The 115343-nt window shown below is 62.3% G+C and carries 89 protein-coding genes, 3 pseudogenes and 1 riboswitch (1 of these 93 running past the window's edge); of the genes and pseudogenes, 31 read left to right on the top strand and 61 right to left on the bottom strand.

The features are described 5' to 3' along the window. Nucleotides 1–2762, bottom strand: the 5' portion of a protein-coding gene (locus B348_RS0104510; RefSeq protein WP_026136556.1) for a TonB-dependent receptor domain-containing protein. It extends 319 nt beyond the left edge of the window; 2762 of the gene's 3081 nt are visible here — the first part of the coding sequence; it begins with the start codon at nt 2760–2762; its stop codon lies off the left edge, out of view. A 211-nt stretch (nt 2763–2973) separates the two neighbouring features. Here B348_RS0104510 and B348_RS0104505 point away from each other — a divergent pair, with 211 nt between their 5' ends. Together B348_RS0104505 and B348_RS0104500 are read left to right on the top strand one after the other, a co-directional pair. Beyond that, a complete protein-coding gene (locus B348_RS0104505; RefSeq protein ID WP_017734966.1) occupies nt 2974–3987 on the top strand; it encodes an extracellular solute-binding protein in 1014 nt (337 codons plus the stop codon). Next, nucleotides 3987–5552: an iron ABC transporter permease gene (locus tag B348_RS0104500; RefSeq protein ID WP_017734965.1), complete on the top strand. Its 1566-nt coding sequence runs from the start codon at nt 3987–3989 to the stop codon at nt 5550–5552. The genes B348_RS0104505 and B348_RS0104500 overlap by 1 nt, the downstream gene beginning before the upstream one ends. Nucleotides 5553–5557: 5 nt before the next feature. On the opposite strand, the pseudogene B348_RS1000000132145 reads toward B348_RS0104500, so the two are convergent. The 13 genes and pseudogenes from B348_RS1000000132145 to B348_RS0104440 all read right to left on the bottom strand — a co-directional run. Beyond that, nucleotides 5558–6016, bottom strand: a pseudogene (locus tag B348_RS1000000132145) (methyl-accepting chemotaxis protein); the annotation flags it as partial. A 411-nt stretch (nt 6017–6427) separates the two neighbouring features. Next, nucleotides 6428–6481 (bottom strand): annotated as a pseudogene (locus B348_RS1000000132140) (hypothetical protein); the annotation flags it as partial. Between the two features lie 1114 nt (nt 6482–7595). After that, nucleotides 7596–8885 carry an adenylosuccinate synthase gene (locus tag B348_RS0104490; RefSeq protein ID WP_017734963.1) on the bottom strand — a complete coding sequence of 430 codons (1290 nt, stop codon included), beginning with the start codon at nt 8883–8885 and terminating at the stop codon, nt 7596–7598. Nucleotides 8886–8939: 54 nt separating this feature from the next. Then, nucleotides 8940–10127, bottom strand: coding sequence for an ATP phosphoribosyltransferase regulatory subunit (locus tag B348_RS0104485; protein ID WP_017734962.1), 1188 nt, complete (start codon nt 10125–10127; stop codon nt 8940–8942). A gap of 293 nt (nt 10128–10420) precedes the next feature. Next, nucleotides 10421–11287, bottom strand: coding sequence for a protease modulator HflC (gene hflC / locus B348_RS0104480; RefSeq protein WP_017734961.1), 867 nt, complete (start codon nt 11285–11287; stop codon nt 10421–10423). Then, nucleotides 11287–12462: an FtsH protease activity modulator HflK gene (gene hflK, locus B348_RS0104475; RefSeq protein ID WP_017734960.1), complete on the bottom strand. Its 1176-nt coding sequence runs from the start codon at nt 12460–12462 to the stop codon at nt 11287–11289. The genes hflC and hflK overlap by 1 nt, the downstream gene beginning before the upstream one ends. A 96-nt stretch (nt 12463–12558) precedes the next feature. After that, nucleotides 12559–13860 carry a ribosome rescue GTPase HflX gene (gene hflX, locus B348_RS0104470; protein ID WP_017734959.1) on the bottom strand — a complete coding sequence of 434 codons (1302 nt, stop codon included), beginning with the start codon at nt 13858–13860 and terminating at the stop codon, nt 12559–12561. Between the two features lie 12 nt (nt 13861–13872). Beyond that, nucleotides 13873–14133, bottom strand: a complete 261-nt coding sequence (gene hfq / locus B348_RS0104465) for an RNA chaperone Hfq (protein WP_016976904.1) — start codon at nt 14131–14133, stop codon at nt 13873–13875. 94 nt (nt 14134–14227) lie between these two features. Next, the gene (gene miaA, locus B348_RS0104460) at nt 14228–15199 is read right to left on the bottom strand and encodes a tRNA (adenosine(37)-N6)-dimethylallyltransferase MiaA (RefSeq protein WP_017734958.1); all 972 of its coding nucleotides are present in this window, start codon (nt 15197–15199) and stop codon (nt 14228–14230) included. After that, nucleotides 15199–17115, bottom strand: coding sequence for a DNA mismatch repair endonuclease MutL (gene mutL / locus B348_RS0104455; RefSeq protein ID WP_032864692.1), 1917 nt, complete (start codon nt 17113–17115; stop codon nt 15199–15201). Before mutL ends, miaA begins: the two co-directional genes overlap by 1 nt. Beyond that, complete coding sequence (locus B348_RS0104450; protein ID WP_026136555.1) at nt 17115–18536, bottom strand: N-acetylmuramoyl-L-alanine amidase; 1422 nt, start codon at nt 18534–18536, stop codon at nt 17115–17117. Before B348_RS0104450 ends, mutL begins: the two co-directional genes overlap by 1 nt. Before the next feature lie 15 nt (nt 18537–18551). After that, on the bottom strand, nt 18552–19022 hold the full coding sequence (gene tsaE, locus B348_RS0104445) for a tRNA (adenosine(37)-N6)-threonylcarbamoyltransferase complex ATPase subunit type 1 TsaE (protein ID WP_026136554.1): 471 nt from the start codon (nt 19020–19022) through the stop codon (nt 18552–18554). Then, nucleotides 19010–19870, bottom strand: coding sequence for an NAD(P)H-hydrate dehydratase (locus B348_RS0104440; RefSeq protein WP_017734954.1), 861 nt, complete (start codon nt 19868–19870; stop codon nt 19010–19012). Before B348_RS0104440 ends, tsaE begins: the two co-directional genes overlap by 13 nt. 63 nt (nt 19871–19933) lie before the next feature. On the opposite strand from B348_RS0104440, the gene queG reads away from it, so the two are divergent. After that, on the top strand, nt 19934–21001 hold the full coding sequence (queG, locus tag B348_RS0104435; RefSeq protein WP_017734953.1) for a tRNA epoxyqueuosine(34) reductase QueG: 1068 nt from the start codon (nt 19934–19936) through the stop codon (nt 20999–21001). Here queG and B348_RS0104430 read toward each other — a convergent pair. Further along, complete coding sequence (locus B348_RS0104430; protein ID WP_017734952.1) at nt 20998–21612, bottom strand: trimeric intracellular cation channel family protein; 615 nt, start codon at nt 21610–21612, stop codon at nt 20998–21000. The two genes, queG and B348_RS0104430, sit on opposite strands and share 4 nt — an antisense overlap. Nucleotides 21613–21796: 184 nt before the next feature. Continuing rightward, the gene (orn, locus tag B348_RS0104425) at nt 21797–22339 is read right to left on the bottom strand and encodes an oligoribonuclease (protein ID WP_003171343.1); all 543 of its coding nucleotides are present in this window, start codon (nt 22337–22339) and stop codon (nt 21797–21799) included. A gap of 109 nt (nt 22340–22448) precedes the next feature. On the opposite strand from orn, the gene rsgA reads away from it, so the two are divergent. Then, nucleotides 22449–23480 (top strand): small ribosomal subunit biogenesis GTPase RsgA, encoded by a 1032-nt coding sequence (gene rsgA / locus B348_RS0104420; RefSeq protein ID WP_017734951.1) that lies wholly within the window; start codon nt 22449–22451, stop codon nt 23478–23480. A gap of 71 nt (nt 23481–23551) precedes the next feature. Here the strand turns inward: rsgA and B348_RS1000000131485 are convergent, their stop codons facing one another. Then, complete coding sequence (locus B348_RS1000000131485) at nt 23552–23764, bottom strand: hypothetical protein (protein ID WP_157356470.1); 213 nt, start codon at nt 23762–23764, stop codon at nt 23552–23554. A gap of 2 nt (nt 23765–23766) precedes the next feature. On the opposite strand from B348_RS1000000131485, the gene B348_RS0104415 reads away from it, so the two are divergent. Then, nucleotides 23767–24162, top strand: coding sequence for a type II toxin-antitoxin system PemK/MazF family toxin (locus B348_RS0104415; RefSeq protein WP_017734950.1), 396 nt, complete (start codon nt 23767–23769; stop codon nt 24160–24162). Between the two features lie 60 nt (nt 24163–24222). Here the strand turns inward: B348_RS0104415 and motB are convergent, their stop codons facing one another. Both motB and motA read right to left on the bottom strand, forming a co-directional pair. After that, complete coding sequence (gene motB, locus B348_RS0104410) at nt 24223–25239, bottom strand: flagellar motor protein MotB (RefSeq protein WP_017734949.1); 1017 nt, start codon at nt 25237–25239, stop codon at nt 24223–24225. 3 nt (nt 25240–25242) lie between these two features. After that, nucleotides 25243–26094 carry a flagellar motor stator protein MotA gene (gene motA / locus B348_RS0104405; RefSeq protein WP_010213623.1) on the bottom strand — a complete coding sequence of 284 codons (852 nt, stop codon included), beginning with the start codon at nt 26092–26094 and terminating at the stop codon, nt 25243–25245. Between the two features lie 167 nt (nt 26095–26261). Between motA and B348_RS0104400 the strand changes: the two genes are divergently transcribed. Genes B348_RS0104400 through asd form a run of 3 tightly spaced genes read left to right on the top strand, consistent with a single transcriptional unit; the run spans nt 26262 to nt 29547 of the window. Next, nucleotides 26262–27797, top strand: coding sequence for an HDOD domain-containing protein (locus B348_RS0104400; protein ID WP_017734948.1), 1536 nt, complete (start codon nt 26262–26264; stop codon nt 27795–27797). Nucleotides 27798–27854: 57 nt separating this feature from the next. After that, entirely contained in the window at nt 27855–28670 is an 816-nt protein-coding gene (locus B348_RS0104395; protein WP_017734947.1) for a rhodanese-like domain-containing protein, read from the top strand. A gap of 16 nt (nt 28671–28686) precedes the next feature. Beyond that, the gene (gene asd, locus B348_RS0104390) at nt 28687–29547 is read left to right on the top strand and encodes an archaetidylserine decarboxylase (protein WP_017734946.1); all 861 of its coding nucleotides are present in this window, start codon (nt 28687–28689) and stop codon (nt 29545–29547) included. A gap of 127 nt (nt 29548–29674) precedes the next feature. On the opposite strand, the gene serB is transcribed toward asd, so the two are convergent. Then, entirely contained in the window at nt 29675–30889 is a 1215-nt protein-coding gene (gene serB, locus B348_RS0104385; protein ID WP_017734945.1) for a phosphoserine phosphatase SerB, read from the bottom strand. Nucleotides 30890–31022: 133 nt separating this feature from the next. Here serB and B348_RS0104380 point away from each other — a divergent pair, with 133 nt between their 5' ends. Beyond that, nucleotides 31023–32531, top strand: coding sequence for an AhpA/YtjB family protein (locus B348_RS0104380; RefSeq protein ID WP_017734944.1), 1509 nt, complete (start codon nt 31023–31025; stop codon nt 32529–32531). Between the two features lie 201 nt (nt 32532–32732). Here B348_RS0104380 and B348_RS0104375 read toward each other — a convergent pair whose 3' ends face one another. The 8 genes from B348_RS0104375 to B348_RS0104340 form a co-directional block, all read right to left on the bottom strand. Beyond that, nucleotides 32733–33443 (bottom strand): membrane integrity-associated transporter subunit PqiC, encoded by a 711-nt coding sequence (locus B348_RS0104375; protein ID WP_026136553.1) that lies wholly within the window; start codon nt 33441–33443, stop codon nt 32733–32735. A gap of 175 nt (nt 33444–33618) precedes the next feature. Next, nucleotides 33619–35883, bottom strand: coding sequence for a DNA topoisomerase IV subunit A (gene parC, locus B348_RS0104370; RefSeq protein ID WP_017734942.1), 2265 nt, complete (start codon nt 35881–35883; stop codon nt 33619–33621). 70 nt (nt 35884–35953) lie between these two features. Then, complete coding sequence (locus B348_RS0104365; RefSeq protein WP_017734941.1) at nt 35954–36949, bottom strand: esterase-like activity of phytase family protein; 996 nt, start codon at nt 36947–36949, stop codon at nt 35954–35956. Next, nucleotides 36949–38853 carry a DNA topoisomerase IV subunit B gene (gene parE / locus B348_RS0104360; RefSeq protein WP_017734940.1) on the bottom strand — a complete coding sequence of 635 codons (1905 nt, stop codon included), beginning with the start codon at nt 38851–38853 and terminating at the stop codon, nt 36949–36951. Before parE ends, B348_RS0104365 begins: the two co-directional genes overlap by 1 nt. Nucleotides 38854–38898: 45 nt before the next feature. Next, a complete protein-coding gene (locus B348_RS0104355) occupies nt 38899–39507 on the bottom strand; it encodes a YqiA/YcfP family alpha/beta fold hydrolase (protein ID WP_017734939.1) in 609 nt (202 codons plus the stop codon). Between the two features lie 189 nt (nt 39508–39696). Next, nucleotides 39697–40512: a 3',5'-cyclic-AMP phosphodiesterase gene (gene cpdA / locus B348_RS0104350; RefSeq protein ID WP_017734938.1), complete on the bottom strand. Its 816-nt coding sequence runs from the start codon at nt 40510–40512 to the stop codon at nt 39697–39699. 98 nt (nt 40513–40610) lie between these two features. Then, nucleotides 40611–41060 (bottom strand): DUF1249 domain-containing protein, encoded by a 450-nt coding sequence (locus B348_RS0104345; protein WP_017734937.1) that lies wholly within the window; start codon nt 41058–41060, stop codon nt 40611–40613. Then, nucleotides 41051–41668 carry an NUDIX domain-containing protein gene (locus tag B348_RS0104340; protein WP_017734936.1) on the bottom strand — a complete coding sequence of 206 codons (618 nt, stop codon included), beginning with the start codon at nt 41666–41668 and terminating at the stop codon, nt 41051–41053. Before B348_RS0104340 ends, B348_RS0104345 begins: the two co-directional genes overlap by 10 nt. Nucleotides 41669–41859: 191 nt before the next feature. Between B348_RS0104340 and B348_RS0104335 the strand changes: the two genes are divergently transcribed. Continuing rightward, nucleotides 41860–42597 carry an RsiV family protein gene (locus B348_RS0104335; protein ID WP_017734935.1) on the top strand — a complete coding sequence of 246 codons (738 nt, stop codon included), beginning with the start codon at nt 41860–41862 and terminating at the stop codon, nt 42595–42597. Here B348_RS0104335 and cytX read toward each other — a convergent pair. Next, nucleotides 42566–43855 (bottom strand): putative hydroxymethylpyrimidine transporter CytX, encoded by a 1290-nt coding sequence (gene cytX, locus B348_RS0104330; protein WP_026136552.1) that lies wholly within the window; start codon nt 43853–43855, stop codon nt 42566–42568. The genes B348_RS0104335 and cytX overlap by 32 nt on opposite strands. Nucleotides 43856–43999: 144 nt before the next feature. After that, nucleotides 44000–45889 carry a phosphomethylpyrimidine synthase ThiC gene (gene thiC, locus B348_RS0104325; RefSeq protein WP_017734933.1) on the bottom strand — a complete coding sequence of 630 codons (1890 nt, stop codon included), beginning with the start codon at nt 45887–45889 and terminating at the stop codon, nt 44000–44002. A 152-nt stretch (nt 45890–46041) separates the two neighbouring features. Next, nucleotides 46042–46147, bottom strand: a riboswitch (TPP riboswitch). A 196-nt stretch (nt 46148–46343) separates the two neighbouring features. Here thiC and B348_RS0104320 point away from each other — a divergent pair. Beyond that, nucleotides 46344–47783, top strand: coding sequence for a TolC family outer membrane protein (locus tag B348_RS0104320; RefSeq protein ID WP_026136551.1), 1440 nt, complete (start codon nt 46344–46346; stop codon nt 47781–47783). Between the two features lie 118 nt (nt 47784–47901). On the opposite strand, the gene waaA is transcribed toward B348_RS0104320, so the two are convergent. Further along, nucleotides 47902–49179 carry a lipid IV(A) 3-deoxy-D-manno-octulosonic acid transferase gene (gene waaA, locus B348_RS0104315; RefSeq protein ID WP_026136550.1) on the bottom strand — a complete coding sequence of 426 codons (1278 nt, stop codon included), beginning with the start codon at nt 49177–49179 and terminating at the stop codon, nt 47902–47904. A gap of 23 nt (nt 49180–49202) precedes the next feature. Beyond that, entirely contained in the window at nt 49203–50093 is an 891-nt protein-coding gene (locus B348_RS0104310; RefSeq protein ID WP_017734930.1) for a LysR family transcriptional regulator, read from the bottom strand. Nucleotides 50094–50196: 103 nt separating this feature from the next. Here B348_RS0104310 and B348_RS0104305 point away from each other — a divergent pair, with 103 nt between their 5' ends. The 4 genes from B348_RS0104305 to B348_RS0104290 are packed head-to-tail and all read left to right on the top strand — an operon-like array spanning nt 50197 to nt 53573. Next, nucleotides 50197–50532: a multidrug efflux SMR transporter gene (locus tag B348_RS0104305; protein ID WP_017734929.1), complete on the top strand. Its 336-nt coding sequence runs from the start codon at nt 50197–50199 to the stop codon at nt 50530–50532. A gap of 55 nt (nt 50533–50587) precedes the next feature. Next, complete coding sequence (locus tag B348_RS0104300; protein WP_017734928.1) at nt 50588–51763, top strand: FAD-binding oxidoreductase; 1176 nt, start codon at nt 50588–50590, stop codon at nt 51761–51763. Beyond that, nucleotides 51760–52572: an aldo/keto reductase gene (locus B348_RS0104295; protein ID WP_017734927.1), complete on the top strand. Its 813-nt coding sequence runs from the start codon at nt 51760–51762 to the stop codon at nt 52570–52572. The genes B348_RS0104300 and B348_RS0104295 overlap by 4 nt, the downstream gene beginning before the upstream one ends. Nucleotides 52573–52613: 41 nt before the next feature. Then, on the top strand, nt 52614–53573 hold the full coding sequence (locus B348_RS0104290; protein WP_017734926.1) for a hypothetical protein: 960 nt from the start codon (nt 52614–52616) through the stop codon (nt 53571–53573). A gap of 140 nt (nt 53574–53713) precedes the next feature. Here the strand turns inward: B348_RS0104290 and B348_RS0104285 are convergent, their stop codons facing one another. From B348_RS0104285 to B348_RS0104255, 6 genes are all read right to left on the bottom strand, one after another. After that, nucleotides 53714–54640: an NAD-dependent epimerase/dehydratase family protein gene (locus B348_RS0104285; RefSeq protein ID WP_017734925.1), complete on the bottom strand. Its 927-nt coding sequence runs from the start codon at nt 54638–54640 to the stop codon at nt 53714–53716. Further along, on the bottom strand, nt 54633–56057 hold the full coding sequence (gene hldE / locus B348_RS0104280) for a bifunctional D-glycero-beta-D-manno-heptose-7-phosphate kinase/D-glycero-beta-D-manno-heptose 1-phosphate adenylyltransferase HldE (RefSeq protein ID WP_026136549.1): 1425 nt from the start codon (nt 56055–56057) through the stop codon (nt 54633–54635). Before hldE ends, B348_RS0104285 begins: the two co-directional genes overlap by 8 nt. Nucleotides 56058–56160: 103 nt before the next feature. Then, a complete protein-coding gene (gene cysC / locus B348_RS0104270; protein ID WP_017734922.1) occupies nt 56161–56769 on the bottom strand; it encodes an adenylyl-sulfate kinase in 609 nt (202 codons plus the stop codon). After that, a complete protein-coding gene (locus tag B348_RS0104265; RefSeq protein WP_017734921.1) occupies nt 56762–57466 on the bottom strand; it encodes a sulfotransferase family 2 domain-containing protein in 705 nt (234 codons plus the stop codon). Before B348_RS0104265 ends, cysC begins: the two co-directional genes overlap by 8 nt. Nucleotides 57467–57618: 152 nt before the next feature. Beyond that, complete coding sequence (gene msbA / locus B348_RS0104260) at nt 57619–59427, bottom strand: lipid A export permease/ATP-binding protein MsbA (protein ID WP_017734920.1); 1809 nt, start codon at nt 59425–59427, stop codon at nt 57619–57621. An 8-nt stretch (nt 59428–59435) separates the two neighbouring features. Continuing rightward, the gene (locus tag B348_RS0104255) at nt 59436–60614 is read right to left on the bottom strand and encodes an O-antigen ligase (RefSeq protein WP_026136548.1); all 1179 of its coding nucleotides are present in this window, start codon (nt 60612–60614) and stop codon (nt 59436–59438) included. A gap of 147 nt (nt 60615–60761) precedes the next feature. Between B348_RS0104255 and B348_RS0104250 the strand changes: the two genes are divergently transcribed. Then, nucleotides 60762–61328 (top strand): hypothetical protein, encoded by a 567-nt coding sequence (locus B348_RS0104250; RefSeq protein ID WP_017734918.1) that lies wholly within the window; start codon nt 60762–60764, stop codon nt 61326–61328. Here the strand turns inward: B348_RS0104250 and B348_RS0104245 are convergent. Genes B348_RS0104245 through B348_RS0104215 form a run of 7 tightly spaced genes read right to left on the bottom strand, consistent with a single transcriptional unit; the run spans nt 61317 to nt 69368 of the window. Next, entirely contained in the window at nt 61317–62402 is a 1086-nt protein-coding gene (locus B348_RS0104245) for a glycosyltransferase (RefSeq protein ID WP_017734917.1), read from the bottom strand. The two genes, B348_RS0104250 and B348_RS0104245, sit on opposite strands and share 12 nt — an antisense overlap. Nucleotides 62403–62449: 47 nt before the next feature. Next, a complete protein-coding gene (locus tag B348_RS0104240) occupies nt 62450–63211 on the bottom strand; it encodes a glycosyltransferase family 2 protein (RefSeq protein WP_026136547.1) in 762 nt (253 codons plus the stop codon). 45 nt (nt 63212–63256) lie between these two features. Further along, nucleotides 63257–64213: a glycosyltransferase gene (locus B348_RS0104235; RefSeq protein ID WP_017734915.1), complete on the bottom strand. Its 957-nt coding sequence runs from the start codon at nt 64211–64213 to the stop codon at nt 63257–63259. A gap of 17 nt (nt 64214–64230) precedes the next feature. Beyond that, nucleotides 64231–65604: a PIG-L deacetylase family protein gene (locus tag B348_RS0104230; protein WP_017734914.1), complete on the bottom strand. Its 1374-nt coding sequence runs from the start codon at nt 65602–65604 to the stop codon at nt 64231–64233. Then, nucleotides 65601–66497 (bottom strand): antimicrobial resistance protein Mig-14, encoded by an 897-nt coding sequence (locus B348_RS0104225; RefSeq protein WP_017734913.1) that lies wholly within the window; start codon nt 66495–66497, stop codon nt 65601–65603. Before B348_RS0104225 ends, B348_RS0104230 begins: the two co-directional genes overlap by 4 nt. Further along, nucleotides 66497–67627, bottom strand: coding sequence for a glycosyltransferase (locus tag B348_RS0104220; protein ID WP_026136546.1), 1131 nt, complete (start codon nt 67625–67627; stop codon nt 66497–66499). Before B348_RS0104220 ends, B348_RS0104225 begins: the two co-directional genes overlap by 1 nt. Then, a complete protein-coding gene (locus B348_RS0104215; protein ID WP_026136545.1) occupies nt 67611–69368 on the bottom strand; it encodes a carbamoyltransferase in 1758 nt (585 codons plus the stop codon). Before B348_RS0104215 ends, B348_RS0104220 begins: the two co-directional genes overlap by 17 nt. A 294-nt stretch (nt 69369–69662) precedes the next feature. Here B348_RS0104215 and B348_RS0104210 point away from each other — a divergent pair, with 294 nt between their 5' ends. Next, nucleotides 69663–71717 carry a TonB-dependent receptor gene (locus B348_RS0104210; protein WP_085986517.1) on the top strand — a complete coding sequence of 685 codons (2055 nt, stop codon included), beginning with the start codon at nt 69663–69665 and terminating at the stop codon, nt 71715–71717. Nucleotides 71718–72268: 551 nt separating this feature from the next. Here B348_RS0104210 and B348_RS0104205 read toward each other — a convergent pair. From B348_RS0104205 to glnE, 8 genes are all read right to left on the bottom strand, one after another. Continuing rightward, complete coding sequence (locus B348_RS0104205) at nt 72269–73708, bottom strand: lipopolysaccharide kinase InaA family protein (protein WP_017734909.1); 1440 nt, start codon at nt 73706–73708, stop codon at nt 72269–72271. Next, nucleotides 73708–74460 (bottom strand): lipopolysaccharide kinase InaA family protein, encoded by a 753-nt coding sequence (locus B348_RS0104200; RefSeq protein ID WP_017734908.1) that lies wholly within the window; start codon nt 74458–74460, stop codon nt 73708–73710. Before B348_RS0104200 ends, B348_RS0104205 begins: the two co-directional genes overlap by 1 nt. After that, nucleotides 74457–75191 carry a lipopolysaccharide kinase InaA family protein gene (locus B348_RS0104195; protein WP_017734907.1) on the bottom strand — a complete coding sequence of 245 codons (735 nt, stop codon included), beginning with the start codon at nt 75189–75191 and terminating at the stop codon, nt 74457–74459. The genes B348_RS0104200 and B348_RS0104195 overlap by 4 nt, the downstream gene beginning before the upstream one ends. Next, nucleotides 75191–75997, bottom strand: a complete 807-nt coding sequence (gene rfaP, locus B348_RS0104190; RefSeq protein ID WP_017734906.1) for a lipopolysaccharide core heptose(I) kinase RfaP — start codon at nt 75995–75997, stop codon at nt 75191–75193. The genes B348_RS0104195 and rfaP overlap by 1 nt, the downstream gene beginning before the upstream one ends. Then, entirely contained in the window at nt 75994–77118 is a 1125-nt protein-coding gene (locus B348_RS0104185; protein ID WP_017734905.1) for a glycosyltransferase family 4 protein, read from the bottom strand. The genes rfaP and B348_RS0104185 overlap by 4 nt, the downstream gene beginning before the upstream one ends. Then, on the bottom strand, nt 77118–78179 hold the full coding sequence (gene waaC / locus B348_RS0104180) for a lipopolysaccharide heptosyltransferase I (RefSeq protein ID WP_017734904.1): 1062 nt from the start codon (nt 78177–78179) through the stop codon (nt 77118–77120). The genes B348_RS0104185 and waaC overlap by 1 nt, the downstream gene beginning before the upstream one ends. A 1-nt stretch (nt 78180) precedes the next feature. After that, the gene (waaF, locus tag B348_RS0104175; RefSeq protein WP_017734903.1) at nt 78181–79215 is read right to left on the bottom strand and encodes a lipopolysaccharide heptosyltransferase II; all 1035 of its coding nucleotides are present in this window, start codon (nt 79213–79215) and stop codon (nt 78181–78183) included. 233 nt (nt 79216–79448) lie between these two features. Then, nucleotides 79449–82388 (bottom strand): bifunctional [glutamate--ammonia ligase]-adenylyl-L-tyrosine phosphorylase/[glutamate--ammonia-ligase] adenylyltransferase, encoded by a 2940-nt coding sequence (glnE, locus tag B348_RS0104170; protein ID WP_017734902.1) that lies wholly within the window; start codon nt 82386–82388, stop codon nt 79449–79451. A 383-nt stretch (nt 82389–82771) separates the two neighbouring features. Between glnE and aceE the strand changes: the two genes are divergently transcribed. From aceE to msrA, 4 genes are all read left to right on the top strand, one after another. Next, nucleotides 82772–85417 carry a pyruvate dehydrogenase (acetyl-transferring), homodimeric type gene (aceE, locus tag B348_RS0104165; RefSeq protein WP_017734901.1) on the top strand — a complete coding sequence of 882 codons (2646 nt, stop codon included), beginning with the start codon at nt 82772–82774 and terminating at the stop codon, nt 85415–85417. Between the two features lie 11 nt (nt 85418–85428). Beyond that, complete coding sequence (gene aceF, locus B348_RS0104160; protein ID WP_017734900.1) at nt 85429–87072, top strand: dihydrolipoyllysine-residue acetyltransferase; 1644 nt, start codon at nt 85429–85431, stop codon at nt 87070–87072. A 385-nt stretch (nt 87073–87457) separates the two neighbouring features. Next, a complete protein-coding gene (locus B348_RS0104155; RefSeq protein ID WP_026136544.1) occupies nt 87458–90151 on the top strand; it encodes a bifunctional diguanylate cyclase/phosphodiesterase in 2694 nt (897 codons plus the stop codon). A 73-nt stretch (nt 90152–90224) separates the two neighbouring features. Continuing rightward, on the top strand, nt 90225–90872 hold the full coding sequence (gene msrA, locus B348_RS0104150) for a peptide-methionine (S)-S-oxide reductase MsrA (RefSeq protein WP_017734898.1): 648 nt from the start codon (nt 90225–90227) through the stop codon (nt 90870–90872). A 95-nt stretch (nt 90873–90967) separates the two neighbouring features. Here msrA and B348_RS0104145 read toward each other — a convergent pair whose 3' ends face one another. Further along, complete coding sequence (locus B348_RS0104145; protein WP_017734897.1) at nt 90968–91804, bottom strand: 23S rRNA (adenine(2030)-N(6))-methyltransferase RlmJ; 837 nt, start codon at nt 91802–91804, stop codon at nt 90968–90970. Nucleotides 91805–91978: 174 nt separating this feature from the next. On the opposite strand from B348_RS0104145, the gene B348_RS0104140 reads away from it, so the two are divergent. After that, nucleotides 91979–93256, top strand: a complete 1278-nt coding sequence (locus B348_RS0104140; protein ID WP_017734896.1) for an O-acetylhomoserine aminocarboxypropyltransferase/cysteine synthase family protein — start codon at nt 91979–91981, stop codon at nt 93254–93256. Here the strand turns inward: B348_RS0104140 and B348_RS0104135 are convergent. Continuing rightward, entirely contained in the window at nt 93242–93925 is a 684-nt protein-coding gene (locus B348_RS0104135) for a DUF4123 domain-containing protein (RefSeq protein ID WP_017734895.1), read from the bottom strand. The genes B348_RS0104140 and B348_RS0104135 overlap by 15 nt on opposite strands. Before the next feature lie 5 nt (nt 93926–93930). Then, nucleotides 93931–95934, bottom strand: a complete 2004-nt coding sequence (locus B348_RS0104130) for a type VI secretion system tip protein VgrG (RefSeq protein WP_017734894.1) — start codon at nt 95932–95934, stop codon at nt 93931–93933. 174 nt (nt 95935–96108) lie between these two features. Between B348_RS0104130 and B348_RS0104125 the strand changes: the two genes are divergently transcribed. Beyond that, nucleotides 96109–96597, top strand: coding sequence for a DUF2165 family protein (locus tag B348_RS0104125; RefSeq protein ID WP_026136543.1), 489 nt, complete (start codon nt 96109–96111; stop codon nt 96595–96597). 80 nt (nt 96598–96677) lie between these two features. On the opposite strand, the gene putP is transcribed toward B348_RS0104125, so the two are convergent. Beyond that, nucleotides 96678–98162, bottom strand: coding sequence for a sodium/proline symporter PutP (putP, locus tag B348_RS0104120; protein ID WP_017734892.1), 1485 nt, complete (start codon nt 98160–98162; stop codon nt 96678–96680). A gap of 460 nt (nt 98163–98622) precedes the next feature. On the opposite strand from putP, the gene putA reads away from it, so the two are divergent. Together putA and B348_RS0104110 are read left to right on the top strand one after the other, a co-directional pair. Next, the gene (gene putA / locus B348_RS0104115; protein WP_017734891.1) at nt 98623–102576 is read left to right on the top strand and encodes a trifunctional transcriptional regulator/proline dehydrogenase/L-glutamate gamma-semialdehyde dehydrogenase; all 3954 of its coding nucleotides are present in this window, start codon (nt 98623–98625) and stop codon (nt 102574–102576) included. A gap of 228 nt (nt 102577–102804) precedes the next feature. Then, nucleotides 102805–104607: an acyl-CoA dehydrogenase gene (locus B348_RS0104110; RefSeq protein ID WP_017734890.1), complete on the top strand. Its 1803-nt coding sequence runs from the start codon at nt 102805–102807 to the stop codon at nt 104605–104607. Here the strand turns inward: B348_RS0104110 and B348_RS0104105 are convergent. Next, nucleotides 104604–104897 carry a cell division protein ZapA gene (locus B348_RS0104105; RefSeq protein ID WP_017734889.1) on the bottom strand — a complete coding sequence of 98 codons (294 nt, stop codon included), beginning with the start codon at nt 104895–104897 and terminating at the stop codon, nt 104604–104606. The genes B348_RS0104110 and B348_RS0104105 overlap by 4 nt on opposite strands. Next, entirely contained in the window at nt 104894–105124 is a 231-nt protein-coding gene (locus B348_RS0104100; RefSeq protein ID WP_017734888.1) for a hypothetical protein, read from the bottom strand. Before B348_RS0104100 ends, B348_RS0104105 begins: the two co-directional genes overlap by 4 nt. 266 nt (nt 105125–105390) lie before the next feature. Here B348_RS0104100 and B348_RS1000000132135 point away from each other — a divergent pair. The 5 genes and pseudogenes from B348_RS1000000132135 to selO form a co-directional block, all read left to right on the top strand. Next, a pseudogene (locus B348_RS1000000132135) lies at nt 105391–106113 on the top strand (MCP four helix bundle domain-containing protein); the annotation flags it as partial. 30 nt (nt 106114–106143) lie between these two features. Next, nucleotides 106144–107016 carry a methyl-accepting chemotaxis protein gene (locus B348_RS1000000132130; RefSeq protein WP_370695310.1) on the top strand — a complete coding sequence of 291 codons (873 nt, stop codon included), beginning with the start codon at nt 106144–106146 and terminating at the stop codon, nt 107014–107016. A 242-nt stretch (nt 107017–107258) separates the two neighbouring features. After that, nucleotides 107259–109001 (top strand): potassium/proton antiporter, encoded by a 1743-nt coding sequence (locus B348_RS0104090; protein ID WP_017734886.1) that lies wholly within the window; start codon nt 107259–107261, stop codon nt 108999–109001. Nucleotides 109002–109050: 49 nt separating this feature from the next. Further along, nucleotides 109051–112389 carry a mechanosensitive channel MscK gene (gene mscK, locus B348_RS0104085; protein WP_017734885.1) on the top strand — a complete coding sequence of 1113 codons (3339 nt, stop codon included), beginning with the start codon at nt 109051–109053 and terminating at the stop codon, nt 112387–112389. A 48-nt stretch (nt 112390–112437) separates the two neighbouring features. After that, on the top strand, nt 112438–113901 hold the full coding sequence (gene selO, locus B348_RS0104080; RefSeq protein ID WP_017734884.1) for a protein adenylyltransferase SelO: 1464 nt from the start codon (nt 112438–112440) through the stop codon (nt 113899–113901). A 30-nt stretch (nt 113902–113931) separates the two neighbouring features. Here selO and B348_RS0104075 read toward each other — a convergent pair whose 3' ends face one another. Together B348_RS0104075 and B348_RS0104070 are read right to left on the bottom strand one after the other, a co-directional pair. After that, the gene (locus B348_RS0104075; RefSeq protein ID WP_017734883.1) at nt 113932–114333 is read right to left on the bottom strand and encodes a type II toxin-antitoxin system HigA family antitoxin; all 402 of its coding nucleotides are present in this window, start codon (nt 114331–114333) and stop codon (nt 113932–113934) included. Nucleotides 114334–114337: 4 nt separating this feature from the next. Further along, entirely contained in the window at nt 114338–114625 is a 288-nt protein-coding gene (locus B348_RS0104070) for a type II toxin-antitoxin system HigB family toxin (protein WP_026136541.1), read from the bottom strand. A 235-nt stretch (nt 114626–114860) separates the two neighbouring features. Here B348_RS0104070 and trxC point away from each other — a divergent pair, with 235 nt between their 5' ends. After that, nucleotides 114861–115295 (top strand): thioredoxin TrxC, encoded by a 435-nt coding sequence (gene trxC / locus B348_RS0104060; RefSeq protein ID WP_017734880.1) that lies wholly within the window; start codon nt 114861–114863, stop codon nt 115293–115295. Nucleotides 115296–115343 lie beyond the last annotated feature (48 nt).

Here is a 115343-nt window from a genome sequence, read left to right as displayed (position 1 = left end):
TTCAATGAATACGTCGGCTGCAAGCTGCTGCGAGAGAATGTCGTGGGAAAGCCGGCTGTCACACAGGAAGAGATCGCCGAATTGTAATAAGGATCCAGCGTCGCAGCGTAATCCTTGTCGCACAATTTCTGCTTCAGCCGATAGCTCGCAGAAAAATTATTGAAGTATTTGCCACTGTCGAAACGGGTTTGCAACTCAATACCCGAATACATTTTCTTGTCGTACTGCACAACGTTGAAGTAGTAGTCGCGATCAACAAAATCACGAATCGTATTATCGTAATAGTTTATCTTGAAATCCGCATGACGCAGGCTTTTGAAATAACCGGTCAAGTCATGCACGTAGCCGACCTCCCAATTATACGAATGCTCAGGGCGCATACTGTTGTTCGACACATTGGCCCCCGCGTATCCCGATGCCGCTTGCGTATCCTCGTAAATGGACGGAAACCGAATGAACTCTGTGTAGCGTGCATAGACCCGTGCATGCTCGGTTAAAAAAATCGTCGCCCCTGCCATGGGAGCCCAAGCGCTATCCTTGCGTTTTTTTGGTAGCGCCCATTTATTGGTCGGATCAGCAGCATATAAACCAGCACCCGAGTTTGCACGATTCACAATGTATTTAGCATAGTCCCCCGAAGCGCCTTGAGGATTATTTACCGTCTCCTGCAAATTTATAGCACCATTCAAAAAAGGATTCTGTGAACGATCCAGCGTAAATCCGTTAAACGGAACCTCTACCGTTTCGGTCGTATAACGCACTCCATTTACAGTGTCCTTCGCAAGCATAAAGGGCAGTTCCTCTTCAGGAACTATTTCATCAACAACAAGCTGGTGGGCCGCATCTACATACTGCTGATTCTCCGCATCCGTCATGACCCGCTGATATTCAAACGACTTTCGATCATAACCAGGGTTGACCTGCCAACCCGCATCCTGATTTTCCCGATGCCGCTTAAGCCCCGTATCAAACGAGTTGTAATCGCTGTACCGAGCCCCCGCCGTCAACAACAACCACGACGTCGGCGTCCAGTCCGCACTGAATGCAAAGTTATATTGCTGGCGCTCGCCACTGCGCGGTCCCATGTAGCGATTGCCCCACGTAAATTGAGTCGTCGCCCGTCCTTCCGAAGCATCTTTCTGTTCTAACTTTTCCTCACTGAAGTCACTGGACAGTGTCAACGCAACCTCATCACTCAACTGCAACTTGTTGCTGACGTTCACTCCCCAGCGATCATGCTGGGAAACTTGCAGCGCCTTGGCATAAATCGAATAACGGTCATTGGTGTTCGGCAGTTTCTCCGGTGCCGCCCCACAATTGCCTGCGTTCACACCCGCCTGGCACTGCACATAGTTATTCCAGGCCACGTCCTGATCCTGAAAAGAGCGCGCAGCTATCGCATATACGTCATCACCGTTCTGATGGCGCCGCGTATTGCTGCGGGTCATCCACAGCCCGGTCTTGAGGTCGATCAGCGGGTTTTCCGGGTTCCAGTTGTAGGTCAGGTTATAGGTGTCTTGCTTGAGCTCGCTGTAGGGCATTTGCAGGCCGATGTTGTTCTCACCGGCCTTGGCGAGCCCCACGTAGTAACTGACCAGGTACGGCGAGCTTTCACCGTACTCCGACTCGTTATGCATATAGGACAGCTTCAGGTTTTGCTCATCGGACAGGTAGAACGTGCCCTTGAGCAGAGTGGTGCGCATCTCGCTGGAGGTGTTGGCGACTTCGTGCCCAGGCAAGAACAGGTTCGCTACATAAGACTGTACGTTGGTGTCTCCCGGAAGCCCCGCTGCCTTGGCATCGGCCTTGGCATCATCCAGCCAACTGCTGGTCTGGTAGCGCTTGGCGCCCCCCTTGCCACTGAAATAGTTGCCCTTCTTGCGATAGCTGTAGGCGCCGAACAGGTCGAAGTTCTCTTGGCGCGTACCGGTGGCGAGGCGAAACGAGTTGTCATTGAAGTCGAAGTTGCCGGAGTGTTTGCCGGTGTTGGGACTGAACTCAGTCCCGCCTCCACCTTGGGTAAACATCAGGTTGCCGTCATACCCGGCATAGGCACCCGGAATATCCCGATAGTCGCGCCCGAAGGTCTTCATCCCGGTTTCATCCGGCTTCACCGAATTGGTCCCGGTCTCAGTCTTGAGCTCCAGCGCAAAGGTTTCGCCCGGCCGCAGGATGTCATCCAGGTCGAGGGTCTTGATCTCCACCGAACCACCCACACCGCTCTTGATATCCGGGTTCAGCGATGGCCCCTTCTCCACCGAAATACTGCCGATCATGTTCGGGTCGATGTAATTGCGGTTGGCCACGCCCGCCGAGCCCATCCACACCGCCGTGGCCTGCTCGGTGCCATCAACGGTAACCGGAATGCGCCCTTCGCCCTGGATGCCACGGATGTTCGGGTCCAGCGCGCCGCTGTTGCGCGAGTCGCCGCTGTACACACCGTTGAGTCCCTGGAACACATCCGCCACGCTGGTGCCCTTGTAGCGCTCCAGCTCGGTCTTGCCGACGTAGACGTTGGAGATGTCCTTGGCGAAGACATTGTTCTGCCCGCGCTCATCCTTGGTCTCGAACTCGCCGTTGACTTCGATGGCCTGCAGTTCGTGCTCGGCTTTCTCTTCGACGCCGCCGGGCAGCTCGATGGGATTGGAACCCATCTTGATCGGCGTATCAGCGCAGACATAAGGCGCGGAAAACGCCATCAGAATCGAGCAAGCCAAAGGCTTCAAACGGCTTAAGGACGGGGGTGGGCCAAAGGCGGACATAGCGGGAACCTGTAGTGGTCATGCACTGCGATAGGCCCTCTCGGGCGACGCAGTGATACTACTCACAGATACGAATGAATCTCACTTGGCTTTGTATGCATAACGAAGTAATTCCTATGCAGTCGGCGGTTTTCCCGCGGAACGGCCCTTGAGAAACAATATCGTTTATCATTGTTTCCAGATATGTAGCCGTAAGCGAGGATGTACCCGCATGACGATTCGCAACAAACCCCTGCTGCGCGGCCTGGCCGCTTCTCTGCTGAGCCTGGTGCTTGGCGCCTCCACCGCAATGGCCGCCGACCCGGTCACCCTCACGCTCTACAACGGTCAGCACAAGGAAGTCGGCGATGAACTCGCCAAGGCCTTCGAAGCCAAGACCGGCATTCACGTCAACGTGCGCAAAGGCAGCAGCAACCAGCTGGCCAGCCAGGTCGTCGAAGAAGGCGCGCGCTCCCCGGCCGACGTGATCTACACCGAAGAATCACCGCCGCTGAACAAACTCGGTGAGCAGGGCATCCTGGCCAAGATCGACGCCAGCACCCTCGACGTCTTGCCCAAGGACTACGTCGGCGCCAATGGCGACTGGATGGGCGTGACCGCGCGCACCCGCGTCGTGGCCTTCAACCCGAAACTGATCGCCGAAAAAGACCTGCCCAAGTCGGTGCTGGATTTCGCCGGCCCCGAGTGGCAAGGCAAAGTCGGCTTCGTGCCCACCAGCGGCGCATTCCAGGAACAGGCCGTGGCGATCATCAAGCTGCACGGGCGCGACGCCGCCGAAGAATGGCTGACCGGCCTGCGCGCCTTCGGCAAGGTGTACAGCAACAATATGGTCGCCCTCAAAGCCGTGGAGAACGGCGAAGTGGCCACCGTGCTGGTGAACAACTACTACTGGTTTGCCCTGAAAAAGGAAAAGACCAATCTGGATTCGCAACTGCACTACTTTACCGATGGTGATGTCGGCGGCCTGATCACCGTGTCCTCGGCGGCGGCGCTCAAATCCAGCAAGCACCCCAAGGAAGCCCAGCAACTGCTGGCGTTCATGGCCAGTGAAGAAGGCCAGCGCGTGATCACCAACACCTCGGCCGAATACCCGCTGCGCAAGGGCATGGAATCCAGCCGTGGCCTCAAGCCCTTTAGCGAGCTGCAACCGCCGAAGGTCACCCCCGCCGACCTGGGCAACGCCGAAGAAGCCCTGGACCTGGAACGTGACGTTGGCTTGAACTGATGAACCCGTCGCTCTCCGCCCCCGCCCTGCGCGGGGGGTTCAGCCCACGGCGCAAACGGCCGTCGATCTGGCTGCTGTTGCCCGTGTTGTTCCTGGTGGGCCTGAGCCTGCTGCCACTGGCGTATGTCGGGCTCAAGGCCTGGCAGGCGGGCTGGGCCGAGGCCGTGCATCTGTTGTGGCGCCCGTATGTGTTTGGCCTGCTGCGCAACACCCTGGCGCTGATGGTGGGCGTGACGCTGACGTGCGGCGTGGTCGGGCTGTCGCTGGCGTGGTTGCTGGAACGCAGCAACCTGCCGGGGCGACGCATCTGGGGCGTGATCCTGTGCCTGCCGTTTGCGGTGCCGGCGTTTGTCAGCAGCTTTACCTGGGTGTCGCTGAGCGCCAGCTTCGAAGGGCTCGGCGGCGCGATCCTGGTGATGAGCCTGTCGAAGTACCCGCTGGTGTTCCTGCCGGTGGCGGCGACGCTGCGCAATCTTGATCCGTCTTTGGAAGAGTCCGCGCGCACTCTAGGGCTGAATCGCTGGGGCGTGTTCTGGCGCGTCACCCTGCCCTTGCTGTGGCCATCGCTGCTGGCCGGGGCGCTGTTGATTGCGTTGCATATGCTGGTGGAATTCGGCGCGTTGTCGATCATCGGCTTGCAGACCTTCACCACCGCGATCTACCAGCAATTCGAACTGGAATTCAGCAACGCCAATGCGGCGATGCTCTCGGCGGTATTGCTGGTGATGTGCCTGACGCTGCTGTGGCTGGAGCTGCGCGTACGCGGCAAGGGCCGCCACGTGCGTATCGGCCAGGGCGCGGCGCGGCATGCCGAACAGGTGCGCCTGGGCAAGTGGGCGCCGCTGGGGCAAGTCTATTGCCTGACGCTGGCGATCATCGGCAGTGGCATTCCGCTGGGGATGCTCGGCTATTGGCTGGCGGTCGGTTCGTCGGCAGCGTTTCCGGTGGCGGCGATCAGTGAGGCGCTGCTGTCCTCCCTGGCGCTGTCCCTCGGCGGCGCCGCGCTGTGCCTGGTGCTGGCGGTGCCGGTCGGGCTGCTGGTGGTGCGTTACAAAGGCCAACTGGCGATCTGGGCCGAGCGCTTGCCGTACCTGCTGCACGCCCTGCCCGGCTTGGTGATTGCGCTGACGCTGGTGTATTTCGCGCTGCATTACGTGCCGGCGCTGTATCAGACGTCGGCGCTATTGCTGATTGCGTATGCGCTGCTGTTTTTGCCCTTGGCCCAGGCGCCGATCCGTACGGCGTTGAACAAGGCGGCACCGCAATTGGAAGAGGCTGCGCGCACCTTGGGCGCGTCGTCGTTCAGCGCGTTTTGCCGGGTGACCTTGCCGATTATCTTTCCGGCGTTGGGGGCGGCGTTTGCGTTGGTGTTTCTGGATGCGATGAAGGAATTGACGGCGACCTTGCTGCTGAGCCCGACGGGGTTGAATACCCTGGCGACGGCGGTGTGGGCGCATACCTCGAATGTGGAGTTTGCGGCGGCGGCGCCGTATGCGGCGTTGTTGATTTTGGTTTCTGGGTTGCCGGTTTATTTGCTGACGACGCGGATGTATCTGAGCCGCTGAGACCGCTATCGCAGGCAAGCCAGCACCTTGCCACTGGCGGTCGTCTCCACCACCGCCTGCGCCGCACGCTCGGCCTGGGCATGGATCACCTCGACCCGCCCACGCACCGCCTGCGCGCCCTGCGCCTGGTGCTCAGCAGCACGCGTCGCCAACCCAATCGCCGCATGCACTTGCTCCACCGAAGCCTGCACCGTCTGTTGCAAACGCACACTGTCACGCAGCACCAGCAAACCTTTATTGGCCTGGCGCCCGGCCTTGCCGATGGTTTCCACCGCTTCCCGCGCACCTTGCTGCAACGCGACGATATGCGCCTGGATATCACCGGTGGAGCTCTGGGTCTTGCTGGCCAGCGCACGCACTTCGTCCGCCACCACCGCAAACCCACGCCCGGTCTCGCCGGCACGCGCAGCTTCAATCGCAGCGTTGAGCGCCAGCAAGTTGGTTTGCTCGGCGATGCCGTGGATCACCGTCAACACCACTTCAATCTGTTCGCTCTGCTGCGCCAGGCGCTCGATGACCTTCGAGCCGGCCTGCACCTGCCCCGCCAGCGCTTCGATCAGCTCGCCCACTTCGGTGGAGGTGCGCGAGTTTTCATCGGTGGCCTGGCGAATATCCACCACTTGCTGCAATGCAGCCTGCATCGCATGGCTTTCGGCCTGGGCTTCGTCGGCCATTTGCGACAACGCGCGCAGGCTCTCGGCAACTTCGTCGCGCTGCAAGCCGGCGGCCGCGTCGGCGCCGGCGTTGCGCAGGGTCATGGCGCCGATTTCCACGCCGGTGCGCTGGGCCACATCGCCCGCTTCACGCACGATGGGCTGCAACTTATCCACAAAGCGATTGACCGCCGAGGCCATGTCGCCGATTTCGTCCTTGCTGCTGATTTGCACACGCTTGGTGAGGTCGCCCTCGCCCGCCGCGAGGTCGTCCATGGCGGCAATCAACAGCTTCAGGCGATTGACCACACGCCGGCCGAGCACGATGGCGATCAGCAGCAATACACCCAAGCCAACCAGGGCCAGGCCCATGCCGATGCGCCAGCGCAGAGTGCCGGCGGCTTCCTGTACGGCGCTGGTGGTGTTGGCGGTCATCTGGGTGGCGGTGGCTTGCGCCGATTGCAGGCGCGCGCCCATGGCCGTCGCGCTGTCGGCGGCGGCGCCCTTGAGGCTGTCGCCGACCAGTTGGTCGCCGCTGGCGATCAGGGCGGCGAAACGCTTGTCCAGCGCTTGCAGGTCAGCCTCTACCGAAGCGGTCGAGACGCCCATGAGCACCTTGCCGATTTCCACGCCGTTGGGGCTGATCGACGCCTCGACGTAGTACACCGACGGGTCGTTCTTGGCGGCATTCAAGACTTTGTCCAAGGCGCGGTCGCCCTGGCCTTTTTCCAACAGGGCCTTGTTGATCGGGTTTTCCCGGTTCAGGTAGCGGGTCAGGTGCTCACCCGTCGCGTCGTCGTAGACCACAAACAACACGTTGGGATTGCGCTGGGCACGCCGGGCGAATTCCGACAATGTCGGCACATCGCTGTCCCACATGGCGCGCGGCGCCACCGAAGCCAGCAGTTGGGCCATGTCATTGGCGGAGTCTTTCAGGTCTTTTTCCAGGGTCGCACGCAGTTGCTTCTGCTCTTCCTGCAGGCGCGTCGACAATCCTGCCGTCAGACGCTGGCGCGTGCTCGTCGACAAGCTGTCCAGGCTGGACGTGACTTCCTTGCCCGCCTGCGCCAATTCGCCAGACAGTTTCTGGCTGTCGATGCCCAGGCGATTGCTCAAATCGGCTTCCAGCGCGGTCACGGTGCTCCGCGTCAGAGCGACGGCCACCAGCACTTGCACCAAAAGGGCGATACCTAGGGTAACGAACACCGGCCGCAACAGACGGCTTTGTAACAATGAGAGAACGGCAGACATCGGGAATCCCTCCACCACGGGTGCCATTAAATTGATAGCACCGCGAAAGAGACAACCGAAGCAAAGGTCGTGCCGCCCGGACGGCAGAAACGACAAAGGGCTCCCGAAGGAGCCCTTTGCTTTTTACATCAACAGCTTATTACGCGAACGGGTGACGCAGAACGATGGTCTCGTTGCGGTCCGGGCCCGTCGAAATAATGTCGATCGGTGCGCCGATCAGCGCTTCAACACGCTTGATGTAGGCACGGGCGTTAGCCGGCAGTTCTTCCAGGGTCTTGGCGCCCACGGTCGATTCGGTCCAGCCCGGCACTTCTTCGTACACAGGCTGCAGGCCTACGTAGCTGTCGGCGTCGGTCGGGGCAACATCATTACCGTTGGCGTCTTTGTAGCCGACGCAGATATTGATGGTTTCCAGGCCGTCGAGTACGTCCAGCTTGGTCAGGCAGATGCCCGAGATGCTGTTCACATCGATAGCGCGACGCAGGATAACGGCGTCGAACCAGCCGCAACGACGGGCACGGCCGGTGGTTGCGCCGAACTCGTGGCCTTGCTTGGCCAGGTGCGCGCCAACGTCGTCGAACAGCTCAGTCGGGAACGGACCCGAACCTACACGGGTGGTGTAGGCCTTGGTGATGCCGAGGATGTAGTCCAGGAACATCGGGCCAACGCCGGAACCGGTGGCAACGCCGCCAGCGGTGGTGTTGGAGCTGGTCACGTACGGGTAGGTGCCGTGGTCGATGTCCAGCAGGGAGCCTTGGGCGCCTTCGAACATGATGTCTTTGCCGGCGCGACGCAGGTCGTGCAGCTCAGCAGTCACGTCCAGCATCAGCGGCTTGAGCAGCTCGGCGTATTCCTTGCACTCGGCCAGGGTCTTGTCGAACTCGATGGCTGGCTCTTTGTAGTAACCGACCAGCATGAAGTTGTGGTAATCCACCAGCTCACGCAGCTTGTCTTCAAAGCGCGGCATGTTGAGCAGGTCGCCCACACGCAGGCCACGACGTGCAACCTTGTCTTCGTACGCCGGGCCGATGCCGCGACCGGTAGTCCCGATCTTCAGCTCGCCACGGGCCTTTTCACGGGCCTGGTCCAGCGCAACGTGGAAGGACAGGATCAGCGGGCAGGACGGGCTGATACGCAGGCGCTCGCGCACCGGTACGCCTTTCTCTTCCAGCTTGATGATCTCGCGCAGCAGGGCGTCAGGTGCAACCACCACGCCGTTGCCGATCAGGCACTGCACGCCTTCGCGCAGCACGCCCGACGGGATCAGGTGCAAGACGGTTTTTTCGCCATCGATGACCAGGGTGTGGCCAGCGTTATGGCCACCTTGGTAGCGCACTACGGCGGCAGCATGTTCGGTCAGCAGATCAACGATCTTGCCTTTGCCCTCATCACCCCATTGGGTGCCCAGGACTACGACATTCTTACCCATAACACTTGTCCTCATTCGCGCAAACTTGGTGCCGGCGATGGCCGGCAGGAAAACTCAAGAAGCCAGTGGCGATACTTGCCAAAGCCCGTTCTGCTGAATCAATTGCCGGTCGCAGTCCGCTTCACGGGCGGCGGCCAATGGCTGCCCAGGCAAGGCCTGGACGACACGCTGACCCTCACTGCGCAACTGGCAAACCTGCTGCCAGAGTGCTGCGTCCGTACTGTCGGGCATCCAGATGCCACCAGACGGTAGCTCGACCTCAGCACGCCCCAGGGTCACCAGGGTTTTCAAATCGGTAGAGAAGCCAGTCGCCGGACGGGCGCGACCGAAGTCGGCGCCGATGTCGTCATAACGACCGCCTTGGGCGATGGCTTGGCCAACGCCCGGTACAAACACCGCGAACACCACACCGGTGTGGTAGTGGTAGCCGCGCAACTCACCCAGGTCAAAGTACAGCGGCAGCTCCGGGAAGCGCGCCGACAACCGCTCGGCAATCGCCAGCAGGTCGTCCAGCGCAGCCAGTACCGGCGCCGGCGCCTTGGCCAGACGCTCGCGCGCCGATGCCAGCACTTCACGACCGCCGCACAGGTTGACCAGTGCACGCAGCATCTCGGCCAAGTCCGCCGGCACGCCTTCGGTCAAGGCGATCACTTCATCGATGGCCTTGCGTTGCAGGGCATCGAACAGCTGTTGTTCCACTTCACCGGATAAGCCGGCCGCACGCGCCAGGCCACGGTAGATACCGACGTGGCCCAGATCCATGTGGACATCCGGCACGTCAGCCAGTTGCAGCATGGCCAGCATCAAGCTGATCACTTCAACGTCGCTGCTCGGGCTGGCATCGCCGTACAACTCGGCGCCCAACTGGATCGGGCTACGGGAAGACGACAATGCACGCGGCTGCGCATGCAGCACGCTGCCGGCGTAGCACAGGCGGCTCGGGCCTTCGCGACGCAGGGTGTGCGCATCGATGCGCGCCACTTGCGGCGTGATGTCGGCACGGAAACCCATTTGCCGGCCCGATTGCGGGTCGATGACCTTGAAGGTGCGCAGATCCAGGTCCTGGCCCGCGCCGGTCAGCAGGGATTCCAGGTACTCGATATGGGGGGTCACGACAAACTCGTAACCCCAGCTCTGGAACAGATCCAACACCTGGCGACGCGCTACTTCAATGCGCGCAGCTTCTGGTGGCAGTACTTCTTCGATGCCATCTGGCAGCAGCCAGCGGTCTACCGTTGCCATTACGCCAATCCCCTTTGATCCGGGCGGCCAGCCCTCGGCCGAGCCTTGAGTGAAGCAGAAAATACCCGCCCCCTGCATAAACCACGCGCAAGAGCGACGTGACGAACGGCCTGTAATCGGCCTCGTCGGGCACTTTCCTCGAAAAACCTGTCACGCCTGCCGAATCAAACATGCAGACGCAAAAAAGCCGGGAATTTCCCGGCTGCCGCATCATACACCCGTTTTCTGAAAGGATCACCCCGCCAGGCGTTTTAGCCGCCCGACGGAGTGCGTCCTACCCAGTGACGAGCTGATTACTTGGATTTTTCCAGGTAGCGGAAGAAATCGCTACTTGGGTCCAGCACCATGACGTCGGTTTTGTTCGCGAAGCTTTCACGGTAGGCGCGCAGGCTACGGTAGAACGCGTAGAACTCCTGGTCCTGGCCGTAGGCCTTGGCGTAGATCGCGGCGGCCTGGGCATCACCGTCACCACGGGCCACTTCGGACTCGCGATAGGCTTCTGCCAGCAGTACACGGCGCTGACGGTCAGCATCCGCACGGATACCCTCGGCCAGCTCGTTACCCTTGGCGCGGTGCTCACGAGCCTCACGCTCACGCTCGGTGCTCATACGCTCAAAGACGCTGCGGTTCACTTCCTTCGGCAGATCAATGGCCTTGACCCGAACATCGACTACTTCGATGCCCAGCTCTTTTTCCGCCATTGCATTCAACGAACGTGTGATGTCAGCCATCAGCGCGTCACGTTCACCGGACACCACCTCGTGCAGGGTGCGCTTACCAAACTGGTCACGCAGGCCCGACTCAAGACGACGCGACAAACGATCGTCGGCGAGTTGCTTGATACCGGAGGTCGCCGTGTAGAAACGCTCGGCATCCTTGACGCGCCACTTGGCGTAGGCGTCAACCATCACGGCTTTCTTTTCCAGGGTCAGGAAGCGCTGCGTCGGTGCATCCAGGGTCATCAGGCGCGCATCGAACTTGCGCACCTGGTTGACGAAGGGGACTTTCACATGCAGGCCCGGCTGGACATCCGCCTGGACCACGCGACCGAATTGCAGCATCACCGCGCGCTCGGTCTGAGACACGATGTAGAAGCAGTTCCAGGCCGCGATGACCACGACGACGCCCACAATCAGGGCGGTCAGCGATTTATTGCTCATCAACGACTCTCCCTGCTACGTGTTTGCTGTTGCAGCAAGTCAGCGGCCGCACGGGCGCTCGCTTCGTTGGCAGCGGCTGTCGAACCGGTGGCCGGTGCGCTGGTGCTGCTACGACCACCTTCGATCATCTTGTCCAGCGGCAGGTACAGCAGGTTGTTCTGCCCACCCTTGTTGCCGGTCACGAGAACCTTGCTGGTGTTGCTGAAGACTTCCTGCATGGTGTCCAGGTACAGACGCTCACGGGTAACTTCCGGTGCCTTGCGGTACTCGGCGACCAGTTTGGTAAAGCGATCTGCTTCACCCTTGGCGCGGGAGACCACTTCGTCACGGTAACCGTTGGCATCCTCAAGGATACGCTGGGCCTGACCACGGGCTTCCGGCACGACGCCGTTGGCGTAGGTTTCAGCCTGGTTGCGCGAACGCTGCTCGTCTTCACGGGCGCGGATCACGTCATCGAAGGCTTCCTGCACTTCACGCGGTGCCGCTGCGCTCTGTACGTTCACTTGGGTCACGGTGATACCGGTGCGATAGGTATCGAGGAAACGCTGCAGGCGTTCCTTGATTTCGCTGGCCATCAGTTCACGACCTTCGGTCAGCACCTGGTCCATGGCGGTGGAACCCACCACATGGCGCAGGGCGCTTTCGGTCGCGTGCTGCAGGCTGACTTCAGGCTGATCGACGTTCAGCACGAAGTCTTGCAGGTTGCTGATCTTGTACTGCACGGTCAGCGGCACTTCGACGATGTTCTCGTCTTCGGTCAGCATCTGGCCCTGCTTGGTATAGGCACGCTCACGCGTGACGTTTTCCATGTACTTCTTGTCGATCGGCGGGAAGTAGATGTTCAGGCCCGGGCCGACAGTCTCGTAGTACTTGCCGAAGCGCAGCACCACGGCTTGTTCCTGCTCGTCCACGACATAGACGGCGCTGTACAGCCAGACGGACGCCAGCACGACAAGACCCAGGCCCAGCAGGCCATAGCCGCCGCCCTTGCTTGTGCGACCGCCATCGTCACCACCACGTTTTTTTCCACCACCGAACAACCCATTCAGGCTTTCCTGCAGCTTTCGGAAGGCTTCGTCGAGATCTGGTGGCCCCTTGCGGTCGCCATTATTGCGGCGTTTACCACCCCAAGGATCCTGATTATTCGAGTTGCCACCCGGCTCATTCCAAGCCATAGCGCTCTCCATCTGATAAAGCAAAGACGCACCCACGGCGCGCCGACCAATGCTACAGAATGCCTGCTACTGCGGCACAACCGCTTTCGGAGGCTTTTATTGCAAAGTGTGTTGTTCGATGAACTCTGTCGGTACAACGCCTTCACGACTGACCAGCCGATTAAGCTCCGTGCGCGGCAATCGAACGGCCAGCAAGCTGACACCTTCTTCGTCGTATTCTTCTTTCTGTACTGCGCCCAGCTCGAAGAACTGTGCACGCAGTCGAGCAAAACGCTGGGGCAAGCGCAAGGTGCCGACGAACAAATCACTGCCAAGCAACTCGGCAATGGCTTGTTCAAGCAGCTCCAGACCACTGCCATCACGCGCCGACAGCCAGACCCGCTGGGGCTTGCCGTTCTCATCGCGCTGGATTTGTGGCTCAACGCCTTCAAGCAAATCGAGTTTGTTATAGACCTCGAGGATCGGCAAGTCCTGGGCACCAATCTCGCCCAGCACCAGCATCACCTGCTCGATCTGCAACATGCGATCCGGTTCGGCCGCATCGATCACGTGCAACAGCAGGTCGGAATTGCTCGACTCTTCGAGCGTAGACCGAAATGCCTCGACCAGCTTGTGGGGCAAGTGACGAATGAAACCCACGGTGTCGGCCAGGACAATCGGCCCCAGGTCGTCCAGATCCAGGCGACGCAGGGTCGGGTCGAGCGTGGCGAACAACTGGTCGGCCGCATAGACGTCGGATTTGGTCACGTTGTTGAACAGCGTGGACTTGCCGGCGTTGGTATACCCCACCAGGGACACGGTAGGGATATCCGCGCGGGAACGACCACGGCGCGATTGCTCGCGCTGGCTGCGCACTTTCTCGAGGCGGCCCTTGATCTGGCGCAGGCGCACCCGCAGCAGGCGGCGGTCGGTTTCCAGCTGGGTTTCACCCGGGCCACGCATGCCGATACCGCCACCTTGACGCTCAAGGTGAGTCCAGCCGCGAACCAGCCGGGTGCTCATGTGGTCAAGCTGGGCCAGTTCAACCTGGAGCTTGCCTTCATGGGTACGGGCGCGTTGGGCGAAAATATCGAGAATCAGACCGGTACGGTCGATCACGCGACACTCGAACACACGTTCGAGGTTACGTTCCTGACTGGGCGTGAGGACGTGATTGAAGATCACCAGATCGGCTTCTTCGGCGTGGACCAGGTCGCGCAATTCCTCGACCTTGCCGCTGCCAATCAGGAATTTGGCGGTTGGCCGATGACGCGGTACGTTAAAAAACGCAACGGTCTCGGCGCCGGCCGAATTCGCCAACTCCTGAAACTCCTGCGGATCTTCGCGCGCCTCAGGGTCCTGTCCATCCAAGTGAACGAGGATTACCCGCTCACCACCACCGTGGCGCTCAAAGAACAAAGGAGACTCCTATCAGGCGTTACCTGGCTCAGCGTCAGCTGCTTCATCACCCGCTGCGCTTGGCAGACGGATTGGACGCACTGGAACGACTGTCGAGATAGCGTGCTTGTAGACCATCTGGCTGACGGTGTTTTTCAGCAGGATCACGAACTGGTCGAACGACTCGATCGTGCCTTGCAGCTTGATACCGTTGACCAGGTAGATGGAAACCCCCACTTTCTCTTTACGTAAAGTATTCAAGTAAGGGTCTTGTAGCGAATGCCCTTTTGACATGTGCCGCACTCCTTTAAGGATCAATAATAAAAAATCGGAAAATAGATAGCTCAAGGCCGTCACACCCCCAAGGATAGACGGCAATTGCAAGGACTCAGCTCAATATGGAGACCGTTCCCAAGTATTTCAAGGCGCGTGACAGATTGTCGCTGTCCAGGCTGTCCAGCCAGTGCAAATCGCTCCAGCTGCGCAGCCAGGTGAACTGGCGCTTCGCCAATTGGCGCGTGGCTATGATGCCGCGTTCCTGCATTTCGGCTGACGTCAGCTTGCCATCCAGATGATCCCAGACTTGGCGATAGCCTACAGCACGTATCGAAGGCAACCCTAGATGCAGGTCACCTCTGGAACGCAGTGCTACGACCTCGTCCACGAACCCCTGTTCCAACATAATTGTGAATCTTTGTGCAATACGGTCATGCAGCACCTGGCGATTCGCCGGGGCAATGGCCAGATTCGCCACAGTATAGGGCAATTGTGACCGTCCAGATGCGCCTGCGTCGGCACTTTGCGCAGTTTGTTTCAGCCGATGTTCAGTCATGGTCTGGCCGCTCACACGCCAGACTTCCAACGCACGGCTGAGACGCTGCGGGTCATTGGGGTGAATGCGCGCGGCGGATACCGGGTCAATGGCTGCCAATTGGTCGTGCAAGGCTTGCCAGCCAAGGCGCGCAGCCTCTTCCTCAAGCTCGGCGCGCACCTGGGGGTCGGCCGCCGGCATATCCGCCAGGCCTTCCTGCAAAGCCTTGTAATAGAGCATCGTACCGCCCACCAGCAGCGGAATATTGCCGCGTGCGGTGATCTCGGCCATGGCGGCCAGGGCGTCGGTGCGAAAATCTGCCGCCGAATAGCTCTCGGCCGGGTCGATGATGTCGATCAGCTTGTGCGGATACTGGGCCAACAGCTCCTTGGACGGCTTGGCCGTGCCAATGTCCATGTCCCGGTAAACCAGGGCAGAGTCGACGCTGATCAACTCGCACGGCAACACTTTGCTCAGCTCGATGGCCAAGTCGGTCTTGCCTGCGGCCGTGGGGCCCATCAGGAAGATCGCGGGGGGCAAGGCACTCATCAGCGACCGCGCAAGAACAGTTTGTCCAGATCGTCCAGGCCCATTTGGGTCCAGGTCGGTCGGCCATGGTTGCATTGCCCGCTGCGCTCGGTGTTTTCCATGTCGCGCAGCAACCCGTTCATTTCCGGCAGGGCCAAGCGGCGGTTGGCGCGGATGGCGCCGTGGCAGGCCATGGTGCCGAGCAGCTCGTTGATATGCGCCTGCACGCGGTCGCTGGTGCCGTATTCCATCAGGTCGGCGAGCACGTCGGCGACCAGGCGGTTGGCCTCGGCCTGCTTGAGCAGCGCCGGGATCTGGCGGATGGCCAGGGTTTCCGGGCCCAGGCGTTGCAGCTCAAAGCCGAGCTTCTGGAACACAGCGGCATGCTCTTCGGCGCAATCGGCTTCGCGCTGGCTGACCGCCAGGGATTCCGGCACCAGCAGCGGCTGGCCGCTGAGGCCTTCGCTGGCCATGGCGATCTTGAGGCGCTCGTACATGATCCGCTCGTGGGCGGCGTGCATGTCCACCAGCACCAGGCCGTGGGCGTTTTCCGCAAGGATATAGATGCCCTTGAGCTGCGCCAGCGCGTAACCCAACGGCGGAATATCACCGCCACCTTCCGGCAAGGCCACCGCAGCACCCGGCTCGGCGCCCGGCAACGGCGCGAAAAACTCGCGATACGCCGCCTGCGCTTCAGCCACCGGCACGGCCGATTGCGGACGCGGCGTGTATTGATATTGATAGCCCGCACCCGCGCCAGAACCCGGCGCCGCGAACGATGGCTGCGGCGGCGTCGATTGCAGCAGGTTGCCGGCCAGGCTCATTTCGCCCTGAGGGCCAAACTCACCCGCCTCCGGCCCACTCGGGCGCACCACGGCGGTGACGATCGGCGCAGCCAGATGATCATCCGGGCGCACATCGCCCAAGGTGCGGTGCAAGGTGCCATAGAGGAAGTCGTGCACCATGCGGCCATCGCGGAAGCGTACTTCGTGCTTGGTCGGGTGCACGTTCACGTCCACCACCGAAGGGTCGACCTCGAAGAACAGCACAAACGTCGGATGCCGCCCGTTGAACAGCACGTCGCGATACGCCTGGCGCACCGCGTGGGCCACCAGCTTGTCGCGCACTGCACGACCATTCACGAAGAAATACTGCAAGTCCGCCTGGCTGCGGGAGAACGTCGGCAAGCCAACCCAACCCCACAGGCGCAAACCGTTGCGTTCGATTTCAATCGGCAGCGCCTGCTCCAGGAAGCCCGCGCCACAAATCGCCGACACCCGGCGCGCACGCGCAGCTTCGTCGTGGGCTTCGTGCAGGCTGAGGATGGTCTTGCCGTTGTGGCGCAAATGAAACGCCACATCGAAACGCGCCAGGGCCAGGCGCTTGATCACTTCTTGCAGGTGATCGAATTCGGTTTTTTCGGCCTTGAGGAATTTGCGCCGCGCCGGGGTGTTGAAGAACAGGTCGCGCACTTCCACCGAAGTGCCCACCGGATGCGCCGCCGGCTGCACACGAGGCGCCATGTCGCGGCCCTCGGTTTCCACCTGCCAGGCCTGTTCGGCACTGCGGGTGCGCGAGGTCAAGGTCAGGCGCGCCACGGAGCTGATGGACGCCAGCGCTTCACCACGGAAACCCAGGCTCATCACCCGTTCGAGGTCTTCGAGGTCGCGGATCTTGCTGGTGGCGTGACGGGCCAGGGCCAGCGGCAGGTCATCGGAAGAGATGCCGCTGCCGTCGTCACGCACCCGCAGCAGCTTGACGCCGCCCTGCTCCACGTCCACGTCGATGCGCTTGGCGCCGGAGTCGATGCTGTTTTCCAGCAACTCCTTGATCACCGATGCAGGACGTTCAACCACCTCACCGGCGGCAATCTGGTTGGCCAGGCGCGGGCTGAGCAGCTCGATGCGCGAGCCGTTGTTCAAGACTGATTCACTCATTACTGTGCTGCCAATTCGGTGCCGGGGATGGTCAACACCTGGCCGACTTTCAACTCATCGGTCTTCAGGCTGTTGGCGCTGCGCAACGTCGCGGCCGACACCTGGAAGCGCACGGCCAGCATGGCCAGGGTGTCGCCCGGCTGCACGCGATGGTCACGCGGGCCCTGGGCGATCTTGCCGGAGTCGCGCAGCCAGGCGATGTACGTGCCCGGCGGCGGGTTCTGCTGGAAGAACTGGCGGATACCCGCGCTGATCGAACGCGCCAAGGCCTGCTGATGACTGGCGCTGGCCAGCTTCGAGGCTTCGTTGGCGTTGGAGATAAAGCCGGTTTCCACCAGGATCGACGGGATGTCCGGCGACTTCAACACCATGAACCCGGCCTGCTCCACGCGCTGTTTGTGCAGCGAGGTGACCCGACCGATGTTGCTCAGGACTTTCTGGCCGACGTTCAGGCTGGAAGTCAGCGAGGCGGTCATCGACAGGTCGAGCAGCACGCCGGCGAGCATTTTGTCCTTGTCATCGAGGGACACGTTGCCGGCCCCGCCGATCAGGTCGGAACGGTTTTCGCTGTCGGCCAGCCAACGGGCGGTCTCCGACGTGGCGCCACGGTCCGACAGGGCAAACACCGAAGCGCCAAACGCGGCGGTGGACGGTGCGGCGTCGGCGTGGATGGAGACGAACAGGTCGGCGCCCTTCTTGCGGGCGATCTCGGTACGCCCGCGCAGCGGGATGAAGTAGTCGCCGGTGCGGGTCAGCTCGGCGCGGTAGCCCTTCATGCCGTTGACCTGGCGCTGCAGTTCGCGGGCGATGGCCAGCACCACGTCTTTTTCATGCTGGCCGCGCGAGCCCGAGGCGCCCGGGTCTTCGCCGCCATGGCCGGCGTCGATCACCACGATAATGTCGCGCTTGCCCGCCGGGGCCGGTGGCAGCGGCGGCAACTTGACCTGCGGCTGTGTCGGGTTGACCGGCACCGCAGGCACCGTCGCGACACTTGGCGGTGGCGCTGGCGGCGGGTTGGCGTCGGCCGCGTTGTCGAACAGATCGACCACCAGGCGGTTGCCGTACTGGGCGTTCGGCGCCAGCACAAAGCTTTTCGGGGTGACGGTCTTTTTCAGGTCGATGACCACCCGCAGATCGGTCGGCGTACGCTGGGCCGAACGCATGGCGGTGATCGGGGTGTTGGCGGTGGAGACTTTCAGCGGCGCGGCCAGGGTCGCACCGTTGATGTCGATCACCAGGCGATCGGGCGCCGTCAGGGTAAAGACGCTGTGCTGGACCGGGCCAGACAGGTCGAACACCAGTCGCGTGTTATCCGGCGCTCGCCACAGGCGCACACTTTTTACCTGTGAAGCAGCCAGAGCATTGACAGTCATTGCCGCAAGCAACACCCCTACGACAGCAACCAACGCGCGAAAGCGCATACCTAACCCCACCAATTATTTGAATTCCAATGCCAAAGCGGCGCACCACGACTGGCCGCGCGCGCTCTGGGACAACAACTTCAGCTGACGTCCTGTGTCATGCGGCGTAATGGTAATGGTCAGGTCCGGCTTTGGCAAAAAGCCTGTGCCTTTATCTGGCCACTCGATCAGGCACAACGCATCCTCATCGAAATAGTCGCGGATGCCCATGTACTCCAGCTCTTCGGGGTCCACCAGGCGGTAGAGGTCGAAGTGAAAGGCGCGGATCGCACCAATCTCGTAGGGCTCTACAAGGGTGAACGTCGGGCTTTTTACCGCGCCCGTATGGCCCAACCCGCGAATAATCCCCCGGGACAAGGTGGTCTTGCCCGCCCCCAGGTCGCCTTCGAGAAAGATCAGCCCCGCGCCGGCCGTCACCTGGGCGATACGCTGACCGAACGCAACCATCGCGTCTTCATCGGCGAGGAAAAGAACTACTTCAGACACGGTGACTGCTCCTCCAGCAATTGACGAATGGCGGGTATCAGGTCGCTGGCCGCCAGCCCGCGACCAAAGCTGCCCTGGCGATCGCCCGCCGTGGCGTGCAACCACACGGCCAGGCAGCTTGCCTCATAGGCAGGCATGCCCTGGGCCAGCAACGCCCCGACCAGACCGGCCAGCACATCACCCAGCCCGGCCGTGGCCATCGCCGGATGGCCTTGGTCACAGCGCGCAATACGCCCGTCCGGGCAGGCAATCAAACTGCCAGCCCCCTTGAGAATAGCCACTGCATTGAATTTCTGGCTCAACGCGCGCGCTACCTTAAGTCGGTCGGCCTGAACCTCGGCTGTCGAAAGGCCCAACAAGCGCGCGGCTTCGCCCGGATGCGGGGTAATCACCGAGTTCGCCGGGAGGCTGACGCCGCCCGAGGCCAACTGGTTCAGGGCGTCGGCGTCCCAGACTTGTGGCTGGCGCGCGTTGGCAGCGACCGACAACAGGCTTTTGCCCCAAGCCGCATTGCCCAGGCCAGGACCAATGACGATGACCGAGATGTTTTCCAGCAAGCCCATCAGTTGGTTGGCCGAACTCACGCCCACGGTCATGACTTCCGGCAAGCGCGCCAGCGCGGCCGGCACGTGCTCAGGGCGTGTCGCTAGGGAGACCAGGCCGGCGCCGCTGCGCAAGGCGCTTTCGGCGCTCAGCAGCGCTGCGCCGCCCAGGCCACGGTCACCGCCGATCACCAGCAGGTGGCCGAACCGGCCTTTATGGGCATCCGGGGAACGCGCAGCCAGTTGCGGCAAATCGCCGGGCAACAGGGACTGAACGTCGGTAATTGGGTGTTTTGTCTGCGGCATGCGTCTTCAAGCTCCGATGTCTGGCAGAATTATACGCATCTAACCTGTGGTTTCCCGTGTCTCATGCCTGCTATTACCTCCGATCTGCCCGCCCTCGCCCAATCGATCAAAGACTGGGGCCGCGAACTGGGCTTTCAACAAGTCGGCATCAGCGGCCTGGACCTGGCCGAGCATGAGCAGCACCTGCAACGCTGGCTCGATGCCGGCTACCACGGCGAGATGGACTACATGGGCGCCCACGGCAGCAAGCGCTCCCACCCGGACGAACTGGTGCCCGGCACGTTGCGCGTGGTCTCACTGCGCATGGACTACTTGCCCGGCGACACGCAAATGGCGCAATTGCTGGCCAAACCGGAAAAAGCCTACATCTCCCGCTACGCCCTCGGCCGCGACTACCACAAGCTGATCCGCAAGCGCGTGCAGCAACTGGCCGATCGCATCCAGGCGCAAATCGGCCCGTTCGGCTTTCGCGCCTTTGTCGACAGCGCGCCGGTGCTGGAAAAAGCCATCGCCGAACAAGCCGGCCTGGGCTGGATCGGCAAGAACACCTTGGTACTCAACCGCAAGGCCGGCAGTTATTTCTTCCTCAGCGAGTTGTTTGTCGATTTGCCCTTGCCGGTGGACGCGCCCCACAGCACCGAACATTGCGGGCGCTGCACCGCGTGCCTGGACATCTGCCCCACCAACGCCTTCGTCGGCCCGTATGTGCTGGACGCGCGGCGCTGCATTTCCTACCTGACCATCGAACTCAAGAGCGCGATCCCGGAAGATCTGCGCCCACTGATCGGCAACCGCGTGTTCGGCTGTGATGACTGTCAGATCGTCTGCCCGTGGAATCGTTTCGCCCGCGCCACAGGCGAAAGCGACTTCAAGCCACGCCACAACCTGGATAACGCCGAACTGGCCGAGCTGTTTATGTGGGACGAGGATAAATTCCTCAGCAGCACCGAAGGTTCGCCCCTACGCCGCGCCGGTTATGAGCGCTGGTTGCGCAACCTGGCGGTGGGCCTGGGCAATGCGCCGTCAAGCATTCCGGTGCTGGAAGCCTTGAAGGCGCGGCGGGAGTATCCGTCGGAGCTGGTGCGCGAACACGTGGAATGGGCGCTGAACCAGCACGCCACGCGCGCTTAGTGCACGTCGTCGTTATAGACGAACTTGGGCATTTCCCAGTGAAAGCGGATCGCCAACAGGCGTAAGAGAAAACCGCTGAACAGGGTCAGCAGAATCGATTGTTCGCTGGGCAGCTCAAGGTAGAGGCACAGCAGGTAGAACCAGGCGGCGAGGAACGACACGCTGGCGTACAGCTCGCGGCGAAAGATCAGCGGGATGTCGTTGCAGAAGATATCCCGCAGGATGCCGCCGAACACGCCGGTGATCACGCCGCTGACCGAGGCCACCAGCATGCCGTGGCCCATTTCCAGGGCGGTCATGCAGCCGATCAGGGTGAACGCCACCAGGCCCACGGCGTCCAGCGCCAAAAACAGCGAGCGCAGACGGCGCATCAGCGGCGCTATGAAGATCGTCAGCAGCGCCGCGACCGAGGTCAACACCAGGTATTCCGGGTGTTTGACCCAGGTCAGCGGGTAGTGCCCCAGCAGCACGTCACGCACCGAACCGCCACCCAGCGCCGTCACGCAGGCGATCAGCACCACGCCAAACCAGTCCATGCCGCGCCGCCCGGCGGACAGGGCGCCAGTCATGGCTTCGGCGGTGATGGCGATGAGGTAGAGCATGAGCAGCATGGTGGCGATCCTTGCAAAGAAGCGCGCAGTCTAATCATTTGGTGATGGCACCAAAAGGGGGCGCCTGGCGAAAGACCGCGTCGCCCCTATCGCAGGCAAGCCAGCTCCCACATTTTGATTTGCGAATGCCGTCAACTGTGGGAGCTGGCTTGCCTGCGATAGCGCCGGTTCAGGCGCCGACAAATCAAGCCTTGATGAAATGCTTGCGGTAATGCTGCAACTCGGCGATCGACTCGCGAATATCATCCAGCGCCAGGTGCGTGCTGCCTTTATGGAAGCTGTCTTTGACTTCCGGCGCCCAACGCGCGGCCAGCTCTTTCAAGGTGGACACATCCAGGTTGCGGTAGTGGAAGTAGCTTTCCAGCCCCTTCATATGGGTATAAAGGAAGCGACGATCCTGGCAGATGCTGTTGCCGCAGATCGGCGACTTGCCCTTCGGCACCCATTTTTCCAGGAAAGCGATGGTCTCGGCTTCGGCTTCGGCCATGCTGATACGGCTGTCGCGCACGCGCTGGGTCAGGCCGGAGTTGCCGTGGGTGCGGGTGTTCCACTCGTCCATGGTGGCGAGCACGGCGTCGCTGTGGTGAATGGCGATCACCGGACCTTCGGCCAAGGTGTTGAGGTTGCTGTCGGTGACAATGGTCGCCATCTCGATGATGACGTCGGTGTCGGGGTTCAGACCGGTCATTTCCAGATCGATCCAAATCAGGTTCTGTGGGTTTTGCATGGCTTGATTCTCTTGGCACCTTGGCGTAGCTGCGCAGTTTAGCAGGCAGCGGCATGCTAGACTCGCGACCGTTTTACCTATTCCTTTGCATTATCGACACGGAACACCAATGGCCAAACGCCAGCTCAATCGTCGCCAAAACTGGCGCATCGAAAAGATTCAAGGTGAACGCGCCGCTCGCGCCGCCAAACGTGAATCCTCCGCCGTGGAAGCGCTTGAGGGCGGCGACCTGGGCCCCGAGCAAACGGGCCTGGTGATCGCGCACTTTGGTGTGCAGGTCGAAGTCGAGGCGCTGGAAGGCGAACTCGCGGGCCAAGTGTTCCGTTGCCACTTGCGCGCCAACCTGCCGGCGCTGGTCACCGGCGACAAGGTGGTCTGGCGTGCCGGCAACCAGGGCATCGGCGTGATCGTCGCCCAGCTGCCGCGCACCACCGAACTGCGTCGCCCCGACAGCCGTGGCCAGCTCAAGCCAGTGGCAGCCAACGTCGACATGATCGTGATCGTGTTCGCGCCACTGCCCGAGCCCCATGCCAACCTGATCGACCGCTACCTGGTAGCGGCCGAGCACGCCGGCATCCGCCCGCTGTTGCTGCTGAACAAATTCGACCTGATCGACGAGCAGAACGCCCCGGCGCTGAACGCGCTGCTGGCGGTCTACCGCACCCTGGGTTACCCGGTGCTGGAGGTTTCGGCCCATCACGGTAACGGCATGGAACAACTGCAACAGCAGTTGGACGGGCGCATCAGCGTGTTTGTCGGCCAGTCCGGCGTGGGTAAATCCTCGCTGGTCAACAGCCTGCTGCCGGAAGTCGACACCCGTGTGGGCCCGCTGTCGGAACTGTCCGGCCAGGGCACCCACACCACCACCACGGCGCGGCTGTTCCACTTCCCGGGCGGCGGCGAGCTGATCGACTCTCCCGGCATCCGCGAATTCGGCCTCGGCCACGTCAGCCGCAGCGATGTGGAAGCGGGCTTTATCGAGTTCAACGACCTGATCGGCACCTGCCGCTTCCGCGACTGCAAGCACGACCGCGAGCCGGGTTGTGCGTTGCTCAAGGCCCTGGAAGATGGGCGTGTGCAGCAGCAGCGGATGAATAGCTATCGGTCGATTATTGCGAGCTTGCCGGAGAGCAGTTACTGAGCGGCCAAGTCTTGATACATATAAATCAAGCTGCGGGGCGCGCTACTCCATTGATTTAATGGGGGCTGGCATCAAGAATTCATCACAACTGGGCGCTTCACCGTTACATGCCAGCTTGAATTCGGAATTTCTGATGTCCATAATCGCTCCGTCACCAGCGAAAGCTGGCAGGAGTCTGGGTCCTTTTCGGGGTTGATCCAGCGGCGCAGAAGGGGCGAAGCAAGCTCCACTGCGTGTCGAATGAAGCCGCCTTCGGGCGGCTTTGCTTTTTGTGGGGAAATCACGATTGGCTCTCTACTATCACCCCAAACAAGGCGATGTGCTTCTCTGCGACTTCACACGAGGGTTTGTCGCCCCGGAAATGCTGAAGATCCGCAAAGTCGTGGTGATCTCACCTACCGCCACGCACAACCGTAAACTCTGCACAGTGGTCCCCATATCCTCTACGGCCCCGGATATACAGCACGACTGGCACTACCTACTGCGCACCAATCCACTTCAGTCCGATGGCTACAAAGAGCTGTGGGTGAAGTGCGACATGATCTACACCGTCAGCTTCGAGCGCCTCGACAAACTCCATAGAAAGACCCGCACCAAAGGCCGAGAATATTTCGTTCCACGTCTGTGTATCGACGACATGCAAGGTGTGATCAGCGGCGTCAAAGCCTATCTCCCCCTCTGACCAGAAATGAAAACGCCCCGAATAGTCGGGGCGTTTTCATTTGTTAGCGTCCACTGATGCTTACGAACCAGCCTTAGGCGCCGTAGGATCCTTCACCCCACCATCATCAAACAGGTTCAACTTCTGCCGCAGCTCATGGGCCGGCAGCGGCTCCTGCCCAGGCGGGATCGCATTCGGATCAGCCGGCACTTCACCCGGCGCGCCCGCACCCGGTGTCGGCGCTGGCTTGGGCTGGTCACCTTCAATCGCACGCTGGGCCTTTTTGGTCAGCACCACGATATCGATGCGGCGGTTGATCGGGTTGAACGGGTCTTCGTGATCAAACAACTGCGACGAGGCAAACCCCACCACGCGTGCCACTTGCGGGTCCGGGTAGCTGCCGGCCACCAGCGCGCGGCGGGCGGCGTTGGCGCGGTTGGCCGAGAGTTCCCAGTTGCCGAAGTCGCCCTGGCCCGAGTACGGCTTGGCGTCGGTGTGGCCGCTGATGCTGATCTTGTTCGGCACCGCCTTGATGGTGTCGGCCATGGCCAGCAGGATGTCTTCAAAGTACGGCTTCAGGCGCGCACTGCCGGAATCGAACATCGGCCGGTTGGCGGCGTCGGTGATCTGGATGCGCAGGCCGTCCGGGGTGATCTCGAAGGAAATCTGGTCCTTGAACTTCAGTAGCTGAGGGTTCTCGTCGACCTTGGTCTGCAACTCTTGCAGCAACAGCTCCAGGCGTTCCTGCTCGACCTGCTCGGCCATGGACTCGACGGTGTCGCGCTCGATCGGGATATTTTCCTGCGGCGACTCGGTCTTGATCTCGGGGTTGATGGTGCGCTCCGGCGCCAACTGCGGCGAGCCGCCGAGGTCGATGACGAAGGGCGTGCCGCTTTCCGAGAAGCCAATCGGGTCCTTGAAGTAACCGGCGATGGCGATCTTTTGTTCCGGTGTGGCGGTGGACATCAGCCACAGCACCAGGAAGAACGCCATCATCGCCGTGGCAAAGTCGGCGAAGGCGATTTTCCAGGCACCGCCATGGTGCCCCGCAGCGAAGCGCTTGACGCGCTTGATGATTATCGGCTGGTTGTTTTCCATGGCTTAGCGACCGCGAACCGCTTGTTCCAGCTCGGCGAAGCTTGGGCGATGTTTCGGGTACAGCACCTTGCGACCGAACTCCACCGCCAGCGATGGCGGCATGCCGGAAGCGGACGCGACCAGGCTGGCCTTGATCGATTCGTACAGGTTGATTTCTTCCTTGGCATCGTGGGCCAGGGAGGTCGCCAGCGGGCCGAAGAAGCCGTAGGCCGCGAGAATACCGAAGAAGGTACCTACGAGTGCCGCACCTACGTGCATGCCGATGGCCGCCTGGTCGCCTTCGCCCAGGGAGGCCATGGTCACCACGATACCGAGTACCGCCGCGACGATACCAAAGCCGGGCATGCCGTCGGCGATGCCGGTCACCGCATGGGAAGGGTGTTCCAGCTCTTCCTTGAGGCTGAACAATTCCATGTCGAACAGGCCTTCCAGCTCATGGGGAGCCATGTTGCCGGAAGACATGATGCGCAGGTAATCACAGATGTAGGCGGTCATGCGCTCATCTTTGAGCACGGCCGGGTACTTGGCGAAAATCGGGCTCGCCGCGGCGTCTTCGATGTCGGCCTCGATGGCCATCATGCCTTCGCGGCGGCTCTTGTTGAGGATTTCGTACACCAGCCCCAGCACTTCCAGGTAGAAGGTGTGGGTGAAACGCGAACCGAACATGCCCAGCGACTTCTTGATCACGTGCATGGTCATGTAGCCGGGGTTCGCTTGCAGGAACGCGCCCAACGCCGCACCACCGATAATCATCACCTCGAAAGGCTGGATCAGCGCGGCAATTTTACCGTGGGACAGGACGTACCCGCCGAGCACGCTTGCGAAGACGACGATGATGCCGATAATTTTAGCCATAGGGGATCTGTACTTGCGCCGTCGGGTTCATGGACATATTTGGAGGAACTGCAAAACTCTTGTTCTACTTATCGGCAAAACTGCGCCAGACTATAGGCCGTTAAGGCGAAAAGCCAGTTCGGCCCGATCCGGGCGTGTTGACCGCAAGTGATGATCGCGCCCCAATCATGGCTAATGAAACGACAGTCCCAATTGCAAAACCCACTTCCCTCGCCGCTTGGATCAAGCGCCTGGACGATGTGCTGCTGCCCGTCCCCCAGGCCAGCCACGAGCGCGTGTGCAAAGGCATCCGCGATAGCCGCAGTTCGTTGCGAGATATTGCCGAGCTGATGCAGAACAGCCCGGCGCTGGTGCTCAGCGTGATGCGCGAAGCCAATAGCCATACCCACGGCAGTTTCACGGAGCCTGCGGAAAACCTCGAAGTGGCGCTCAACCGCCTCGGCCTGAAACGCGCTGAAGAGCTGCTGGCGCGGCTGCCGTCGGTGCCGGCCCATGAGATTCCCGTGGCCTTGCGCCAACTGTTGCTGGTCAGCCAGCACGCCTCGCAACAGGCCAGCGGCTTGTTCGCCAGCCGCCTGGCGCGCTTGTGGCAGGACATTCACTGGGGCAGCCTGCTGTTTTTGGCGCCGCTGTGGCCGATGGCGGTCGCCTACCCCAAGCTCCTTGAGGAATGGGAACTGCGGGTGATCCACAAAGGCCAGTCGGCGCGCCAGGTCGAGCAGGAATTGTTCGGCGTACGCCTGCTGGACCTGTGCCTGGGCTTGACCGAAGCCTGGCACCTGCCGATCTGGGTCTCCCAGGGCTACAACCTGTTGCTTAAAGAGCAGCGTTTGCTGGTCAAGGCGCTGCACATCGCCCGCGAAGACGACGCCTTGCGCCAGCAGCAATTGCTCGACGCCGAACCCAACCTGCGGCGCTGGCTGAACCAGCCGGCCAACACCGTGCTGCTGGCCAACGGCCTGGCGATGTCGGCCCAGGAGTCCTGGACCTGCCCGCACACCGAGCGCTGGCAATACCTCACCGCGCTGTACCTGCAACAGCCCCTGGGCGATGTGCAGCAGCAAGTCCACCAGCAAGCCGTGACCAGCGCGCGCACCACGCTGATGCCGGATTTGTGGCACCCGGCGTTGTCGCTGATCTGGCCGTGGCACGTGCAAAAAATCCATCGCGGCCTGCTGCCCGCGCCGCCACCCACCGCCGAATCCCTGGCCGTCTGGCGCAAGCGCTGCACCGAATTGCTGGTAGAGCCAAGCCGTTTCGCCAACGCCATGCACCTGACCACCTGCGCCAAGGAAGCCTTGGTAGCGAGCGGCATGCAGCGGGTCATGCTGCTGATGACCGACCGCGCCCAAAGCACCTTGCGTGTGCATCAGGCCGACGGCCTGCCGAAGGACGCCGCCAACCTCAGCCTGGACGTGACCAATAGCACCCTGCTGCAACGCCTGCTGGAAAAGTCCGCGCAAGTGCGCCTCACCCCGGACAACCACGCGCAGTTCTCGGCCTTGCTGCCGCCGATCCTGCGCCGCCTGTTCACCGGCGAACACCTGCTGCTGCGCTCCCTGAGCTGCAACGGCAAGGTGGTGATGCTGATGGTGGCCGACCAGGGCGGCGGGCCGTTCTCGGAAACCACCGTGCAGGCGTTCGGCAAAACCGCGCAATGCATCGAGAAGGCCCTGCACTGCTTTACCAACCGCAGCGCCTGATGCTTGCGCTACAATCGCGGTCCTTTATCGCCAACATTTGTGCCCAGGAGACCTCACATGCCTGACTTCTCTGGCTTGCCGCTGGTGATCGAATCCAGCGACCTGCAAGGTCGCCTTGATGCCGAACACCTGATTCTGGTGGACCTCACCAGCGCTGCCCGCTACGCCCAGGGGCATATCCCCGGCGCGCATTTCGTTGACCCCAAGCGCACCCAACTGGGCCAGCCGCCTGCACCGGGCCTGCTGCCCCATAAGGCCGACCTGGAAAAACTCTTCGGCGAACTGGGCCACACCCCGGACGCGACCTACGTGGTCTACGACGACGAAGGCGGCGGCTGGGCCGGGCGCTTCATCTGGATGCTCGACGTGATCGGCCATCAGAAATACCACTACCTCGACGGCGGCCTGCTGGCCTGGCTCGAAGGCCAGCACCCGGTCAGCACCGAGGTGCCCGCGCCCGCCGGCGGCCCGGTCAGCCTGACGCTGCACGACGGCCCCACCGCCACCCGCGAGTACCTGCAAAGCCGCCTCGGCGCGCCCGACCTGGGCATCTGGGACGCACGCGGCCCGCTGGAGTATTCCGGCGAGAAAGTCCTCGCCGCCAAAGGTGGGCACGTCCCCGGCGCCGTGAACTTCGAATGGACGGCAGGCATGGACCCGGCGCGCAACCTGCGCATCCGCCGCGACATGCCGCAGATCCTCGAAGACCTCGGGCTGACCCGCGACAAAGAAATCATCACCCACTGCCAGACTCACCACCGCTCTGGCTTCACCTACCTGGTGGCCAAGGCGCTCGGTTATCCGCGAGTCAAAGGTTATGCCGGTTCCTGGGGCGAATGGGGCAACCACCCCGACACCCCCGTTGAGATTTAAGGTTTAAGGACAGTAAATGAAAAAGCAGTTGTTTATCCTCAGCCAGTACTTGCTGCCGCACCACCTGCTGTCGCGCTTGGCCGGCTGCATTGCCGAGTGCCGCGTGCGCTGGTTCAAGAACGCCTTCACCAGCTGGTTCGCCAAGCGCTATCAGGTGGACATGTCCCAGGCCCTGGTGGAAGACGTGACCGCCTACGAGCACTTCAATGCGTTCTTCACCCGCGCCTTGAAAGACGGCGCCCGCCCGCTGGACCCAACCCCGGGCGCGATCTTGAGCCCCGCCGACGGCGCGGTCAGCCAGCTTGGCCCGATCGAGCATGGTCGCGTGTTCCAGGCCAAAGGCCACAGCTTCAGCGTGCTGGAACTGCTGGGTGGCGACTCGGCCGTCGCGGCGCCGTTCATGGGCGGTGATTTTGCGACCGTGTACCTGTCGCCGAAGGACTACCACCGCGTGCACATGCCGCTGGCCGGCACCCTGCGCGAGATGATCTACATCCCGGGGCGCATCTTCTCGGTCAACCAGACCACCGCCGAAAATGTACCGGAGCTGTTTGCCCGTAACGAACGTGTTGCCTGCATTTTCGACACCGAACGCGGCCCGATGGCCGTGGTGTTGGTGGGTGCGATGATTGTGGCGTCGATTGAAACCGTGTGGGCTGGCTTGGTGACACCGCCGAAGCGCGAGCTAAAAACCTTCCGTTATGACGAAGCCGCGCGTGCGCCGATTCACCTGGAGAAAGGTGCGGAGCTGGGTCGGTTCAAGCTGGGTTCGACCGCGATCGTGCTGTTCGGGCCGGATCAGGTGAAGTGGGCTGAAGAGCTGGCGGCCGGCACTCCGGTGCAGATGGGCCAGGGCATGGCACTGCCAAAAGCCTGATTCACAATAGATTTAAAGCTGGAACCCGATCAATGTGGGAGCTGGCTTGCCTGCGATAGCGGTGGTGAATCCAACACCGCTATCGCAGGCAAGCCAGCTCCCACATTTTTTTATCGCATTTGTTCAGTTACAGCTGACCGTCGCGATCGCGAAAGCCCAGCAGATACAACACCCCATCCAACCCCAACGTCGAAATCGCCTGCTTCGCCGACTGCTTCACCAACGGCTTGGCGCGGAACGCCACACCCAACCCGGCAATCGCCAGCATCGGCAGGTCATTCGCACCGTCGCCGACCGCAATGGTCTGCTCCAGACGCAAACCTTCCTTGTGCGCCAACTCCTTCAGCAAGTCCGCCTTGCGCTGCGCATCGACAATCGGCTCGACCGCCACGCCTGTCACCTTGCCGTCCACCACTTCCAGCTCGTTGGCGAACACGTAGTCGATGCCCAACTTGGCCTGCAATTGCTTGGCGAAGTAGGTAAAGCCGCCCGACAGGATCGCCGTCTTGTAGCCCAGGCGCTTGAGTTCGGCGAACAGGGTTTCGGCGCCTTCGGTCAGACGCAGCGAGGCGCCGATGGAGTCCAGCACGCTGACGTCCAGGCCTTTGAGCAGCGCCAGGCGCTCCTTGAAGCTCGCGCGAAAATCCAGTTCACCGGCCATGGCGCGCTCGGTGATCTCGGAGACTTGCTCGCCCACGCCGGCCGCCTTGGCCAATTCGTCGATGACTTCCGCTTCGATCAGCGTGGAGTCCATGTCGAACACCGCCAGGCGGCGGTTGCGGCGGAACAGCGAGTCTTCCTGGAAGGCGATATCGACATTCAACTCCTGGGCCACGCTGAGGAACTCAGCACGCAGGGCTTGCGGATCAGCCGGCTCGCCGCGCACGGAGAACTCGATGCAACCCTTGCCCTTGTCGGCCGGGGTGTCCAGCGGCATGCGACCCGACAGACGGTCAATGTGGTCGATATTCAAACCGTATTGCGCGGTAATCGAGCTGACACGCTGGAGCTGCTCGGCCGTGACCTTGCGAGTCAACAGCGTCACGATGTGGCGTTTCTTGCCCTGGCCGGCGACCCAATGCTGGTAATCGGCTTCGGACACCGGGGTGAAACGCACCTGTTGATCGAGCTTGTACGCCGTAAACAGGATGTCCTTGAGCACCGAGGACGCCTGTTCAGTGCTCGGGATCTCGACCAGGATGCCGAACGACAGCGTGTCGTGGATCACCGCCTGGCCGATGTCGAGAATGTTCACACCACCCTGGGCCAGAACGCCGGTAATCGCCGCCGTCAGACCCGGGCGATCTTCACCAGTGATGTTTATCAGGACAATTTCGCGCAAGGCGCACCCCCAGGCTGGAAAAAAACCGCATTCTACCCACTTTCAGTGACCATCGGGCACAGCCAGCGCTTTGACGCTCTGGGGCCTGTCGCTATACTGCGCGTCAACTTCACGGACCAAGAGCCGAGCGCAAGTGAACCGGCCCACGCCAGTAAAAACCGATAACTTCTTCCTGCTGATCTTCCGGGCACTGCGCCACCGCCGTGTACCGATCGCATTACGCATCGCCAGCCATAACGTGATCCTGGTCGCCCTGGCCCTGGTGATCTACGCCTGCGTGATGGGTTTGCAGTTCAAACAGGCCATGCACGAACAGGCCGACGCCCTGGGCGAGAGCCTGACCACGCAAACCGCCACCTCGGCGACCGAGCTGTTGGTGTCCAATGACATCCTCAGCCTCAACGTGCTGCTCAACAACCTGACCAAGAACCCGCTGGTGGCCCACGCTGCCATCTACAGCGTGGACAACCGGATCATGGCCGAAGCCGGGCAACGCCCGAAGAACGGCCTGCTGGGCGAAGCCGAAGGCTTGTACCAGAGCAACATCACGTTCCAGGACGTGAAGGCCGGCCAGCTGCGCATCAGCCTGGACATGCAGCAATTCCAGCAGCCGATGACCATCAGCCTGCAAAGCATGGGCATCCTCAGCGCGATCCTGCTGGCCCTGGCGTTGGCCCTGAGCCTGCGCCTGGGTCGGCATATCTCCACGCCGCTGATGCAACTGCGCATCTGGCTGCGGGACATCGACGAACACACCCCGGCCACCGACCGCCAGGATGAAATCGGCGACCTCGCCCGCCAGCTGCACGCCAGCTTCGCCCCGGAGCCGACCGTGCGCGCGCCGGAGCCCGAGCCGGAATACGACGACGAGCCCGAGTTCGACGTGGGTGAGCCGGGCTTTGCCGAAAGCGCACCGGTTGCCGGCCTCAAGCCTGCCACCCGCAAGGCAATCCAGGCTGACGAAGACGAATTGGACGACGAAGACCCGTTCGCCGACCTGCGCGATACCGCGGCAAACAGCCCGGCCGTCGCGCCGACGCCTGCCCCGGTGAAGAACGCCGAGCCCCAGCACAGTGCGGTCCTGGCCGTGCAACTGGGCTCCCAGGATCAACTGCGCCGCCTGCCCCGTACCCGCCTGACGGAACTGCTGGAACGCTACCGCGACTGCCTCGACCAGGCCGCCTCGCTGTACCAGAGCGAACTGCACACCCTGAACGACGGCAGCACGCTGATGCTGTTCCACAGCGAAGACAGCGGCGAAGACTACCTGACCAACGCCATCTGCTGCGGCGAGCTGCTGCGCGCCCTGGGCCATGCCTTGCAGATCGAAGTGGCGGACAGTGGCATCACGTTGCAACTGCAACTGGGCCTGACGGTGAGCGACGACCTGTTTGGCATGAGCCAGATCGACCTGCTGCTCACCGAGAGCGCACAGGATGCCCTGGCCTTGTCGCAACACAGCCGCAACCTGCTGCTGGTGGAGCGCAAGATCAGTGAAGACACGCTGATCCGCCAGCGCGCCCGTATCCGCCCGATTGCCAGCCCTGAGGGGGCGAGCTGTGTGGAGCGGTTGATGGAGCCGTATCCGTCGATGCTGGAGCGGCAACTGGCGCGGATGCACGAGACCCGCACCAAGATTTAAGACACTGCACAAACACCTGTGGGAAACACCTGTGGGAGCGGGCTTGCCCGCGATGGCGGTGGTTCAGCCAAAGATGTGTAGGCTGGCACTCCGCAATCGCGGGCAAGCCCGCTCCCACAGGGGATCTTCGATGACCTCCAAATCGTGCACAAAAAAAGGCCCGCTGAGTCAGCGGGCCTTTTTTTGTGGCGGTGATTCAGATCAGAACCGGAACACTTCCATATCCGTACGAATCGGCGTAGCCATCGGCATCTTCGGCTTCTGCGGTTCAGCCGGCTTGGCCGCCTGCACCGGCGCCTGCTTGCGCGGCGCTTCGGCAATCGGCGGCTGGTTGGCCAATGGCTTGAGGGCCACCGACAACTGCTCGGCCAAATGCTGCAACAGCACGCCCTGGGCCTGGACCTGGGACGCGGTGGTGCCCGCGTGCTCTTCCTGCAAGTGCACGATGCGGCTGTCACGCACCTGGCCACGGCGGTCGATCAAGCGCCACTGCGCATCCAGGATCGCCGGCTGCGAGGTGCCGGAGTCCAGGCGCGTGATGGTCAGCAAGACCTGCACATCCGGGCTGAACGCCGCTGGCGCAGGCGCGAGCACCACACGCTGGCTGTCCAGATGACCGGCCACCTGGCGCAGCATCAACTGGTTGATGTCAGACGACAGACTGCCCGCCCAACGACCATCGGTGGAACCTTGCAGGCTGCCGTCGTTCTGACGTTGCAGCAGGGTTTCGCGTTGCAGGTAGTCCGCCACGACGACCGGGCCAAGCAATACCGCCATGCCGGCAGCCTGGGCGGGCTGCGCCGGGCTGCCGCTGTCCAGCTGGTACAGCGACACCGGCTGGTGCGTGCTGCAACCCGCCAACCCCAACAGGCCAGCGAGCATCAAAAATAAAGGAACGCGTGGAGCGGTCATCATCCCATCCAGGTGGCTGCCACAAGGCGAACCACAACTAATACTGAAAAAACCCTAAACACGCGCGGCCACGCCGGCGCTGGAAAGGCCATATCATCCGTGAATATGCGCCATGACTCCAGCGCCAAAGCGTCGATCTACGCGTTAAACCGTAGATCGAGGCCTCTAATACGCGTTAAACCGGCGTTTCTACCAACAAAGCATCCACGCGCTGGAAGCCCCGAGGCAGTTTGTTACCACGCCGACCACGCTCGCCCTTGTAGTGCTCAAGGTCGTCAGGACGCAGCGACAACGTGCGCTTGCCGGCCTGCAGCACCAGGGTCGCGCCTTCCGGGATCACTGCGATGTCGGTCACGTACTCTTCGCGACTGGCCACGCGCTCGCCAGGAATGCCGATGATCTTGTTGCCCTTGCCCTTGCCCAGCTGCGGCAGGTCGCTGATCTTGAACACCAGCAAACGCCCTTCGGTGGTCACCGAGGCCAGCCAGTTGCTCTCGCGATCGTCCACCGGTCGCGGCAGGATCACCTTGGCGTTGTTCGGCAGGCTCAACAGCGCCTTGCCCGCCTTGTTCTTGGCCTGCAGGTCTTCACCCTTGACCACGAAACCGTAACCCGCGTCCGACGCAATCACGTACAGCGAATCGTCATCCGGCAGCAGCACACACTCGAAATTCGCCCCCGGTGGCGGCGTCAGGCGCCCGGTCAGCGGCTCGCCCTGGCCCCGTGCAGACGGCAAGGTGTGGGCCGGCACCGAATAACTGCGCCCGGTTGAGTCGATAAACACCGCGAACTGGTTGGAACGCCCGGCCGCAGCGGTCTTGAAGCCGTCGCCAGCCTTGTACGACAGGCCAGTGGCGTCAATATCATGCCCCTTGGCCGAACGAACCCAACCCTTTTCCGACAGAACGACGGTAATTTTCTCGTTTGGCAGCAGCTCGGTTTCGGTCAGCGCTTTCGCTTCAGCACGCTGCACGATTGGCGAGCGGCGCTCGTCGCCGTAGGTTTCGGCGTCCTTGATCAGCTCGGTGCGCACCAGCTTTTTCAGCTTGGCTTCGCTGCCCAGCAGGGCTTGCAGCTTGGCTTGTTCCTTGAGCAGCGCGTCTTGTTCGTCGCGCAACTTCATTTCTTCCAGTCGCGCCAATTGACGCAAGCGGGTGTCGAGGATGTAGTCGGCCTGGATCTCGCTCAGCTGGAACTCGGCGATCAGCTCTGCCTTGGGATGCTCGGCAGTACGGATGATGTGGATCACCCGATCCAGGTTGAGGTAGGCAATCAGCAAGCCGTCCAACAGGTGCAAGCGGCGCTCGACCTTGTCCAGACGGAATTGCAGGCGGCGACGCACGGTCTGCACGCGGAACTCCAGCCACTCCACCAGCAGGTTGCGCAGGTTTTTCAGCTGCGGCTTGCCGTCCAGGCCGATGATGTTGACGTTGACCCGGTAGCTCGACTCGAGGTCGGTGCTGGCAAACAGATGCTGCATCAGCACTTCGTGGTCGACCCGGCTGTTGGTCGGGATGATCACGATGCGGCACGGGTTTTCGTGGTCGGATTCGTCACGCAGGTCGGCCACTTGCGGCAATTTCGATGGCTTGGCCTGCATCAGGGCGGCGATCTGTTCCAGCACCTTGGCGCCAGACACCTGGTGCGGCAGCGCGGTGACGATAATGTCGCCGTCTTCGATGTGGTACACGGCACGCATGCGCACCGAGCCCTTGCCGGTTTCGTACATCTTCAGCAGGTCGGCGCGCGGCGTGATGATTTCCGCTTCGGTCGGGTAGTCCGGGCCCTGGATATGCTCGCAGAGCTGTTCGACCGTGGCCTTGGGCTCATCGAGCAAGCGCACGCACGCTGTGGCCACTTCACGCAGGTTATGCGGCGGCACGTCGGTGGCCATGCCCACGGCGATGCCGGTGGTGCCGTTAAGGAGGATATTCGGCAAACGTGCCGGCAACACCAGCGGTTCGTCGAGCGTGCCGTCGAAGTTCGGGCCCCAATCGGCGGTGCCCTGCCCCAGCTCGCTCAGTAGCACTTCCGAGTAACGCGACAGGCGCGCCTCGGTGTAACGCATGGCAGCGAAGGACTTCGGATCATCCGGCGCACCCCAGTTGCCCTGGCCGTCCACCAGCGTGTAGCGGTAGCTGAACGGCTGGGCCATCAGCACCATGGCTTCGTAGCAGGCGGAGTCGCCGTGGGGGTGGAACTTGCCGAGCACGTCGCCGACGGTACGCGCCGACTTCTTGTGCTTGGAATCAGCGTCCAGGCCCAACTCACTCATGGCGTAGATGATGCGCCGTTGCACGGGCTTCAGGCCGTCGCCGATATGCGGCAAGGCACGGTCCATGATCACGTACATGGAGTAGTTGAGGTAGGCACTTTCGGTGAAGTCAGCCAGCGACCGGCGTTCTACGCCATCTAAGCTGTCTGCGAGGATGTCACTCATGCGGGCCTCATCATTGGGTAAGGCGCGGCGGAAATGCCGCGGCGCCGGGTCAATTCAAAAAATTCAGGGTTCATGGCTGGGCACTCCAGCCACCGGCCGGGGCGGCGAAACGATAGACCACCGGGCGTTTTTCACCATCGGCGCGGGGGCCGAAATTGTTGTCGATGCCCAACCAGGCGCCGTCCGCGTCCACCACCAGGGCTTCAGCCAGGCCATAGGCCTGAGGATAGCGCCGCTCAGGCGTCAGGGTCTCGTCGGCAAACGACCAGCACAGCTCGACCTTGGCCGTGACCGCATCGCGCCGGCAGATCTGGAACGCATTGCGCTCCAGGGTAAACAGCTTGCCGTTGAACAGGGCCAGGTCGGCAAAGTCCTTGGACACGGCCTTGGCATTGGTGAACTTGACCGGCTGCACTTCCTGGCCGGCTTCGCTCAGCAATACACAGGGGCCATCGCAATCCCAAACGCTTTGCCCGCGCTTGATCGAGATTAGGCCGCGCCTTTCGCGCTCGGCTGCCAGCCAAATCTGATTGCCCTCGGGATTGATCGCCAGCCCCTCAAACAACGCATTGAAGTGCAGCAACATGCCACTGGCCCGCGCTTCACGCACCATGCCCGGGGCGATCTTCAACCACTCGGGCACGCCGTTCACCGGCACTTGCAGCACCGCCGCATGGGCTTCACTGACGATGTAGCGGTTACCCGCGGCATCGCAGCTGATGCCTTCAAAATCCAGGTCGCCACCACGAATGAACGACGCGGCCTTGGTGCGCGAACGCAACCCCCAGGGCAAGCCGGACTCCGGCACCGGCGGCACGTCGATTTTCACCGTTTCGGCCTGCCAGGTCGGCGTGCTGATATCCAGGCGATAGATCTGGTCGTCGTCGCGGTCGGAAACCGTCCACAGCTCCTTGCCACACAAGGCCAGGCCCGACAGATTGCCGCCGCGCATGCCGTCCACCGCGTGTTCGGAGACGAGTTTCAGTTCAGCCACGGGCGCGGCAACTACCGAAGTAGCCACCAACCCGCTCCACATCAGGATCGCCAGGGCGAAACCTGTGCGCATCAGCCCAGCACCTCGGCAAGGTTGCCTTTGGATTCCAGCCAGGACTTGCGGTCCGGTGCGCGTTTTTTCGCCAGCAGCATGTCCATCATTTCCGACGTGGCGGCGTAGTCTTCCAGGGTCAACTGCACCAGGCGACGGGTGTTCGGGTCCATGGTGGTTTCGCGCAGTTGCGGCGGGTTCATTTCACCCAGGCCTTTGAATCGCGTGACCTGTGGCTTGCCGCGTTTCTTCTCGGCCACCAGGCGGTCGAGGATGCCATCGCGCTCGGCTTCGTCGAGGGCGTAGAAAATCTCCTTGCCCAGGTCGATGCGGTACAGCGGCGGCATGGCGACGTAGACGTGACCGGCATCCACCAACGGGCGGAAGTGCTGGACGAACAGCGCACACAGCAAGGTGGCGATGTGCAGGCCGTCGGAGTCGGCGTCGGCGAGGATGCAGATCTTGCCGTAGCGCAGCTGGCTCATGTCCGCCGCGCCCGGATCGACGCCGATGGCCACGGCGATGTTATGCACTTCCTGGCTGGCCAGGACTTCGCTGCCATCGACTTCCCAGGTGTTGAGGATCTTGCCGCGCAACGGCAGGATCGCCTGGAACTCCTTATCCCGCGCTTGCTTGGCGGAACCGCCGGCGGAATCACCTTCCACCAGGAACAGTTCGGAGCGCATCGGGTCTTGCCCGGCGCAATCGGCCAGCTTGCCCGGCAGTGCCGGGCCTGCGGTGATGCGCTTGCGCTCGACTTTCTTGCTGGCCTTCAAGCGACGGCCGGCGTTGTTGATCGCCAGCTCCGCCAGGGCCAGGCCCAGTTCCGGGTGTTCGTTGAGCCACAGGCTGAACGCGTCCTTGACCACGCCGGAGACAAACGCCGCCGCCTCGCGGGACGACAGGCGCTCTTTGGTCTGGCCGGAGAATTGCGGCTCCTGCATTTTCATCGACAGCACGAACGCAATGCGCTCCCACACGTCTTCCGGCGCCAGCTTCACGCCGCGCGGCAGCAGGCTGCGGTATTCGCAGAATTCGCGCATGGCATCCAGCAGGCCCTGGCGCAAGCCGTTGACGTGGGTGCCGCCCTGGGCCGTGGGGATCAGGTTGACGTAGCTTTCCTGCACGCTGTCGCCGCCTTCGGGCAGCCACAACAGCGCCCAGTCGACGGCTTCCTTGTTACCCGCCAGGCTGCCGCAGAACGGCTCGTTGGGCAGGCGTTCGAAGTCGCTGACGGAGTCTTCCAGGTAAGAGCGCAGGCCGTCTTCGTAGTGCCACTCGACCTTCTCGCCGGTGCCTTTGTCTTCAAAGGTGACGAGCAGGCCCGGGCACAGCACAGCCTTGGCCTTGAGCACGTGCTTGAGGCGGCTGATGGAGAATTTCGGCGAATCGAAGTATTTCGGGTCCGGCGCGAAGTACACGCTGGTCCCGGTGTTGCGCTTGCCAACGGTGCCGATCACGGCCAGGTCGGTGGCTTTGTAGCCATCGGCGAAGGTCATCTCGTATTCGTTGCCGTCGCGCTTGACCCTGACCCGCACCAGCGTGGACAGGGCGTTGACCACGGAAATCCCCACGCCGTGCAAGCCACCGGAGAACTGGTAGTTCTTGTTGGAGAACTTGCCGCCGGCGTGCAGCTTGGTGAGGATCAGCTCGACGCCCGGTACGCCCTCTTCCGGGTGGATGTCCACCGGCATGCCGCGGCCGTCGTCGGACACTTCCAGGGAGTGGTCAGCGTGAAGAATGACATGCACCGACTTGGCGTGGCCGGCCAGGGCTTCGTCGACGCTGTTGTCGATGACTTCCTGGGCAAGGTGGTTCGGCCGGCTGGTGTCGGTGTACATGCCGGGGCGTTTGCGCACCGGGTCGAGGCCCGAGAGGACTTCGATGGCGTCGGCGTTATAAGAGCTAGCGCTGGGAGTGGCCATGGGGTCTCGTCGTGAGTCGTTCGATTAAAAAGTGACCTGCGATTTTTACAGTGACGAAAAATCGAAGGATTGATACTGATCTGCGCCAATGCCGGCAAAACTGAGCAGGGCCGGCAATTGCCCGGCGAAGCCTTGGTAACCATGGTCGCCACCGGCCTGGATGCGCAAGGCACAGGCCCGGTAGTACTGCTGGGCGAGGCGATAATCCAGGGTTTCATCGCCGGTTTGCAACCACACCTGATACCGCCCGGCGTCCTGGGGCGCCGCCACTTCCAGCTCGGCCAGGGCCGTGACGTGGTCGTGGGTCAATTCCCAGGTTTCATCGGTGTAGAGGTTCTTCTGGGTGCCCAGGTAACCGTCGAACATCCGATGGGGGCTGACCGCCGGGTTGACCAGCAGCGCCTTGAGGCCATGGCGTTCGGCAAGATGGGTTGCATAGTAGCCGCCGAGTGAGCTGCCGACCAGCAGCGGGCGCCCCAGTTCAGCGATAGCCGCTTCCAGTTGAGGAATCGCCTGACGCGGGTGGTGATGCAGGGCCGGCACGCGCAACTGGTCGGCCAGGCCGAGGGCGTCCATCACGGTGATCAACTGGCTGGCCTTGTTGGATGCCGGCGCACTGTTGAAACCGTGGATATACAGGATCGAAGCGGACATGCCAGGCTCTCCATGACTTGGGCCAAAGAGGCGCAGTTTACAGGGATCGGGGTGGTATCTACAGGATATAGGCGAACCAATGTGGGAGCTGGCTTGCCTGCGATGCAGGCGACTCGGTACATCAGGCATACCGAGGTGATGCTATCGCAGGCAAGCCAGCTCCCACAGATTGCTCAGTGTTTGCAGCTCTTAGTAGCCGTTGCTGCCGTAATCCACGGCAAAGGCAAAGTCTGTAACCCGCTCCACACCCGTCTCCAACCGCCCGTCGGCATGCAAGCGCAACCAGCGATACCCCGGCGCCTGCTCGCTGACCTTGAAATCCTCGCTGCCCGGCGCGAACTGGATGCAGGTGGACGGCGAGGCCAACAGCCGCACGCCGTTGCGTTCGCGGTCGATTTCCTGGTGCACATGCCCCCAGAGCACCGCCTTGACCTGCGGGAAGCGATCCAGCACGGCAAACAACGCGTCGGGATTGCGCAGGCCGATGGGCTCCATCCACGCACAGCCGATGGACACCGGATGATGGTGGAAGCACACCAGGTGATGGCGGCCCGGCGCTTCGCTCAGGGCCTGGGCGAGCAATTGCAGTTGCTGGTCTTGCAGGTAACCCGGCACCGAGCCCGGCACGGCGGAATCCAGCAGGGTGACGCGCCAGTTGCCGATATCGACCACCGGCTCCAGCAAATCACTGCGCACGGCGGCGAGGGCCATGACCTGGGGTTCGTCGTGATTGCCGGGAATCCAGCGCGCCGGGGCGTCGATCTGCCGGGTCATGTCGCGAAATAGCTGGTAGGACTCAAGCGTGCCGTCCTGGGACAAGTCCCCCGTGGCCAGCATCAAGTCGATCCGCGGCTGCTGCACGCGCACCAGCTCGATCACCCGTTGCAGGCTTTCACGGGTGTTCATGCCCAGCAGCGTGCCGTCGGCCTCGGCAAACAGGTGGCTGTCGGACAGTTGCACCAGCAACGCGGGTGCATCGGGGTTCACGGTGGTTACGCTCGGCAAGGCGCTCTCCCAGGGCAATCACAGGAATGGACGAATAGCGCGATTATGCTGGGGCAGGACACAAAGAGGAAACCCAGGGAAGCAGACGCAGTTCACATCTACCGCACCGCTTCGAACTCATGGCCCAGGGCCAGGCAGTGACTCAACCATTCACCGAGGAACACATTGAGCTGTGCTTTCTCATCGGGCTGGTGCATGAACACATTCGGGTAAGGATAGATGCTGCGAAAGCGCCGCGCATGTTCGGCGCTGATCACTTCGGCCATGCGCGCGTCGTGGTACACCTGCACTTCCAGTTGCGGCACCGGCAGCCACGGCAGGCTGTGTTCCTGGCGCACGCGCAGGGTGGTGGTGTACGGGCAGTTGACGATGACTTCCAGGGTCAGCACGCCGAGCATCTGATCGCCATGGGTCACACCGATGCGCCGCGCCGCCGGGGCGTGGCGCATATCGGGGAGCAGGCGCATCAGCCGCGCATAGTTGGCCTCGCAGGCTGCTTGCAGCCCGATCAGGTCAACCCGGTAACGTTCCCGTGCCTTTACTGCCATAACCCCCTCACTCCCGCGCGATTAAGCGCAAGCCATTGCAGGGCGATAATGCTGGCTGCGTTGGAAATCCTGCCGTCGCGCACCGCTTGCAGGGCATCTTCGAAGGCCCAGGTGGTGACGCGGATATCTTCGGCCTCTTCTTCCAATCCATGGACGCCACCTACCCCGGTGCTGTCGCAACGACCCAGGTACAAGTGGACAAATTCGGTGCTGCCGCCGGGCGACGGGAAATACTTGGTGATCGGCCACAAGGCGGAGAAGGTCAGCCCAGCTTCCTCCTCGGCCTCACGGTGTGCAACCTCCTCCGGTTGCTCGTCCTTGTCGATCAGGCCGGCGACCATTTCGATCAGCCAGGGGTTGTCGGTACGGCCCATGGCGCCGACGCGGAACTGCTCGTTCAAGACCACTTCGTCGCGCTGTGGGTCGTAGGGCAAGACACACACGGCATCATGACGAACGAAGACTTCGCGATTGATCACCCGGCTCATGCCGCCGTCGAATTTCTCGTGGCGCAGTTGCAGGCGATCAAGCTGATAGAAGCCCTTGAAAGCTGTGTCGTGCTGAACAATTTCGATTTTGCTCGGCGCCGATTTCGCAATGTCCGTCATACCCTTCCTCGTTAAGCCTGTGCAATTCGCGCCATCCTAACGCGCCCGCAACGGTTGGTGCAGCCCCTTTCCGGTTGCCGGGATAGACGGCGAACGTCAAAATCACTCTAATCAGCTTAGTGGCGAACTGACTGCCCTGCCGGTAGTCGAAGCTGCACCATTTCGCTCTTATCGTTAGACGAAGGACCTCCATGTCGCTTTTAAAAATCGCCTCCGTGGCCTGCATCGCCCTGACCCTGGGTGCCTGCCAAAGCCTGTTTCAACCAAGCTGGCGCACGCCGCTGGAAGCCACCCGCGAGGCCACCGAGCAAAGCAAGCCGGGTTGCGCCAGCGCCGACTGCCCGCTGGTGAACATCGACACCGTGCACTTCGCCAAGGAGCCCAAGCTGGATGCCTTGATCGAACAGCGCCTGCTGGAAATGACCCAGGCCGACCCGCTGCCCACCAGCCTGGCGACCTACAGCGAACAATTCCTGCGCAGCGCCGCGCCACGCAACAGCATGTATTTGCAGGCCAAGGTACGTGAGCAGCATGACGGCTTGGTGATCATCGAGCTGTCCAGCTACCTCGACCAGGGCGCCACCCACGGCGAGCCGGGCCGTGCGTTCATCAACTATTCGCGCCAGCAGCAAAAAGCCCTGTCGTTGACCGACATGCTGCTGCCCGGCAAGGAAGACGCCTTCTGGAAAGCCGCCCAGGTCGCCCACAACAGCTGGCTGATCAGCACCCGCCTGAGCCTGGAGCCGGAGTTCGTGAAGACCTACCCCTTCCAGAAAACCCCGAACGTGGCGCTGACCTACGGTGGCGTGATCCTCAAGTACCCCACCACCACCATCGCGCCGTACGCCCTCGGCCATGTCGAGTTGCAGATTCCCTACTCGCGCCTGGAAGGCATCCTCAAGCCTGAACTGGTGCCCGCGCGCCGCTGAAGGCGCGACCGAGGATGAGCTGCAACAGCCCTGCCAGCACCAGCGCCGGCAGGGTCGCGCCGACATCCGGATACAGATTGGCCAGCAAGTGGTAGGTACCGATGCCGCCCAGCCAGGCCACCAACGCCGGCCAACGCAGCGCGGCGACCACACCCTGGCCACGGCGGCGCAGGATGAAGTGATCCACCAGCACCACGCCAAACAGTGGCGCAAACACCGAACCGATCAGCAGCAGGAAATTCTGGTACTGGGCCAACGGCGCAAAACAGGCGATCAGTGTACAGACCACGCCAATCGCCAGGGCCAGGTGCTCGACCTTCAAGCGCAATAGCATGCCGCTGGACACCGCCGCCGAGTGGATATCGGCAAAGGCGTTTTCCGACTCATCCAGCAGGATCAGCAACAGCGGAATCCCCAGGCCGGCACCGGCCAAGGCCAACAGCAGCGCATTCACTTCACCGCTGGGCGCAAACGCCAGGGTGTAGGCCACGCCCAGGCTCATCAGCCAGAAATTACCGATAAAGAACCCCAAGGCAGTACCGCCGAACACGCTCTTGGCGCGCTTGCCGAACCGTGAGTAATCGGCGATCAGCGGCAGCCACGACAGCGGCATGGCGATGGCAATGTCGAAACCCACCGCAAACGGCAGCGAACCGTCACCGGCCTGGGCCCAGAGCGCGGCGAGGTCGGCCTTGGCGAACAGGTTCCAGGTCAGCCACAGGCACGCGGCGAGCAGCAGCCAGATGCCCCATTTGCGCAGGATCTGGCGCACGAAGGTCAGCGGGCCACTGACGGCCAGCAAGGTCGCCAAACCACCGAAAAACAGCGTCCACAGCAACGGGCTAGCCAGCAGGCTGCCGTCGCTGAACGCCCGCGCACCCAACAGGCTGGCGGCGTCGCGCATCACAATGATTTCGAACGAGCCCCAGCCGATCAGCTGCAACAGGTTGAGCAGCGCCGGCAGGCTCGCGCCTTTGGCACCGAGGCTGAGTTTCAGCGCGGCCATGGCGGACAGGCCGGTGTCACTGCCGATCACGCCGACGGCGGCCAGCAGCAACACGCCGACCAGGGTGCCGAGGAAGATTGCCAGCAACGAACCGGACAGGCCCAGGCCGGGCGCGAGCAAGGCGCCGGTTTGCAGGACCATCAGGCCGATGCCGAGGGAAAACCACAGGGAGAACAGGTCGCGGGCGCCGAAGACGCGTTTGTCGCTCGGCACTGCGGTATCAGGGGAGTAGGTACTCGGTTGAATGCTCAAGGGTGTTATCTCTGAGGGGCATTTTTTGTTTGGGAGATTGCTATCGCGGGCAAGCCCGCTCCCACACTTGAATGTATTCACAATTCAAAATGTGGGAGCGGGCTTGCCCGCGATGGCGGCGGCACAGTCACCGCCGCCCTTGGGTCAGACCTTCTTGTACAGCTGGCTACCTTCCTGCTTGAACCGCTCCGCCTGCTCCGCCAAGCCCTTGGCCACATCCACATCCACCGCGTCGATGCGCTGGTTGGCCGCGTACTCGCGCACTTCCTGGGTGATCTTCATCGAGCAGAACTTCGGCCCGCACATCGAGCAGAAATGCGCGACCTTGGCCGAATCCTTCGGCAGCGTTTCATCGTGGTACGAACGCGCGGTGTCCGGGTCCAGGCCCAGGTTGAACTGGTCTTCCCAACGGAATTCGAAGCGCGCCTTGCTCAAGGCGTTGTCGCGGATCTGCGCGCCCGGATGCCCTTTGGCCAAGTCCGCCGCATGGGCCGCGATCTTGTAGGTGATGATCCCGGTTTTGACGTCATCCTTGTTCGGCAAACCCAAGTGTTCCTTGGGCGTCACGTAGCACAGCATCGCGCAGCCGAACCAGCCGATCATCGCTGCACCGATACCGGAGGTGATGTGGTCGTAGCCCGGCGCAATGTCGGTGGTCAGCGGGCCGAGGGTGTAGAACGGCGCTTCGTCGCAGCACTCCAGCTGCTTGTCCATGTTCTCCTTGATCAGCTGCATCGGCACGTGGCCCGGGCCTTCGATCATGGTTTGCACGTCGTGCTTCCAGGCGGTCTTGGTCAGCTCGCCGAGGGTTTCCAGCTCGCCGAATTGCGCGGCGTCGTTGGCATCGGCAATCGAGCCCGGGCGCAGGCCGTCGCCGAGGGAGAAGCTGACGTCATAGGCCTTCATGATTTCGCAGATTTCGTCGAAATGCGTGTAGGTGAAGTTCTCTTTGTGATGCGCCAGGCACCACTTGGCCATGATCGAGCCGCCACGGGACACGATGCCGGTGACGCGCTTGGCGGTCAGCGGCACGTAGCGCAGCAATACACCGGCGTGGATGGTGAAGTAGTCGACGCCCTGCTCGGCCTGCTCCACCAATGTGTCGCGGAACAGTTCCCAGGTCAGGTCTTCGGCGGCGCCGCCGACTTTTTCCAGGGCCTGGTAGATCGGCACCGTACCGATCGGCACCGGCGAGTTGCGGATGATCCACTCGCGGGTTTCGTGGATGTGCTTGCCGGTGGACAGGTCCATCACGGTGTCCGAACCCCAGCGAATGCCCCAGGTCAGTTTCGCCACTTCTTCTTCGATGGACGAACCCAGCGCGCTGTTGCCGATGTTGCCGTTGATCTTCACCAGGAAGTTACGGCCAATGATCATCGGTTCCAGTTCGGTGTGGTTGATGTTGGCCGGGATGATCGCGCGGCCACGGGCGATTTCTTCGCGCACGAATTCCGGGGTGATGATCTTCGGCACGCTGGCGCCAAAGCTGTGGCCGGCGTGTTGCTGATCCAGCAAGCCGCTGGCGCGGGCTTCTTCGAGCTTCATGTTTTCGCGGATGGCGACGTATTCCATCTCGGCGGTGATGATGCCTTTGCGCGCGTAGTGCATCTGCGTGACGTTGGCGCCGGCCTTGGCGCGGCGTGGGTTCTTCACATGGGCGAAACGCAGCGCGGTCAGTTCGGCATCGCTGAGGCGCTGTTGGCCGAAGTGCGAGCTGAGGCCCGAGAGGCGCTCGGTGTCGTCACGCACCTCGATCCACGGCGAGCGCACATCGGCCAGGCCTTTGCGCACGTCGATGATCACGTTGGGGTCGGTGTAGGGGCCGGAGGTGTCATAGACCACCACGGGCGCGTTGATTTCACCGCCGAAATCGGTGGGGGTCACGTCCAGGCTGATCTCGCGCATCGGCACGCGGATGTCCGGGCGAGTGCCCTGTACGTAGACTTTTTGCGAGCGGGTAAAGGGCTGCACGGAGCCGGAGTCGACCTTGGCCGATTCACTCAAATGCACGGTGTTTTTTAGTTTTGTCGTCATCACGGGCTCTCCAACTATCTATCCAGGCGGTGGATTTTTGTCGGAGCGAACCTGTGACGGATGGACGCACTGAAACCAGTGCTGTGCTTGGCGCACGAGGGCTGTTCGATGGTCGAACAGCATCCCGGACGAAGCACAAGAGGACTCGCCGGGGGACGAGAAATCTTGTTCCCTACGCAGGCGCTAACCTGATCAGGTTCAACGGGATCCGGTATTTACCGATCTCAGCCTTCCAACAAGGCACCCCGACAAGAACGCGGCCAGTCTAGACCATGGCGTGGGCAAATTGCCAATGGCGGTGCATTCAGCGTGATGAATGGCGCAATTGCAGGATTGTTGTGCAGTGATCGCGCCACTACACTCGGGGACTGCCTCAAGGCTTGACGCCAGGATTGGCCAGCCTTAGCCTTGGGCGCTAAATTATCGCCGTAATATTCAATCTAGGGAACGCCTCATGCTGCGCAAACTCTCACTGGCTCTTGCCGTGTCTTGTGCGACCAATGGAATGGTTTGGGCAGCAGAAGCGCCCTTGTCCGCCAACACTGACTTGGTCAGCGTCTACCAGGAAGCGGTGAACAACAACGCCGACCTGGCCGCCGCCCGCGCCCAATACGGCGCACAAAAGGAAGTCGTACCCCAGGCCCGCGCCGGCTTGCTGCCGAACCTGTCGGCCGGTGCCGACAGCAACAACGTGCGCACCCAGCTCGCACAGCCCGCCGGCACCGCCAATCGCGACGCGCATTCCTGGCGCGCGACCCTGAGCCAGCCGCTGTTCCGCGCCGACCGCTGGTTCCAGCTGCAAGCCGCCGAAGCCGTCAACGAGCAGGCCGCCCTGCAACTGTCGGCCACCGAACAGAACCTGATCCTGCAAAGCGCCGAAAACTACTTCGCCGTGCTGCGTGCCCAGGACAACCTGGCCTCCACCAAGGCCGAAGAAAATGCCTTCAAGCGCCAGTTGGACCAATCCAACGAACGCTTCGACGTCGGCCTGTCGGACAAGACCGACGTGCTGCAATCCCAGGCCAGCTACGACACCGCCCGCGCCAACCGCATCCTCGCCCAGCGCCAGGTGGAAGACGCGTTCGAAGCGCTGATCACCCTGACCAATCGCCAGTACAACTCGATCCAGGGCATCGTCCACAGCCTGCCAGTGCTGCCGCCGCTGCCGAACGACGCCAAGTCCTGGGTCGACACCGCCGGCCGCCAGAACCTCAACCTGCTGGCCAGCAACTTCGCCGTCACCGCTGCCGAAGAAACCCTCAAGCAACGCAAGGCCGGCCACGCGCCGACCCTCGACGCCGTGGCGCAGTACGAACGAGGCGACAACGACGCCCTCGGCTTCAGCAACCCGAATGCCTTTGGCACGCCGTATCGTGGCGATGTGGAACAACGCACCGTCGGCCTGCGCCTGAACATCCCGCTGTACAGCGGCGGCCTGACCAGCTCGCAAGTGCGCGAATCCTACTCACGCCTGGACCAGACCGAGCAGCAACGCGAAGGCCTGCGCCGCCAGGTCGTGGAAAACACGCGCAACCTGCACCGCGCGGTGAACACCGACGTGGAACAGGTGCAGGCACGCCGCCAGTCGATCATCTCCAACCAGAGCGCGGTGGAAGCTACGGAAATCGGCTATCAGGTCGGTACGCGCAATATCGTCGATGTGCTGGATTCACAGCGCCAGCTGTATTCGTCGGTGCGCAACTACAACAACAGCCGGTATGACTACATCCTCGACAACCTGCGCTTGAAGCAGGCGGCGGGGACGTTGAACCCGGGGGATTTGCAGGAGTTGGCGCGGTATCTGAAGGCGGACTACAACCCGGATCGGGATTTCCTGCCGCCGGATCTGGCCAAGGCTGCGGCTGAGCAGCTAAAGGCCCGTCCAAGTTACTAAGCACACCGCATAACCCATGTGGGAGCTGGCTTGCCTGCGATGCAGGCGCCTCGGTACATCAGACCTACCGAGGTGTTGCTATCGCAGGCAAGCCAGCTCCCACATTTGACCTCTGTTGTCAGTGGGTGATGAGTTTGCTCAAGCCATCCAGCAAACGCTTCAATGCGCCCTGATTAGCCTGCATCACCTTCAACCCCGCCTGCCCCATCCTGCGCGCGTCCTGCGGCAGTTCGAACAACTGGCGCACGGCCTCGGCCAATCCCTCAGCATCGTCCACCTGTCGCAACGCCCCGGCATCCCGCATCATCGCGGTGATTTCGAGGAAGTTGAACACGTGCGGCCCCATGATCACCGGTTTTGCCAACGCCGCCGGCTCCAGCGGATTGTGCCCACCGGTCGCTACCAGGCTGCCGCCGACAAAGGCACTGTCGGCCAAGGCATACAGAAACAGCAATTCGCCCATGGTGTCGCCGAGCAACACCGAGGTTTGCGCGGTAACCGGCTCGCCCGTGGAGCGACGTACCGCAGCGAAGCCTTGCTGCCCACACAGCTCGAACATCGGTCCGAAACGCTCCTGATGGCGCGGCACCAGAATCAGCAGCGCATTGGGATAGCTATCGAGCAATTGCCGATGAGCCGCCAGCACCACTTCATCTTCACCTTCATGGGTGCTGGCAGCGATCCACACCGGGCGCTCCGTGGCGCCCCATTGCTCGCGCAACGCAGCGGCGCGCCTTGGCAGTTCGGGGTCGATGGTCAGGTCGAACTTGATCGAGCCGGTGACGTCGACGGTTTCAGCACGCGCTCCCAGGCTGCGGAAACGCTCGGCTTCAGTCTCGGTCTGCACCGCGAGCAGGCTCATCTCAGCCAGCATCGGCGCCGTCAGCTTGGCGAAGCGCGCGTAGCCCTTGGCCGAGCGTGCCGACAACCGCCCATTGGCCAGCGCCACGGGAATACCGCGCTGGGCGCAGGCGTGGATATGGTTGGGCCACAGTTCGGTCTCCATGATCACCGCCAGTTTCGGCTGCACGCGATCAAGAAAACGCCTGGCCGCGCACGGCAAGTCATAGGGCAGGTAGCAGTGCTGGACGCGCGGCTCATTGGCGAACAACGCCTGGATCCGCTCGGAACCGGTGGGCGTCATGCAGGTGACGGTGATCGGCAGCGTCGGATAACGCTCCAGCAGCCCGCGCACCATCGGCGCGGCGGCGATGCTCTCGCCCACCGACACCGCGTGCACCCAGATCCCGCCCGGCTGCAACACCGGCAAGCCATACGAGAAGCGCTCGCTGACCCGCTTGGCATAGGCCGGCGCCTTGCGCGCGCGCAGCCACAGACGTAAAGCCACCAACGGCAGCGCCAGGTAAAACAGACAGCTATAGAGAGTTCTATTCATGGCGGCGGAGTTTATCGGCTTTTTCAGTCAATCGCGCGTAGGCACTCGGCAAAACGTTCGGCCAGAAAACGCGCGGCCGGGCCGAGGGGCTCGTCGCGCCGCCACACCAGTTCCACCACCAGCGCCGGCGGGGTCCATTCGCTGTCCAATTCGACCATCTGGTTCTGATAGGTCGGGTACTGCACCACATGCCGGGGCAACCAGGCCCAGCCGAGGCCACGGGTCAGCCATTCGGCCAGCACGTAGAAGCTGTCAGCGCGCCACACCTGCGGGCTGGCGGCTTCGCTGCCGGGGTAGACGCTGGTCTGGGTCGACATCAGCAGCTGGCGATACTGCGCCAGGCCCTGGCAATCCACGGTTTTTTGCCGCGCCAGCGGATGATTGCGCCCGCACACGGTGACCATCTCCACACTGCCGACCACCCGCCGCTCCAACGCTTCGGGGATTTGATCGTGATAGAACAACATGCCCAGGTCGGCCTTGCGCTCCACCAGCTTGCGTGCGACATCGCCTTGGGCGGCGCTGGAAATCTGCACTTCCAGATTGGGAAATTGCCCGGCCAGGGCATCCAGGCTGTCGAGCACCGGCTGATACAACATCGCCTCATCCTGGGCCAGGCGCAGGCAGGCCTCTTCGCCGCGCATCAGCGACAGCGCGCGGCCGTTGAGGCGCTCGCACTGGCGCAACACTTCCCGGGCCTCTTCCAGCAACACCGTGCCGGCTTCGGTCAGGCGTGGCTGGCGGCCGCTGCTACGCTCGAACAGGCTCACGCCCAAGTCGGCTTCCAGCAGCGCAATGCCATTGCTCACCGCCGACTGCGCCTTGCGCTGCCCCCGCGCCACCGCCGAAAACGAACGCTGCTCGGCAACGCTGACAAACAGGCGCATCTGGTCCAGGTTCCATTGCACGCTCATGGCTTAACCCATCTCTGATTCGGATAGGTAATGACTTTACCCCATCTGATAAAGCCCTAAAATGCCGACCTTATCAAAAGCGCTTCACACCGAGGATTACCCCATGAACCCTGCCTACTACTACTTGGCCATCGCCATCTGCTCGGAAGTGATCGCCACCGTTTCCATGAAAGCCATCAAGGGCTGGAGCACGCCGATTCCCCTGGCGCTGGTGATCGTCGGCTACGGCGTCGCCTTCTGGATGCTGACCCTGGTGGTGCGCACCGTGCCGGTGGGCGTGGCCTACGCGGTGTGGGCGGGGATGGGCATTGTGATGGTGAGCATCGCCGCACTGTTTATCTACGGGCAGAAACTCGACCTGCCGGCGATGCTCGGCATGGGCCTGATTGTGCTGGGCGTGGTGGTGATCCAGCTGTTCTCGAAAACCGCCGGGCACTGACTGCCACGCAACAGCCTGTATACTGCGCCTCTTGTCTTGAACACTGAGGTCGCCCATGCCATCCGTTATTTCCACCGACGTTCTGATTGTCGGCGCCGGGGTTGCCGGCCTCTGGCTGAATGCGCGCCTGCGCCGCCAGGGGTTTTCCACGGTGTTGGTGGAAAGCGCCACCCTGGGTGGCGGGCAAAGCGTGAAGTCCCAGGGGATCATTCACGGCGGTGCGAAGTACGCCCTGCACGGCGCCCTCACCGGCGCCTCCGAAGCCATCGCCGACATGCCGCGTCGCTGGCGCGAAGCCTTGGCGGGCAACGGCGAGCTGGACCTGACGGGCGTGCGCCTGTTGTCCGAAGCCCATTACCTGTGGTCCCCCGGCACCCTCGCCGGCAACCTCACCAGCTTCTTCGCCAGCAAGGCCGTGCGCGGGCGTGTCGATCAGGTCAAGGGCGACGACCTGCCGCCGGCCCTGCAAGATCGCCGCTTCAAGGGCAAGGTCTATCGCCTGGCCGAGTTGGTGGTGGACGTGCCAAGCCTGATCGAACGCCTCGCGCAATTGGCCGGCGACGGCCTGCTCGCCGCGCAGCACATCGCCCCGCTGCTGGAAGGCAACAAGCTGGTGGGCTTGACGGTCGATGGCCGCGCGATCCACGCCCAACGCATCGTATTGAGCGCTGGTGGCGGCACGGCAGACTTGCTGACCGCCCTGGGCTTGAGCAAACCGGCGATGCAAAAACGCCCGCTGCACATGATCATCGCCAAAGGCCCCGGCCTGAAGCCGCTGTACGCCCATTGCCTGGGCGGCGGCACCAAGCCGCGCATCACCGTCACCACGCACCCGGCCGCCGATGGCAACTGGGTGTGGTACATGGGCGGCGATATTGCCGAGGCCGATGGCGTGGCGCGCACGCCGCAAGAGCAGATCGCCACTGCCCAGCAAGAGCTGGCGCAGTTGCTGCCGTGGATCGACATGAGCCAGACCCAATGGGCCACGCTGCGCGTCGACCGCGCCGAGCCCCTGCAAACCGGCCTGAGCCGCCCCGACAACGCCTTTGTCTTTGAGGACGGTCGCCTGCTGGTCGGCTGGCCAACCAAGCTGGCCTTGGCGCCGGATTTCGCCGATCGCGTGATCAACGCCCTCGAACGCGACGGCATTCGCCCAAGCGCAAGCGAACCCTTGCCCGAATTGCCCAAACCCGCCATCGGCGTACCCGCCTGGGAGCAACTGCTGCCATGAGCCTGCCAACCCTGCACGATTTGCATCGCCCATTGGGCAGCACCGGCCTGCTGGTCTCGCCGCTGGGCCTGGGCACCGTCAAGCTGGGCCGTGACCAAGGGGTGAAGTACCCCAATGGCTTCCAGATCCCCGATGACGACGCCGCGCGCATGCTGCTGCGCCAGGCCCGCGAGCTGGGGATCAACCTGATCGACACCGCGCCGGCCTATGGCATGAGCGAGGAGCGCCTCGGCCCGCTGCTGCGCGGCCAGCGCCAGGACTGGGTGATTGTCAGCAAGGTCGGCGAAGAATTCGACAATGGTGTGTCCCGCCACGACTTCAGCGCCGCCCACACGCGCCAGTCGATCGAGCGCAGCTTGAAACGACTGGAAACGGATTTTATCGACCTGGTGCTGGTGCATTCCGACGGCAACGACCTGCACATCCTCAACGAGTGCGAGGTCTACCAGACCCTGGCCGAGTTGAAACAGGAAGGCAAGATTCGCGGTTTCGGCTTTTCCGGCAAAACCGTCGAAGGCGGCGTGAAGGCTCTGGAACGGGGTGATTGCGCGATGGTCACCTACAATTTGAACGAACAGGCCGAGAAAGCCGTCATTGAGTATGCGGCGGCCCATGGCAAGGGCATCCTCGTGAAGAAGGCCCTGGCCAGTGGCCACGTTTGCCTCGAACCTGGAATGGATCCAATACACGCCAGTTTCATCTTGTTGTTTGCGCAAACCGGCGTTGCCAGTGCTATTGTCGGGACCATCAATCCGCTGCACCTGGCCCATAACGTGGCGACCGCTGCCCGGGTCATCCGTCAACTCTGATGCCGCCGACGCGGCCGACCCCGTCGCAAGAAGGAGCCGACATGCCGCGCACGCTCATTAGAAAAAACCCCAGCAACTTCAAGACACTGCCGCTGCACGTCGAAGCCACCCCCGAAGGCCTGAACTACCAGAGCGTCGGCATGCCGCTCAACTTTGCCCAGACCCTGCAACGGCGCAAACCGGTGGAGGTGGCCGACCCCGAGCGTTTCGTGCTGGAACTGGCGAATCTCGGCGTGTCGGTGCGCCTGACCCTGCATTGGCAGAACAAGGATTACTGGGTGCTGGTGCGCCAGCGCCGCCAGGACCGTGGCGACGTGGTGCTCAAGCTGATCTCCGGCTACGTGCCGGCCCACGAGCTGAACCTGCCGCTGCACACCGCGATCCAGGAAATTGCCGAAGAGTGCCTGCTGGAGACGCCCGAAGGCTGGCTTGGCGGGCGCTTCAACGACACCTGGCTGCCGGCGCCCTACTCCGCCGCGCTGCATTACCGCGAAGCCCTGCCGTTTCGCCTCAGCCCGCTGTCCGGTGCCGCGCGCCCGGTGCGCTGCGCCACCACCCAGTTGATCGAACGCCCACGGGCCTATGTGCACCTGCCCACCGCATCGCTGCAACTGATCTATGACTTGCGCCTGGAAGTGCCGAAGGAAGCCAAGTCCCTGAGCCTGTTCCATGTGGACGAACGCCTGGAAGGCGACCAGTTGGTGGCACGCCTCGACCGCCAGCGCCCGGACCTGTACCTGATGCCGTTGAAAGATGGGCAGCCATTGGCCGAGCTGTATACGGTGAAGAAAGATCAGCTGTACCCGGCCAGTACGCGCGGGTTGTACCTGGCGGAAAGCTTCGCCCAGCAGGAAGGCTGGCTGGTGCGTGAAGAGCGGATTCGCTGGAAGGACTGGCTGCGCCAGCAGGGCTTGGCGGAGCCGGAGAAAGAGTCGAAGTTGAAGCGCCTGGCACAGCGGGTGCTGCGCAAGATAACGCCGAAGAAGAAAGCCAAGGCCTAAGGCAACGCTACTGTGAGACTGGCTTATGTGGGAGCTGGCTTGCCTGCGATGCAGGCGACTCGGTCTTCAGCTAGATCGAGGTGATGCCATCGCAGGCAAGCCAGCTCCCACACAAACCCGCTCCCACATTTGTGATTGCGTCAGCCTTTGAGCAAGCGTTCCAGGCCGACTCTCAGCGGGGTCGGTACGGGAAGCTTGAAGCTCGCCAACAACCGCTGATTATTCGCCCGCGAGTGGCGAATATCCCCAGAACGCGCCGGGCCGTAAGTCACCACTGGCAACTTGCCGACGATCTCTTCCAGCGCCTGCAACACCTGCTTGAGCGTCGTGGTGCGATTCCAGCCCACATTGATCGCGCCCAACGGTGCGTCCGGCGCTTCAATGGCTTGCACCAGCACGTCGACCAGGTCTTCCACGTACATGAAGTCACGGGTCTGCTCGCCATCGCCAAACACGGCAATCGGCACGCCCTGCTGCACGCGCTCGCTGAAGATGCTGATTACCCCGGAGTACGGCGAGGACGGATCCTGGCGCGGGCCGAAGATATTGAAGAAGCGGAAAATCACCGGCTCCAGGCCATGCTGGCGGCGGTAGAAATCAAAGTAGTGTTCGCCGGCCAGCTTGTCGGACGCATACGGTGTCAACGGCGCCTTGGTGGTCTCTTCGTCAATCGAAGCGCCCTCGCCGTTGTTGCCGTACACCGCCGCGCTGGAGGCGAAGACCACGCGTTTCACGCCCGCCTTGCGCATCGCTTCGCACACATTCAGGGTGCCGACAAAATTGCTCTGGTGCGTGCTGACCGGATCATCCACCGACGCCTGCACCGACGCCACCGCCGCCAGATGAACCACCGCCACCGTGCCGACCGCGGCACGCGCCACCAGCTCGGCGTCGGCCACGTCGCCTTCCAGCAGTTCGACGCGCGGGTTGTCCAGCGCCAGGTTGCTGCGCTTGCCGGTGGACAGGTTGTCCAGCACGCGCACGCCGTAACCCTTGGCCAGCAATGCATCGACCAGGTGCGAGCCGATAAAGCCCGCACCGCCGGTAATCAGGACACACTTACTCATTGTTGCGGATCTTCTCGACAATGGCCGTGGTCGAGCTGTTTTCAACCAACCCCAACACTTTGACGGTGCCGCCGTAGGCGCTGACGATGTCGGCACCGACCACCTGGTCGACGGAGTAGTCGCCGCCCTTGACCAGCACGTCGGGCTTGACCTGGGCCAGCAGGTTTTCCGGGGTGCCTTCGGCAAAGCTGATCACCCAGTCCACTGCGCCCAGGCCAGCCAGCACGGCCATGCGCCGGTCAACGCTGTTGATCGGGCGGCCAGGGCCTTTCAGGCGGCTGACCGAGGCGTCGTCGTTGACCGCCACGATCAGGCGATCGCCTTGGGCGCGCGCCTGTTCCAGATAGGTCACGTGGCCGGCATGCAGGATGTCGAAGCAGCCGTTGGTGAACACAATGCTTTCGTTGTGGGCACGGGCATCGTCAATGGCCAGCAGCAATTGCTCGATCCCCAGCACGCCGCGCTCCGAACCTTCGGAACGCTGGATCGCGCGGCGCAATTCCGGCGCGCTGATGGCGGCGGTGCCCAACTTGCCCACCACGATGCCCGCTGCCAGGTTGGCCAGGGCCACGGCGTGGGGCAGTTCTTCGCCGGCCGCAATCGAGGCGGCCAGGGTGGAAATCACCGTGTCACCGGCGCCGGTGACGTCGAACACTTCACGGGCACGGGCCGGCAGGTGCATCGCCGGATGATCCGGGCGCAACAGGGTCATGCCATGCTCGCCACGGGTCACCAGCAAGGCGCCGAGGTCGAGGTCGGCCATCAGCGCCGCGCCTTTGCTCACCAGCTCGTGTTCATCGGCACAACCGCCGACGATGGCTTCGAACTCGCTGAGGTTCGGCGTGATCAGGCTGGCGCCGCGATAAATCGAGAAGTCCTTGCCCTTGGGGTCGGCCAGCACCGGAATGCCCTTGGCCTTGGCGGCCTGGATCAGCGCCTGGTGGTTCTTCAACGCGCCTTTGCCGTAGTCGGACAACACCAGCACCTTGATACCTTCGAGCAACTCATCGACCTGACCGCTGAGGGCCAGGGCATCGGTGGCGAAGGGTTCTTCAAAATCGATCCGCAGCAATTGCTGGTGACGACTCATGACCCGCAGCTTGACGATGGTCGGCTGATGGGCGATGCGCTGGAACAGCGCGCGCACGCCGGCACCGCGCAGGCTGTTGGCCAGGCTGTCGGCGGCTTCGTCGTCACCGGTCACGCCGACCAGGGAGGCCGGGGCGCCGAGGGCGGCAATATTGAGGGCAACGTTGGCAGCGCCGCCTGGGCGGTCTTCGATTTGCTCGACCTTGACTACCGGTACCGGCGCCTCAGGGGAAATCCGTGAGGTACCACCATGCCAGTAACGGTCGAGCATGACATCGCCGACCACCAAGACAGGGGCTTGATCGAATCGCGGCATGGACAACTTCATGGAGCAACCCACATACAAAATGAACAGGGGCGCGATATTAGCACAGGGTGAGCGCCGCCTTGTCCGAGAGCTTTATCTGTAAGACATCCGGCCGCGCAACTGCTCACTTTTTAAACAAAACCGCCAGGATGTGCGCCACGGCTTCCGCCAATTCGACCTCATCGGTGTTGATTTCGCAGTCGGCCTGCCGAGGGGCTTCATAGGGGCTGTCGAGCCCGGTGAAGTCCTTGATGCGCCCATCCAGCGCCGCCCGGTACAGGCCCTTGGGATCGCGGCGCACACAGATCGCCAGCGGCGTGCTGACATACACCTCGAAAAACTGCCCCGGCCCGAACAGCGCCCGCGCCGTCTCGCGGTCGGCGCTGAACGGCGAGATCGCCGACACGATCACAATCAGCCCCGCATCCACCATCAGCCGCGCCACTTCGCCAATGCGCCGGATGTTTTCCTTGCGCGCCACCGCGCCCATGCCCAGGTCGCTGCACAGCCCGGCGCGGACGTTGTCGCCATCGAGCACAAAGGTATGCCGGCCCTGCTCATTGAGCTGCACTTCCAGCGCATTGGCCAGGGTCGACTTGCCCGAACCGGACAACCCCGTCAGCCACAGGCAACAAGGTTGCTGGTGCTTGAGCGCGGCGCGGGCGGCCACGGTCAGCGACAGGGCAAAGGGGCGCACGTCGGCGATGGCGCTGGACAGCGACGAATTATTCATAACCCAGGACCTCGTAATCGCGCTGATAGGCGCGCCTCACCAAACGGCGCGTGCGCGAGGAACAAAAGTCCCTGACCGGCTCGCTGCGGCGCTCAAGGGAAACATTGAGATGGGGCAGCGCGGCATTCAGCCCGAGGTGTTCGCACACGCTGCGAAAATCCCGCTGCAAGTGCTCCTGACGCCCCAGAAAATCCATGGACATGCGCCCCAGGTGATCCACCAGAAAGTCGGTCTGCGGGGCAAAGTGCAGTTGCCGGCGCAGGTTGTCCGGGTGCAGCCAGCCGGCAACGAAGTGGTCAAAGTCGCGATAACCACAGACCAGCGCCTGGGCTTCCCGATCCCGGCTACCCATGCTGTTGCCGCGCAAATAGGTGTACGCCGAGTAGGCACGCTCCAGCGGGTCGCGCACGAAAGCGAACTTGAAGCTGTCGGCGCAATGCCCGGGGAATTGCTGCTCATACCAGTGGTACGGCAAATGCCCCGGCCAGCGCCCATCCAGCAGGACCGAACAGACACTGCTACCCGCGCACTTGGGCACATGAATGAACACACAGGCATGTTTGACAAAAGCGGGCGGAAGGACGGTCAGTGCCGACATGGATTTGTTGACCGCCTGCCGATCCACCACCGACAAACGCCCCAGCAAAAAAGCCCGCTGCTGTTTGGGCAGCAGTTTCCAGAACAGACGTTGCAACATTCCATTACCCACGCAAGAAGGTTAGCCCTCTCGTTCGTCATTCGAATCGAGAAGGCCAACATAACAAACGACAGGCGGTGAATTATTTGGCTTTGGTCAAGCGTGTATGGGGCCTGATACAAAAAACGGGGCGCATTGCGCGCCCCGTCTTGTCAGGTGATGTTGGCCGTCGCCGGCTCATCCAATCCCATGGCGTGCAGGCGGGAGTAGTAGCCCCCCATCGCCAGCAGCTCAAGGTGTGTACCGCGCTCGACAATTTCGCCGTGGTCCATGACCAGAATCAGGTCGGCTTTCTCGATCGTGGACAGGCGGTGCGCGATCACCAGGGTGGTGCGGCCCTTCATGACCTTGTCCAGCGCGGCCTGGATATGCCGTTCGGACTCGGTGTCCAGCGCCGACGTGGCTTCATCGAGGATCAGCAGCGGGGCGTTCTTCAGCAGCGCACGGGCAATCGCCAGGCGCTGGCGCTGGCCGCCGGAGAGCAGCACGCCGTTTTCACCGACTTCGGTGTCGAGGCCCTTGGGCAGCTCGGCGATGAAGTCCATGGCGTAGGCATCCCGCGCCGCTTTCTCGACGTCTTCACGCGGCGCGCTGGCCAGGTCGCCGTAGGCAATGTTGTTGGCCACGGTGTCGTTGAACAGGGTCACGTGCTGGGTCACCTGAGCCACGTGGCGGCGCAGGTTGCGCAGGCGGTAGTCCTCGATTTCCACGTCGTCGAGGAGGATCTCGCCGGTCTCGTGGTGATAGAAGCGCGGGATCAGCGCGGCGAGCGTGGACTTGCCACTGCCCGAACGCCCGACCAACGCGACCATCTGGCCTGGCGCGGCGGTGAAGCTGATGTTCTTCAGTACTTCGCGTTCGGTGCCGGGGTAGGTAAAGCTCAGGTTGCGCACGTCCAGACGGCCGCTGACCCGCTCTTTCTCGACGGTGCCGGTGTCCACTTCAGGCTCGACATCCAATTGCTCGAAGATGCTTTCGGCACCGGCGACACCCTTCTGGATCGTCGAACTGACTTCCGACAGCTGGCGGATCGGCTTGGGCAGCAGGCCCGCCGCGGTGATGTAGGCCACCAGGTCGCCAGCTGTCGCATCGCCCCGCAGGAACAGCACCAGGAACATCAGCGCCGCCATCGCGGTGTAGATCACCAGTTGCAGCATGGGCGTGTAGACCGCGCCGGTCTTGGTCATGCGCATCTGTTTTTCGGTGTTGCTCATGCTCGCCTTGGCAAAGCGCTGCTCTTCGTAGGTTTCCCCGCCGAAGCTGCGCACCACGCGATAACCCTGGATCGTCTCCGAGGCCACGTGGGTCACATCGCCCATCGCCACCTGGATTTTCTTGCTCTGCTTGCGGAATTTCTTGCTGGTGCTACCGACCATCATGGCAATGATCGGCAGGATCGCCAGCATCACCAGGGTCAGTTTCCAGTTCATCCACAGGAGGTAGCCGAACAGGAACACCACGGTCAGGCCTTCGCGGATCACGACTTTGATCGCATCCGTGGCGGCGCCGGTGACCATGGTCACGTTGAAGGTGATGCGCGAGATCAGGTGCCCGGAACTGTGGGTATCGAAATAGCGGTTGGGCAGTACCAGCAGTTTATTGAACAACTGCACCCGCAGGTCGTGGACCAGGCCCAGGGACACCTTGGCCAGGTAGTAGTTGCCCAGGAACGAGCCGAGGCCCTGCCACGCGGCGATCAGGACGATCAGCAGCGGCACGGCCATCAGCAGTTTCAGGTCCTTGAGGTACGGCACGCTGGGGAAAAACACCACGTCCGGGTTGCTCAGGCCGTCAACAAAGTATTTGAGGATCCCGGCCAGCATGGGCTGGGTGGACGCGAAAATCACGAAACCGACGATGCTCACCAGGAACATGCCGATGTAGGGTTTCACATAGCCCAGCAGCCTGAAATAGATTTTCAGGCTGGATTCCTGTTCCGCTTTGGGCGGTGCGTCACTCATTGTCGAGCTCACTGATTAGGTAGGGCGGCAACTTTATCACAAGCATCGGGTTTGGCCCGAGCCCAGACCAAAACACTGGCCAGCGCCACCGGCAGCCAGGTGATGAACCATTCGGCCCGAGGGGTACCCGTGAGGCTTGCCGCATCGAATTGCATCGCCAGGGTGGAAAACACCCACATGCCGATGATGCCTTTGCCGTAATGGGTGTCACGCACCTTCCAGGCTTGCCACAGCACGCCGAACCACACCGCGCACCACAGCAACAAGCCCGGCAGGCCCAGTTCGATGGTCACGTGGGTGAACAGGTTGTGGGAATGGTCAAAACGGTGGTTATCCCACATCAGGAAGTAATCACCGCCCAGGCCCAGGCCGGTCCATGGACGCTCGCTGATCATCTGCATCGCCGCCATGAAAATCTGTGGGCGGAACGACGCGCCACGGGACAGCATCAGCGACTGCATGGACACAAACACCACGATTGCCGCCACCGTCGCCGCGATCGCAATCAGGCTGCTGCGCCGGTCGCGGCACCACAGCGGCATCGCCACCACGCTCAGCAGCAAGGCCAGTGCGGCGCCACGGCTCTGGCTTGCCACCACGAACAGGCCGAGCAAGCCGACCGCCACCAGGCAGGCCACTTGCATCCCGCGGCCACGCGGTACCCAGTGCAACATCCACACGGCGGCCAGGCCAATGACATAGGCGCCGAGGATCGGGTGCGACAGCTGCCCCAACCCCTCGAGGCGGGCGTACCAGGCGTTGCCGTCAAGGCCATAGAACTTGATCATCGCCAGCAGCGACGACAGCGCCAGGCCAAAGCCACCCCACTGCATCAGGCGAATCACCTGCTCGGTCCGGCCTTGCACAAACACCGGGAAGAACAGCAGGAACACGCCGATATAGAGCAAGCGCTTGGCTTCACGGGAGCCATCCTCGGCATTTGTCCAGAACAGGCTGATCAAGCCCCAGACAGCCAGCAACCCCAGCGCCACGCAGACCCCGCGCTGGGCACGCCAGACCTGCTTGAGCTGCTCACGGGCAGACCAGGCAAATACCATGGCAGGCAGCCACAGGAACAGCGTCAGCCCTTGTTGATAAATCTTATTGGTCGGCGCGAAGGTGATCGCCAGTAAAAACCACAGCAACCCCAAACTCATCCATCCCCGCGCCCAACGACTTGCTTGCATCACCCGCTCCTAATACGGTCAACCTGCCAACCCGGCATGGTTAAAACCCAAAACTTTCGGCATCATTACCGATCACTGTGCCCGCGACTCCCACAAGGCTTTTCGACGATGCAATGCTCAAGGCTTCCCCAAGCCACTTTAAATACGATGATTGCCGGCGCCAAAATCCTGGAGAAGGACAGCTACGGCCCCAAAGTCTACCTTCTGGCGGACGGGAACATCCTTAAACTGTTTCGCCGCAAACGGTTTTTTTCTTCCGCATTGTTTCGCCCGTACTCCAAGCGTTTCATCGACAACGCGCTCGGGCTGCAAAAACGCGGCATCCCCACCCTTACCGTGCTCGACAGTTTCCAACTCGATGCGCCGGGCATGACGGCTGTGTTGTACCGGCCCCTTCCGGGCGAGACCTTGCGCCAGATCGCCAACAAGGAAGGCTTCGACTGGGAGCAGAACCTGGAACCACTGGTGGCGCTGATTCGTCGGCTGCACACGGCCGGGATCTACTTCCGCTCCCTGCACCTGGGCAACATCGTCGTGACGCCGGACAACCAGATGGGCCTGATCGACGTGGCCGACCTGCGCTTCCTGCGTGCGCCGCTGAGCCCGGCGCTGGTCAGGCGCAACCTGCAACACTTCGCCCGCTATATTGCACGCGAGAAGCTGAACGAGCGCTTTCCGATGCAAGCGCTTGAACACGCCTTGCTAGCGGGGTGACAGCAAGCGCCGGGCAGTGGCTGTAAAGTCCTGCCAGGCCTGCTCCGGCGCAAGGGCCTGTAGCTGAGCCTGCGCCGCCGCCTCAGGGCCCGCCGCAAACGCCTGCTCCAGCAGGTGCGTCCAGGCGTCTACATCGTCAGACGGCGCATACCAGCCCGCGTCCGCCAATTGCTCGCGAAACACCGCCAGCTCACTGGTCAATACCGGCACGCCAGCCATCACCGCTTCTTGCACAATCAGCCCCAAGCCCTCCGCCGACGAGGGTATTGCCACCCAGTCAAACGCGCGGTACAGGGTGGCCGCTTCGGCCAGGTGCCCGGGCATGAAGACCTTGTCACGCAAGCCAAGACGTTCGATCTGCGCTTCCAGATCCGCCCGCGCCGAGCCTTCGCCAACGATTACCAGGCGCGCATCGGCACGCTGCGTGATCACCCCGGCAAACGCCTCCAGCAGACACGAGAACCCCTTGCTGCCCACCAACCGGCCAACGGCGCCCAACACCGGCGCGTTGTCCAGCGCCAGACCCAGCTGGGCACGCGCCTGCTCACGCGCAAGCATTGCCGCGCGAAAGGCGCCGGGGTCGAAGGCGCTGCGCAGCACCGCCACCGGCCGCTGCAAGTCACGCTGGAGCGAATCGGCCAGGGTCTGCGACACCGCCGCCACCGTCAGCCGGGATTCGGCGAACTGTGCGAACAGCCTGCGATCCGAGCTGCGTGTACGCGTCATGCCATGGAACAGCACCACGGCACGCACCTCGGGCAGGTTCTTGAGCACGGGCAACAGCACCCGTGCCACGCCGATGCCATCGAGCAGCACAACCTTCACGTCCTCAGGCAGCGCCCGGCGGAAACGCGCCTGCATGCGCGGCATCAGCAGCTTCCAGAAGTGCCGCCCCTTGAGCTGGGCAGACGAGAGGTTCCACTCCAGCGCCCCGTCGCCGGCTTGTGCACCACCCTGGAGCAGCCAGGTATGGACGGTTGCGCCGCAATCGACACTGCCCAGCACTTGCTGATGAACCTTCTGCACGGAAGCGAATGCAGTACCACCAGCCCACATGATGTTGAGGATGCTCATTGAAAAATACGGACCTTGTGCGGACGTTCTGGAGGCGTGTTCGTGTTTCAACCGAGCAACCAGCCGGTAGCGATGCCCAGCAGCAGCACCGCGACCAACTTGATCCGCTCGCGTCGCTTGCGTCGGGCCTTGTTCAAGCGCTCGGCCGATGTCGAGACATGCAGCCCGAAGCCCGTGTGCAGCACCGCGTCGCCCTCAAGGGTCACGGCCATCAGGTTCAGTTCGGCATACCGTCGCGACAAGCCCTTCTCCCCTTCGAACCCTGCATACGGCGCGCACAAGCGGTATTCCTTGATACGTCGCAAACCGGGGTTCAGGGAAAACGCCTGCCATTCCGGCTTGTCGGAAATCAGCGGGTAACACGGCACCGCACCGATCAGCTCACGCGGCCCCAGACGGATGTAGGGGCTGTGCACCTGCAAGTCATAGACAAAGTTGCGCAGCCACACCTGGAGAATATCCGGGCGTAGCTCCAGCACCGTCTTGGAGTCCTCGACAAACCCCGGGCGGTAGAACTCCCAGTCATCTTCACAGTGGAAAATATAGGGCGTCTTCACCGAAGTGTAGGCCAGGTCGATGGATGCCAACTGCCCCAGCTTCGGGCGATTGACGAAGAAAGTGCAATGATCCTGCCAATGGGCGGGAACGGCCTGGCGCACCGCATCATCACCGGAATCCTCAGTGATGAAGACCTCGCGGATATCCGCCGTATTGAAGGCGTCGAAGCTCTCAAGCGTGCGCTTCAACAGGTCAAAGCGACCGCAGCTGGTCACAACAAGGGTGATGTCGCTCTGTTCGGAAAATCGCACGTGGGCACCAACAATAAATGGCCGCATTCAACGACCCGACGGATGTTACACGCCCAGTTTCAGGCGCAACTTTTCCAGCAGACTCAAGGGTGCGCGCGGCCGCAACGGCGGCTCCAGCGCTTCGACAATGCGCTGGCCGATCCGCGCAAAGCTGAACTGGCTGACAGCCAGGTCCTGGCCGTTACGCGCAATCTGCGCCGCCAACTGCGGGTTGGCGCGCAACTCGGCGAGCTTTTCCTGCAACTGCGGGATGTCTTTATAGAACACCACGTTGACCTTGTCTTCGAAACCCAGGGCCTGGTTTTCCGCCTCGCCCTGGTCAAACGCCAGCAGCACGCAGCCACAGGCCATGGCCTCGAAGTTCTTGATCATGTACTCGCCCATGCCCACATCGGCACTGACAAAAAAGCGAATCCGATTGAGGGTCGCGCAGTATTCCTCACCGGACTTGGTGCGCGTCACCACCAAGGGCTCGACCCGTGCCAGCTCATCGAGCAACGCCTTGCGCCCACTGTAGGCCACGCTGTTGGTGCTGCCGACAAAGGCCAGCTCGATGTCGCGCTCACGCTCCTGCGGCTGCAACAGCGCCTGGTCGTAGCCCTTGGGCACGAACACCGCGTCAAAACCTTCCTCACGCAAACGCTGGGACACCACAAAGCCCGAGCTGATCACCCGCGCCCACGGCAAGCGGCGGTAATGCGCGCTGAACTTGCCGGTGTATTTGCACGGAATGTAGTTCTGGTAGGCATCGTGTTCGAGGATCACCAGGTTGGGGATCGTGCGGATAAACCCGGCCTGGCGGATCTCCTGCTTGAAGCGCAGGAAGAACACGATGCGGTCGTACTGGGTCACATCCACTTCACGGCGGAAGTAACCGCGCAGGTTGCGCTGCTCGGCGCTGCTCAACCAGCGGGTGTCGCAGTCGCAGTGCTCGGCAATACCTTCGTAGAGACGATCAAGGATGGCGCGCTGTTCTTTCTGCACCAGAAATAAAACTTTCATGCTCTTCCTTTCACAGGTCACAAACGCCAGAACAACTCATGCCGCCGCACGGCCTTGCGGAAGAACTCGTTCTCCCCATAAGGCGAGCGCGCGCGCCCGGCCAATAAACGTTGCAACAGGCGCCGCACGCGTCGCTTGAAGGGCGCTGCCGGTTGCAGGTCATGCATCATGCCCAGCGCCATGGCCTTGTCACGCTGCCGGGCCAATGTCAGTGGCAGGCTGCACGGGTGCAGCGCCTGGGTTGCATCGAACAATGGCGGCAAGGCGATGCCGTTGCCGGCATCGCCCATGGGCCAGCGGTCGTTGTCATGCAGGTGGTTGGCGTAGCCGAGGATGGTGGTCGGCTGCCACTCCAAGCCTTGCAGGGCTTCCATGACGGCACTCTGCGCACAGATGTGGTCAGGGTGCGGGTCCAGCGCCGAGTACGGCAGCACGATGACTTCCGGGCGCGCCATCAGCAGCACCTGGCGCAGGTCGGCCAACAGGTTGTTCCAGGTTGGCAGGCCGTCGCTGTCCGCTGGCAGCGGGAAGGGGTTGAATTGGCGAAACGGGCGCACGTCCGTCAGCTCGGCTTCACGGGAGGCAAACGGCAAGTCCGGCGCGGCCTGCATCGCCTGCAATTGCAGGCAGAAATAGCCCAGCTGTACGCAATGCGCCTGGGGCACACCGGCCCACAGCGGCACGGCAATGCTGTCCCAGGCCCGCAGGCGGCCTTTGATACGCGCGGCTTCCACCGCGTCCAGGCCCATCTGCTGATAGTGTTCGGCTTCGATTTCGCCCGCCGTGAGGGTAACGATCCAGGGTTTCTCGGCCTGACTGTAGAGCCCAAAAGCGGCCAGCTCGGCATCGTCGGCGTGGGGCGCAATGACCATCATGCGCTGCTGGCGAAAGTCCGGGTGGGTCCAGGCCCACAGGCGCGGCGTGCCGAGCAGGCGGCAATGGCGACCGCGCAGGTGCAACTCGCTCAACGGCAAGCCGCTGAGGTTCAGGTAGCGCACACCGTTGACGCCACGTTCGAAGGTTTGCCGGTCGTCACCCAGCTCAATGCTCGGGTCAAGAAAGCGTCCCAGCCAGGTGCTTTTGACCTTGATCGCCAGCACCAGCGTGGTGTCTGCCTCCACGGGCTGATCCAGCACCAAGCGCCCGTTCTCCAGGAGCACACCCGCCAGCTCGGCATCCGCCGAGAAACGGTATTGATAATCTTCGTTGGGCGCATAAAACAGATGATCGGCAAACCAGGCTTCGTGGGCGACCCAGGCCAGCACCGCCAGCAGCAACGGCAACCACCAGGCCACCAGGATGCCCACCAGCACCAGCAGCAACACGCCGACCATCAGCGCCGTGCGCTTGTTACGCCGATGGCGCTTGAGCAACTGCTGCTTGCGAGTCATACGCACAATACCTGCACAGGGTTGCACCAACGGTCCTTGTACTCGCGGTCGGCACGACCGAAGGAAAACCGCAGCGGCTTGCCGACTTCACGGGCCTGTTCCCAGGCGCTTTGGGTATTGAGAAAACTCAGCACGCTGCCAGGGCTGAAGGCGCGGGTTTCAGGATCGACCCCGCCGTTGACGTACTCCACGCTGATCCACTCCGGCGACTCGACCCGGTACACCAACTGGATGGCGATGGGCGCATCGTTGAGAAAGATCACCGAGCCGATCAGCCACTCGCGCAGCAACTCGATCACCTCGGCCAGACGCTCGGCGCCCGTGGCGGTGAAGCCCCAGCGGCGCAGGAACAGGTCGCAGTAGATGGACGCCAGCTCGGCGCTGGAAAACTCGCTGACCGGCCGCCCCACGCCGCCCGCCTCTTCCAGCAAACGCAGTTCGCGGCGCTGGTTGTAGCGAAACTTCTTCGACAGCTCTTCCGGGGTACGCGCCATGGCCAACTGCTCGGCCTGGGGCTTGAGGCCGCTGAAACGGCCTTCATTGAGCGTCGACAGGTAACGCGCACGCTGGCGCAGCGGCGCCTGCGCATCGGCAGCGGCCGGCAGGATGATCTCGGCATTGCCCAGGTCGAACAGGCCCTTCTTGCCGCTGCGCTTGAGCACGTCCTTGGACAAGGCCAGGTCACGCCCCCAGGTGGCAATGCACGCCTTGAGTTCACCGGCCTGTTCCCACGCCAGGTAACGCACCGGAATCTGCGCCAGCCCGGCCAGGCGTTCGATCACGTGCGGGTGCGTCGCGACGCTGCCGCCAAAACGCTGCCAGGCCTCGCTGTAGGCAGGTGCATCGACGACGGACCAGCCACGCTCGCGCCAGCCTTGGAATCGATTGAGCATCAAGCCCTCGCGGTCAGTTCAATAACGTGTGGCAGTTGCCAGAAAGCGTCGCGCACCGCCTGGTCCGAGAACCGTGCGTGCAGGCGCTCCAGCATCATCTCGGCGCACTGGCGTTGCTGCTGTTGATCCATCGCGGCCAGGTGCCCCAGGCCTTGGGCCAGGTGCTCGGCATCGCCGAAGGGAAACAGGATGCCCACGCCTTCGACCACTTCCTTGGCCCCCCCGCAGGCGGTGGCCAGCAACGGCACGCCGGCGGCCATGGCTTCCAGCAGCACCATGCCGAAGGGTTCGTGGTCGGAGCTCAGGGCAAACACGTCAAACGCACGAAAATAGCGGCGCGCATCCGGCACCTGGCCGAGGAACAACACCTTGTCAGCGATCCCCAGCTCGCGGGCCAGTTCCTTGAGGTCCTGCTCCAGGCGGCCAGTACCGAGAATCGCCAGGCGGCTGTCGCCGGGCAACTGTGGCAAGGCCAGGGCGAAGCCCTTGAGCAGCGTGGCCTGGTCTTTGTCCGGGTGCAGGCGGCCGACGTTGCCGACCACCCATTCATCCGGCGACAGCCCGAGGGCGTCCCGCGCGTCATCCTTCGAGACTTGCAGGGCCTGCATGGCCTCGACATCGATGCGGTTGTACAAGGTCTGGATACGCGCCGCCGGCCAGTTCGGCAGGCAGCGGCGGATGTCGTCACGCACGGCGTCGGACACACCCAGCAAGCTCAAGCGCTTGCGGAAAATCGACGCAAACAGGCGGCGGCCACGGCGCTGGTAATCACCAAAGGCGTGGTGCACGCCAATCACCTGCAAGCGCGTGGCGAGCAAGGCGACGTAGATCGGCTTGGCGCGGTGCGCGATGCAGAAGCTGAAATTGCGCGAGGCGGCAATCTTGCGCATCTCGGCGATGGCGCCCAGCTTGAGGCCACGAATGGCCTTGGAGCTGAACTCCATGAACAACACTTCATCGGAGGCGCAACCGGCCGCGACCTCAGGGTCGGCGACCCCGGTGAGAAACACCGTGGTCACCTTGTAGCCCTTGCCTGTGAACAGGCTGGCGTACTGACGGGCACAATCGAGGAACGGCCCGTCATAGCCGTGGCAGAACTGCAGGACGTGGCGATCAGCCGAGCGTGTCATAAGGGTCCACGCCGTCCTTGACCACCAGGATGTCTTCCATGATCAGGTATTGCAGGTCGGAGCCAAAGAACATGTCCAGCGCGTCTTTCGGCGAGCAGATCATCGCTTCGCCACGACGGTTGAGCGAGGTGTTCAGGGACACGCCGTTGCCGGTCAGCACTTCCAGCTCTTTCATCATGTCGTAGTAGCGCGGGTTGTATTCGCGCTTGAGCACCTGGGCGCGGGAGGTGCCATCTTCATGGACCACTTCCGGCACGCGGGTCTTCCACTCTTCCGACACTTCAAAGGTGAAGGTCATGAACGGCGCCGGGTGATCGACCTTGATCATCTGCGGGGCCACGGTGTCGAGCATCGACGGGCAGAAAGGCCTCCAGCGCTCGCGGAACTTGATCTGGTGGTTGATACGGTCAGCCACGCCGGTGGCACTAGGGCAACCGATGATCGAACGACCGCCCAAGGCACGCGGGCCAAACTCCATGCGGCCCTGGAACCAGGCCACCGGGTTGCCGTCGACCATGATCTTGGCGATGCGCTGAGGCATGTTCTCGATCTTGCGCCATACCGGCTTGCTCTCGTGCTTGGCGCACGCGGCAATCACTTCTTCGTTGCTGTAGGACGGGCCGAGGTAGACGTGTTCCATCTTCTCCACCGGTACACCACGGGCGTGGGACACGTAGGCCGCTGCACCCACCGCAGTACCGGCATCGCCGGACGCCGGCTGCACGAACAGCTCTTTCACGTCGTCGCGGGCAATGATCTTCTGGTTCAGCTTCACGTTCAGCGCGCAACCGCCGGCGAAGGCCAGCTTGCCGGTGTCCTTGAGGATGTCGCCCAGGTAGTGGTCGATCATCTGCAAGGCCAGCTTCTCGAACAGCGCTTGCATGCTGGCGGCGTAGTGGATGTACGGCTCGTCGGCGATGTCGCCTTCGCGCTTGGGACCCAGCCACTCGATCAGTTTTGGCGAGAAGTAGAAGCCTTTGCCCTTCTCTTTGTAGCGACGCAGGCCGATGACGTTGGCGTAGTCGGTGTTGATCACCAACTCGCCGTTCTCAAAAGAGGCCAGGCGCGAGAAATCGTATTTGCTGGCGTCGCCGTACGGCGCCATGCCCATGACCTTGAACTCACCGTCGAGCATCTCGAAACCGAGGAACTCGGTGATTGCGCCGTACAGGCCGCCGAGGGAGTCTGGATCGTAGAATTCCTTGATCTTGTGGATCTTGCCGTTCTCGCCGTAGCCGAAGAACGTGGTGGCGTACTCACCTTTACCGTCGATGCCGAGGATCGCGGTTTTCTCCTGGAAGCCGGAGCAGTGGTAGGCGCTGGAAGCGTGGGCCAGGTGGTGTTCAACCGGTTCGATCTTGATTTTCTTCGGATCGAAGCCCAACTGCTCCAGGCACCAGACGATCTTGTTGCGATAGCGCTTGTAGCGACGGTTGCCCATCAGGATCGCGTCAAGGGCGCGGTCCGGGGCGTACCAGTAACGCTTGGCGTAGTGCCAGCGCGCCTCGCCGAACAGGCTGATCGGGGCGAATGGGATCGCCACTACGTCAACATCGGAAGGCTTGATGCCGGCTTGTTCCAGGCAGAACTTCGCCGATTCGTAGGGCATGCGGTTCTTTGCATGTTTGTCGCGTACGAAGCGCTCTTCTTCGGCGGCCGCAATCAGCTTGCCATCGATATACAAGGCTGCGGAAGGATCATGGCTAAGGGCGCCGGACAGGCCAAGAATCGTCAATGCCACAGGGGTCTAGCCTCTTTTAGTCTGCATGCAAGCGGGTTACGCCGCGAAAAAGTGTGCTTCCCGCCTGGGCAGGAAACAGCTAAAGGGCGGGATTATAGCTTAAAAGCAGTGGGGAGCTGTTAACGGCACGTTGATCGCTGCAAACAGGGGGAATGGGTCTAAAGTCAGGTCGGACGGTTCTAAAGTCGCAGCCGGAGGATTCGTTAAACAGTGACAGAATCGCTAGAATCCCGCGTTTGCCGCACCTTACCTGGTTATCTGATGAAAATTGTGGGTCCCGTTCACTTCACCTTTATGGCCGGCATGCTCGGTTTTTGCAGCGCGGCAATGGGCGACGATTCGCCGCTGGTGCTCGATCCCAGCGTCGTCACCGGCTCGCGTAGTGCCAGCCCGACGTTTGACCTGCCGTACTCGGTGGACGCCATCAGCCGCGAGCAGATCAGCGATGGCCAGCTCGGTATCAATGCTTCCGAAGTGCTGTCCCGCGTCCCCGGCCTGGTGGTGCAGAACCGCCAGAACTATGCCCAGGACCTGCAAATCTCGTCCCGTGGCTTCGGCGCCCGCTCGGCGTTTGGCGTGCGCGGCCTCAAGCTGATCGCCGACGGCATCCCCGCCAGCACCCCGGACGGCCAGGGCCAGGCGGCCACGTTCAACCTCGACACCGCCGAGCGCATCGAAGTGCTGCGCGGCCCGGCGGCCACCCTGTACGGCAGCAATGCCGGCGGCGTGATCCAGATGTTCTCCCGCGACGGCGAAGGCCCGCCGCGCATCGGCGCCGAGACCCTGGTGGGCAGCGACGGCATGAGCAAGAACCACCTGACCGCCGAAGGCGCCGCCAACGGCGCGGGTTTCGTGCTCGACGCCTCGCGCATGGACACCGACGGCTACCGCGACCACAGCAGCGCACGGCGCGACCAGACGTTTGCCAAGCTCAACTTCCAGCCGGATGACGACAGCAAGCTGGCGCTGATCTACAGCAGCCTGGAGCAGAACGGGACGCAGGATCCGTTGGGGCAGACGTGGGAGGCGTACAAGGCAGATCCGCGTTCGGTGGCGGCCGGGGCGCTGACGTACAACACGCGTAAAAGCATTGATCATCAGCAATTGGGGATGAATTACGAGCGGTACATCGGCGATGCGACCTTGCAGGTGAATGCGTATACGGGGCGGCGGAGTGTGATTCAGTACCTGTCGATCCCCAAAGGCACACCAGCCAACGAGCGCGGCGGTGGCGTCGTGCAATTCGACCGCAAGTTCTACGGCGGCAGCGTGCGCTGGATGCAGCCCATCGAGAGTGCACCGGGCGAGCTGATGATCATCACCGGCCTGGACTTCGATCAAAGCGAAGACAGCCGGCATGGCTATCAGAACTACAGCGGCACGACCCTCGGTGTAAAAGGCCAGCTACGTCGTGATGAAATCGACACCGCGCGTAGCCTTGATCCCTATATTCAAGCCAACTGGGCCTTGGGCAACTGGACCCTGCAAGCCGGCGTGCGCCATAGCACCATGGAGCTGGACGTTGACGATCAGTACCTGAGTAACGGTGACGCCAGCGGCAACAAGACCTATCAGAAAAACACCCCGTCGATGAGCGTGATGTACGCTTTCACGCCGCAGTTGCACGGCTACGTCAGCGCAGGCAAAGGCTTTGAAACGCCTACCCAGGCTGAATTGGCCTACGCGCCGGGGAATGTCGAAGGCTTCAACTTCGGCCTTAAACCGTCTGAAAGCACTCAATATGAAATGGGCCTGAAGGCGCAGCTGAACAACACACGGATCAACGCGGCGGTATTCCAGATCACCACAGAAGATGAGCTGGTGGTCAGCCAATCGCTCCAGGGTCGCACCAGCTACCAAAACGTTGGCCGCACCCTGCGCCGCGGCTTCGAACTGGGCATCGAAAGCCAACTCAGCGAACAGTGGAGCACCAACCTCGCCTACACCCGCCTGCAAGCCACCTACGACAGTGACTTCAGCAACAGCGGAAAGGCTATCGAGAAGGGCAACTACCTCCCCGGCGTGCCGCAAACCACCCTGTTCGCCGAACTCAACTGGAAGCCCCGCGACTGGGTCAGCACCGCGATCGAAGGCATGTACCGCAGCAAGGTCTACGTCGAAGACACCAACAGCCAGCGCGCCGCGCCGGCCTACAGCGTCTTCAACTGGCGCGCGCGCTTCGAACAGAAGGTCGAGCACTGGACCTTCCACCAGACCCTGCGCCTGGACAACCTGCTGGACCGCCAGTACGTCGGCTCGGTGATCGTCGGCGACAGCAACAACCGCTACTACGAAGCCGCCCCCGGCCGCTCGTGGTACGCCGGTGCCGGTGCCGAATACACATTCTAAAATCACCACAAATCAAATGTGGGAGCTGGCTTGCCTGCGATAGCGGTGTATCAGGCGCTGATGTGCACACCGATCTGCCGCCTTCGCGGGCAAGCCCGCTCCCACATTTGGATCTGCATACATCAGGAACTGGCGGCAGGACGCAGGTTTGGCTTATGTGGGAGCTGGCTTGCCTGCGATAGCGGTATATCAGGCGCTGATGTGCAAGCTGACACGCCGCTATCGCGGGCAAGCCCGCTCCCACATTTGGATCTGCATACATCAGGAACTGGCGGCAGGACGCAGGTTTGGCTTGTGTGGGAGCTGGCTTGCCTGCGATAGCGGTGTATCAGGCGCTGATGTGCACACCGATCTGCCGCCTTCGCGGGCAAGCCCGCTCCCACATTTGGATCTGCATACATCAGGAACTGGCGGCAGGACGCAGGTTTGGCTTGTGTGGGAGCTGGCTTGCCTGCGATAGCGGTGTATCAGGCGCTGATGTGCACACCGATCTGCCGCCTTCGCGGGCAAGCCCGCTCCCACATTGATCTGTTCCTACATTTCGACCGCGGTCAGACTTGCGCTGGCAAGCGCTGATCGATGAGCTTGTACAACGCCGAGTCCTGCGCCCAATTACGCATAAACCGCGCACGATCCTTGGCGTACGCCTGAGCGAAGCTGGCGTCGCTGCTGTGTTGGCGCATGGCATCCAGGTCGATCAGCGACCAGCGGTCCGTGTCCCAGAACAGGTTGTGCCCCTTGAAGTCGCCATGGCTGATGCGCTCGCGGATCAGCTCGGCGAACAGGTGGTCGAGGGCCAGCAGTTCGTTTTCCGGCGCATCGCCCTGTTCAACGTAAGGCGCAAAACGCTCGATGATGTCCGGCCCTGCCAGGTGCTCGGTGATCAGGTAGGCCCGGCTGCGCAGCCAGAAAAAACGCTTTTCCAGCACCGCCAGCGGCTTGGGGGTGGCGATGCCGAGGAATGCCAGGCGATTGCCTTCGCGCCAGGAATGCCAGGCCCGGCTCGGGCGCCAGAAGCGCTTGAGCCAGTGGGCGAAGCCCTTGATGTTGTAGCGCTTGATCACCAGCGGGCGGCCTGCCACGTCGACCTTGGCCACCGTGGCCGCGCCGCCCGTCTTGAACAGATGACCCTGGTCGAGCAAGGCATCGGCCTGCGCCAGTACCGGCAGCATCGCCGCTTCTTCGTCGCGGCGGATCGCACGCAAGGCAAACGGCCCGCGCAACACGCTGAACAGCGTGCACTCGCGGCCAACCTTGCTCAAGAAGTCCTTCAATCGCCACGCACTGACCTTGCGCACCTGTTTTTCCAGGGCCTCCAGCGGCAAGGCGTGTTCGCCGTTGCTCAGCAGGTAGTACACCAGCAACTCCTCGGTGAACGGTGCGAGGTTTTTCGGCAACTGGGCGAAAAACACCCCGAGGTTCTCCAGCACGCGGCTGCGTGACAGCGGCTTGCCCGCCTCCTCGACGCGAATCCCCGCGCCGTCGATCAAATACAGCTTGCCGTCCCGGCGCAGCAGGTTGTCCAGGTGCAGGTCTTCCTGCCACAAGCCCTTGGCGTGCATCTGCGCGATCGCGCCCAGCGCTTCGGCGAGCACGGCGGTTTGTTCGTCGGCCAGCGGCGGCAAACCTTCGACGGCGTGCCAGGCATCCGCCAGGCTTTGCGCACCGTCAATAAAGTCGAACAGCAGCCAGCCGCCCTCACCATCCTGCAAGCCATCGGCCAGCAGTTGCGGCGTGGTCAGGCCCTGTTCGGCCAGCAGGCGCACGCCGCTCAGTTCACGCTGAAAATGCCGCGCCGCCTTGCTGCCCACCAACAACTTGGCCAGCACCGGGCGCCCGCGCCATACCGCTGCGCCGACATAACGCTCACCCGGCAACACGCGCAACAGGCTGAGCAGTTGCAATTGGCCAGGACCCGCCGCATCGGCCAACTCGATCGTCAGTGGCAACGTGGGAGTACGGCCGGCAGTTTTCAGCTCGGACAAACGCATCAACGGTTTTCCTTGTGGCTACGACGGGCGCTCAGGCGCTGGTACCACGTGGCGACCAGCGCGCTGTCCTCGGGTTGATCCAGGTACGCCGCCAACAGTTGGCGCACCTGCGCATCAGACCATTGTGGTGCGCGGCGCAACAACGGTTCCAAATCCTTGACCCGATCACGCCAGCCGAACAGCAGCGGGCGGGTTTTCTCCAGGTCGATCAACTGCGCGGCATAACCGTCGCCGGTAGCCTGCAGGAAAATATGCTTGGGATAAAAACAGCCGTGCACCTGGCCGACGCTGTGCAGATGACGCGCCAGTTGCCCGCACGCCAGCAGGATCGCGCCGTGCTGGGCATCGCTCAGTTGTGGCCACTCGTCGAGCAGTGAATCCAGGTCATTCCAGCCGTCGAGGGCGCGGGTCAGCAGCATCGCGCGGTGCTCACCGGCCACCTTGCGCTCGCCGTAGAACGCCGCCTGCAGCGCCGGGATACCGAGCTTGCGGTAGCGGCTGATATTGCGGAATTCGCGGGAGAAACTCGGCTCGCCAAACGGCCGGTGCAGGCTGCGCGTCAGGTAGTTGCTCTGGCGCTTGAGGTAGTAGCCGTGGCCGTCGAGCTCCAGGCGAAACACGCTGCTCCAGCCGCCACGGCTGGTGTTCGGCTCGTCCACCGCGTCCAGCTGCTTGGCCCACAGCGCGTCAAACGTGGCCAGGCCGTGGCGCTCCAGCAGCGCACGGTCCTCGACCGCCAGGAAGTCAGTCATTCGCGCCCCTCAAAAAACTTCACCACGTGGCGAATCCGCTGTTTGTCCGACGCGCTCAGGTGCCGGCGCTGACGGTATTGCATGTAGAAACGCAGGCGCTGGGTGGCCGACAGGTGATACTTGGCCACCTTGTCCAGGCAGGCCAGATCCTTGGTGATGCGGTACTTGAGCCAGAACCCGCGCCAGAAAGCGCCGTTGGGGCAGTCGATCAGGTACAGGGTCTGCTGGTCGTCGATCAGCAGGTTGCGCCACTTCAAGTCGTTATGGGTGAAGTTGTGGTCATGCATGGTGCGCGTGTATTCGGCGAGCTGGCGGCTGACCGCATCGACCCATTTGGGATCGTGCAGGCGCGCGTCGTCGCGGTCGGCGAGCACCGACAGGTCTTCGGTGCGTGGCAACTCACGGGTGATCATCGCGCCACGGTCATACGCCAGGCCTTTGCGCTCCAGCCCCCAGGCAACCACGTCGGCGGTGGGAATGCCCCACTTGGCGAAGCGCTTGAGGTTCTGCCATTCGGACTTGACCCGTGGCTTGCCCAGGTAACGGCGCAAGCCCTTGCCGGCGCCGGTGTAGCGCTTGACGTAGTAATTGACCCCGCCGCGCTCGACGCGGATCACTTCCGACAGCGGGTCGTGGGTCAACTGCTCGCCTTGCAGCGCGAACACCGCCTCAAGGCTGCCAAAATCTTCCGCGAGGTTGGCGTAGGCCGGTTCCAGGTTCCAACCCGCCATCAGATCGCATCCCCGTATCGTTGCTTGCGTGCGTAGAGCTTGTCGGCCTTGCGCTGCATCAGGCTCAGGGACGCCGATTGCTCGGCGAGGATCTGGCGCAGCGGCTGGCGGAAGTAGCCCTTGAGGAACCGCAGCTTGTCGCGCCGGGTCAGGCCGATGTCCAGCGCCGAGTAGTACAGCGCGGACAGGTCCTTGTCGCGCCAGCGCAGCGGCAGATGGTGACGCAATTGGGCGCGGTGCAGGTCGATTACCGACAGCTTGATGTTTTTCGCATCGATGGGCTGCGCAGTGTCCAGCAGGAAGTGGCACAGGTAGCAGTCGCGATGGTTCACGCCGCCACGGTGCATATCGCCGACCATGCGCGCCAGCTCGGCGGTGAGTGCATGGCGCAATGCCGGCGCCGGCGGTTCGGCGACCCAGTTGATGGTCAGGTCTTCGAGGCTGACGGTGGGCGCCAGCTCTTCGGTGATGATGAACGAGTGCTGGTCCGCCGGATTGCTGCCCTTTTCGCCAAACGCCACACCGGTCATGGTCGGCACGCCGAGGGCTTGCAGGCGATGGATCGCCGCCCACTCCAGGCCCGCGCCGAGTACCGGCAGCTTGGCGGTGATCAGGTTCTTGAAGATCTCGCCCCAGCCGATGCCACGGTGGATCTTCACGAAATACGGACGGCCTTCGACGACGGTGCGCAATGTGCGCCGCGCCGCCAGCTCACGGAATACTTCGCCTTGCAGTTTCTCGACTTCAGCGAAGGCATCACGCCCGGCCCATAACGTCTTGAACGGTTCGGCAAGAATCAACTTCATCGTTTCGGCTCCGCCAGAATCACATCCGCAGCGTGCTGCGGCATGCTGTAGAGGTCGGCCGTCTCGGCGAAGGCCAACCCATTGCGGCCCCAGGCCGCGCGCTGTGCAGTGTCGCTGAGCATTTGCGCCAGGTACCTGTTGAGCTGCGTTTGTTCGAACGGCTCATCCAGCACTTTGCCGCAGTCGGCCTCAGCGATGTAGTGGGCATAACCACACACCGCCGAGACCAGCACCGGCAACCCGGCCACCAGGGCTTCGAGCAACACGGTGCCGGTGTTTTCGTTGTACGCCGGGTGGATCAACAGGTCGGCGCCCAGCAGGAAGCGCGGGATGTCGCTGCGGCCCTTGAGGAACTGCACGTTGTCCCCCAAGCCCAGCGTGGCGCTTTGCAGTTGGAATACCTTGGGGTCGTCCTGGCCGATTACAAACAGGCGCGTGCGTTTTTTCAGCTCCGCCGGCAGCGCGGCCACGGCCTTGAGGCTGCGGTCGACGCCCTTGGTCTTGAAGCCGGAGCCGATCTGCACCAGTAGCAGGTCGTCGTCACCGAGGTTGAACTCCTTGCGGAAACCCTCGCGGATCTCAGCCGCATTCGGCGGCGCGCGACGGTCCTGGGCGATGCCCGGCGGCAGCAGGTGGAAGCGTTCCAGCGGCGTGTCGTAATGCTTGATGAACAGCGGCTGCTGCACTTCGGAAATCATCAGGACTTCAGTCTTGGCGTCCCTGGCAAACACCGCGCGCTCGTACTCGGCGAAGTGCTTGTAGCGGCCAAAGTAGCGGTACAGCGAATGGCGCAGGTTTTGTGCCTTGTCTTCAAAGCAGCCGTCGGCGGCGTAGTACACGTCCAGGCCGGGCATTTTGTTGAAGCCGATCAGGCGATCCACCGGGCGCTTGGCCAGGTCGGCGGCCATCCAGGCGCTGAGCTTTTCGTTGCGCCGATGGTTGAAGAACGCCTTGACCGGCGCCACCAGCACTTCGAAGCCGGGCGGGATGTCGCCTTCCCAGATCAGCGTGTACACGCGGATCTGATGGCCGCGCTGCTGGCACTCCAGGGCGATGCGCATGAAGTCGCGCTGCAAGCCACCGAAGGGGAAGTATTTGTACAAAACGAAAGCCAGTTGCATCAGTGCAGCTCCTCAGCCAATAACAACGTGCTCAGTCGGCTGGCCACACGCTCAGGGTTCAGGCGCGTGAAGCACAGAGGCGACTCGCGCTTGAGGTCGAACCGACGCAGGTCGTCGGCCGTCGGTTGATAGGTACAGTGCTTTTGCAGGCAGGGCGCGCAGGGGAAGTCGCTGCCCAGGTGAATCTGACCCTTGCCATAAGCGCCGGTCAGTCCCGGGTTGGTGGGGCCGAACAGGGAAATGGTCGGCACGTCCAGCGCGGCGGCCAGGTGACCGAGGCCGGTGTCCACCGCCACACAGGCGCGGGCGCCAGCCAGCACGCGGGCGACGCCGGCCAGGTTCAGCTTGGGCAGCACTTCGGCGTTCGCCAGGCCGTGGGCCAGGCGGTCGGCGCGGGCTTTTTCGGCGGCGTTGCCCCATGGCAGTTTCACGTCCACCCCCAAGCGCCCCATGCGTTCGGCCAGCTCGCGCCAGTAGGCTTCGGGCCAGTGCTTGGTGTCCCAGGTGGTGCCGTGCAGCAGCAGGACGAAGGGTTTTTTCGGCGGCAGGCCGAGCAGTTTTTCGACGCTCAGGCCGTAGTCACCCAAGCCCTTGGGCAGGTCATAACCGAGGGCCACGGCAAACAGTTGGCGCAGGCGCTCCACCGCGTGTTGGCCACGGGCCACGGCCAGGCGTCGGGAGTAGAAGCGTGCGGCCATCGGCTCGCGGGCCGAGTTCTTGTCGAAACCGGCGACGGGCGCACGCACGTAGCGGGTCAGCCAGGCGCTTTTCAGCAGGCCTTGGGCGTCGATCACCAGGTCGTACTTGGTCGCCTGGACACGCTGCTTGAAGCGCCGCCATTCGCCACTCTTGATGGTCTGCCAGATGTTTTTGCGCCAGCGGCGAATCGCCACCGGGATCACCTTGTCGACCGCCGGGTGCCAGGTGGGAATCTCGGCGAAGCCTTCTTCCACCACCCAGTCGAACTGAATGCCCGGGATCGCCCGCGCAGCGTCGGTGAGTGCCGGCAAGGCGTGGATCACGTCGCCCAGGGATGAGGTCTTGATTACCAGGACGCGCAAACTATCGGACCTCGACCGCAGCGCCTTGCAAGCGCTGCAAGGCTTCGTTGACCGGCTGCGGCAGCAACTGGCGCATGCAGTTGTAGTGGCCGAAACGGCAGGTGCGTTCAAAACACGGGCTGCAATCCAGACCCAGGCGCACCACTTCGACCTTGTCGGCCAGCGGCGGGGTGAAGCCCGGCGACGTGGAGCCGTACACCGCCACCAGCGGGCGGTTCAGCGCCGCCGCGACGTGCATCAGGCCGGAGTCGTTGGACACCACCGCATCGGCGCAGGACAGCAGGTCGATGGCCTCGGCCAGCGAGGTGTCGCCGCTGAGGTTCACCGCTTCTTCGCGCAGGCCGGGGATCAGGCGCTGGCGAATGTCTTCGCCCACCGGGTGATCCTTCTTCGAACCAAACAGCCACACCTGCCAGCCTTCGCGGATTTTTGCCTCGGCGACCTTGGCGTAGTGCTCCGACGGCCAGCGCTTGGACTCGCCAAACTCGGCGCCAGGGCACAGGGCCAGGACCGGGCGATCCAGGCTCAGGCCGAACTTGGCCAGGGCGGCATCGCGGCTCACCGGGTCGATCTGCAGGCTCGGGCGCGGGTACGGCTTGGGCAACTCGGCCCCCGGCTCGTAAGCCAGGGCCATGAAACGTTCGATCATCAACGGGTAGCGCGCCTTGTCCAGCGTGCGCACGTCATTGAGCAGCACGTAGCGGAATTCGCCGCGCCAGCCGGTGCGCTTGGGAATGCCGGCGAAATACGGCACCAGCGCCGATTTCAGCGAGTTGGGCAGCAGGATCGCCTGGTCGTACCGGCCGGCCAGGGATTTGCCGATGCGCCGACGGGTCGCCAGCTCCAGGGCGCCGTGGCCGAGCGGAAAGCTCAAGGCCGAGCGCACTTCGGGCATGCGTTCGAGGATCGGGCGGCTCCACTCAGGGGCGAGCACGTCGATCTGGCAGTCGGGATGACGTTGTTTCAGGCACTGGAACAGTGTCTGCGCCATCACCATGTCACCGACCCAACTGGGCCCAACGATCAGAATATTCATGTAGTTTCCACAAACGATGCGGGGAGGCTTATGCCTCCCCGCCTCGATAATTACTGTAGGTCGCGCCTTATTATGTGGGAGCTGGCTTGTGTGGGAGCCGGGCTTGCCCGCGATGCAGGCGCCTCGGAGTATCAGTCATACCGAGGTGATGCAATCGCAGGCAAGCCAGCTCCCACACAAGCCCGGCTCCCCATAAAGCCGATTTCCACACTAGATTGGCGTCACTCAAGTAATCAGCTTAACCCCAGTTCTTTCCAGATTCGCATCACCTGGCGCCGTTCGTCGGCGAAATGATCCCCGGCGACCGTGCCGGCCTCGTTCTGCAAGGCCTGGCGGTGCGCGGCGGAACGGTAGGCCTTATACACCTCGCGCAGCAGATGGGCATCGGCAGCGGGCATCAGCCCGACCTGCTCCAGGCCTTCCAGAATGCGGATATTGTCGGTGTAGCGCAGCAACGATGGATGTTGCGCAGACCACGCCAAAGCCGCGTATTGCACCATAAATTCAATATCGACGATACCTCCGGCGTCCTGCTTGAGGTCGAACAGCGCCGTGGCTTCGAAGGCATTCGCGCTGGTGCCGGCCGCTGTGCCCTTGGTGCCGAGGTTGTCACGCATCTTCGCGCGCATCTCGCTGACCTCCTGGCGCAGCGTGGCCAGGTCGCGCTCGCGGCCCAGCACTTTGGCCCGTACCTGCTCGAACGCATGGCCCACATCCTGGCTGCCCACCAGCACCCGCGCGCGGATCAGGGCCTGGTGTTCCCAGGTCCAGGCTTCGTTTTCCTGATAGCGCTCGAACGCCCCCAGCGAACTGACCAACAGCCCGGATGCGCCGGAAGGTCGCAGGCGCATGTCCACTTCATATAACTGCCCGGAGTTGGTCTGGGTGGTCAGCAGGTGAATGATGCGCTGGCCCAGGCGCGTGAAGAACTGCGCTCCATCAATCGGCTTGGCTCCGTCGGTCTCGGCCTGCGGGTCGCCGTCGTGGATAAACACCAGGTCCAGGTCCGAACCATGCCCCAGTTCGATGCCGCCGACTTTGCCATAACCGACAATGATGAACCCAGGATCGCACAAGGTGCCGTCCACGCGCTGCGGCGAACCATGGCGCGCCACGGTCTGGCGCCAGGCCAGGGCCAGCACTTGTTCGAGGATGGCTTCGGCGAGCCAGGTCAGGTAATCGCTGACTTTCATCAGCGGCAGGCTGCCGGCGATTTCCGAGGCGGCGACGCGCAGGCGGTGGGCCAGCTTGAAGTGGCGCAGTGCTTCCATCTGCTGCTCAAGATCGTCCTCGGGAATGCGCGTGAGGCGCTCGCGCAGCTCGGCAGCGAGTTCCGGCGCCAGCGGGGGCTTGAACAGGCGGCCTTCGTTGAGCAATTCGTCGAGCAGCAGCGGGAAGCGGGTGATTTGCTCGGCGATCCACGGGCTGGCGGCGCACAGGGTCAACAGGCGACGCAGGGCGTCGGGATTTTCGGTGAGCAGCACCAGATACGCGGAACGCCGCGCGACGGCCTCCACCAGCGGCAATACCCGCTCCAGCACAAGATCGGGGTTGGCGTGTTCGACCGCCTGGGCCAGCAGGCGTGGGATAAACGCATCCAGACGCTCGCGACCGAGGCGTTGCATGGCGCGCAATTGCGGGCTGTTGCGCAGCCCCGCCAAGGCTTTGAGGGCCTTGGCCGCATCACTGAAACCGCCTTCGGCCAACTGCCGACAGGCAGCCTCTTCATCTTGGGATTCTTCCCACAGCGGCAACCACTCGCCGCCCACGACCAATTCGCTTTCTTCGCCCTCTTCTTCATCCGGGTCGGCGATGACCTGGCGGAAATGCCAATCCACCCGGCCGCGCCAGTACATCAAGCGCTCGTGGAACGCGGCCCAGTCATCAAAGCCCAGCATAAAGGCAATGCGCGCCTGATCTTCTGGGGTGTCCGGGAGCATTTGCGTCTGGCGGTCAGCAATCGCCTGGATCGCATGCTCGGTGTAACGCAGGAATTCGTAGCCATCGCGCAACTCGGCGATCACCGCTGGCGGCAGATAGCCTTGGCCTTCCAAGGTGCCGAGCACCTTGAGCAGCGGACGTTGTTGCAGGCTCAGATCACGGCCGCCGTGGATCAACTGGAACGCCTGGGCGATGAATTCCACCTCGCGGATGCCGCCCGAGCCCAGCTTGATATTGTCGGCCATGCCCTTGCGCCGCACTTCCTGCTGGATCAGCTGCTTCATGGTGCGCAGCGCTTCGATGGCGGAAAAGTCCAGGTAACGGCGGTAGACAAACGGGCGCAGCATGTCGAGCAGTTGCGCACCGGCGACCTGGTCACCCGCGACCACGCGCGCCTTGATCATGGCGTAACGTTCCCAGTCGCGGCCCTGGTCCTGGTAGTACTGCTCCAACGCATTGAAGCTGAGCACCAGCGAGCCGGATGAACCGTAAGGCCGCAGGCGCATGTCGACGCGGAACACAAAACCATCGACGGTCATCGGGTCGAGGGCCTTGATCAGTTTTTGACCCAGACGGATAAAGAACTCCTGGTTATCCAGCGCCCGCTTCACGCCCAGGGTTTCGCCACCTTCGGGGTAGGCGAAGATCAGGTCGATATCCGACGACAGGTTCAGCTCCACCGCGCCGAGCTTGCCCATGCCGAGGATGACCATTTGCTGCGGCTCGCCGCTGCGCCGGCCGGTGGGCGTGCCGAACTGGGCACAGTGGCGCTGGTACAACCACTGGTAAGCCTGGTCGATGCTGGCGTCGGCCATGTCGGACAGGTCGCGGCAGGTTTGCACCAGGTCGGCCTGGCGGGTCAGGTCGCGCCAGATGATGCGCACTTGCTGACGGGTGCGCTGGCGGCGCAGCACGCGCCCCAACTCATCTTCTGTTTCGACCTGTTGCACAGCGCCAGCAATCTGCCCGCACAGCTCGCCGGGGGCGAAACCCCGGTCCAGCTCGCCCCAGGCCGCCAGCTCCAGCAACATCAAAGGGTCACGAACACTCTGTTGAATGACAAAATCGCTGGCCGCACACACGCGGGCGAAGTCGGCCCACCGTTGCGGCGACCACGCAGAAAGGCCATGATCGTCGCCCAGCGTGGCTACAGCGTCACGAAATGACTGCTCGGCCCGGCTGGCGTAAGGAAGGAGGATGGCCGGTAGTTTGGCCAGCGTTGGAAGGCTCATGGTCTATCCTTGATCGGCGCGTATTTGGCTTGTTGTGATGACGGCAAGAACCCGGCGCGGCGATGGACTGTCGAACAAAGGTTATAAATAGCTGAAAATTCGTACTTATTGGCAGGCAACATTAAACTTCTACCTTTTCTTGTCTGCAAAAGATCAACATTAACGATTATGCTCACCAGCCAGACCGAGCCATACGCTCAGTCTTGTGTAGTTTTACTACTCGTATATACATTCGAAAGGCTGAAATGGCCGACGATTTGTAGTAAAACTACAGGACGCCGAAGCAACCTTCGGCCATCCAAGAATTTATGTCGTCTGCCCACAAGGCCAGTCGCAAACTTCAGGCAACCGATTCTGGTAGCCTTTCCGCCCTGGAGCAAGCCATGCAAGACCTCGATCCCGTCGAAACCCAGGAATGGCTGGACGCCCTGGAATCGGTTCTCGACAAAGAAGGCGAAGACCGTGCTCACTACCTGATGACCCGTATGGGCGAACTCGCAACCCGCAGCGGTTCGCAGTTGCCTTACGCCATCACCACGCCATACCGCAACACCATCCCCGTTACCCACGAAGCACGCATGCCTGGCGACCTGTTCATGGAACGCCGCATTCGCTCGCTGGTACGTTGGAACGCCATGGCGATGGTAATGCGCACGAATCTGAAAGATTCGGACCTGGGCGGTCACATCTCCAGCTTCGCTTCCAGCGCAACCCTGTATGACATCGGCTTCAACTACTTCTTCCAGGCCCCGACCGACGAACACGGCGGCGACCTGATCTACTTCCAGGGCCACACCTCGCCAGGCGTCTACGCCCGTGCGTTCATGGAAGGTCGCATCACCGAAGACCAAATGAACAACTTCCGCCAGGAAGTGGACGGTGGCGGCCTGTCGTCGTACCCGCACCCTTGGCTGATGCCTGATTTCTGGCAGTTCCCGACCGTTTCCATGGGTCTGGGTCCGATCCAGGCGATCTACCAGGCACGTTTCATGAAGTACCTGGAAGCCCGTGGCTTCATCCCTGAAGGCAAGCAGAAAGTCTGGTGCTTCCTGGGCGACGGCGAGTGCGACGAGCCGGAATCCCTGGGCGCCATCTCCCTGGCTGGCCGCGAGAAGCTGGACAACCTGATCTTTGTCATCAACTGCAACCTGCAGCGCCTCGACGGCCCGGTTCGCGGCAACGGCAAGATCATCCAGGAACTCGAAGGCGTGTTCCGTGGTGCTCAGTGGAACGTGACCAAAGTCATCTGGGGCCGTTTCTGGGACCCACTGCTGGCCAAGGACGTCGACGGCATCCTGCAACGTCGCATGGACGAAGTCATCGACGGCGAGTACCAGAACTACAAAGCCAAAGACGGCGCGTTCGTGCGTGAACACTTCTTCAACACGCCAGAACTCAAGGCGATGGTTGCAGACCTGTCCGACGACGAGATCTGGAAACTCAACCGTGGCGGCCACGACCCGTACAAGGTCTACGCGGCTTACCACGAAGCGGTGAACCACAAAGAACAACCGACCGTCATCCTGGCCAAGACCATCAAGGGTTATGGCACCGGTGCTGGCGAAGCGAAGAACACTGCGCACAACACCAAGAAAGTCGATGTCGACAGCCTGAAGTTGTTCCGCGACCGCTTCGACATCCCGGTCAAGGACGAAGAGTTGGAGAACCTGCCGTTCTTCAAGCCAGAGCCAAACAGCGCCGAGGCCCGTTACCTGGCCGAGCGTCGCACTGCACTGGGCGGTTTCGTGCCACAGCGCCGTGCCAACAGTTTCAGCGTTCCGACTCCAGACTTGAGCACCCTCAAGGCGATCCTGGACGGTTCGGGCGACCGTGAAATCTCCACCACCATGGCCTTCGTGCGTATCTTGGCGCAGCTGGTCAAGGACAAGGACATCGGCCCGCGCATCGTCCCGATCATCCCGGACGAAGCCCGTACCTTCGGTATGGAAGGCATGTTCCGTCAGTTGGGCATCTACTCCTCCGTCGGCCAGCTCTACGAGCCAGTCGATAAAGACCAGGTGATGTTCTACAAGGAAGACAAGAAGGGCCAGATCCTCGAAGAAGGCATCAACGAAGCGGGCGCCATGAGCTCCTTCATCGCTGCCGGTACTTCGTACTCCAGCCACAACCAGCCGATGCTGCCGTTCTACATCTTCTACTCGATGTTCGGCTTCCAGCGTATTGGCGACCTGGCTTGGGCAGCAGGCGACAGCCGTACCCGTGGCTTCCTGATCGGCGGTACCGCTGGCCGGACCACGCTGAACGGCGAAGGCCTGCAACACGAAGACGGTCACAGCCACATCCTGGCTGCCACCATCCCGAACTGCCGCACCTTTGATCCAACCTACGGCTATGAGCTGGCGGTGATCATCCAGGACGGCATGAAGAAGATGACCGAAGAGCAGCAGGACGTTTTCTACTACATCACCGTGATGAACGAGTCCTACCAGCAGCCTGCAATGCCGGCTGGCGTGGAAGAAGGCATCATCAAGGGCATGTACCTGCTCGAAGAAGACACCAAGGAAGCAGCGCACCACGTACAGCTGATGGGCTCCGGCACCATCCTGCGCGAAGTGCGTGAAGCGGCGAAGATCCTGCGTGAAGAGTTCAACGTCGGCGCCGACGTGTGGAGCGTCACCAGCTTCAACGAACTGCGTCGCGACGGCCTGGCCGTAGAGCGCAGCAACCGCCTCAAGCCTGGTCAAAAACCAGCGAAGAGCTACGTCGAAGAGTGCCTGGCCGGCCGTAAGGGTCCAGTCATTGCCTCTACCGACTACATGAAGCTGTTCGCCGAACAAATTCGCCAGTGGGTCCCGTCCAAGGAATTCAAAGTCCTGGGCACCGACGGTTTCGGCCGCAGTGACAGCCGCAAGAAGCTGCGTCACTTCTTCGAAGTCGACCGTCACTTCGTGGTGTTGGCAGCCCTGGAAGCCTTGGCTGACCGTGGTGAGATCGAACCCAAGGTGGTAGCAGACGCTATCGTCAAGTTCGGGATCAACCCGGAAAAACGCAACCCACTGGACTGCTGAGGAGACTTTTTGTGAGCGAACTCATTCGCGTACCTGACATCGGCAGCGGTGAAGGTGAAGTAATCGAGCTGTTTGTGAAGGTCGGCGACACCGTCGAAGCCGACCAGAGCATCCTGACCCTGGAATCGGACAAGGCGAGCATGGAAATCCCTGCTCCCAAGGCCGGTGTGGTCAAGAGCCTGAAAGTGAAGCTGGGCGATCGCCTGAAAGAAGGCGACGAACTGCTGGAACTGGAAATCGAAGGTGCCGCTGATGCGGCCCCTGCACCTGCGGCCGCTCCGGCTGCCGCTGCTGCACCGGCGCCTGCCGAGAAGCCAGCCGAGGCCCCTGCGGCCCCGGCTGCTGCTCCGGCCGCCGCTTCGGTCCAGGACATCCACGTGCCGGACATCGGTTCGTCGGGCAAGGCCAAGATCATCGAGCTGCTGGTCAAGGTCGGCGATACCGTCGAAGCCGACCAGTCGCTGATCACCCTGGAGTCCGACAAGGCCTCCATGGAAATCCCTTCGCCGGCTGCCGGCGTGGTGGAAAGCATCGCGGTCAAGCTGGAAGACGAAGTCGGCACTGGCGATTTCATCCTCAAGCTGAAAGTACAAGGCGCTGCGCCTGCGGCTGCTCCAGCTCCGGCCGCCGCTCCGGCTGCCAAGGCTGAGGCTGCACCTGCTGCCGCCGCACCTGCACCTGCTGCAAAAGCCGAGGCCGCTCCGGCGCCGGTTGCTGCTGCACCTGCGCCAAGCGGTGCCAAGGTTCACGCCGGCCCTGCCGTGCGTCAGCTGGCTCGCGAGTTCGGCGTTGAGCTGAACGCCGTCACGGCCACCGGCCCCCACGGCCGTGTGCTGAAGGAAGACGTGCAGGTTTACGTCAAGGCGATGATGCACAAAGCCAAGGAAGCTCCGGCTGCCGGCGGCGCGACGGGTGGTTCGGGCATTCCGCCGATCCGCACCGTGGACTTCAGCCGCTTCGGCGAGACCGAAGAAGTGCCGATGACCCGCCTGATGCAAATCGGCGCGGCCGGCCTGCACGCCAGCTACCTGAACATCCCGCACGTGACCCAGTTCGACCAGGCCGATATCACCGACCTGGAAGCTTTCCGCATCGCGCAGAAAGCCGTGGCCGAGAAGGCCGGCGTGAAACTGACCGTGCTGCCGCTGCTGCTCAAGGCCTGCGCGCACCTGCTCAAGGAACTGCCGGACTTCAACGCTTCGCTGGCACCAAGCGGCAAGGCGATCATCCGCAAGAAGTACGTGAACATCGGCTTCGCGGTAGACACGCCAGATGGCCTGCTGGTACCGGTCATCAAGAACGTCGACCAGAAGAGCCTGCTGCAACTGGCTGCCGAAGCCGCTGCACTGGCGGCCAAGGCCCGCGACAAGAAGCTCACCCCGGACGACATGCAGGGCGCGTGCTTCACCATCTCCAGCCTCGGGCACATTGGCGGTACTGGCTTCACGCCAATCGTCAACGCGCCGGAAGTGGCGATCCTGGGTGTGTCCAAGGCCACTATCCAGCCTGTGTGGGACGGTAAAGCGTTCCAGCCGAAGCTGATGCTGCCGCTGTCGCTGTCCTACGATCACCGTGTGATCAACGGCGCTGCTGCTGCACGCTTCACCCAGCGCCTGAGCCAGTTGCTGAACGACATCCGCACCATTCTGCTGTAAGCCGCGACGGGCCTCCCTTTCATCGGGGAGGTCCGGTTGCACCGATTTCCGAGCGCCACACGCTCGTACCTCAACCCCGCCACTTGGCGGGGCTTTTTTTGCCTGTTTGATCGTTCCCACGCTCCGCGTGGTAACGCCGCCCCGGACGCTCCGCGTCCCCCTGTATACGGTTTTTTTGCCTAGATAACTGGACAGGCAAAACAGGTTTGTACACCTTCCATCACCGCCATTTCAGAAATCCCCCGCGCGGCCGATAACCCCCTTATAGCACTTAGCCTTCATCCTCTCTTGTCAGTGCGTGCTGCATGATGCAACCTTGCCGCAGGCGACAGAAAAGAGGGCGTGAGCCCGGCGCCGTGCGCATTTTCCCAAGCGAGTTTCCCCCATGAAAAGCCAACCCGATGTCGCCCGTATGGCGGCCGAGGTAGTGACGCAATTACCGGTGCCTTCGCGCCTCGGTATGCTGCGTTTCGAGCGGCTGAATGAGGCAAGCTGGGCCCTGCTCTACCTCGACCCCAATTGCGAACGCCAATTCGGCCTGCCGGCGGTCGAGCTGTGTGCCTTGCTCGGCACCCCCTACGCCAGCCTGATGGAGCCCCAGGCGCGTTATCAGCTGCATGATGCGATCCAGCAACAACTCAGCCACAGTCCCCACTACCTGGTGCGCTACACCCTGCACACCAGTGACGGCCCGCTGAGCCTGCTGGAAATGGGCGAAGCCTACAAACAACACAATCGCCACCTGCTGCGCGGCTACCTGATGGTGGTCGACGGCCTGTTCAGTGAAATCCCGACGACCGCCCCGACAGCCGATCTGGAAAGCCAGAACAGCCGCCTGCAGATCGCCCTTGAGCTCAACCAGCGCGCGCAGCAAGAACAACTGCAACACCTGGAACGTGTGCGCGCCCAACAGGAGCTGATCCTGCTGCTGGCCCGCCAGCGCTACACCGCGAACAATTCGCTGCAGGAAGCGGCCGAGCTGATCACCCGCAGCGCCTGCGAAATCTACCAGGTCGACAGCGCGCGCATCTGGCACCTCGAAGACCAGCGCCTGGTGCCGATTGCCGCCTACCTGCGTGCCGACCAGCAACACTATGTGCCCGAGCCCATCGATGCCAGCGGCTTCCCGGATTACCTGGAAGCCCTGCACAGCAGCCGCGCGATCGACGCCACCAACGCCCTGCGCGACCCGCGCACCCGCGAGCTGGCCGAGGAACTGCGCGCCAAGGACATCCAGGCCCTGCTCGACGCCAGCATCCGCGTGGATGGCCAGGTGGTCGGCGTGCTCTGCCTGGAGCAAGGCCGCAGCCCGCGTATCTGGCAGGCCGACGAGATTGCCTTTGCCGGCGAGCTGGCGGACCAGTTCGCGCAAGTCATCAACAACCACAACCGGCGCACCGCCACCAGCGCCCTGCACCTGTTCCAGCGTGCGGTGGAGCAAAGCGCCAACGCCTTTCTGCTGGTCAATTGCGACGGCGTGGTGGAGTACGTCAACCCAAGCTTTACCGCGATCACCCAGTACAGCGCCGAAGAAGTCCACGGCCACCGCCTGGCGCAACTGCCGGCGCTGGAGAACCTCAGCGAGCTGCTGTTCGATGCCCCTTCCAGCCTGGCCAAGAGCAACAGCTGGCAGGGCGAATTCAAGAGCCGGCGCAAAAACCTCGAACCCTACTGGGGCCAGCTGTCGATCTCCAAGGTGTACGGCGACAACCGTGAGCTGACGCACTACATCGGCATCTACGAAGACATCACCCAGACCAAGCTGGCCCAGCAGCGCATCGAGCGCCTGGCCTACACCGACAACCTGACCAACCTGGGCAACCGCCCGGCGTTTATCCGCAATCTCGACGAACGGTTTGCCCGCGACAGCGACAGCCCGATCAGCCTGCTGCTGGTGGACATCGACAACTTCAAACGCATCAACGACAGCCTCGGCCACCAGACCGGCGACAAACTGCTGATCAGCCTGGCCCGGCGCCTGCGCAACAGCCTCAGCGCCGGCGGCAGCCTGGCGCGGTTTGCCAGCAACGAATTCGCCGTGCTGCTCGACGACACCGACCTGGAAACCGGCCAGCAAGTCGCCAGCCAGCTGTTGGCAACCCTCGACAAGCCGATGTTCGTCGACAACCAGTTGATCAGCGTCACCGGCTCCGTGGGCCTGGCCTGCGCCCCCCTGCATGGCCGCGACCCGCAAACCCTGATGCGCAACGCCGGCCTGGCCCTGCACAAGGCCAAGGCCAACGGCAAACACCAGGTGCAAGTGTTCACCGAAGCGCTCAACGCCGAAGCCAGCTACAAGCTGTTCGTCGAAAACAACCTGCGCCGCGCCCTGACCCAGAACGAACTGGACGTGTTCTACCAGCCCAAGCTGTGCCTGCGCAGCGGCCGCTTGCTGGGCATGGAAGCGCTGCTGCGCTGGAACCACCCGGAAAAAGGCATGATCCGCCCCGACCAGTTCATCAGCGTGGCGGAAGAGACCGGCCTGATCATCCCCATCGGCAAATGGATTGCGCGCCAGGCCTGCCGCATGAGCAAGCAACTGAGCGCGGCCGGCATGGGCAACTTGCAAGTGGCGATCAACCTGTCGCCCAAGCAGTTCTCCGACCCGGACCTGGTGGCCTCGATTGCCACCATCCTCAAGGAAGAAGACCTGCCGGCCAACCTGCTGGAGCTGGAGTTGACCGAAGGCTTGCTGCTGGAAGCCACCGAAGACACGCGCCTGCAACTGGACCAGCTGAAAAGCTTTGGCCTGACCCTGGCCATGGACGATTTCGGTACCGGTTACTCGTCCCTGAGTTACCTGAAAAAATTCCCGATCGACATCATCAAGATCGATCGCAGTTTTATCCATGAAATCCCGGACAACCAGGACGACATGGAAATCACCTCGGCGGTGATCGCCATGGCCCATAACCTCAAGCTCAAGGTCGTGGCCGAAGGCATCGAGACCGCTGAACAGCTGGCGTTCCTGCGCCGGCACCGTTGCGACGTCGGCCAGGGCTACCTGTTCGACCGGCCAATCCCCGGCGCCGAGCTGTTTGCTATGCTCAAGCGCTATCCACGCGGACCTGTCGCCTGACAGCGTGGTAACACTCGGGCACACTGGCTGTCTGACTCTTTACCGCTAACTCAACCTGACGAGAGGACTGATCATGGTCTTGCGCTCGGAAATTCTGGTGAATAAAAACGTGCTTCCTACTGCAGAACAAGCTTTGCCTGGCCGCGAAACCCCGATGGCGCTGCCGGAAACCCACTTCGTCAACGGCAACCCATTGCTGGGGCCCTTCCTGGATGACGTCGGTTTCGCGATCTTCGGCCTGGGGTGCTTCTGGGGCGCCGAGCGCAAGTTCTGGCAGCGCGACGGAGTGGTCAGCAGCGTGGTCGGCTACGCCGGCGGCTTCACGCCGAACCCGACCTACGAAGAAGTCTGCTCGGGCCTGACCGGCCACAGCGAAGTGGTGCTGGTGGTGTATGACCAGGCCAAAGTGAAATACGAAGACCTGCTGAAGATGTTCTGGGAACTGCACAACCCGACCCAGGGCATGCGCCAGGGCAACGACATCGGCAGCCAGTACCGCTCGGTGATCTATGCGACCACGCCGGAGCAATTGGACGCGGCGAAAGCCAGCGCCCAGGCGTATCAGCAAGAACTGACCAAGGCCGGGCTGGGTGAGATCACCACGGAAATCGACGAAGCGCCGACGGTGTACTTCGCCGAGGCGTATCACCAGCAGTACCTGGCGAAGAATCCGCAGGGCTATTGCGGGATTGGCGGCACGGGCGTGACCTGCCCGATCTGACGCCAAAAGCATCGCGGGCAAGCCCGCTCCCACAGGGGTAGCGTTCAAACTGTGGGAGCGGGCTTGCCCGCGATAGCGATTTGGCAGGCGCCAAATTACTCAGCAATCAACCAATCCATCTGCCACCCACCCTGGGTCTGCCCCAGCTGCTTGGACAACCACGGCAACAGCTCACGCAACTCCTCTTCCAAACCCCACGGCGGGTTGGCAATCGCCAGGCCCGAGCCGGTCAGGGTGTTCGGCGTATCCAATGGATGCACCAACAACTCCACCCGCAACAGCTTCGGCGCACCCGTGCCGGCCAGGTCCTGGTAGAAACGGCGCAACATGCGCTGGTCCTTCACCGGGTACCAGATGGCGGCGACGGTCTGGCGCATGCGGCTCACGGCTTCCTTGAGGGACGCGGCGCAGCGTTGCATCTCGTCGAGTTTCTCGAACGGTGGGTCGATCAGCATCAGCGCGCGTTTTTCCGGCACCGGCAGCAGGGCACGCGGCACATGCCAGCCTTCACCCAGGTGCACTTTGACGCGGCGATCACCCTTCATATTGTCCTTGAGCAACACGCCGTCTTCCGGGTGCTTTTCATTGAGCAGCACACGGTCCTGTGGCCGCGTGAGGCGGCGCGCCAGCTCCGGCGAGCCCGGGTAGTAGCGCAACTGGCCATCCGGGTTCATCTCGTGCAGCACGCGCATGTAATCAGCGGTCAGCGGCGGCAGGTCGCTTTGGCCCCACAGGCGCGCAATGCCTTCCAGGTATTCACCGGTACGGTTGGCCTGGTCGCCCTGCAAGTCGTACAGGCCGATCCCGGCGTGGGTATCGAGGTAGGTGAACGGCTGCTCCTTGCGCGACATCAGGGCGATGAGGCGGGTCAAGGTCAGGTGTTTGAAGACATCGGCGTGGTTGCCGGCGTGAAAGGCGTGACGATAATTCATGGTTGCTCCTGCGCAGGGGGCGAAGTTTACCTGTTACGCAGGCTTTGGTGCAGCGCGGCATGCCGGGCGGTGCTTATGCCGCAAAAGCAGGTGGCTGGCTGAAAAAAATCTAAATACTTGGGTGGGTGCAGATTTATTGTGGCAATCCACTATCCAGGGAGGTCAATAACAATCATGAAAGACGCCACCATCGCACTGCACCACGGCTTCAAGTCGGACCCCACCACCAAGGCCGTCGCCGTGCCGATCTACCAGAACGTCGCCTTCGAATTCGACAACGCCCAGCACGGCGCCGACCTGTTCAACCTGGACGTGCCCGGCAATATCTATACGCGCATCATGAACCCCACCAACGACGTGCTGGAACAGCGCATTGCGGCGCTGGAAGGCGGCATCGCGGCCCTGGCCGTGTCGGCCGGCAGCGCGGCGATCCACTATGCGATCCAGACGCTGACGCGTGCCGGCGACAATATCGTCACCACGCCACAGCTCTACGGTGGCACCTACACCCTGTTCGCGCACCTGCTGCCGAGCTTTGGCGTGGACGTGCGCTTCGCCCGTGACGACTCCGCGCAAGCCATCGCCGAACTGATCGACGACAACACCAAGCTGGTGTACTGCGAAAGCATCGGCAACCCGGCAGGCAATATCATCGACCTGCAAGCCCTGGCCGACGTCGCCCATGCCCGTGGCGTGCCGCTGATGGTGGACAACACCGTGGCCACGCCGATCCTGTGCAAGCCGATCAGGTTCGGCGCCGACATCGTCGTGCATTCGCTGACCAAGTACATCGGCGGCCATGGCAACTCCCTGGGCGGCGTGATTGTCGACAGCGGCACCTTCCCCTGGACCGACTACCCGGAAAAATTCCCCGGCCTCAACAACCCCGAGCCGGCCTATCACGGCGTGGTCTACACGGAAAAATTCGGCCCCGCCGCCTTCATCGCCCGCGCCCGCACCGTGCCGCTGCGCAATACCGGCGCGGCGCTGGCACCGATGAACGCGTTCCTGCTGCTGCAAGGCCTGGAAACCCTCGCGCTGCGCATGGAGCGCCACACTGAAAACGCCTTGAAGGTCGCGCAGTTCCTGCAAGGCCATCGCGACGTGGAATGGGTCAGCTACGCCGGCCTGCCGGATCATCCGCACCACGCCCTGGCGCAGAAATACCTGCAAGGCAAACCCTCGGCGATCCTCTCGTTTGGCTTGAAGGGCGGCTATGAAGCCGGCGTGCGCTTCTACGACGCGCTGCAAATCTTCAAGCGCCTGGTGAATATCGGCGATGCCAAGTCCCTGGCCTGCCACCCGGCCTCCACCACCCATCGGCAGATGAACGAACAGGAGCAGGCCAAGGCCGGGGTGAAACCGGAAATGATCCGCCTGTCGGTGGGCATCGAGGCGATTGAAGACCTGATCGAAGACTTGCAACAGGCCCTGGGTTCAACCCAGCTCTGAGGCGATGCAGTTGGCCAGCGCTGCATGGCTGATGGGCGAAATCCGCACGAAGCGGGCGACCTTGTGGCGCAAGGTCGCCGGCGTGAAGGCGGCGCAGAGGTCGGGGCGCTGTTCTTCGAGCCATTGCAGCAGGTTGTCGATCAGCGTATGCGGTGATTGCTCTGCCAGCAGCGCCATCAGTGGTACAGGCACTTGCCACCATGGGCTGGGTTTGGCGGCCGTCACCGCGACTGTCGCCACGCTCAACGCCTGGCCATTAATCAGGTAACGCTGGAATACGGGCAATATCTCCCCACCTGATTGCTGAATGATCGGCAACATCTGGGCGCCGTCCCAGAAGCGCAGGAACACCACCTGACCGTCAGGCAGGTACACCTTGGTCAGGCTTTGCAGGTGCGCGATCACCGTTTCCAACGGGATGGACGAGACGGCCAGCCAACCCCAGTCGGTGGATGCAGTGGAGGCCACCCAATCCAGGAACGCGCTGCCACGCTCGACAATGGCGACGTAGGGCATGACCTCCTCCCATGACGCATAGGCCGTGCCGGCCCAAACCGGGTGCAGCGCCGTTGCGCCTGCATGGGTTCGCCACGCCGTCAGCGGCTTGGCGTCGCTGGCCGCTCCCAGGATGGCGAAGAGGTGTTCACCGGGAAGCAAGGTTTGGTGCATCGTCGTTAATTCCATTCTGGGTTGGAACACAGGCCGTTCTTGCAGCGCTCACACTCTTCGCAAAACGGCGCGCTGCGCTTGAAGCTGGCCACTTGCGCGGGGCTCAACGGCGCGGGTATGACCGCCAGTAAAGTCTCTTTCATGCCAGGTATCAGCGGCGCAGCGACCGCAGCGGGCGCACCGCCAAGCTGAATCGGCACGCTGCTGAAAATCCCGCCCGCCGACAACGTGATCGACTGCCCACCCGCTTGGATCGTCACGGACGCGCCCGCATCGATGACCACGCTTTGCCCGGCACCGATCTGAATGGTGCGCCCGGCACGCATCTGCCGGGAGCCGCCGACCAGCAGGTGATCGTCCTGCTTGATTTCAGTCAAGCGGTTGCCGTGGGTGATGCGCTGTTCTTCGCCTTGCAGCTCATGGTGGGATTCGCCGCCCACCCGCACCTGACGCCGGTTATCCACCTGCACCTGCTGGTCATGCAGCACATGCTGGGTCCAATCGCGCTGGGCGCGCAGGTAGATTTCCTCGGCGCCCTTGCGGTCGTCGATGCGCAGTTCGTTGTAGCCGCCGCCACCGGGGCTGCTGTGGCTGCGGAAGGTGCTGCGGGTCTTGTCTGCCGGCAGGTCGAGGGGCACAGGCGTCGCCGCGTTGGGCAGGCAGCCCATCACCAGGGGCATGTCCATATCGCCATTGACGAAACCCACCAGCACTTCCATGCCCACTCGCGGGATCAGCACGACACCGTAGCGGTCATGGGCCCAGCCGCTGGCGACCCGCAACCAGCAGCTGGAATGGTCGTTGTGTTCGCCGTTGCGGTCCCAGGCCAATTGCACTTTGACCCGGCCGTATTCGTCGCAATGGATTTCACTGTCGGCAGGGCCGGTGACCACCGCGTTCTGATAGCCGGAAATGCTCGGGCGCTCAGGCAATGGCGGGCGAAAGATCACATCCCACGGCGCTGCGACAAAGCTGTTGCGATAACCCTGGCGAAAATCCCCGCCTGCCGGCTCGGTGACCGCTTCCTCCAGCACCTGAGGCTGCTTGCCCTCGTGGACAACCTGGGTCACCAGCCACAGGTCATTCCAGGCCTCACGGGGGTGGCCGGTGATCCGCATGAAGCGGCCGCTGGCCAGCGCCGGATCGTCGCCGCTGCCACGGGCGATCCGATAGTCGCAGCGGCTGCGCTCCAGGCCACGTTGCGCAAGGTACTTGCCATGGGCGCGGTCACTGAAGTGGCCGGGATAATCCTGCACTTCCAGGCGCGGTAGTTGCTCGCCTACCGCCGCGCTGTCCAACGCCAGGCGCGGCTTGCGCCAATCGTAGTCACGCAGGTCCAGCGCCGTGGTGCGGGTCTCCAGTTGCACGGCAAAACGCTTGATCGCCGGGGTGTCGGCGACCATCCCGGAGCCAGGGGTGTAAGGGGTGGGCTGCTCAGCCTGGGCAAAGACCGTCTGGTCATCGCCAAACACCAGCAGGTGCCGCTCGGCCGCATGCTGGAAGTGATAGTGGATGCCCGCCTCGGCACACAGGCGCTGGACGAACGCCAGATCGCTCTCGCCAAACTGCACGCAGTACTCGCGCTCCGGGTAGGTGCCGCTCACGTGAAATGCAAAGCGATCGCTCTGGATGCCCTGCCCCACCAGCACCTGCGCCACGATCTGCGGCACCGTCTGGTGCTGGAAAATACGTTGCTGGCTGCTGTGCGCCAGGTAGGCCAGTTGCGGCACGAGGCTGATCTGATAACGCGTCAGGCGCCGCCCGGAATCACCTTGCGCCACGCGGTAGACCAGGCCATGGACGCCATGGCCTTGGTCGTCGAAGCCCAGGTACACCGGGCGATGCAGCAGGCCCTGGAGGTCGATGTCGGGCTGTTCGCTGACCAGTTCAAGATCAAAGCGATAGGGTTGGCTGAGTGCTTCGGTACCATTGAAGCGGTAGACCTTGAGGTCACTGGCGACCCCGTCCAGGGTCAGGTTGAAGGCACTGTGATTGGCAGGAGCGAACATCCGGTGTTTCTCTGCGAAGGAGTGGGCGGCCGATTCTGCATCAGCCAATGACCGAGTTCAGCGGGGCACTGACAAATCAGCAAATACCTACATCATGCGTTCCCGAATCTTCACGCCCGCTCCATGCCGTCGGTCCACTCTCAGGCTTGCCTCCTGAAAAACGATGGAAAGACCATGACCACACGTTACGCAAAAATGCTTATGACCCTCGCACTGGCAGCCTTCGCCGGCCTCGCAAGCTTCAACAATCTCACCGACTACGGCTCCAACTTTGCCTTCGTCAGGCACGTACTGAGCATGGACACCACCTTCCCCGACAACGCCGCCATGTACCGTGCGATCACCAGCCCCTGGGCTTGGCACGGCGCCTATTGGCTGATCATCAGCGGCGAAGCCCTGACCGCTGCACTTCTGGCCCTTGGCACGTGGGCCCTGTGGCGCGCGCGACATGACGACAGCAACGTTTTCCAGCGAGCCAAGAAGCACGCAATCCTGGGCCTCACCTTCGGCTTCGGCGTGTGGTTCTTCGGTTTCATGGTGATTGGCGCGGAATGGTTTCTAATGTGGCAATCCCAGCAATGGAATGGCCAGGGTGCGGCGTTCAAGTTCTACATGGCGATTCTTGGCGTGCTGATTTTTCTCAATCAGCCGGAAAGGGACTGAACAGGCCAGAAAAAAGGCCCGCGATCCAAAGGATCGCGAGCCGTTTTTTTTAACTGCACGGGTACCAAACACCCAACGTTTTATTTGTTGAGGTTGTAGTCCTTCTCCGCCGCATCAAAACGCTCGACCATACCGGCAGTCGGCGCGCCCAGCTTGCTCACGAAGTAGATCGCCAGGCTGGCAAAGATGAAGCCCGGGATGATTTCGTACAGGCCCAGCAGTTCGAAGTGTTTCCACACGATCACGGTGATCGCGCCGACCAGGATGCCAGCCAGTGCGCCGTTGCGGGTCATGCCTTTCCAGATCACCGAGATCAGCACCACAGGGCCGAACGCGGCGCCGAAACCGGCCCAGGCGTAGCTCACCAGGCCCAGTACGCGGTTGTTCGGGTTGGCGGCCATGGCGATGGCGATCAGGGCAACCACCAGCACCATCAGGCGGCCGACCCACACCAGCTCAAGCTGGGAGGCGTTTTTGCGCAGGAAGGTCTTGTAGAAGTCTTCGGTCAGGGCGCTGGAGCACACCAGCAGTTGGCAGCTCAGGGTGCTCATCACGGCCGCCAGGATGGCCGACAGCAGCACGCCGGCAATCCATGGGTTGAACAGCAGCTTGGCCAGTTCGATGAACACACGCTCGTGGTTCTCGTTGACCGGGCCGGCGACTTCCGGGTGCGCCGAGAAGTAGGCGATACCGAAGAAACCCACCGCCACGGTACCGGCCAGGCACAGGATCATCCAGGTCATGGAGATGCGACGCGCGTTGGCGATCGACTTCACCGAATCCGCCGCCATGAAACGCGCGAGGATGTGCGGCTGGCCGAAGTAACCCAGGCCCCAGCCCATCAGCGAAATGATGCCGATGAAGGTGGTGTTTTTCAGCATGTTGAAGTTGTCAGGGTTCTTCGCTTCGATGGCGAGGAAGGTGGTATCAACGCCACCGGTGGCCAGCAGCACGATGATCGGCGTAAGGATCAGCGCGAAGATCATCAGCGTGGCTTGTACGGTGTCTGTCCAGCTTACTGCCAGGAAACCACCGACGAAGGTGTAGGCAATAGTCGCGGCAGCACCGGCCCACAGCGCCGTCTCGTAGGACATGCCAAAGGTGCTTTCGAACAGGCGGGCACCGGCGACGATGCCGGAGGCGCAGTAGATGGTGAAGAACACCAGGATCACCACGGCGGAGATGATCCGCAGCAGGCCGCTTTTATCTTCGAAACGGCTGGAGAAGTAATCCGGCAGGGTCAGGGCGTCGCCGTTGTGTTCGGTCTGTACCCGCAGGCGACCGGCCACGAACAGCCAGTTGAGGTAAGCACCGACGATCAGGCCGATGGCGATCCAGCTTTCCGACAGGCCGGACATGTAGATCGCGCCGGGCAAGCCCATCAACAACCAGCCGCTCATGTCCGAAGCACCGGCCGACAAGGCCGTGACCACGCTACCGAGGCTGCGACCGCCGAGGATGTAATCGGAAAGGTTGTTGGTGGAGCGATAGGCCATGAAGCCAATCAGCACCATTGCTGCGATGTAGATCACAAACGTGATCAGGGTTGGATTACTTACGCTCATATGAGTGACGCCCTGGCTTTGTTTTTATGTAGCGGCGGTCTGTCAGACGGCCACCCACTGCAAGTAGGTAGACGTAACTGCGTGCCGCGCATTTATGACTGACGTTTCCCCAGGAAAGCCGTCAGCCGATGAACCGACTCGTGGAGGTGGTTGCACCTTGGGCGCGAATGCTATTCAACAAAGCAAATAAGGTGCAACCAGTTTCGTGAGAATAAGTTGCACCCAAGTGTGAATTACGCAAAACACCCCGTTCTTGCTCCTTTTCGGAGCAAGAACAGCCGATCTCAGAAGCAAATGCACCAGCGTGAAGCAGATTCCGCTGAGAGTCGGTTTTTTTCATGCCTCCCCCCGAAAATTTCATGCATAAAAAGGGTTGCACCCGGTTGCACCTCTGCATGGGCAAAGCTAATCTTGCCGCCAGCTGATGCCACTCGGTAGTGGCACCCATGAGGATAAGAAAATGGCTACGACCACCCTTGGGGTCAAACTCGACGACCCGACCCGCGAACGCCTGAAGGCTGCCGCGACCTCCATTGATCGCACGCCGCACTGGCTGATCAAGCAGGCGATTTTCAATTACCTGGAGAAACTGGAGGGTGGTGCAACCCTGACCGAACTCAATGGCTTGAGCAGCAAGGATGCCGACGACGCAGGCGAGGTGCAGACCGACCACGCCCACCAGTGCTTCCTGGAGTTCGCCGAAAGCATCCTGCCGCAATCCGTCCTGCGCGCTTCGATCACCGCCGCTTACCGTCGCCCTGAGCCGGAAGTGGTGCCAATGCTGATCGAACAGGCTCGCCTGCCAGCGCCAATGGCCGAAGCCACCAACAAGCTGGCCGCCTCGATTGCCGAAAAACTGCGTAACCAGAAAAGTGCCGGCGGCCGTGCCGGTATTGTTCAGGGCCTGCTGCAAGAATTTTCCCTGTCGTCCCAGGAAGGCGTGGCACTGATGTGCCTGGCCGAAGCGCTGCTGCGTATCCCGGACAAGGGCACCCGCGACGCGCTGATCCGCGACAAGATCAGCACCGGCAACTGGCAGCCGCACCTGGGCAACAGCCCATCGCTGTTCGTCAATGCCGCGACCTGGGGCCTGCTGCTGACCGGCAAGCTGGTCGCCACCCATAACGAAGCAGGCCTGACCTCGTCCCTGAGTCGCATCATCGGCAAGAGCGGCGAGCCGATGATCCGCAAGGGCGTCGACATGGCCATGCGACTGATGGGCGAGCAGTTCGTCACCGGCGAAACCATCGCCGAAGCCCTGGCCAACGCGAGCAAGTTCGAAGCCAAGGGTTTCCGTTATTCCTACGACATGCTCGGTGAAGCCGCACTCACCGAACACGATGCGCAGAAGTACCTGGCCTCGTACGAACAAGCCATTCACTCCATCGGCAAAGCTTCTCACGGCCGTGGGATTTATGAAGGCCCGGGCATTTCCATCAAGCTCTCGGCCCTGCACCCGCGTTACAGCCGTGCGCAGTACGAGCGCGTGATGGACGAGCTGTACCCACGCCTGCTGTCGTTGACCCTGCTGGCCAAGCAATACGACATCGGCTTGAACATCGACGCCGAAGAAGCCGACCGCCTGGAACTGTCCCTGGACCTGCTGGAACGCCTGTGCTTCGAGCCGCAACTGACCGGCTGGAACGGCATCGGCTTCGTCATCCAGGCTTACCAGAAGCGTTGCCCGTATGTGATCGACTACGTCATCGACCTGGCGCGCCGCAGCCGCCACCGCCTGATGATCCGCCTGGTCAAAGGCGCGTACTGGGACAGCGAGATCAAGCGCGCCCAGGTCGAAGGCCTGGAAGGCTACCCGGTATACACCCGCAAGGTTTACACCGACGTTTCCTACATCGCCTGCGCACGCAAACTGCTGTCGGTGCCGGAAGTCATCTACCCGCAATTCGCCACGCATAACGCCCACACCCTGTCGGCTATCTACCATATCGCCGGTCAGAACTATTACCCCGGCCAGTACGAATTCCAATGCCTGCACGGCATGGGTGAACCGCTGTACGAGCAGGTTGTAGGCAAGGTCTCCGAAGGCAAGCTGAACCGTCCGTGCCGCGTGTACGCTCCGGTCGGCACCCACGAAACACTGCTGGCTTACCTGGTGCGTCGCCTGCTGGAAAACGGCGCCAACACCTCGTTCGTCAACCGTATCGCCGACCAGTCCATCTCCATTCAGGAGCTGGTGGCCGATCCAGTGGCCAGCATCGAGCAAATGGCCACGCTGGAAGGCGGCTTCGGCCTGCCGCACCCGCGCATTCCATTGCCACGCGACCTGTACGGCAGCGAGCGCGCCAACTCGGCCGGTATCGACCTGGCCAACGAACACCGCCTGGCGTCGTTGTCCTGCGCCCTGCTGGCCACGGCCCACAACAATTGGAAAGCCGCGCCGATGCTCGGTTGCGCGGCCAGCAATCAACCCGCCGCACCGGTGCTGAACCCGTCCGACCTGCGTGATGTAGTCGGCCACGTGCAAGAAGCCACCGTCGAAGACGTGGATAACGCGATCCAATGCGCCATCAACGCCGGCCCGATCTGGCAGGCCACCCCGCCCGCCGAACGTGCGGCGATCCTGGAGCGCGCCGCCGACCTGATGGAAGGCGAGATCCAACCGCTGATGGGCCTGCTGGCCCGTGAAGCCGGCAAGACCTTCGCCAACGCCATTGCCGAAGTGCGCGAAGCCGTGGATTTCCTGCGCTACTACGCCGTGCAGGCACGCAACGATTTCACCAACGACGCCCACCGCCCACTGGGCCCGGTGGTCTGCATCAGCCCGTGGAACTTCCCGCTGGCCATCTTCAGCGGCCAAGTCGCTGCCGCATTGGCCGCCGGCAACCCGGTACTGGCCAAGCCGGCCGAGCAAACCCCGCTGGTCGCCGCACAAGCCGTGCGCATCCTGCTGGAAGCCGGCATCCCGGAAGGCGTGCTGCAATTGCTGCCGGGCCAGGGCGAAACCGTGGGTGCCCGCCTGGTGGGTGATGATCGCGTCAAAGGCGTGATGTTCACCGGCTCCACCGAAGTGGCGCGCCTGCTGCAACGCAATGTCGCCGGGCGCCTGGATGCCCAGGGCCGGCCGATTCCGCTGATCGCCGAAACCGGTGGCCAGAACGCCATGATCGTCGACTCCTCGGCGCTGACCGAACAAGTGGTCATCGACGTAGTGTCCTCGGCCTTCGACAGTGCCGGCCAACGTTGCTCGGCCCTGCGTGTCCTGTGCTTGCAGGAGGATTCCGCAGACCGCGTCATCGAAATGCTCAAGGGCGCCATGGCGGAATGCCGTCTGGGTAACCCGGAGCGCCTGTCGGTGGACATCGGCCCGGTGATCGACGCCGAAGCCAAGGCCGGCATCGAGAAACACATCCAGGCCATGCGCGACAAAGGCCGCAATGTGTACCAGGTGGCGATTGCCGACGGCGAAGAGATCAAGCGCGGCACCTTCGTGATGCCGACCCTGATCGAACTGGAAAGCTTCGACGAACTGCAACGGGAGATCTTCGGCCCGGTGCTGCACGTGGTGCGCTACAAGCGCAAAGAGATCGACCAGCTCATCGGCCAGATCAACGCGTCGGGCTACGGCTTGACCCTGGGCGTGCACACCCGCATCGACGAGACCATCGCCAAGGTGATCGACAACGTCCATGCCGGTAACGTCTACGTGAACCGCAACATCGTCGGCGCCGTGGTCGGCGTGCAACCGTTCGGCGGCGAAGGCCTGTCGGGCACCGGCCCGAAAGCCGGTGGTCCGTTGTACCTGTACCGCCTGCTCTCGACTCGTCCTACGGATGCCATCGCGCAATCCTTCGTACGCGGTGACAAGCTGAGTGCGCCGGATGTCCGCCTGCGTGACGCCATGAGCCAACCGCTGACCGCCCTGAAAACCTGGGCCGACAGCCACAAGCTCAGCGACCTGAGCGCCCTGTGCGACCAGTTCGCCGCACAATCGCAAAGCGGTATCACCCGCCAACTGGCCGGCCCGACCGGCGAGCGCAACAGCTACGCCATCCTGCCCCGCGAGCACGTACTGTGTCTGGCGGACGTGGAAAGCGACCTGCTGACCCAACTGGCCGCTGTGCTGGCGGTAGGCGGCTCGGCGGTATGGCCAGAGACTGACTTGACCAAGGCCGTGTTCCCACGCCTACCTAAAGAGATTCAGGCGAAGATCAAGCGGGTGGCCGACTGGACCAAGGACGACGTGGTGTTTGACGCCGTCCTGCACCACGGTGATTCCGACCAACTGCGTGCGGTGTGCCAGCAAGTGGCACAGCGCAGTGGCGCGATTGTCGGGGTGCATGGTTTGTCCCAAGGCGAGACGGCGATTGCGCTGGAGCGCTTGGTGATCGAGCGGGCGTTGAGCGTCAACACCGCGGCGGCGGGCGGTAACGCCAGCCTGATGACCATCGGCTAACTGAAACCCTGTAAGGGCTGGCTTGTGTGGGAGCTGGCTTGCCTGCGATTGCATCACCTCAGCGCAACTGACGCCCCGAGGTGTCTGCATCGCGGGCAAGCCAGCTCCCACATTTATTGCACAAGCCTCGCGCGTTTGTTTTGCAGTTCCATCACCCAAATCAATCTTGCTATCCACCCTCCATTTGCGCACTTAGACTCGGCCCTATTCCCACATAGGTAAGCCGCCATGTCCGAGACGCTGCTCAGTTCCCGCAATCTGGCTTTCGAGCTGTACGAAGTCCTCGATGCCGAGGGCCTGACCCAGCGCGAGCGGTTTGCCGAGCACAATCGGGAAACCTTCGATGCGGCGATCAGCACCGCTCGAAACATCGCCGAAAAGTACTTCGCCCCCCATAACCGCAAGAACGACGAAAACGAACCGCGCTACGAAAACGGCGCAGCGATCCTGATTCCCGAGGTCAAACCGGCCGTCGATGCCTTCCTGGAAGCCGGCTTCCTCAACGCCGCACGCAGCTTCGAAGCCGGTGGCATGCAGTTGCCCACCCTGCTCTCCCAGGCCTGTTTCGCGCATTTCCAATCGGCCAACGCCGCCTCCACGTCCTACCCGTTCCTGACCATGGGCGCCGCCAACCTCATTGAGAGCTTCGGCACCGACGAACAGAAACAACGCTTCCTGCAACCGATGATCGACGGGCGCTTCTTCGGCACCATGGCCCTGACCGAACCCCATGCCGGTTCGTCCCTGTCGGATATTCGTACGCGCGCAGAACCGGCGGCTGACGGCACCTATCGACTCAAGGGCAATAAGATCTTCATCTCCGGCGGCGACCACCCGCTGTCGGAAAACATCGTGCACATGGTGCTGGCCAAGCTGCCGGACGCGCCGGCAGGGGTGAAGGGCATTTCGCTGTTTATCGTGCCCAAGTTCCTGGTCAACGACGACGGCAGCCTGGGCGAGCGCAACGATGTGGTGCTGGCCGGGCTGTTCCACAAGATGGGCTGGCGCGGCACCACGTCTACGGCACTGAACTTCGGCGATAACGGCAACTGTGTCGGCTATCTGGTGGGCAAGCCGCACCAGGGCTTGAGCTGCATGTTCCAGATGATGAACGAAGCGCGTATCGGCGTGGGCATGGGCGCAGTGATGCTGGGCTATGCCGGTTACCTGTACTCCTTGGAATACGCTCGCGAGCGTCCGCAGGGCCGCCTGCCGGATAGCAAAGATCCGACGACTGCACCGGTGTCGATCATTCAGCACGCCGATATAAAACGCATGCTGCTCACGCAAAAAGCCTACGTCGAAGGCGCCTTTGACCTCGGCCTGTACGCCGCTCGCCTGTTCGACGACACCACCACCCTGGCCACCGAAGCCGAGCGCAAACAGGCCCACGAACTGCTGGACCTGCTCACGCCCATCGTCAAATCCTGGCCGTCGGAGTTCTGCCTCAAGGCCAACGAACTGGCGATCCAGATCCTCGGCGGCCACGGCTACACCCGCGAATACCCGGTGGAGCAGTACTACCGCGACAACCGCCTGAACCCGATCCATGAAGGCACCCACGGCATCCAGTCCCTCGACTTGCTGGGGCGCAAGCTGGCGCAGAGCGGCGGCGCGGGCTTGAAGCAGTTAATCAGACTGATTGCCGAAACCGGTGCCCGTGCGCAGGAATACCCAAGCCTCACAGCACTAAGGGAGCCACTGGAACACCTGGTGAACCGCCTGCAAAGCGTGACCATCGGTCTGCTCACGGATCTCGCCCAGGGCAAGGTCAACAGCAGCCTGGCAAACTCGGCGCTGTACTTGAAGGTGTTTGGGCATACGGTGATTGGCTGGCGCTGGCTGGAACAAGCGATTCGCGCCGAAGAAGGGCTGGCCAAGGGCAATGCGGCCGACGCGGCCTTCTATAAAGGCAAGCTCCAGGCCGCCCGCTACTTCCTGACCTGGGAAGTACCGGGCTGCCATCATGAACTGGCGATTCTGGAGGCACGCGATGATACGTGCCTCGCGATGCAGGACGAATGGTTCTAAGGCTGCCCGATCGCCTTGGCAATCACATCGACCGTGGCGCTGACTTGCTCTTGGTAACGGTCGAGTTCCTCCTGGTGCGCCTGCTGCATTTCGATCTGCTCGGCGCACAGGTTCAGCGCCGCCAGCACCAGTAATTTGTCGCCGATCAGCGTCGGATACTTCTTCTTGGTGGTGGCCAGGGAGGCTTTGAGCATGGTCACGGCGTGCATCAGGGTCTTGTCTTCCCCGGCCGGCGCCTTGATCGAGTAATCCTCTCCGAGAATCGAAACGACCTTTATCCCTTCATTCATGCGCCGACAGGACCTGCGCTCACGCGCTCAACCAGTGCTTGAATGCGCGCAGCGGTAGCGCCGTTCTTTTCTTCCTGTTCCATCAGGTTCAATTGCAGGCTGTCGTTCTCATCCTTGGCGCGGGCCAGTTCGGCCTTGAGGGATTCGTTGCTGCCCAGCAGATCCTGGTTCTGCTGTACCAGGTCGCTGACCAATTGTTCCAGTTGGCTGAGGGATGCTTCTAACATTTTGATTTCTCGGGCTTTTTCAAAGGGCGGTGACGATAAAGAAAATTCACCTCGGATGCCAGGGTTATCCCCGGCGCGCAGCCCGATTTTTCAGGGCCGGGCCGCACTTTCGAGCCTTAGTGACTGCAATTCGCCGATCTGGTTCCTGAAGCTCATCGGATGCGACAAAAACGCACAGGCCCCTTTAGACTTTAGTCGTACGACCGATAGAGAAGCATCCCCCCTCTCATGGCCGCACGGATTGCGCTTCTCCCCAGGATTCCAGCATGTCCCTTCGTAATATGAATATCGCGCCGCGTGCCTTTTTGGGCTTCGCGTTTATCGGCGCGCTCATGCTGTTTCTCGGTGTGTTCGCCCTGAACCAGATGAGCAAGATCCGCGGCGCCGCCGAAGACATCACCCTGTCCAGCGTGCCGAGCATTCGCGCCCTCGACGAGTTCACCCAACTGACCCTGCGCCTGCGCGTGCTGTCGTACCGCCTGCTGACCAACCGCGAGCCGGATGTGCAGCAAAAGACCCTGGACACCTTCGAACTGCGCGACCAGCAGATCCGCGCCGCCCAGGCCATCTACGAAAAACTCATCGACAGCCGCGAAGAGCGCGCCGCCTACGACGAATACGTCAGCCTGCTCGGCCAGTACCGCCAGATCGAAACACGTATGAAAAGCCTGTCCCAGGCCAATCAGGTCGACGCCCTGCGCACGCTGATCAACACCGAGTTGCTGAGCAACTCCGAGCAGGTCAACGCCGTGCTCGCGCGCTTGCTGGATATCAACAACAACATGGCCCTGGTCACCAACCAGGAAGCCAAGGATCAATACGACCTGGCCTTCAAGCTGGTCGTCGGCCTGCTGATCCTCGCAACCGCATTGACCGTGCTGTTCGCCTGGCTGTTGACCCGCAGCATCACCCTGCCAATTTCCCAAGCCCTGGAAGCCGCCGAAGAAGTCGCCGAAGGCAACCTCACGCGCCCGATCAAGGTCGACGGCAACGACGAAGCCGGGCGCCTGCTGGCCGCCATGGCCAAGATGCAGGACAAACTGCGCGACACCCTGCAACGCATCGCCGGTTCCGCCACCCAGCTGGCCTCGGCCGCCGAAGAGCTGAACGCCGTCACCGACGAAAGCGCCCGTGGCCTGACCCAGCAAAACAACGAGATCGAACAAGCCGCCACCGCCGTCAACGAGATGACCAGCGCTGTGGAAGAAGTCGCACGCAATGCGGTGAGCACGTCCGAAGCCTCGCGCAACGCCACCACTTCCGCCGGCGACGGCCGTGATCTGGTGCAAGAGACCGTCAGCGCCATCGAACGCATGAGCGGCGATGTGCAAGCCACCGCCACGCTGATTGGCGACCTGGCCAATGAGTCGCGGGATATCGGCAAGGTGCTGGACGTGATTCGCGGCCTGGCCGACCAGACCAACCTGCTGGCCCTCAACGCCGCCATCGAAGCCGCCCGCGCCGGTGAGGCCGGGCGTGGTTTTGCCGTGGTCGCCGACGAAGTGCGCGCACTGGCCCATCGCACCCAACAGTCCACCAGCGAGATCGAGCGGATGATCGGCAGCATCCAGGCCGGCACCGAACACGCCGTGGACTCGATGCGCAACAGCACCGAACGTGCGGAATCGACGCTGAACATCGCCAAAGGCGCGGGACTGTCGCTGGATACGATCAACACGGCGATTGTCGAGATCAACGAGCGCAACCTGGTGATCGCCAGCGCGGCGGAAGAACAGGCGCAAGTGGCGCGGGAAGTGGACCGTAACCTGGTGAACATCCGCGATCTGTCGGTGCAATCGGCGACGGGTGCCAGCCAGACGAGTGCGGCGAGTAATGAGTTGTCGCGATTGGCGGTGGATTTGAATGGGATGGTGAGCCGTTTCCGCCTCTGAAACCGACGCCGATCCCCTGTGGGAGCTGGCTTGCCTGCGATAGCTGTGGGCCAGCTTGCATCTCCTTAACTGGCAGACCGCTATCGCAGGCAAGCCAGCTCCCACAGGGATCACTGCCACATTAGATCGACGCATGCCTTCAAAGCTTTTGACAGCGCAGCAATTCAACAGGTTAGAATCGCTGGCACGCAGACTGCATGGTCAGTTTGCGCCCCGTCTTGTTTGCCCATGGAGTACTGCCTTTGAATGCGACGACCATCAACAGCCTGTTCTTGATCGGCGCGTTGCTGGTGAGTGCGAGCATTCTGGTGAGTTCCCTTTCGTCCCGCCTCGGTATCCCGATCCTGGTGATCATCCTGGCCGTGGGCATGGTCGCCGGCGTCGATGGCGGCGGCATCATCTTTGACAACTACCCGACCGCCTACCTGGTGGGCAACCTTGCCCTTGCAGTGATCCTGCTCGACGGCGGCCTGCGCACGCGGGTGGCGAGTTTCCGCGTGGCACTCTGGCCGGCGTTGTCGCTGGCCACGGTGGGGGTGTTGATTACCACCGGCCTCACCGGCATGGCGGCGGCGTGGCTGTTTGACCTGAATATCATCCAGGGTTTGCTGATTGGCGCCATCGTCGGCTCCACGGACGCCGCGGCGGTGTTCTCGCTGCTGGGCGGCAAGGGCCTCAACGAGCGGGTGACCGCCACCCTGGAAATCGAATCCGGCAGCAACGACCCGATGGCGGTGTTCCTCACCGTGACCCTGATCGACATGCTCGCCAGCGGCCAGACCGGCCTGCACTGGAGCCTGCTGACGCACCTGGTGCGCGAGTTCGGCATCGGCGGCGTGGTCGGCCTGGGCGGCGGCTGGCTGATGCTGCAAATGGTCAACCGCATCAACCTGGCCACCGGTTTGTACCCGATCCTGGTGATCGCCGGCGGCCTGTTCGTCTTCGCCGTGACCAACGCCCTGCACGGCAGCGGCTTCCTCGCCGTGTACCTGTGCGGCCTGGTGATCGGCAACCGCCCGGTGCGCAGCCGTCATGGCATTTTGCATATGCTCGACGGTATGGCCTGGCTGGCGCAGATCGGCATGTTCCTGGTGCTGGGCCTGCTGGTCACGCCCCATGACTTGCTGCCGATTGCCCTGCCGGCCCTGGGCCTGGCGCTGTGGATGATCCTGTTTGCGCGGCCGCTGTCGGTGATCGTCGGCCTGCTGCCGTTCAAGGCGTTCCATGGCCGCGAAAAAGGCTTTATCGCCTGGGTGGGCTTGCGCGGCGCGGTGCCGATCATTCTCGCGGTGTTCCCGCTGATGGCCGGGCTGCCCCATGCGCAGCTGTACTTCAACCTGGCGTTCTTTATCGTGCTGGTCTCGCTGCTGGTGCAAGGCACCAGCCTGCCGTGGGTGGCCAAGCTGCTCAAGGTGACCGTCCCGCCAGACCCGGCGCCGATCTCCCGCGCCGCCCTGGAAGTGCACGTCACCAGCGAGTGGGAGCTGTTCGTCTACCGCCTCGGCGCCGAAAAATGGTGCATCGGCGCCGCCCTGCGCGAACTGAAAATGCCCGAAGGCACGCGGATCGCCGCGCTGTTCCGTGGCCAGCAACTGCTCCATCCGTCGGGTAGTACGGTGCTGGAAGTCGGCGACCTGCTCTGTGTGATCGGCCACGAACACAACCTGCCAGCCCTGGGCAAACTGTTCAGCCAGGCGCCGCAACGCGGCCTCGACCTGCGCTTCTTCGGCGACTTCGTCCTCGAAGGCGACGCCCAACTGGGCGCGGTCTCCGCCCTGTACGGCCTGAAGCTGGAAGGCATCGACCCGGACATGCCACTGAGCAGCTTCATCACCCAGAAAGTCGGCGGCGCGCCCATCGTCGGCGACCAGGTGGAGTGGAACAACACCATCTGGACCGTCGCGGTCATGGACGGGAACAAGATCGGCAAAGTGGGCGTCAGATTCCCCGAAGGAAGTCGCCCGGGCCCCGGACTCTTCCTCTAAACTGCGGGGCGACAACGCCCCGATTCTTCACCTTGCACGACCGGTCTATATGCCAATCCTGCGCACGTTCCTCGCCACTGCCCTGCTGGGCCTGACCCTTTGTGTCGGCACCGTCCACGCGGCCGACCCGCCCAGCGCCGACGCTATCCAGCAATCCCTGGACAAGCTGCCCGACCGCAAGCTGCCCGACGCCGACATGAAGGCGTTGCAGAACGTCCTGCAACAGACCCTGACCTACCTGGGCAACAAGCAGGATTACGAGCAGCGCCTGGCGGACCTCAAGCGCCAGCTGGAAGACGCGCCGCGCCAGACCGTCGAGAACCAGCGCGAGCTGACCCGGCTCAAGGCCACCAAAATCGTCCCGGTGGCCCAACGCTATGCCAGCCTGCCGGTGCCGCAGCTGGAACAATTGCTGGTGCAGCGCACCACCCAGCAAGGCGACCTGCAAAAAGACCTGGCCGACGCCAACAGCCTGACCATCGCCGCCCAGACCCGCCCCGAGCGCGCCCAGACCGAAATCAGCAGCAGCCAGACGCGCATCCTGCAGATCAACTCGATCCTCAAGGCCGGCAAAGACAACGGTAAAACCCTCAGCAGCGACCAGCGCAACCAACTGAACGCCGAACTCGCCGCCCTCAACGCGCTGATCCCCCTGCGCCGCCAGGAACTGGCCGGCAACAGCCAACTGCAGGATTTGGGCAACAGCCAGCACGACCTGGTAGTGGAAAAAACCGCGCGCCTGGAACAAGAGATCCAGGACCTGCAAACCCTGATCAACCAGAAACGCCTGGCGCAATCGCAACAAACGGTGACGCAACAGTCCATCGAAGCGCAAAAGGCCGGCGGCAGCAGCCTGCTCGCCACCGAAAGCGCGGCCAACCTGAAGCTCTCCGACTACCTGCTCAAAAGCACCGACCGCCTCAACGACCTGACCCAGAAGAACCTGCAAACCAAGCAGCAACTGGACACCGTGACCCAGAGCGACGCCGCCCTGGACGAGCAGATCAACGTGCTCAAGGGCAGCCTGCTGCTGTCGAAGATCCTCTATAAACAGAAACAGGCCCTGCCGCGCCTCACCGTGGACCGCGACCTGGCGGACGACATCGCCAACATTCGCCTGTACCAGTTCGAGGTCAACCAGCAACGCGAACTGATCAGCTCGCCGAGCACCTATGTGGATAACCTGCTGGCGAACCAGGCGCCGGAAGACGTCACCCCACAACTGCGCCGCACCCTGCTGGAACTGGCGATCACCCGCAGCGACCTGCTGGAACGCCTGAGCCGTGAGCTGAGCGCGCTGCTGAACGAATCGATCACCCTGCAACTCAACCAGAAACAATTGCTGAGCACCGCCACCACCCTGCGCGCGACGCTGGACGAGCAGATGTTCTGGATTCCCAGCAACAAGCCGCTGGACACCGAGTGGCTGGAAACCGTGCCGGCGCACCTGAGCAAGCAGGTCACCACCCTGCCGTGGGCGTCCAGCGTCAGCGAACTTTACGACGGTTTGACCCAGCGCCCGCTGCTGTTCCTGCCGCTGCTGTTGTTGATTGGTGCGCTGCTGTGGCGGCGTAAAAACCTCTATCAGCGCCTGAACAAAGTCCACCAGGACATCGGCCACTTCAAGCGCGACAGCCAGTGGCACACGCCCCAGGCCATCCTGATCAATATCCTGCTTGCGATGCCGGTGTCCCTGGGCCTGGCGCTGTGCGGCTATGCGCTGCAGATCGACGCCCGTGGGCAGAACGCCAACCTCGGCGCGGCGCTGTTGCAGATCGCCCAGGCGTGGATGGTGTTCTACACCGCCTACCGCATCCTCGCGCCGGGTGGCGTGGCCGAACTGCACTTCCGCTGGGAAAAGCCCCAGGTCGAGTTTCTCCAAGGCTGGGTGCGCAAGCTCGGCCTGGTGGTGCTGGCGCTGGTCGCCGTGGTGGCCATCGCCGAGCACCAACCGGCGGCGCTGGCCGACGACGTGCTGGGCATCGGCGTGGTGCTGCTGTGCTACGCGCTGATGGCCTGGCTGCTGGGCCGCCTGTTGCTGCACAGCCCGGCCCACGAAAAGGCCTCGCTGTTCCGCAAAGCCGTCGGCGTGCTGTTTACCGCCCTGCCCATCGCGCTGTTTATCGCCGTGTGCTTTGGCTACTACTACACCGCGCTCAAGCTCAGCGACCGCTTGATCAACACCCTGTACCTGCTGATGTTCTGGCTGGTGATCGAAGCCACCTTCGTGCGCGGCCTGGGCGTTGCCGCACGGCGACTGGCCTATGCGCGCGCCCTGGCCAAACGCCAGGCGGCCAAGGAAGCCGGCGACGGCGAAGCGGTAATCGAAGAGCCGACCCTGGACATCGAACAGGTCAACGAACAGTCCATGCGCCTGATCCGCCTGGCCTTGCTCGGCGGCTTTATCGCGGCGCTGTACTGGGTGTGGTCGGACCTGATCTCGGTGTTTTCGTATCTGGATAACATCACGTTGTACGAATACACCAGCGGCACGGGCGCCAATATCAGCATGGTGCCGATCAGCATCGGCGACCTGCTCGGTGCCCTGATCATCATCGGCATCACCTTCGCCCTGGCGCGCAACCTGCCCGGTCTGCTGGAAGTGTTGGTGCTGTCCAAGCTGGACCTGGCCCAGGGCAGCGCGTATGCGACGACCACGCTGCTGTCCTACGTGATTGCCGGCGTCGGCTTTGTGTCGACGCTGTCCACCCTCGGCGTGAGCTGGGACAAGTTGCAATGGCTGGTGGCGGCGCTGTCGGTGGGGTTGGGTTTCGGCATGCAGGAGATCTTCGCCAACTTTATCTCCGGCATCATGATCCTGTTCGAACGCCCGGTGCGGATCGGCGACACCATCACCATCGGCAACCTGTCGGGCACGGTGAGCAAGATCCGCATCCGCGCCACCACGATCACCGACTTTGACCGCAAGGACATCATCGTCCCGAACAAGACGTTCATTACCGGGCAACTGATCAACTGGTCGCTGACCGACACCATCACCCGCGTCACCCTGAAACTGGGCGTGGACTACGGCTCTGACCTGGATCTGGTGAAGGAACTGTTACTCAAGGCCGCCAGGGAAAACCCGCGCGTCCTCAAAGAACCCGAACCTCACGTGTACTTCCTCAACTTCGGCGAAAGCACCCTCGACCACGAACTGCGCATGCACGTGCGCGACCTCGGTGACCGCAACCCGGTGATCGACGAGGTGAACCGCTTTATCAACCGCGAGTTCAAGAACCACCACATCAACATCTCGTTCCGCCAGATGGAGGTCTACCTCAAGAACCTCCACGGCCAGGAATACAAACTGGTGGAAGTCGACAGCCCGGCCAAGCCCGCCAACGACGGCGGCGTCACCGAACCACCGCCGAGCAAACTCGACTAACCGCGCTATCCCCAGCAGAATGCTCGGACATTCTGCTGGAGATGGCCGGTGAAAGCCCTCGACGAACTGACCTTCGACAACCGTTTCGCACGCCTGGGCGACGCGTTCTCAACCCACGTACTGCCCGAACCCCTCGACGCCCCGCGCCTGGTCGTGGCGAGCAATGCCGCCATGGCCCTGCTCGACCTCGACCCGGCCGTGGCCGAGACGCCGGTGTTCGCCGAACTGTTCGGCGGGCACAAGCTGTGGGCCGAAGCGGAGCCACGGGCGATGGTCTACTCCGGGCATCAGTTCGGCGGCTACACGCCGCAGCTCGGTGATGGTCGCGGGTTGTTGCTGGGCGAGGTGTACAACGCCGCCGGCGAGCATTGGGACTTGCACCTCAAGGGCGCAGGGCAGACGCCGTATTCGCGCATGGGCGATGGCCGCGCGGTGCTGCGCTCTTCAATCCGTGAGTTCCTCGCGTCCGAAGCCCTGCATGCGCTGGGCATCCCGAGCAGCCGTGCGTTGTGCGTGATCGGCTCCGACACCCCGGTGTGGCGCGAGAAACAGGAGCGTGGCGCGATGGTATTGCGCATGGCGCCGAGCCATATCCGCTTCGGGCATTTCGAGTACTTCTACTACACCAAGAAGCCCGAGCAGCAGGCATTGTTGGCCGAACACGTACTGAACCTTCATTACCCTGAGTGCCGTGAGCAGCCCGAGCCGTACCTGGCCATGTTCCGCGAAATCGTCGAGCGCAACGCCGAGCTGATCGCCAAATGGCAGGCTTACGGCTTCTGCCACGGGGTGATGAACACCGACAACATGTCGATCCTGGGCATCACCTTCGACTTCGGGCCGTTCGCATTCCTGGATGACTTTGACGCGCATTTCATCTGCAACCATTCAGATCATGAAGGCCGCTACTCCTTCAGCAACCAGGTGCCGATCGGGCAGTGGAACCTCAGCGCGTTGGCGCAGGCGTTGACACCGTTTATCAGCGTGGATGCGTTGAAGGAAGCGCTTGGGCTGTACCTGCCGCTGTATCAAGCGAACTACCTGGACCTGATGCGCCGCCGACTTGGGCTGACTACCGCTGAAGACGATGACCAGAAACTGGTTGAACGCCTGTTGAAGCTGATGCAGAACAGCGGCGTGGATTACACCCTGTTCTTCCGCCGCCTTGGGGATGAGTCGGCGGCGCTGGCCGTGGCGAAGCTGCGCGATGATTTTGTCGACATGGCCGGGTTTGATACCTGGGCCGACCTGTACAAGGCCCGCGTAGAGCGGGACGGGGATTACAGCCAGGAACAGCGCCGCGAGCGGATGCACGCGGTGAACCCGCTGTACATCCTGCGCAACTACTTGGCGCAGAACGCCATCACTGCTGCCGAGTCCGGGGATTACAGTGAAGTGCGGCGGCTGCATGAAGTGCTGAGCAAACCGTTTGAGGAACAGCCGGGGATGGAGCAGTACGCGCAGCGGCCGCCGGATTGGGGGAAGCATTTGGAGATTAGTTGTTCGTCCTGAGAAAACCCTCATCCAGCGTCTTGATCGCCGTCAGATGAACATGTCCACGGGCACCTTGAAGAACTCCGCCAGCCAACGAATCTGCCGAACGTTGAGCTGGCGTTTCCCACTCAGGATTTCCGAGACAACCGATTGGGCACCGACTCCAGGCAAGTCGCTTTGCGTCAAACCATGCTCCTGCATCATTGAACGCAATACGTCGACACCGCTCGCCTCGGGCATTGGCCAATGCTCCAAGTCATAGGCCTCAACCCAATCACCGATGATATCGACCAACCCCATCAGCGGATGAGCTTCGTCCTCGCCAACGATGTCCAACAATTCATCCAGCGCTGCCACCAGAACATCGTAGTCAGCCTCGGTTTTAGGCTTGCGCAGCAAAGGCGCCACGAATTGCCAATGCTCAGTTACTTGCTCGATCAATGCTGTCACTGCATTACTCCTTCCATTTGCCCTTGTCATATTCCCGGTGATCCAGCACATGCCGGATATAGAGACGCTGTACTCGAAAGCGCACAAGCGCAATGAGGCGTAGCTTGTTGCCTCCAATGTTGAAGACATGCAATGACCCCACCTTGTCCACCGCAGGAAAAACCGCCTTCAATGCCGCAAAATCTTCAGGGCTGATGACTTTGACCTTCCGATACCACTCATCCAATGCAGTGGCTGAATATGGCCATTTTTCCTTGGCATTTCGGATTTGCTTCGCACTGATTACTCGCATGCAACGTCCCTATCGCATCTTGCTATGAAGGTTAAACCCGAACGCTGACTATCGCAATTTGCTATAGCTTCGAACGGACCAATGGTGCTTTGTCGAACACGCCTTCACAGCCTAGATAGACAGGCGTCATCGCCACCGAAAAATCTGTGAGCATATGCAACGCCCACTTGAACTTGATAACGCTCGGAAACGACTCCAAATAAGACCTTCCTGGTCTGTTTTGTTGGAGCCCCCCATGTCCGAACCTCTCGTCATCCCCTGCCCTCACTGCAACGGCCTCAACCGCATCCCCGGCGAACGCCTGGGCGACGCGCCCAAGTGCGGGCGCTGCAAGCAGCCGGTCTTACTGAGCAAGCCTTTCGAACTGAAGCAAGGCGACTACGCCAGTCAGATCAAGGGCGATTTGCCGTTGCTGGTGGATGTGTGGGCCGACTGGTGTGGGCCATGCAAGTCGTTTGCGCCGGTGTTCGAGCAGGCGGCGGGGCAGCTGGAGGGCAAGTGCCGGCTGGCCAAACTGGACAGTGAAGCCAATCAGCAGCTGTCGGCGCAGTTGGGGATTCGTTCGATTCCTAGCTTGATCCTGTTCAAGAACGGCCGCGAAGTGGCGCGCCAGAGTGGGGCGTTTCCGTTGCCGCAGTTGATGGCCTGGCTGCGTAGCCAGGGCGTGTAACTCGGTCAAATGTGGGAGCTGGCTTGCCTGCGATTGCAGTGTTGAATT

Source organism: Pseudomonas sp. CBZ-4, from assembly GCF_000346755.1.
Lineage (GTDB): Bacteria > Pseudomonadota > Gammaproteobacteria > Pseudomonadales > Pseudomonadaceae > Aquipseudomonas.
This window is presented reverse-complemented; position numbering and strand designations above follow the sequence as displayed.

Coding starts and splice junctions, on each gene's coding strand:
- B348_RS0104255 (WP_026136548.1), bottom strand. CDS start 60,614: ATGCAAGCAAGTCGTTGGGCGCGGGGATGGATGAGTTTGGGGTTGCTG.
- B348_RS0104365 (WP_017734941.1), bottom strand. CDS start 36,949: ATGCGCACAGGTTTCGCCCTGGCGATCCTGATGTGGAGCGGGTTGGTG.
- motA (WP_010213623.1), bottom strand. CDS start 26,094: ATGGCTAAAATTATCGGCATCATCGTCGTCTTCGCAAGCGTGCTCGGC.
- msbA (WP_017734920.1), bottom strand. CDS start 59,427: ATGAGTGACGCACCGCCCAAAGCGGAACAGGAATCCAGCCTGAAAATC.
- aceE (WP_017734901.1), top strand. CDS start 82,772: ATGCAAGACCTCGATCCCGTCGAAACCCAGGAATGGCTGGACGCCCTG.
- B348_RS0104295 (WP_017734927.1), top strand. CDS start 51,760: ATGAGCCTGCCAACCCTGCACGATTTGCATCGCCCATTGGGCAGCACC.
- B348_RS0104450 (WP_026136555.1), bottom strand. CDS start 18,536: ATGCGCTTTCGCGCGTTGGTTGCTGTCGTAGGGGTGTTGCTTGCGGCA.
- cysC (WP_017734922.1), bottom strand. CDS start 56,769: ATGAATAATTCGTCGCTGTCCAGCGCCATCGCCGACGTGCGCCCCTTT.
- B348_RS0104505 (WP_017734966.1), top strand. CDS start 2,974: ATGACGATTCGCAACAAACCCCTGCTGCGCGGCCTGGCCGCTTCTCTG.
- B348_RS0104335 (WP_017734935.1), top strand. CDS start 41,860: ATGTCGCTTTTAAAAATCGCCTCCGTGGCCTGCATCGCCCTGACCCTG.
- B348_RS0104205 (WP_017734909.1), bottom strand. CDS start 73,708: ATGCGTTTGTCCGAGCTGAAAACTGCCGGCCGTACTCCCACGTTGCCA.
- B348_RS0104500 (WP_017734965.1), top strand. CDS start 3,987: ATGAACCCGTCGCTCTCCGCCCCCGCCCTGCGCGGGGGGTTCAGCCCA.
- B348_RS0104210 (WP_085986517.1), top strand. CDS start 69,663: ATGGCCGGCATGCTCGGTTTTTGCAGCGCGGCAATGGGCGACGATTCG.
- B348_RS0104320 (WP_026136551.1), top strand. CDS start 46,344: ATGCTGCGCAAACTCTCACTGGCTCTTGCCGTGTCTTGTGCGACCAAT.
- waaF (WP_017734903.1), bottom strand. CDS start 79,215: ATGAATATTCTGATCGTTGGGCCCAGTTGGGTCGGTGACATGGTGATG.
- hldE (WP_026136549.1), bottom strand. CDS start 56,057: ATGAAGTTGTCCATGCCGCGATTCGATCAAGCCCCTGTCTTGGTGGTC.
- B348_RS0104070 (WP_026136541.1), bottom strand. CDS start 114,625: ATGCGAGTAATCAGTGCGAAGCAAATCCGAAATGCCAAGGAAAAATGG.
- B348_RS0104140 (WP_017734896.1), top strand. CDS start 91,979: ATGAAAGACGCCACCATCGCACTGCACCACGGCTTCAAGTCGGACCCC.
- B348_RS0104185 (WP_017734905.1), bottom strand. CDS start 77,118: ATGCAACTGGCTTTCGTTTTGTACAAATACTTCCCCTTCGGTGGCTTG.
- B348_RS0104155 (WP_026136544.1), top strand. CDS start 87,458: ATGAAAAGCCAACCCGATGTCGCCCGTATGGCGGCCGAGGTAGTGACG.
- hflK (WP_017734960.1), bottom strand. CDS start 12,462: ATGGCTTGGAATGAGCCGGGTGGCAACTCGAATAATCAGGATCCTTGG.
- B348_RS0104245 (WP_017734917.1), bottom strand. CDS start 62,402: ATGAGCATCCTCAACATCATGTGGGCTGGTGGTACTGCATTCGCTTCC.
- rfaP (WP_017734906.1), bottom strand. CDS start 75,997: ATGAAGTTGATTCTTGCCGAACCGTTCAAGACGTTATGGGCCGGGCGT.
- B348_RS0104300 (WP_017734928.1), top strand. CDS start 50,588: ATGCCATCCGTTATTTCCACCGACGTTCTGATTGTCGGCGCCGGGGTT.
- rsgA (WP_017734951.1), top strand. CDS start 22,449: ATGGCCAAACGCCAGCTCAATCGTCGCCAAAACTGGCGCATCGAAAAG.
- B348_RS0104400 (WP_017734948.1), top strand. CDS start 26,262: ATGGCTAATGAAACGACAGTCCCAATTGCAAAACCCACTTCCCTCGCC.
- B348_RS0104305 (WP_017734929.1), top strand. CDS start 50,197: ATGAACCCTGCCTACTACTACTTGGCCATCGCCATCTGCTCGGAAGTG.
- B348_RS0104485 (WP_017734962.1), bottom strand. CDS start 10,127: ATGGCAACGGTAGACCGCTGGCTGCTGCCAGATGGCATCGAAGAAGTA.
- B348_RS0104130 (WP_017734894.1), bottom strand. CDS start 95,934: ATGTTCGCTCCTGCCAATCACAGTGCCTTCAACCTGACCCTGGACGGG.
- B348_RS0104345 (WP_017734937.1), bottom strand. CDS start 41,060: ATGGCAGTAAAGGCACGGGAACGTTACCGGGTTGACCTGATCGGGCTG.
- hfq (WP_016976904.1), bottom strand. CDS start 14,133: ATGTCAAAAGGGCATTCGCTACAAGACCCTTACTTGAATACTTTACGT.
- B348_RS0104110 (WP_017734890.1), top strand. CDS start 102,805: ATGTCCGAGACGCTGCTCAGTTCCCGCAATCTGGCTTTCGAGCTGTAC.
- mscK (WP_017734885.1), top strand. CDS start 109,051: ATGCCAATCCTGCGCACGTTCCTCGCCACTGCCCTGCTGGGCCTGACC.
- thiC (WP_017734933.1), bottom strand. CDS start 45,889: ATGACGACAAAACTAAAAAACACCGTGCATTTGAGTGAATCGGCCAAG.
- waaA (WP_026136550.1), bottom strand. CDS start 49,179: ATGAATAGAACTCTCTATAGCTGTCTGTTTTACCTGGCGCTGCCGTTG.
- B348_RS0104235 (WP_017734915.1), bottom strand. CDS start 64,213: ATGAAAGTTTTATTTCTGGTGCAGAAAGAACAGCGCGCCATCCTTGAT.
- mutL (WP_032864692.1), bottom strand. CDS start 17,115: ATGAGTGAATCAGTCTTGAACAACGGCTCGCGCATCGAGCTGCTCAGC.
- putA (WP_017734891.1), top strand. CDS start 98,623: ATGGCTACGACCACCCTTGGGGTCAAACTCGACGACCCGACCCGCGAA.
- B348_RS0104340 (WP_017734936.1), bottom strand. CDS start 41,668: ATGACGGACATTGCGAAATCGGCGCCGAGCAAAATCGAAATTGTTCAG.
- B348_RS0104355 (WP_017734939.1), bottom strand. CDS start 39,507: ATGTCCGCTTCGATCCTGTATATCCACGGTTTCAACAGTGCGCCGGCA.
- B348_RS0104395 (WP_017734947.1), top strand. CDS start 27,855: ATGCCTGACTTCTCTGGCTTGCCGCTGGTGATCGAATCCAGCGACCTG.
- B348_RS0104230 (WP_017734914.1), bottom strand. CDS start 65,604: ATGACTCGCAAGCAGCAGTTGCTCAAGCGCCATCGGCGTAACAAGCGC.
- B348_RS0104430 (WP_017734952.1), bottom strand. CDS start 21,612: ATGCTGCTCATGCTCTACCTCATCGCCATCACCGCCGAAGCCATGACT.
- hflC (WP_017734961.1), bottom strand. CDS start 11,287: ATGAGCAATAAATCGCTGACCGCCCTGATTGTGGGCGTCGTCGTGGTC.
- trxC (WP_017734880.1), top strand. CDS start 114,861: ATGTCCGAACCTCTCGTCATCCCCTGCCCTCACTGCAACGGCCTCAAC.
- B348_RS0104285 (WP_017734925.1), bottom strand. CDS start 54,640: ATGAGTAAGTGTGTCCTGATTACCGGCGGTGCGGGCTTTATCGGCTCG.
- B348_RS0104290 (WP_017734926.1), top strand. CDS start 52,614: ATGCCGCGCACGCTCATTAGAAAAAACCCCAGCAACTTCAAGACACTG.
- motB (WP_017734949.1), bottom strand. CDS start 25,239: ATGGAAAACAACCAGCCGATAATCATCAAGCGCGTCAAGCGCTTCGCT.
- parC (WP_017734942.1), bottom strand. CDS start 35,883: ATGAGTGACATCCTCGCAGACAGCTTAGATGGCGTAGAACGCCGGTCG.
- queG (WP_017734953.1), top strand. CDS start 19,934: ATGCCTGCTATTACCTCCGATCTGCCCGCCCTCGCCCAATCGATCAAA.
- B348_RS0104490 (WP_017734963.1), bottom strand. CDS start 8,885: ATGGGTAAGAATGTCGTAGTCCTGGGCACCCAATGGGGTGATGAGGGC.
- putP (WP_017734892.1), bottom strand. CDS start 98,162: ATGAGCGTAAGTAATCCAACCCTGATCACGTTTGTGATCTACATCGCA.
- orn (WP_003171343.1), bottom strand. CDS start 22,339: ATGCAAAACCCACAGAACCTGATTTGGATCGATCTGGAAATGACCGGT.
- B348_RS0104145 (WP_017734897.1), bottom strand. CDS start 91,804: ATGAATTATCGTCACGCCTTTCACGCCGGCAACCACGCCGATGTCTTC.
- B348_RS0104200 (WP_017734908.1), bottom strand. CDS start 74,460: ATGACTGACTTCCTGGCGGTCGAGGACCGTGCGCTGCTGGAGCGCCAC.
- B348_RS0104125 (WP_026136543.1), top strand. CDS start 96,109: ATGACCACACGTTACGCAAAAATGCTTATGACCCTCGCACTGGCAGCC.
- B348_RS0104225 (WP_017734913.1), bottom strand. CDS start 66,497: ATGCTCAATCGATTCCAAGGCTGGCGCGAGCGTGGCTGGTCCGTCGTC.
- asd (WP_017734946.1), top strand. CDS start 28,687: ATGAAAAAGCAGTTGTTTATCCTCAGCCAGTACTTGCTGCCGCACCAC.
- B348_RS0104265 (WP_017734921.1), bottom strand. CDS start 57,466: ATGTTGCAACGTCTGTTCTGGAAACTGCTGCCCAAACAGCAGCGGGCT.
- B348_RS0104375 (WP_026136553.1), bottom strand. CDS start 33,443: ATGACCGCTCCACGCGTTCCTTTATTTTTGATGCTCGCTGGCCTGTTG.
- glnE (WP_017734902.1), bottom strand. CDS start 82,388: ATGAGCCTTCCAACGCTGGCCAAACTACCGGCCATCCTCCTTCCTTAC.
- B348_RS0104440 (WP_017734954.1), bottom strand. CDS start 19,870: ATGCCGCAGACAAAACACCCAATTACCGACGTTCAGTCCCTGTTGCCC.
- parE (WP_017734940.1), bottom strand. CDS start 38,853: ATGGCCACTCCCAGCGCTAGCTCTTATAACGCCGACGCCATCGAAGTC.
- B348_RS0104100 (WP_017734888.1), bottom strand. CDS start 105,124: ATGTTAGAAGCATCCCTCAGCCAACTGGAACAATTGGTCAGCGACCTG.
- B348_RS0104250 (WP_017734918.1), top strand. CDS start 60,762: ATGATTGCCGGCGCCAAAATCCTGGAGAAGGACAGCTACGGCCCCAAA.
- msrA (WP_017734898.1), top strand. CDS start 90,225: ATGGTCTTGCGCTCGGAAATTCTGGTGAATAAAAACGTGCTTCCTACT.
- B348_RS0104220 (WP_026136546.1), bottom strand. CDS start 67,627: ATGACACGCTCGGCTGATCGCCACGTCCTGCAGTTCTGCCACGGCTAT.
- B348_RS1000000132130 (WP_370695310.1), top strand. CDS start 106,144: ATGGCCAAGATGCAGGACAAACTGCGCGACACCCTGCAACGCATCGCC.
- B348_RS0104195 (WP_017734907.1), bottom strand. CDS start 75,191: ATGGCGGGTTGGAACCTGGAACCGGCCTACGCCAACCTCGCGGAAGAT.
- miaA (WP_017734958.1), bottom strand. CDS start 15,199: ATGAGTGCCTTGCCCCCCGCGATCTTCCTGATGGGCCCCACGGCCGCA.
- B348_RS0104105 (WP_017734889.1), bottom strand. CDS start 104,897: ATGAATGAAGGGATAAAGGTCGTTTCGATTCTCGGAGAGGATTACTCG.
- B348_RS0104135 (WP_017734895.1), bottom strand. CDS start 93,925: ATGCACCAAACCTTGCTTCCCGGTGAACACCTCTTCGCCATCCTGGGA.
- B348_RS0104310 (WP_017734930.1), bottom strand. CDS start 50,093: ATGAGCGTGCAATGGAACCTGGACCAGATGCGCCTGTTTGTCAGCGTT.